General features: G+C 66.1%; 111 protein-coding genes and 4 pseudogenes (2 of these 115 cut by a window edge). 64 read left to right on the forward strand and 51 right to left on the reverse strand.

What is annotated here, in order from left to right:
- A protein-coding gene (locus A5658_RS17895; protein WP_067337982.1) for a hypothetical protein crosses the window boundary here: on the forward strand, window positions 1-397 show its 3' portion. 71 nt of this gene lie to the left of the window's left edge; only the last 397 of its 468 coding nucleotides appear in the window; its start codon lies beyond the left edge, outside the window; it ends in the stop codon at window positions 395-397.
- Here the strand turns inward: A5658_RS17895 and A5658_RS17900 are convergent.
- Window positions 370-870, reverse strand: coding sequence for a helix-turn-helix domain-containing protein (locus A5658_RS17900; protein ID WP_067337985.1), 501 nt, complete (start codon window positions 868-870; stop codon window positions 370-372). The two genes, A5658_RS17895 and A5658_RS17900, sit on opposite strands and share 28 nt — an antisense overlap.
- Window positions 871-957: 87 nt before the next feature.
- Here A5658_RS17900 and A5658_RS17905 point away from each other — a divergent pair, with 87 nt between their 5' ends.
- The 5 genes from A5658_RS17905 to A5658_RS17925 all read left to right on the forward strand — a co-directional run bounded on the left by A5658_RS17905 (window position 958) and on the right by A5658_RS17925 (window position 5,424).
- Window positions 958-2,088, forward strand: coding sequence for an acyl-CoA dehydrogenase family protein (locus A5658_RS17905; protein ID WP_067337990.1), 1,131 nt, complete (start codon window positions 958-960; stop codon window positions 2,086-2,088).
- Window positions 2,085-3,089, forward strand: a complete 1,005-nt coding sequence (locus A5658_RS17910) for an LLM class F420-dependent oxidoreductase (protein WP_067337993.1) — start codon at window positions 2,085-2,087, stop codon at window positions 3,087-3,089. The genes A5658_RS17905 and A5658_RS17910 overlap by 4 nt, the downstream gene beginning before the upstream one ends.
- Window positions 3,086-4,090 (forward strand): NADP-dependent oxidoreductase, encoded by a 1,005-nt coding sequence (locus A5658_RS17915; RefSeq protein ID WP_067337997.1) that lies wholly within the window; start codon window positions 3,086-3,088, stop codon window positions 4,088-4,090. The genes A5658_RS17910 and A5658_RS17915 overlap by 4 nt, the downstream gene beginning before the upstream one ends.
- 30 nt (window positions 4,091-4,120) lie before the next feature.
- Window positions 4,121-4,549: a pyridoxamine 5'-phosphate oxidase family protein gene (locus A5658_RS17920; RefSeq protein ID WP_067338000.1), complete on the forward strand. Its 429-nt coding sequence runs from the start codon at window positions 4,121-4,123 to the stop codon at window positions 4,547-4,549.
- 200 nt (window positions 4,550-4,749) lie between these two features.
- Window positions 4,750-5,424, forward strand: a complete 675-nt coding sequence (locus A5658_RS17925; RefSeq protein ID WP_067338003.1) for a hypothetical protein — start codon at window positions 4,750-4,752, stop codon at window positions 5,422-5,424.
- Here the strand turns inward: A5658_RS17925 and A5658_RS17930 are convergent.
- On the reverse strand, window positions 5,395-6,597 hold the full coding sequence (locus tag A5658_RS17930; RefSeq protein ID WP_067338537.1) for an MFS transporter: 1,203 nt from the start codon (window positions 6,595-6,597) through the stop codon (window positions 5,395-5,397). The genes A5658_RS17925 and A5658_RS17930 overlap by 30 nt on opposite strands.
- 160 nt (window positions 6,598-6,757) lie before the next feature.
- Here A5658_RS17930 and A5658_RS17935 point away from each other — a divergent pair, with 160 nt between their 5' ends.
- The gene (locus tag A5658_RS17935) at window positions 6,758-8,188 is read left to right on the forward strand and encodes an alpha/beta hydrolase domain-containing protein (RefSeq protein ID WP_067338006.1); all 1,431 of its coding nucleotides are present in this window, start codon (window positions 6,758-6,760) and stop codon (window positions 8,186-8,188) included.
- On the opposite strand, the gene A5658_RS28890 is transcribed toward A5658_RS17935, so the two are convergent.
- The gene (locus A5658_RS28890; RefSeq protein ID WP_231997367.1) at window positions 8,157-8,534 is read right to left on the reverse strand and encodes a hypothetical protein; all 378 of its coding nucleotides are present in this window, start codon (window positions 8,532-8,534) and stop codon (window positions 8,157-8,159) included. The two genes, A5658_RS17935 and A5658_RS28890, sit on opposite strands and share 32 nt — an antisense overlap.
- A 114-nt stretch (window positions 8,535-8,648) precedes the next feature.
- Between A5658_RS28890 and A5658_RS17945 the strand changes: the two genes are divergently transcribed.
- Window positions 8,649-9,773, forward strand: coding sequence for an FAD-dependent oxidoreductase (locus A5658_RS17945; RefSeq protein WP_067338009.1), 1,125 nt, complete (start codon window positions 8,649-8,651; stop codon window positions 9,771-9,773).
- Window positions 9,774-9,776: 3 nt separating this feature from the next.
- Here A5658_RS17945 and A5658_RS17950 read toward each other — a convergent pair whose 3' ends face one another.
- On the reverse strand, window positions 9,777-10,514 hold the full coding sequence (locus A5658_RS17950) for a methyltransferase domain-containing protein (RefSeq protein WP_067338012.1): 738 nt from the start codon (window positions 10,512-10,514) through the stop codon (window positions 9,777-9,779).
- A gap of 146 nt (window positions 10,515-10,660) precedes the next feature.
- Here A5658_RS17950 and A5658_RS17955 point away from each other — a divergent pair, with 146 nt between their 5' ends.
- Entirely contained in the window at window positions 10,661-11,551 is an 891-nt protein-coding gene (locus A5658_RS17955; RefSeq protein WP_067338015.1) for an SDR family NAD(P)-dependent oxidoreductase, read from the forward strand.
- On the opposite strand, the gene A5658_RS17960 is transcribed toward A5658_RS17955, so the two are convergent.
- Together A5658_RS17960 and A5658_RS17965 are read right to left on the reverse strand one after the other, a co-directional pair.
- Window positions 11,552-12,298, reverse strand: coding sequence for a methyltransferase domain-containing protein (locus A5658_RS17960; RefSeq protein WP_067338017.1), 747 nt, complete (start codon window positions 12,296-12,298; stop codon window positions 11,552-11,554).
- Between the two features lie 41 nt (window positions 12,299-12,339).
- Window positions 12,340-13,701, reverse strand: a complete 1,362-nt coding sequence (locus A5658_RS17965) for an adenylate/guanylate cyclase domain-containing protein (protein ID WP_067338019.1) — start codon at window positions 13,699-13,701, stop codon at window positions 12,340-12,342.
- Window positions 13,702-13,816: 115 nt separating this feature from the next.
- On the opposite strand from A5658_RS17965, the gene A5658_RS17970 reads away from it, so the two are divergent.
- Window positions 13,817-14,578 carry an SDR family oxidoreductase gene (locus A5658_RS17970; protein ID WP_067338024.1) on the forward strand — a complete coding sequence of 254 codons (762 nt, stop codon included), beginning with the start codon at window positions 13,817-13,819 and terminating at the stop codon, window positions 14,576-14,578.
- A 224-nt stretch (window positions 14,579-14,802) separates the two neighbouring features.
- Entirely contained in the window at window positions 14,803-16,107 is a 1,305-nt protein-coding gene (locus A5658_RS17975; RefSeq protein WP_067338541.1) for a cyclopropane-fatty-acyl-phospholipid synthase family protein, read from the forward strand.
- A 339-nt stretch (window positions 16,108-16,446) separates the two neighbouring features.
- On the opposite strand, the gene A5658_RS17985 is transcribed toward A5658_RS17975, so the two are convergent.
- On the reverse strand, window positions 16,447-17,784 hold the full coding sequence (locus tag A5658_RS17985) for an aldehyde dehydrogenase family protein (RefSeq protein WP_067338547.1): 1,338 nt from the start codon (window positions 17,782-17,784) through the stop codon (window positions 16,447-16,449).
- Window positions 17,785-17,806: 22 nt separating this feature from the next.
- Complete coding sequence (locus A5658_RS17990; RefSeq protein ID WP_067338544.1) at window positions 17,807-18,904, reverse strand: phenazine antibiotic biosynthesis protein; 1,098 nt, start codon at window positions 18,902-18,904, stop codon at window positions 17,807-17,809.
- Between the two features lie 201 nt (window positions 18,905-19,105).
- Here A5658_RS17990 and A5658_RS17995 point away from each other — a divergent pair, with 201 nt between their 5' ends.
- Window positions 19,106-19,969: an SDR family NAD(P)-dependent oxidoreductase gene (locus A5658_RS17995; RefSeq protein WP_067338029.1), complete on the forward strand. Its 864-nt coding sequence runs from the start codon at window positions 19,106-19,108 to the stop codon at window positions 19,967-19,969.
- Window positions 19,970-19,976: 7 nt separating this feature from the next.
- Complete coding sequence (locus A5658_RS18000; protein ID WP_067338031.1) at window positions 19,977-21,539, forward strand: AMP-binding protein; 1,563 nt, start codon at window positions 19,977-19,979, stop codon at window positions 21,537-21,539.
- A 9-nt stretch (window positions 21,540-21,548) separates the two neighbouring features.
- On the opposite strand, the gene A5658_RS18005 is transcribed toward A5658_RS18000, so the two are convergent.
- The 6 genes from A5658_RS18005 to A5658_RS18030 all read right to left on the reverse strand — a co-directional run bounded on the left by A5658_RS18005 (window position 21,549) and on the right by A5658_RS18030 (window position 30,910).
- Window positions 21,549-22,328: a triacylglycerol lipase gene (locus A5658_RS18005; RefSeq protein WP_082993255.1), complete on the reverse strand. Its 780-nt coding sequence runs from the start codon at window positions 22,326-22,328 to the stop codon at window positions 21,549-21,551.
- Complete coding sequence (locus tag A5658_RS18010) at window positions 22,312-24,105, reverse strand: long-chain fatty acid--CoA ligase (RefSeq protein WP_067338035.1); 1,794 nt, start codon at window positions 24,103-24,105, stop codon at window positions 22,312-22,314. The genes A5658_RS18005 and A5658_RS18010 overlap by 17 nt, the downstream gene beginning before the upstream one ends.
- 147 nt (window positions 24,106-24,252) lie before the next feature.
- On the reverse strand, window positions 24,253-29,079 hold the full coding sequence (locus tag A5658_RS18015) for a cation-translocating P-type ATPase (protein WP_067338038.1): 4,827 nt from the start codon (window positions 29,077-29,079) through the stop codon (window positions 24,253-24,255).
- A 157-nt stretch (window positions 29,080-29,236) separates the two neighbouring features.
- A complete protein-coding gene (locus A5658_RS18020) occupies window positions 29,237-29,494 on the reverse strand; it encodes a hypothetical protein (RefSeq protein WP_197503153.1) in 258 nt (85 codons plus the stop codon).
- A 20-nt stretch (window positions 29,495-29,514) separates the two neighbouring features.
- The gene (locus tag A5658_RS18025; RefSeq protein WP_231997356.1) at window positions 29,515-29,886 is read right to left on the reverse strand and encodes a heme-binding protein; all 372 of its coding nucleotides are present in this window, start codon (window positions 29,884-29,886) and stop codon (window positions 29,515-29,517) included.
- A 76-nt stretch (window positions 29,887-29,962) separates the two neighbouring features.
- The gene (locus tag A5658_RS18030; protein ID WP_067338049.1) at window positions 29,963-30,910 is read right to left on the reverse strand and encodes a sigma-70 family RNA polymerase sigma factor; all 948 of its coding nucleotides are present in this window, start codon (window positions 30,908-30,910) and stop codon (window positions 29,963-29,965) included.
- Between the two features lie 121 nt (window positions 30,911-31,031).
- On the opposite strand from A5658_RS18030, the gene A5658_RS18035 reads away from it, so the two are divergent.
- Window positions 31,032-31,814: an SDR family NAD(P)-dependent oxidoreductase gene (locus A5658_RS18035; RefSeq protein ID WP_231997357.1), complete on the forward strand. Its 783-nt coding sequence runs from the start codon at window positions 31,032-31,034 to the stop codon at window positions 31,812-31,814.
- Between the two features lies 1 nt (window position 31,815).
- Here A5658_RS18035 and A5658_RS18040 read toward each other — a convergent pair whose 3' ends face one another.
- Window positions 31,816-32,334, reverse strand: coding sequence for a phenolic acid decarboxylase (locus A5658_RS18040; protein WP_067338557.1), 519 nt, complete (start codon window positions 32,332-32,334; stop codon window positions 31,816-31,818).
- Window positions 32,335-32,408: 74 nt separating this feature from the next.
- Between A5658_RS18040 and A5658_RS18045 the strand changes: the two genes are divergently transcribed.
- The 6 genes from A5658_RS18045 to A5658_RS18070 all read left to right on the forward strand — a co-directional run bounded on the left by A5658_RS18045 (window position 32,409) and on the right by A5658_RS18070 (window position 36,450).
- Window positions 32,409-32,891, forward strand: coding sequence for a MarR family winged helix-turn-helix transcriptional regulator (locus A5658_RS18045; protein ID WP_067338053.1), 483 nt, complete (start codon window positions 32,409-32,411; stop codon window positions 32,889-32,891).
- Entirely contained in the window at window positions 32,888-33,673 is a 786-nt protein-coding gene (locus A5658_RS18050; RefSeq protein ID WP_255361350.1) for an alpha/beta fold hydrolase, read from the forward strand. Before A5658_RS18045 ends, A5658_RS18050 begins: the two co-directional genes overlap by 4 nt.
- Before the next feature lie 45 nt (window positions 33,674-33,718).
- On the forward strand, window positions 33,719-34,465 hold the full coding sequence (locus tag A5658_RS18055) for an SDR family oxidoreductase (RefSeq protein ID WP_067338563.1): 747 nt from the start codon (window positions 33,719-33,721) through the stop codon (window positions 34,463-34,465).
- A 17-nt stretch (window positions 34,466-34,482) separates the two neighbouring features.
- Window positions 34,483-35,217 carry a DUF899 domain-containing protein gene (locus A5658_RS18060; RefSeq protein WP_067338056.1) on the forward strand — a complete coding sequence of 245 codons (735 nt, stop codon included), beginning with the start codon at window positions 34,483-34,485 and terminating at the stop codon, window positions 35,215-35,217.
- A gap of 68 nt (window positions 35,218-35,285) precedes the next feature.
- Window positions 35,286-35,945 carry a nitroreductase family protein gene (locus A5658_RS18065; RefSeq protein ID WP_067338060.1) on the forward strand — a complete coding sequence of 220 codons (660 nt, stop codon included), beginning with the start codon at window positions 35,286-35,288 and terminating at the stop codon, window positions 35,943-35,945.
- Window positions 35,946-35,994: 49 nt separating this feature from the next.
- Window positions 35,995-36,450: a DUF417 family protein gene (locus tag A5658_RS18070; protein ID WP_067338064.1), complete on the forward strand. Its 456-nt coding sequence runs from the start codon at window positions 35,995-35,997 to the stop codon at window positions 36,448-36,450.
- Here A5658_RS18070 and A5658_RS18075 read toward each other — a convergent pair.
- A complete protein-coding gene (locus A5658_RS18075) occupies window positions 36,439-37,107 on the reverse strand; it encodes a TetR/AcrR family transcriptional regulator (protein WP_082993256.1) in 669 nt (222 codons plus the stop codon). The genes A5658_RS18070 and A5658_RS18075 overlap by 12 nt on opposite strands.
- A 220-nt stretch (window positions 37,108-37,327) precedes the next feature.
- Between A5658_RS18075 and A5658_RS18080 the strand changes: the two genes are divergently transcribed.
- The 6 genes from A5658_RS18080 to A5658_RS18105 all read left to right on the forward strand — a co-directional run bounded on the left by A5658_RS18080 (window position 37,328) and on the right by A5658_RS18105 (window position 45,638).
- Window positions 37,328-38,635 carry an MCE family protein gene (locus A5658_RS18080; RefSeq protein WP_067338069.1) on the forward strand — a complete coding sequence of 436 codons (1,308 nt, stop codon included), beginning with the start codon at window positions 37,328-37,330 and terminating at the stop codon, window positions 38,633-38,635.
- Window positions 38,632-39,672 carry a virulence factor Mce family protein gene (locus tag A5658_RS18085; protein WP_067338076.1) on the forward strand — a complete coding sequence of 347 codons (1,041 nt, stop codon included), beginning with the start codon at window positions 38,632-38,634 and terminating at the stop codon, window positions 39,670-39,672. Before A5658_RS18080 ends, A5658_RS18085 begins: the two co-directional genes overlap by 4 nt.
- Window positions 39,669-41,261, forward strand: a complete 1,593-nt coding sequence (locus A5658_RS18090; protein ID WP_067338078.1) for an MCE family protein — start codon at window positions 39,669-39,671, stop codon at window positions 41,259-41,261. The genes A5658_RS18085 and A5658_RS18090 overlap by 4 nt, the downstream gene beginning before the upstream one ends.
- The gene (locus tag A5658_RS18095; RefSeq protein ID WP_067338080.1) at window positions 41,258-42,865 is read left to right on the forward strand and encodes a virulence factor Mce family protein; all 1,608 of its coding nucleotides are present in this window, start codon (window positions 41,258-41,260) and stop codon (window positions 42,863-42,865) included. Before A5658_RS18090 ends, A5658_RS18095 begins: the two co-directional genes overlap by 4 nt.
- A 62-nt stretch (window positions 42,866-42,927) precedes the next feature.
- The gene (locus A5658_RS18100) at window positions 42,928-44,094 is read left to right on the forward strand and encodes a virulence factor Mce family protein (RefSeq protein ID WP_082993257.1); all 1,167 of its coding nucleotides are present in this window, start codon (window positions 42,928-42,930) and stop codon (window positions 44,092-44,094) included.
- A complete protein-coding gene (locus A5658_RS18105; protein WP_067338085.1) occupies window positions 44,088-45,638 on the forward strand; it encodes a virulence factor Mce family protein in 1,551 nt (516 codons plus the stop codon). Before A5658_RS18100 ends, A5658_RS18105 begins: the two co-directional genes overlap by 7 nt.
- A gap of 12 nt (window positions 45,639-45,650) precedes the next feature.
- Here A5658_RS18105 and A5658_RS18110 read toward each other — a convergent pair whose 3' ends face one another.
- Window positions 45,651-46,283: a class I SAM-dependent methyltransferase gene (locus tag A5658_RS18110; protein ID WP_067338088.1), complete on the reverse strand. Its 633-nt coding sequence runs from the start codon at window positions 46,281-46,283 to the stop codon at window positions 45,651-45,653.
- Window positions 46,280-47,203, reverse strand: a complete 924-nt coding sequence (locus tag A5658_RS18115; RefSeq protein WP_067338090.1) for a class I SAM-dependent methyltransferase — start codon at window positions 47,201-47,203, stop codon at window positions 46,280-46,282. The genes A5658_RS18110 and A5658_RS18115 overlap by 4 nt, the downstream gene beginning before the upstream one ends.
- Before the next feature lie 165 nt (window positions 47,204-47,368).
- Here A5658_RS18115 and A5658_RS18120 point away from each other — a divergent pair, with 165 nt between their 5' ends.
- The 3 genes and pseudogenes from A5658_RS18120 to A5658_RS28495 all read left to right on the forward strand — a co-directional run.
- Complete coding sequence (locus A5658_RS18120; protein ID WP_067338093.1) at window positions 47,369-48,082, forward strand: hemerythrin domain-containing protein; 714 nt, start codon at window positions 47,369-47,371, stop codon at window positions 48,080-48,082.
- Window positions 48,083-48,189: 107 nt separating this feature from the next.
- Window positions 48,190-48,447: pseudogene (locus tag A5658_RS18125) on the forward strand (nuclear transport factor 2 family protein); the annotation flags it as partial.
- Between the two features lie 41 nt (window positions 48,448-48,488).
- Window positions 48,489-48,674: pseudogene (locus tag A5658_RS28495) on the forward strand (SDR family NAD(P)-dependent oxidoreductase); the annotation flags it as partial.
- A 27-nt stretch (window positions 48,675-48,701) separates the two neighbouring features.
- Here A5658_RS28495 and A5658_RS18130 read toward each other — a convergent pair.
- Together A5658_RS18130 and A5658_RS18135 are read right to left on the reverse strand one after the other, a co-directional pair.
- Window positions 48,702-49,067 (reverse strand): nuclear transport factor 2 family protein, encoded by a 366-nt coding sequence (locus A5658_RS18130; RefSeq protein WP_067338098.1) that lies wholly within the window; start codon window positions 49,065-49,067, stop codon window positions 48,702-48,704.
- Window positions 49,068-49,135: 68 nt separating this feature from the next.
- The gene (locus A5658_RS18135; protein WP_067338103.1) at window positions 49,136-50,893 is read right to left on the reverse strand and encodes a hypothetical protein; all 1,758 of its coding nucleotides are present in this window, start codon (window positions 50,891-50,893) and stop codon (window positions 49,136-49,138) included.
- A gap of 397 nt (window positions 50,894-51,290) precedes the next feature.
- Here A5658_RS18135 and A5658_RS18140 point away from each other — a divergent pair, with 397 nt between their 5' ends.
- On the forward strand, window positions 51,291-52,076 hold the full coding sequence (locus tag A5658_RS18140) for an SDR family NAD(P)-dependent oxidoreductase (RefSeq protein ID WP_067338109.1): 786 nt from the start codon (window positions 51,291-51,293) through the stop codon (window positions 52,074-52,076).
- Between the two features lie 183 nt (window positions 52,077-52,259).
- Here A5658_RS18140 and A5658_RS18145 read toward each other — a convergent pair whose 3' ends face one another.
- Together A5658_RS18145 and A5658_RS18150 are read right to left on the reverse strand one after the other, a co-directional pair.
- Window positions 52,260-52,496, reverse strand: a complete 237-nt coding sequence (locus A5658_RS18145) for a hypothetical protein (protein WP_067338112.1) — start codon at window positions 52,494-52,496, stop codon at window positions 52,260-52,262.
- A 78-nt stretch (window positions 52,497-52,574) separates the two neighbouring features.
- On the reverse strand, window positions 52,575-52,940 hold the full coding sequence (locus A5658_RS18150) for a DUF732 domain-containing protein (protein WP_082993258.1): 366 nt from the start codon (window positions 52,938-52,940) through the stop codon (window positions 52,575-52,577).
- Between the two features lie 159 nt (window positions 52,941-53,099).
- On the opposite strand from A5658_RS18150, the gene mgtA reads away from it, so the two are divergent.
- Window positions 53,100-55,715, forward strand: coding sequence for a magnesium-translocating P-type ATPase (mgtA, locus tag A5658_RS18155; protein ID WP_067338115.1), 2,616 nt, complete (start codon window positions 53,100-53,102; stop codon window positions 55,713-55,715).
- Between the two features lie 13 nt (window positions 55,716-55,728).
- Here the strand turns inward: mgtA and A5658_RS18160 are convergent, their stop codons facing one another.
- The 3 genes and pseudogenes from A5658_RS18160 to A5658_RS29130 all read right to left on the reverse strand — a co-directional run.
- Complete coding sequence (locus tag A5658_RS18160) at window positions 55,729-57,027, reverse strand: acyl-CoA dehydrogenase family protein (protein WP_067338118.1); 1,299 nt, start codon at window positions 57,025-57,027, stop codon at window positions 55,729-55,731.
- Window positions 57,028-57,063: 36 nt separating this feature from the next.
- Window positions 57,064-57,846 carry an enoyl-CoA hydratase/isomerase family protein gene (locus A5658_RS18165; RefSeq protein WP_067338122.1) on the reverse strand — a complete coding sequence of 261 codons (783 nt, stop codon included), beginning with the start codon at window positions 57,844-57,846 and terminating at the stop codon, window positions 57,064-57,066.
- 194 nt (window positions 57,847-58,040) lie between these two features.
- Window positions 58,041-58,142: pseudogene (locus A5658_RS29130) on the reverse strand (SDR family NAD(P)-dependent oxidoreductase); the annotation flags it as partial.
- Window positions 58,143-58,196: 54 nt separating this feature from the next.
- Here A5658_RS29130 and A5658_RS18170 point away from each other — a divergent pair.
- Window positions 58,197-58,928, forward strand: coding sequence for an enoyl-CoA hydratase/isomerase family protein (locus A5658_RS18170; protein WP_067338125.1), 732 nt, complete (start codon window positions 58,197-58,199; stop codon window positions 58,926-58,928).
- 2 nt (window positions 58,929-58,930) lie between these two features.
- A complete protein-coding gene (locus A5658_RS18175; protein WP_067338128.1) occupies window positions 58,931-59,392 on the forward strand; it encodes an SRPBCC family protein in 462 nt (153 codons plus the stop codon).
- A gap of 3 nt (window positions 59,393-59,395) precedes the next feature.
- Here A5658_RS18175 and A5658_RS18180 read toward each other — a convergent pair whose 3' ends face one another.
- From A5658_RS18180 to A5658_RS18200, 5 genes are read right to left on the reverse strand one after another with little or no spacing between them, the layout of a single operon-like run.
- On the reverse strand, window positions 59,396-60,871 hold the full coding sequence (locus A5658_RS18180; RefSeq protein ID WP_067338131.1) for an AMP-binding protein: 1,476 nt from the start codon (window positions 60,869-60,871) through the stop codon (window positions 59,396-59,398).
- The gene (locus A5658_RS18185; RefSeq protein WP_067338135.1) at window positions 60,856-61,638 is read right to left on the reverse strand and encodes an SDR family NAD(P)-dependent oxidoreductase; all 783 of its coding nucleotides are present in this window, start codon (window positions 61,636-61,638) and stop codon (window positions 60,856-60,858) included. Before A5658_RS18185 ends, A5658_RS18180 begins: the two co-directional genes overlap by 16 nt.
- Window positions 61,631-63,199: an AMP-binding protein gene (locus A5658_RS18190; RefSeq protein WP_067338138.1), complete on the reverse strand. Its 1,569-nt coding sequence runs from the start codon at window positions 63,197-63,199 to the stop codon at window positions 61,631-61,633. Before A5658_RS18190 ends, A5658_RS18185 begins: the two co-directional genes overlap by 8 nt.
- 14 nt (window positions 63,200-63,213) lie before the next feature.
- Window positions 63,214-63,948 (reverse strand): GntR family transcriptional regulator, encoded by a 735-nt coding sequence (locus A5658_RS18195; protein ID WP_067338141.1) that lies wholly within the window; start codon window positions 63,946-63,948, stop codon window positions 63,214-63,216.
- On the reverse strand, window positions 63,941-65,545 hold the full coding sequence (locus tag A5658_RS18200; protein WP_067338144.1) for an SMP-30/gluconolactonase/LRE family protein: 1,605 nt from the start codon (window positions 65,543-65,545) through the stop codon (window positions 63,941-63,943). The genes A5658_RS18195 and A5658_RS18200 overlap by 8 nt, the downstream gene beginning before the upstream one ends.
- A 154-nt stretch (window positions 65,546-65,699) precedes the next feature.
- Between A5658_RS18200 and A5658_RS18205 the strand changes: the two genes are divergently transcribed.
- The 9 genes from A5658_RS18205 to A5658_RS18245 all read left to right on the forward strand — a co-directional run bounded on the left by A5658_RS18205 (window position 65,700) and on the right by A5658_RS18245 (window position 78,584).
- Window positions 65,700-66,545, forward strand: coding sequence for an SDR family NAD(P)-dependent oxidoreductase (locus A5658_RS18205; RefSeq protein ID WP_067338155.1), 846 nt, complete (start codon window positions 65,700-65,702; stop codon window positions 66,543-66,545).
- Window positions 66,545-67,921: an SRPBCC family protein gene (locus A5658_RS18210; protein ID WP_067338161.1), complete on the forward strand. Its 1,377-nt coding sequence runs from the start codon at window positions 66,545-66,547 to the stop codon at window positions 67,919-67,921. The genes A5658_RS18205 and A5658_RS18210 overlap by 1 nt, the downstream gene beginning before the upstream one ends.
- Before the next feature lie 5 nt (window positions 67,922-67,926).
- A complete protein-coding gene (locus A5658_RS18215; RefSeq protein WP_067338164.1) occupies window positions 67,927-69,792 on the forward strand; it encodes an NAD(P)/FAD-dependent oxidoreductase in 1,866 nt (621 codons plus the stop codon).
- Entirely contained in the window at window positions 69,789-70,700 is a 912-nt protein-coding gene (locus tag A5658_RS18220) for an SDR family NAD(P)-dependent oxidoreductase (RefSeq protein WP_067338167.1), read from the forward strand. Before A5658_RS18215 ends, A5658_RS18220 begins: the two co-directional genes overlap by 4 nt.
- A 13-nt stretch (window positions 70,701-70,713) precedes the next feature.
- Window positions 70,714-71,913 carry a CaiB/BaiF CoA-transferase family protein gene (locus A5658_RS18225; RefSeq protein ID WP_067338568.1) on the forward strand — a complete coding sequence of 400 codons (1,200 nt, stop codon included), beginning with the start codon at window positions 70,714-70,716 and terminating at the stop codon, window positions 71,911-71,913.
- On the forward strand, window positions 71,910-73,622 hold the full coding sequence (locus A5658_RS18230) for a thiamine pyrophosphate-binding protein (protein ID WP_067338170.1): 1,713 nt from the start codon (window positions 71,910-71,912) through the stop codon (window positions 73,620-73,622). Before A5658_RS18225 ends, A5658_RS18230 begins: the two co-directional genes overlap by 4 nt.
- A gap of 28 nt (window positions 73,623-73,650) precedes the next feature.
- On the forward strand, window positions 73,651-75,087 hold the full coding sequence (locus tag A5658_RS18235) for an aldehyde dehydrogenase family protein (RefSeq protein WP_067338173.1): 1,437 nt from the start codon (window positions 73,651-73,653) through the stop codon (window positions 75,085-75,087).
- The gene (locus tag A5658_RS18240; protein WP_255361351.1) at window positions 75,084-76,244 is read left to right on the forward strand and encodes an NDMA-dependent alcohol dehydrogenase; all 1,161 of its coding nucleotides are present in this window, start codon (window positions 75,084-75,086) and stop codon (window positions 76,242-76,244) included. The genes A5658_RS18235 and A5658_RS18240 overlap by 4 nt, the downstream gene beginning before the upstream one ends.
- A 318-nt stretch (window positions 76,245-76,562) precedes the next feature.
- Entirely contained in the window at window positions 76,563-78,584 is a 2,022-nt protein-coding gene (locus tag A5658_RS18245) for an acyltransferase family protein (RefSeq protein WP_067338573.1), read from the forward strand.
- On the opposite strand, the gene A5658_RS18250 is transcribed toward A5658_RS18245, so the two are convergent.
- From A5658_RS18250 to A5658_RS18275, 6 genes are all read right to left on the reverse strand, one after another.
- Entirely contained in the window at window positions 78,581-79,237 is a 657-nt protein-coding gene (locus A5658_RS18250; RefSeq protein ID WP_067338177.1) for an O-methyltransferase, read from the reverse strand. The genes A5658_RS18245 and A5658_RS18250 overlap by 4 nt on opposite strands.
- Window positions 79,238-79,279: 42 nt before the next feature.
- Complete coding sequence (locus tag A5658_RS18255) at window positions 79,280-80,224, reverse strand: NADP-dependent oxidoreductase (RefSeq protein ID WP_067338180.1); 945 nt, start codon at window positions 80,222-80,224, stop codon at window positions 79,280-79,282.
- 50 nt (window positions 80,225-80,274) lie between these two features.
- The gene (locus A5658_RS18260) at window positions 80,275-80,985 is read right to left on the reverse strand and encodes a L,D-transpeptidase family protein (RefSeq protein ID WP_369830545.1); all 711 of its coding nucleotides are present in this window, start codon (window positions 80,983-80,985) and stop codon (window positions 80,275-80,277) included.
- A 291-nt stretch (window positions 80,986-81,276) separates the two neighbouring features.
- Complete coding sequence (locus A5658_RS18265; RefSeq protein ID WP_067338183.1) at window positions 81,277-83,436, reverse strand: elongation factor G-like protein EF-G2; 2,160 nt, start codon at window positions 83,434-83,436, stop codon at window positions 81,277-81,279.
- 111 nt (window positions 83,437-83,547) lie between these two features.
- Window positions 83,548-83,952 (reverse strand): TIGR03668 family PPOX class F420-dependent oxidoreductase, encoded by a 405-nt coding sequence (locus tag A5658_RS18270; RefSeq protein ID WP_067338187.1) that lies wholly within the window; start codon window positions 83,950-83,952, stop codon window positions 83,548-83,550.
- A gap of 2 nt (window positions 83,953-83,954) precedes the next feature.
- Window positions 83,955-84,716: an SDR family NAD(P)-dependent oxidoreductase gene (locus A5658_RS18275; RefSeq protein WP_067338191.1), complete on the reverse strand. Its 762-nt coding sequence runs from the start codon at window positions 84,714-84,716 to the stop codon at window positions 83,955-83,957.
- A gap of 65 nt (window positions 84,717-84,781) precedes the next feature.
- On the opposite strand from A5658_RS18275, the gene A5658_RS18280 reads away from it, so the two are divergent.
- The 5 genes from A5658_RS18280 (at window position 84,782) to A5658_RS18300 (ending at window position 90,308) form a co-directional block, all read left to right on the forward strand.
- A complete protein-coding gene (locus tag A5658_RS18280) occupies window positions 84,782-85,237 on the forward strand; it encodes a nuclear transport factor 2 family protein (RefSeq protein ID WP_067338195.1) in 456 nt (151 codons plus the stop codon).
- A 95-nt stretch (window positions 85,238-85,332) separates the two neighbouring features.
- Entirely contained in the window at window positions 85,333-86,361 is a 1,029-nt protein-coding gene (locus tag A5658_RS18285; RefSeq protein ID WP_067338198.1) for a S1C family serine protease, read from the forward strand.
- Window positions 86,362-86,449: 88 nt separating this feature from the next.
- On the forward strand, window positions 86,450-88,225 hold the full coding sequence (treS, locus tag A5658_RS18290; RefSeq protein ID WP_369830539.1) for a maltose alpha-D-glucosyltransferase: 1,776 nt from the start codon (window positions 86,450-86,452) through the stop codon (window positions 88,223-88,225).
- Window positions 88,222-89,541: a maltokinase gene (locus A5658_RS18295; protein ID WP_067338205.1), complete on the forward strand. Its 1,320-nt coding sequence runs from the start codon at window positions 88,222-88,224 to the stop codon at window positions 89,539-89,541. The genes treS and A5658_RS18295 overlap by 4 nt, the downstream gene beginning before the upstream one ends.
- 68 nt (window positions 89,542-89,609) lie before the next feature.
- Complete coding sequence (locus A5658_RS18300; RefSeq protein ID WP_067338579.1) at window positions 89,610-90,308, forward strand: YoaK family protein; 699 nt, start codon at window positions 89,610-89,612, stop codon at window positions 90,306-90,308.
- A 74-nt stretch (window positions 90,309-90,382) separates the two neighbouring features.
- On the opposite strand, the gene A5658_RS18305 is transcribed toward A5658_RS18300, so the two are convergent.
- The 6 genes and pseudogenes from A5658_RS18305 to A5658_RS18325 all read right to left on the reverse strand — a co-directional run bounded on the left by A5658_RS18305 (window position 90,383) and on the right by A5658_RS18325 (window position 93,851).
- Window positions 90,383-91,375 (reverse strand): esterase family protein, encoded by a 993-nt coding sequence (locus A5658_RS18305; RefSeq protein WP_067338209.1) that lies wholly within the window; start codon window positions 91,373-91,375, stop codon window positions 90,383-90,385.
- Between the two features lie 256 nt (window positions 91,376-91,631).
- Complete coding sequence (locus tag A5658_RS28895) at window positions 91,632-92,174, reverse strand: cob(I)yrinic acid a,c-diamide adenosyltransferase (protein ID WP_231997369.1); 543 nt, start codon at window positions 92,172-92,174, stop codon at window positions 91,632-91,634.
- Window positions 92,175-92,342: 168 nt separating this feature from the next.
- Window positions 92,343-92,567 (reverse strand): annotated as a pseudogene (locus tag A5658_RS28900) (MerR family transcriptional regulator); the annotation flags it as partial.
- A gap of 49 nt (window positions 92,568-92,616) precedes the next feature.
- Entirely contained in the window at window positions 92,617-93,063 is a 447-nt protein-coding gene (locus A5658_RS18315; protein ID WP_082993260.1) for a MarR family winged helix-turn-helix transcriptional regulator, read from the reverse strand.
- Window positions 93,064-93,119: 56 nt separating this feature from the next.
- Window positions 93,120-93,617 (reverse strand): metallophosphoesterase, encoded by a 498-nt coding sequence (locus A5658_RS18320; protein ID WP_067338218.1) that lies wholly within the window; start codon window positions 93,615-93,617, stop codon window positions 93,120-93,122.
- 24 nt (window positions 93,618-93,641) lie between these two features.
- Window positions 93,642-93,851 (reverse strand): hypothetical protein, encoded by a 210-nt coding sequence (locus tag A5658_RS18325; protein WP_067338221.1) that lies wholly within the window; start codon window positions 93,849-93,851, stop codon window positions 93,642-93,644.
- 119 nt (window positions 93,852-93,970) lie between these two features.
- Between A5658_RS18325 and A5658_RS18330 the strand changes: the two genes are divergently transcribed.
- The 3 genes from A5658_RS18330 to A5658_RS18340 all read left to right on the forward strand — a co-directional run bounded on the left by A5658_RS18330 (window position 93,971) and on the right by A5658_RS18340 (window position 95,760).
- Complete coding sequence (locus tag A5658_RS18330; protein WP_067338224.1) at window positions 93,971-94,426, forward strand: MaoC family dehydratase; 456 nt, start codon at window positions 93,971-93,973, stop codon at window positions 94,424-94,426.
- A gap of 12 nt (window positions 94,427-94,438) precedes the next feature.
- Window positions 94,439-95,344: an alpha/beta fold hydrolase gene (locus tag A5658_RS18335; RefSeq protein WP_067338227.1), complete on the forward strand. Its 906-nt coding sequence runs from the start codon at window positions 94,439-94,441 to the stop codon at window positions 95,342-95,344.
- A 119-nt stretch (window positions 95,345-95,463) separates the two neighbouring features.
- Entirely contained in the window at window positions 95,464-95,760 is a 297-nt protein-coding gene (locus A5658_RS18340; protein WP_067338230.1) for a hypothetical protein, read from the forward strand.
- Window positions 95,761-95,858: 98 nt separating this feature from the next.
- On the opposite strand, the gene A5658_RS27645 is transcribed toward A5658_RS18340, so the two are convergent.
- Complete coding sequence (locus tag A5658_RS27645) at window positions 95,859-95,951, reverse strand: DUF1918 domain-containing protein (protein WP_082993276.1); 93 nt, start codon at window positions 95,949-95,951, stop codon at window positions 95,859-95,861.
- Window positions 95,952-96,280: 329 nt separating this feature from the next.
- Here A5658_RS27645 and A5658_RS29405 point away from each other — a divergent pair, with 329 nt between their 5' ends.
- Window positions 96,281-96,445: a hypothetical protein gene (locus A5658_RS29405; protein WP_369830540.1), complete on the forward strand. Its 165-nt coding sequence runs from the start codon at window positions 96,281-96,283 to the stop codon at window positions 96,443-96,445.
- A gap of 9 nt (window positions 96,446-96,454) precedes the next feature.
- Here A5658_RS29405 and A5658_RS18350 read toward each other — a convergent pair whose 3' ends face one another.
- The 3 genes from A5658_RS18350 to A5658_RS18360 all read right to left on the reverse strand — a co-directional run bounded on the left by A5658_RS18350 (window position 96,455) and on the right by A5658_RS18360 (window position 99,072).
- A complete protein-coding gene (locus A5658_RS18350) occupies window positions 96,455-96,907 on the reverse strand; it encodes a DUF5709 domain-containing protein (RefSeq protein ID WP_067338231.1) in 453 nt (150 codons plus the stop codon).
- Window positions 96,908-96,914: 7 nt separating this feature from the next.
- The gene (locus A5658_RS18355) at window positions 96,915-97,565 is read right to left on the reverse strand and encodes a phosphoribosyltransferase (RefSeq protein WP_369830541.1); all 651 of its coding nucleotides are present in this window, start codon (window positions 97,563-97,565) and stop codon (window positions 96,915-96,917) included.
- 208 nt (window positions 97,566-97,773) lie between these two features.
- On the reverse strand, window positions 97,774-99,072 hold the full coding sequence (locus tag A5658_RS18360) for an acyl-CoA dehydrogenase family protein (protein ID WP_067338239.1): 1,299 nt from the start codon (window positions 99,070-99,072) through the stop codon (window positions 97,774-97,776).
- A 28-nt stretch (window positions 99,073-99,100) separates the two neighbouring features.
- Between A5658_RS18360 and A5658_RS18365 the strand changes: the two genes are divergently transcribed.
- Entirely contained in the window at window positions 99,101-99,715 is a 615-nt protein-coding gene (locus tag A5658_RS18365) for a GNAT family N-acetyltransferase (RefSeq protein WP_067338242.1), read from the forward strand.
- Between the two features lie 21 nt (window positions 99,716-99,736).
- Here the strand turns inward: A5658_RS18365 and A5658_RS18370 are convergent, their stop codons facing one another.
- Window positions 99,737-100,048 (reverse strand): hypothetical protein, encoded by a 312-nt coding sequence (locus A5658_RS18370; protein ID WP_156751528.1) that lies wholly within the window; start codon window positions 100,046-100,048, stop codon window positions 99,737-99,739.
- Between the two features lie 143 nt (window positions 100,049-100,191).
- Here A5658_RS18370 and A5658_RS18375 point away from each other — a divergent pair, with 143 nt between their 5' ends.
- Window positions 100,192-100,512 (forward strand): hypothetical protein, encoded by a 321-nt coding sequence (locus A5658_RS18375; RefSeq protein WP_067338247.1) that lies wholly within the window; start codon window positions 100,192-100,194, stop codon window positions 100,510-100,512.
- Window positions 100,513-100,543: 31 nt separating this feature from the next.
- On the opposite strand, the gene A5658_RS18380 is transcribed toward A5658_RS18375, so the two are convergent.
- Together A5658_RS18380 and A5658_RS18385 are read right to left on the reverse strand one after the other, a co-directional pair.
- The gene (locus tag A5658_RS18380; RefSeq protein ID WP_067338250.1) at window positions 100,544-101,335 is read right to left on the reverse strand and encodes a DUF427 domain-containing protein; all 792 of its coding nucleotides are present in this window, start codon (window positions 101,333-101,335) and stop codon (window positions 100,544-100,546) included.
- Between the two features lie 49 nt (window positions 101,336-101,384).
- Window positions 101,385-102,059 carry a TetR family transcriptional regulator gene (locus A5658_RS18385; protein WP_067338253.1) on the reverse strand — a complete coding sequence of 225 codons (675 nt, stop codon included), beginning with the start codon at window positions 102,057-102,059 and terminating at the stop codon, window positions 101,385-101,387.
- Between the two features lie 69 nt (window positions 102,060-102,128).
- On the opposite strand from A5658_RS18385, the gene A5658_RS18390 reads away from it, so the two are divergent.
- The 3 genes from A5658_RS18390 (at window position 102,129) to A5658_RS18400 (ending at window position 105,265) form a co-directional block, all read left to right on the forward strand.
- Window positions 102,129-103,184, forward strand: a complete 1,056-nt coding sequence (locus tag A5658_RS18390) for a ferredoxin reductase (RefSeq protein WP_067338257.1) — start codon at window positions 102,129-102,131, stop codon at window positions 103,182-103,184.
- Between the two features lie 16 nt (window positions 103,185-103,200).
- Window positions 103,201-104,307: an acyl-CoA desaturase gene (locus A5658_RS18395; RefSeq protein WP_067338260.1), complete on the forward strand. Its 1,107-nt coding sequence runs from the start codon at window positions 103,201-103,203 to the stop codon at window positions 104,305-104,307.
- Window positions 104,308-104,380: 73 nt separating this feature from the next.
- Window positions 104,381-105,265, forward strand: coding sequence for an alpha/beta fold hydrolase (locus tag A5658_RS18400; RefSeq protein ID WP_067338264.1), 885 nt, complete (start codon window positions 104,381-104,383; stop codon window positions 105,263-105,265).
- On the opposite strand, the gene A5658_RS18405 is transcribed toward A5658_RS18400, so the two are convergent.
- Window positions 105,255-105,884: a TetR/AcrR family transcriptional regulator gene (locus A5658_RS18405; RefSeq protein WP_067338267.1), complete on the reverse strand. Its 630-nt coding sequence runs from the start codon at window positions 105,882-105,884 to the stop codon at window positions 105,255-105,257. The genes A5658_RS18400 and A5658_RS18405 overlap by 11 nt on opposite strands.
- A gap of 108 nt (window positions 105,885-105,992) precedes the next feature.
- Between A5658_RS18405 and A5658_RS18410 the strand changes: the two genes are divergently transcribed.
- Window positions 105,993-107,321: a cytochrome P450 gene (locus A5658_RS18410; protein WP_067338270.1), complete on the forward strand. Its 1,329-nt coding sequence runs from the start codon at window positions 105,993-105,995 to the stop codon at window positions 107,319-107,321.
- Window positions 107,322-107,332: 11 nt separating this feature from the next.
- The gene (locus A5658_RS18415) at window positions 107,333-107,785 is read left to right on the forward strand and encodes a YiiD C-terminal domain-containing protein (protein ID WP_369830542.1); all 453 of its coding nucleotides are present in this window, start codon (window positions 107,333-107,335) and stop codon (window positions 107,783-107,785) included.
- Between the two features lie 81 nt (window positions 107,786-107,866).
- On the opposite strand, the gene msrA is transcribed toward A5658_RS18415, so the two are convergent.
- Entirely contained in the window at window positions 107,867-108,385 is a 519-nt protein-coding gene (gene msrA / locus A5658_RS18420; RefSeq protein WP_067338273.1) for a peptide-methionine (S)-S-oxide reductase MsrA, read from the reverse strand.
- Window positions 108,386-108,442: 57 nt separating this feature from the next.
- On the opposite strand from msrA, the gene A5658_RS18425 reads away from it, so the two are divergent.
- The 6 genes from A5658_RS18425 to A5658_RS18450 all read left to right on the forward strand — a co-directional run.
- Entirely contained in the window at window positions 108,443-108,946 is a 504-nt protein-coding gene (locus tag A5658_RS18425; protein WP_067338276.1) for a nuclear transport factor 2 family protein, read from the forward strand.
- Window positions 108,943-109,974, forward strand: a complete 1,032-nt coding sequence (locus tag A5658_RS18430) for an NAD-dependent epimerase/dehydratase family protein (RefSeq protein ID WP_067338280.1) — start codon at window positions 108,943-108,945, stop codon at window positions 109,972-109,974. The genes A5658_RS18425 and A5658_RS18430 overlap by 4 nt, the downstream gene beginning before the upstream one ends.
- Window positions 109,975-110,117: 143 nt before the next feature.
- Window positions 110,118-110,921: an ABC transporter permease gene (locus A5658_RS18435; protein ID WP_067338283.1), complete on the forward strand. Its 804-nt coding sequence runs from the start codon at window positions 110,118-110,120 to the stop codon at window positions 110,919-110,921.
- 1 nt (window position 110,922) lies between these two features.
- Complete coding sequence (locus A5658_RS18440) at window positions 110,923-111,792, forward strand: ABC transporter permease (protein ID WP_067338286.1); 870 nt, start codon at window positions 110,923-110,925, stop codon at window positions 111,790-111,792.
- Between the two features lie 6 nt (window positions 111,793-111,798).
- The gene (locus A5658_RS18445; protein WP_067338289.1) at window positions 111,799-113,010 is read left to right on the forward strand and encodes an MCE family protein; all 1,212 of its coding nucleotides are present in this window, start codon (window positions 111,799-111,801) and stop codon (window positions 113,008-113,010) included.
- On the forward strand, window positions 113,007-113,889 hold the 5' portion of the coding sequence (locus A5658_RS18450) for a virulence factor Mce family protein (RefSeq protein WP_067338292.1). Its footprint extends 158 nt past the window's final position; the window shows 883 of its 1,041 coding nt (coding positions 1-883); it begins with the start codon at window positions 113,007-113,009; its stop codon lies beyond the right edge, outside the window. Before A5658_RS18445 ends, A5658_RS18450 begins: the two co-directional genes overlap by 4 nt.

Here is a 113,889-nt window from a genome sequence, read left to right on the forward strand (position 1 = left end):
ACTCGCGAATCGGTTGGGTGCTCTGGCGATTTCGGCCGGCCTCGTGCCGGGCGGGGCAGCCACGCTCGAAGTGCGCGGCCACAAATCCGGACGGTTGATCTCGTTCCCCGTCGTGGTCGCCGACTATCAGGGTGAGCGGTACCTGGTCGCCATGCTCGGGCACAAGACGAACTGGGTGCGCAATCTGCGGGGCGGCGACGGTCGCGCGGTGCTGCGCCGCGGCAAGCCCGAAGACGTCGCACTGGTGGAGGATTTCTCCGATGACCGCGCGGCGATCCTGCGCCGCTACCTCGAGGCGGCACCGGGAGCGCGGCCGTTTTTCACGGTCGACAAGCGGGCACCGCTCGAGGATTTCGCGCGAGTTGTGGATCAGTATCCAGTCTTTCGGGTCGCCTGAGCCTGGGGTTCCAACTCCAGGAAGCCGGGCCCGGGCTGGGGGGTGACGTTGTGTGCGGTGATTTCCTCTCGGCAGTGCGCACAGACCAGCATCGGCTCGGCGGTCTGGTCGCACGGCTGATGATGCAGCACGATCGGCGGCCCTTGCGGATGGGGGAGATGCCGGTCGCCCCACTGCATCAACACGACGATCGCCGCGAACAGGTCACGGCCGGGATCGGTCAGCCGGTACTCGTGACGATCGGGATCGCTTGCGTAGAGCACCTTTTCCAGCAGGCCCTTGTCGACTAACGTCCGCAGCCGCGCCGACAGCGTCGGCCGGGGAATCTGGAGATTGCGGGCCAACTGGCCGAAGCGGCGCACCCCGAAGAAGGCTTCGCGCAGGATCAGCAGCGTCCACCGTTCGCCCACGATCTCGAGGGCGCGCGCGACCGACTCGCCGTCGAATCGGTGGGACAGGTCCGGGTAATCCATGGTTCACACAATGTACCGGTTCAAAAACTAAACCGGTAGTGCTAACGTGGCTGAACCACCCGTACCGGCTGTGCAAAGCGAGGACGTATGGACACCGAGGTCGCCACCGCACCTGTTCTCACCAGAGCGACCGCGATCGCCGATCTGGCGCGGGGCATGGCCGACGAGATCGATTCTGCCCGGGGGCTGCCCACGGACCTGGTTGAGGCGCTGCGAGATTCGGGATTGCTGCGGGCGGGCGCGCCACGCGAGGTCGAGGCGCTGGAGCTACCCGCCGGCACCGCCCTGCGCTGCGCGGAGGAGGTGGCGCGCGGCGACGCGTCGGCCGGCTGGTGCGTGTCGATCGGGATCACCAGCACCCTGCTGGTCGCGTATTTGCCGCCCGCGAGCCGCGACGAATTGTTCGGCGGGGGCCGCGGGCTGGCCGCCGGCGTGTGGGCGCCGCAGGGCAAGGCACGACGGGTTCCCGGCGGCGTGGTGGTCTCCGGTCGCTGGGCATTCTGCAGTGGCATCACGCACGCCGACGTGTTGTTCGCCGGTTGTGTGCTCGAGGACAAACCGGCGGTGGTGGCATTGCCCACCGACCAACTGCAGATCCTCGACACCTGGCACACCCTCGGACTGCGCGGCACCGGCAGCCACGACAGCGTCGCCGACGAGGTCTTCGTCCCCGACGAGCGGGTGCTCTCGATCTTCGACGGCCCGGTGATCGACCGTCCGCTGTACCGATTCCCGCCGTTCGGATTCTTCGCCGCGTGCATCACGGCCGCGGCGATGGGCAATGCCCGGGCCGCTATCGACAACTTCGTCGACCTCGCCGCCACCAAGAAGGGTGCGGCGGGCAGTCGAACCCTGGCCGAACGGTCCACCATCCAGGCGGCGGTCGCCACGGCCGAAGCGGCGCTCGAAGCCGCCCGGGCCGGCTACTACCAGGCCATCGACGAGGCCTGGCGGGCAGCCGAAGACGGGCCGTCGGTGTCGCTGGCAACGCGCACCCGGTTGCGCCTGGCCGCCACACACGGCGCACGCGTCTCGGCCGACGTCGTTCGGTCGATGTACGACCTCGCCGGCGGCAGCGCCATCTACGACGGCGCTCCGCTGCAACGCCGGCTACGGGATGCCTTCACCGCCACGGCGCACTTCCAGGTGAACGAGGCGTCCCGCGAACTGCCTGGGCGCGTCCTGCTCGGCCAGGCCGGCGAGGCGGCGATGCTGTGAGGTCGCCGATCGAAGCGGTGCTGCCGTACTGGCTGGACCGGCCCGACCTCGAGGCGCTCGAAGTTGCCGAGGCCGTCAACGCCGCCGGGATCGGCGGGCTGTGGGTCGGAGAGATGGCGACGTTCGACGCGTTCGCGTTGGCCACCGCGATCGGTGCTCGCGCGCCCGGCCTGGGCCTGCGGGTCGGCCCGCTGCCGATCAGCGTGCGAACCTCCACCTCAATCGCTTTGGGCGCCAGCACTGTTGCCGCGGTCACCGGCGCTCAGGTCGACATCGCGTTGGGTGCCTCCAGTCCTTTCATCGTTTCGGGCTGGCACGATCGGGACTGGTCGCACAGCCTCGGGCGGATGCGGGAGACGATCGAGTGCCTGCGGCCGATCCTGCGTGGAGAGCGCGCCGACTACGATGGGCGGTATGTCCGCAGTCACGGATTCCGGCTGCGTAACCCGTTGCCGCACAGCCGTATCGGCGTCGGCGCTTTCGGCCCGTCGCTGATACGGCTGGCCGCGGAGGTCGCCGACGAGGTCGTGCTGAATCTGGCTTCGCCGCAGCGTGTTTCGCAGGTCCGCGAGCAGATCGAGCGTCAGGCTATCGCGGTGGGCCGGATTCCGCCGCATGTGACGGTATGGGTCCCGGTTGCGGTGCGACCCGGGCAGGCTGCGCTTCGCCAGCTGGCCGGGCAGCTCGCGGTCTACCTCGGCCCGCCCGGATACGGCGAAATGTTCCGCGACCTCGGTTACGGCGACCTGGTCGAGCGGGCCCGCTCCGGTGCGCGACGGGCAGACCTGGCCGCGGCGATTCCGTTCGAATTGGCCGGGCAACTAGGAGCTTTGGGCGATTCGGACCGGGTTGGCGAGCGGATAGGCGCCTACCTGGATGCCGGCGCCGACACGGTCGCAGTGATCCCGGTGACCGCCGAAGACCCCGCCGGACGGACCGCCCTCAGCTGCGCCGCGGACCTCTGTCACAACACCACACCAGCCCAGGAGAGCGCCCGATGAGCAACGCCAATGTCCAGTGCAGACTCGCCGCACGCCCGACCGAACAGCTCAAGGCCACCGATTGGACGATCGTCGGGGAGCCCAAACCCGTTGCGGAAGACGGGCAATTCGTCGTCCATGTCGACTACCTGTCGATCGATCCGGCGATGCGTACCTGGATGAACGCCGGCCGCAGCTACGTGCCGCCGGTGGAGATCGGCGAGGTGATGCGGGCGTTGGGCGTCGGCCACGTCGTCGAATCCCGGCACCCCGACTTCGCGGTCGGCGACAACGTGTCCGGGATATTCGGTGTCCAGCAATACGCATTGTCGGACGGCGCAGAGGTCAACAAGATCGACACCAGCCTGGCTCCGGCGCCGGTGTATCTCAGCGCGCTCGGGATCAGCGGTCTGACCGCCTATTTCGGATTGCTCGACATCGGCAAGCCCGAACCGGGCCAGACCGTGTTGGTATCGGGAGCGGCCGGATCGGTGGGCAGCATCGTCGGACAGATTGCCAAGATCAAGGGGTGCCGCGCGGTCGGCATCGCCGGCGGGGAAGAGAAGCGTCGATGGTTGATCGACGAAGCCGGATTCGACGCCGCGATCGACTACAAGACCGCCGACTTGCGGAAGGAGCTCAAGACCCACGCTCCGGACGGCGTGGACGTGTACTTCGACAATGTCGGCGGCGCGACGCTCGAGGCGGCGCTGAACCGGCTCGCCCGCGGTGCACGCATCGTGCTCTGCGGCGCGGTGTCGCAGTACAACGACATCCCCCGCGGGCCCTCCAACTACATGCAACTACTGGTCGCGCGCGCGTCCATGACCGGGTTCGTCATCTTCGATTACGCCGACCGCTACCCGGAAGGCATTGCGCAACTGGCGAAATGGCTCAGCAGCGGCGAAGTGCGTTCACATGAGCAGATCGAGCACGGCAGCGTCGCCGATTTCCCTGACACCCTGCTCAAGCTGTTCCGCGGCGAAAACACCGGCAAGCTGATCCTCGCACTGGGGGAATAGCCGCGCCGCACCGACTCGTTGATTCGCCGCATGGCTGCTTTTTCCGAGACCCAACGTGAAGAGTTTCTCGCCGGCATACATGTGGCGGTGTTGTCCGTCGCGGCGACCGACGGCCGGCCCCCGGCCAGCGTCCCGATCTGGTACGGATACACACCCGGAGGCAACATCCTGGTCAACACCGGCGTGACCGCGCGCAAGACCAAGCTGATCGAGCGAGCCGGAGTGGTGACGTTGGTGGCGCAACGCGAAGAGCCGCCGTACCAGTACGTGGTCGTCGAGGGGACCGTCGTCGACAGCACCACTCCGGCGCCGTTGGATGTCCGGGAGGCCATCGCCATCCGCTACCTCGGCGAGGAGGGCGGCCGCGCGTTCGTCCAGGGCATGGGGGATCACCCGGGCATCTTGTTCACCATCCGGCCGGACCGGTGGATCACCGCCGACTTCACCGACGAGCTGTAACCCGAGATTTCGAGCGCTGTGCGGCCCGTCGTGTCGGGGCCGTTCGCGGCCAGGCCTGTCCTAAGCTGACAGTCTCAAGTACTCAGGTCGCTACGCTCGAGAACCCTTAGGAAGCAACTCAAATGGACCTCGACCGCATTACCAGCCCGATGCGACTTGCGAGGGGATCGCACCAGCCCGGATCGGGCAAAGGGTGCGCCATGAACGTGATTTCGTACATCAACGGCGACGAGCACATCACGGATTTCCCGGCGACCTCGGCCCGCCCGTTGGCGTCGTTCGTGCAGTTGTGCAACGACCTGCTGGCCGAGCCTGACGGCTACCTGTCGCCGGAGAACAGTCTGCTGGTGCTCGACCTCGGGTGGCTGACCGTCGGAACCGCAGACGTCGCCGACGACGTCATGCATATCTGGGTGACCAAGTTGCTGACCAGCCCGCCATGGGGCGTTCTTCGGTACGCCAGCGGCGCGGCTGCTCGGGCCATCGCCGATATCGCGGACTTACACCGGACATTCGTCCCCGGTGATGTGCCGTCGATCGTCAGCTGGGACAGCGCGGCCAAGGCGGGCCGCGCCGCGTGCGAGGCTGTCGAAGGCGCAGAGCTATATGCCGTGCGGGCCGCTTGCCAGTCCACGTCGCTGGTCGAGACCGACGACTGGGACACCCTCGATGCCGTCACCGGCAACGCGCTGCGCGCGCACCGGCTGGCCCATCTTGATGCGAGCGCCACCAGGATCGTGGATGTGACCCGCAACGCGATTCGCTCCTGGCGTCGCCTCGCCGGGTTGAGCGTGGTGAGCAACGACTCGATTCCCGTTGCCGGCGTGGGGCCTCGGACGCTGGAATCAGCTCTGCCGGTGGCTATCTCGGCGTAGCCGTATCGTCCGCAACGCCGCCGCGCTCGCGGCGAGTGCTGCCATAGCGGCGAGGATGAGCTGCGACCCGGCGAACCCGACGGTGGTCAACACCAGCGGCAAGGCGAAGCCGATGTATGTCACCGAGTAGAACATCCCTGTCAACGCGCCGCGGATATGTTGCGGCGCAGCGGCTTCCAGATCGATTAGGCCCTCGCGCAGCGAAAGGCCGGACGCGCAACCGAGAATCAGCAGCAGCGGCAGCGCCAGTGCGAGCGTCATCGTGGGTGGCGCCACCGCGATGAGCGAGTACCCGAGCGCGGCCAGCGCCGCGCCGACGGTGCCGGTCCTCGGCCCCCACGAGCCCGCTCGGGCAATGACCTGAATGACGCCGCTCGACCCGTTGACGATCAACGCCGCCATGCCGGCCGCGGTGGGCGCCGCAATCCCCGTGCGGACTCGGGCGGGAATCGTGATGAATCCCAGTGTTGCCGAGGCGAATACCCACGGCGCCAGTGGCATCGCCCAACTGAACGCCCGTGCAGTCGAAAATTCTGATGCCAGAGGTTGTTTCTGAGCAGTGGGCGCCGGCCGCGCCGCGAAGGTGCGTCGCGATGCGATGATCATGCCGGCCATCGCCGTCAGGACCAGCCCCGCGGCCAGCCCGAACGACACTTCAACGCCCGGGTCTCCGGCACCGGCGATCAGCCCACCGGCCAACGGTCCGATCGCGAAACCGGCGATCAACACCGCTCCCGCTGTCGCCGCGCCGGCGGGGCCGCGCAGGTCGGATGCCCACGCGGTGCCGGACGTCATCGCCAGGCCCACACCTGCGCCGACGATCAGGCGTCCCGCCAACAACACATCTGGCTGCTGGGACAGCAGCATCGCCACCGTGCCGATTACTGCGGTGGTTGACCCCGTCAACGCCACCGCCTGGCGTCCGAACGCGTCCGAGGCCCGGCCGCCGATCAGCAGTCCGGGCAGCAACCCCAGCGCGTAGATACCGAAGATCGCGTCGAGGGTTGCGGTGCTGAGGTGCTGACGATCGCTGATGGTGGGCATCAACGCGACGAAATGGTTCGCGACCCACCCGGTGACCAACAAGACGGCGAGCACCGCGCCGAATTGGCGGTCCGCGCCGCGCGCCGCCGGCCGCGGCCGCACCAGCACGCTCGTCGATCCTTGGCTCATCGGATTCCGTTCCTCCTTGCGGTCGCGATCAGACACGACCACAACGCCTGGCAAGTTATTCCCCGTCGGACGGCGATCGCAACGCAATTAACCAGGCGTTCAAGTCAGTAGAGACGCTGATCGAACCTGCCTCGCCAACAGGTCGATCTATGATCCGCAGGTGGCTACCAGCGGCGATGCGACGACATATGTTCCGGCTCCCGGTAAACCCGCACTCCTGTTGGGCGCCTTCGATATCGCGAGTGTGGGATACGTCGCAGACGAGTTCTTCATCTCCGGCTCGGCGTCGTCCTACACGCCGGCGGCCGACCTCGGGCCCGACGGCCGATGGCAGGTGTCGCCGGGGGCGGCCGCTGACTACACCACCCGGATCGTGGCGCTCACCCCGTCGGACCCAGACCGATTCAACGGGACGGTGCTCGTCGAGTGGCTGAACGTCAGCGGCGGCATCGACGCTCCCGCGGTCTGGATGATGGCGCACCGCGAGATCGTGCGCGCCGGGTACGCATACGTCGCGGTGTCGGTGCAACGCGTCGGCGTCGACGGCGGTGAGAACATCATGGGGATCGACATGTCGCTGAAAAGTCAAGACGCGAACCGATATTCATCGCTGCGTCACCCCGGCGACATGTACTCCTACGACATCTTCTCGCAGGCCGGGCAGCTGGCCAGGCGGCCGGAGATCCTGCGCGGGCTGCGCGCCGAACACGTGATCGCGCTGGGGGAGTCGCAGTCGGCGCTGTTCCTGACGACCTACGTCAACGCCGTCGACTCACACGCACGGGCCTACGACGGGTTTCTGGTGCATTCGCGGTTCGGGCCCGCGGCCCCATTGGACGGCGGCTCGATCTTCGAAGCGCTGGAAAGCGACTCGTCGCAGGCGGTGGCATTTCGGCCCGACCTGCGGGTACCGCTGATCGCGGTCATCACCGAGACCGATCTGTTCGACGGCCGTCGGGTGGGCTATCACGGTGCGAGACAGCCTGATAATCAACAACTTCGGGTGTGGGAGATCGCGGGTGCCGCCCACGCCGACAACTACACCATTCAGGTGGCGCCAATCGACAGCGGGTCCGCGGAGCTGGCGGACATCGTCGCCGCCTACGCGCCGACGAACATGTTGATGGGTCAGGAACTGGACCACTGCATCAACTTTGCGCCGCAACACCATTACGTTCTGCAGGCGGCGTTGTCGCAACTCCGCGGCTGGGTTCGTGAGGGTCGGCTCCCGCCCAGCGGCGAGCCCATCGAGATGATCGGTGAGCAACCTGCTCTCGACGAACACGGCATCGCGCGTGGGGGTGTCAGGACACCGTGGGTGGACGTCCCGATCGCTCGGACCTCTGGAGCCGGAGGCGACGGGAGCACCATGGAGTCGATCTTCGGCTCGGGTGAGCCGTTCGATGCGTCGACCGTGCAGCGGCTCTACCCGGGCGGCGGCGAGGAATATCGGCGGCGCTTTACCACGTCGCTCGACTCGACGATTCAGTCGGGATTTTTGCTGGCCGCCGATCGCGAGGAGATTCTCCAGCTCGCCATGGCGACCTTCGAGGCCAATGTCAGAGCGGCGGGGACTCGAGCGCCAGGTTGAACAGGGCCCATGCCATGCAGAACAAGAAGTTGAGCGTGACGAGAACCATGCCGATGAACAGCAGCGAGCGCGCGCCGCGGCGCTTCATGCGTCGCACCCGCGCGTTGAACTGGTCCCGTCGGTACTGAGTCGCGATCACCGCAAATTGGAAGTCGGCGACATCGGCCCAGGCGGCCGGCGAACCGGCCAACATCTGGCGCAAGCAATCGGGTGACGTGCTGACGCCGACGCGGGCGAAGCGGCGGCTGAGTCGCCGGGCCTGGCGGCGGCTGGCGAGATGACTGCCAACCCGCAGGCGCTGCGGGAGCTGGCCACGCTCGTTCCCCCAAGGGGTCGTCGGCGTCATCACACGCCGAAGTGTAAGCCAGGCCTCGCCGGATAGCGGAAGCTTCGCGGCGATTAACGCGGCAGACCTGCCGACCCGACCTCAGCAAACTAGAACCTGTTACAGTTTTTGGGCATGAGCCGCAAACGCGTCGTCGTCGCGGGCCTGGGCGACGTGGGCATCCTGGCCGCGATGCGGCTGGCCAAGCATTTCGACGTCGTCGGCGTCTCGGTCAAACCCGGTCTGGTCAGCGGGCAGGAACTCGGTGTCCGGCTGGCCCGCCCGCGCGATTGGGCTCGCGACTACTGGATTCCCTTCGACCGGTTCCGGCGGCTGGACCGCGTCCGCATCATTCAGGGCGCGCTGACCGGCGTCGATTTGGCCGAGCGAATGGTGTCCGGCCGCACCGGCGACGGCACGCCGTTCGACGAAGGCTACGACGCGCTGGTCGTCTCGACCGGCGTTAGCAACGGCTTCTGGCGTCGCCCTACCCTGCAGTCGGCCGCCGATGTCGGCACCGATCTGCACGCCGATCACGATCGGCTGGCCAGCGCCGCGTCGGTGATCGTCGTCGGCGGCGGGGCGGCCGCGGTCACCAGCGCGGTCAACCTGGCAACGACCTGGCCGGACAAACAAGTCGACCTTTACTTCCCCGGCGATCGGGCACTGAGCGAGTACCACCCGCGGATCTGGCAGCGAATCAGCCGTCGCCTCAGCGATCTGGGCGTCGGCGTGCACCCCGGCCATCGTGCGGCGCTGGTCAACGGATTCGCGGGCGACGAGATCACCAGCGGCGGCGTCGACTGGAGCACCGGGCAGCCGACGGCTTCGGCCGACGCAGTGCTGTGGGCGATCGGCCGGGTGCGGCCCAACACCGACTGGCTGCCACGCGAACTACTCGACCAAGACGGCTTCGTCCGCGTCACCCGCGAACTGCGGGCACCCCATCATGCGGACGTGTTCGCGGTCGGCGACGTTGCAGCCACCGACCCGCTGCGCAGCTCGGCCCGTAACCGCGGCGACGTGCTGGTCGCGCGGAATGTCCACGCCCACTTGACCGGTGGGCGTCTGGGCACCTACCGCGCGCCCGGCCACCGGTGGGGTTCGGTTCTGGGCATACAGCCCGACGGGTTGGAAGTCTTCCTGCCGACCGGGCAGGCGTTCCGCATCCCGTCATGGCCGGTCGAGCGGGTGGTCATGCCGCTGATCGTGCGCCGCGGCATGTACGGCGGCGTGCGCGAAAACCCGCCGCTGGCTTGACGATTAGCCGCGTTTGCCGCGCACCCACTGGAACGTGCCGATGGTCTTGACCCGCACGCTGGCGAACGCGTGCTCCTCCAGGATGTCGCCGATTTCGTCCTCGCTGAAGATGTGAGCGCCGCCGGTGGGCAGGGCGCGCCACAGGTCGACCGGAGGGCGCAGCGTGGGGACCATGACCGCGAGACGTCCGCCCGGCTTGAGCACCCGCGCGATCTCGGACAGGGCCGCGGCGGGGTCGGGAACCAGCTGCAGCACCGCGACCGAGATTGCGGCGTCGAATGTCGCGTCGCGGAACGGAAGTTTCTGCGCGTCAGCCCGCAGAAAGCCGACCTGCGGTCCCGCCGCACCTCGCACCGCACGAGCCAGCATCGCCTCGGAGATGTCGATCCCCAGCGCCAGCCCGTCGGGGCCGGCGGCGTGGGCCAGCGACGTGGTGATCGATCCGGGGCCGGCGCCGACGTCCAGGGCGACACCGCCTTCCGGGATGTTCAGCCACTCGATCGGAAGCTGCATGGCGGCGAGGAACCGCCGGGTCAGCGCTTGGGCGTTGTCGTAGACGAAGGAGCCGATCGGCGACGCCCAGACCGCCTGGATGGCGCCGTCGTTCTTGGCTATGTCGTCGTCGGTCGTGCTCAACAGGTCCAGGTAGCCGTTGCTCACATCGGGCTCGGCGGGCGGGTCGGAGAGCAATTCGAGTGCTCGGCTCAGGGCCGGCGGTAGAGTCGTCTTCAGTTCGGTCATGTTGCGTTCCTTCGACGAAATATCAAGTTATACAGGCGTTTACGTATCGACAACCACGATCCGCAAGGCCTGTGCTTCCGTCCGCAGCCTACGCCGAGCAGTCATCGGCTTCCACCCGTCGAGGTAGCAGACGCTAGGGTCGAGCGGTGACTACATCGTGGTCGCCGAGCCGGCTCGGCAACCTGTCTGACAAACGCATCATCGTGACCGGGGCGACCAACGGGGTCGGGCTCGGCACGGCACGCCTGCTGGCCCGTGCGGGAGCGGACGTGATCCTGGCCGTTCGCAACACCGAGTTGGGCGAGCGCCGGGTTGCCGAAATCGGCGGCTCCACCTCGGTCGCCAAACTCGACCTCGCCGACCTCGCATCGGTGCGCGCGTTTCCCGACCAATTCGAGGGCGACGTCGACATCTTGATCAACAACGCCGGAGCGGTCGTCCAACATCAAACCGACACCGTCGACGGCTTCGAAATGACCATCGGCACAAACTTTTTGGGTCCGTTCGCATTGACCAACCTGCTGCTGGGCCGGGTGCGCTCGCAGATCATCAACGTCGGGTCCGATGCCCATAAATCGGCGAAGCTGCGCCTCGACGACATGCATCTGCGCGCGCACAAGTGGGCCGCCTATCCAGCGTATGCGCGCTCGAAGCTCGCGGTGATGCTCTGGGGACTGGAACTGGACCGCCGCTTGCGCGCCGCGGGGTCGCCTGTGACCGCGCAATTGACGCATCCAGGTTGGGTGTCGTCCAACCTTTCTCAGGTGTCGGACAAGCCGGTGATGGCCGGCTTTCATCGGGTGGTCACCGCGCTGGCGAATCGATTCGGCAACGACATCGAGGCCGGTGCAGCGCCGACGCTGTATTGCATCAGCGAGCCGATTCCACCGGGCAGCTATGTGGGTGTCGACGGTCGGCTCGGGCTGAAGGGCGGCCCGGTGCTGATCGGCCGCTCGGCGGTCGCCGCCGATTACGAGATCGCGGGCAAGGTGTTCGATTTCGGCGAAAAGGAAACCGGGACAACGCTTCCCGTGTAGCTAGTCGGGCGTCGCGAAGATCGCGACGGCATCGCCGCCCACCGATACGCCTGCGGGGCCGATCCTTTCGATCAGCCGTGCCCGCAGTTCGGGCGCTTTGTCCTCGGTGACCAGCAGTTGCTTGGAAAACGTGAATGCGATGTCCACCCACTGCTCGGCGGAGTAGTGGAGATCGTGTCGGTAGGTCTGCTGCGTCACGGTGAATCCGGCTGCGGCGATCATCTCGACGACCTCACCGGGACTGCCGTCGCCACTGTGGGTTTCGATGTCCATGTAGTCGCGGTAGATCTCCTCGAACTGCGCGCGGGTCGGATTGGTGGGCCGCAACCGATTCCAGATCAGCGCCAGCTTGCCGCCATCGGCGAGGATGGCGCGGATCTTCGGCAGCGCCACCGCTGGGTCCACCCAGTGGAACGACGCGGCGAACACCACGCGGTCGAAGCGCCGGCCGGCCGGGTCCCAGTCTTCGAAGGTGGCGAGTTCGACGGGGATGCCTTTGGCCTGCGCGACGGCGGCCATCCGGGCATCGGGTTCGACGGCGAGCAGATCCGCGCCGCGCTCGATCAACTGCATCGAGGCAATGCCGGTGCCGGCGCCGGCCTCGAGCACGCAGCGCGCACCGGGTGCCAGCACATCGTCGATCAACTGGTCGGGGTAGCGCGGCCGGTGCGCGTCGTAGTTCTGTGCCGCACCACCAAATGAGTTGGCGCGCTGACGATTAGTGAACAGATTCAGTCGCGGTGGCATGCTGTCGAGCCTAGCGAGTCGACGTGTGACCCAGCTGTGAGCTAGTGGTGGACCGTCGCGTTGGCACGCTCCAGCGCGCACAGTTGCCATTGACCCGGCACGCCTTTGAGGTGGTGTTCGCCGCGGTCGGCGAAGCGGTGTCGTGAGCCGGTGACGATGTCGCGGACCGTCGACGACACCAGCACCTCGCTCGGTCCGGCCAATGCTGCGACGCGCGCACCGATGTGCACGGCCATTCCGGCGACGTCGTCACCGCGCACCTCGACCTCGCCGGCGTGAATACCCACCCGAATCTCGATGTTCAGCACTTGGATTGCGTCGATCAAGGCGTCGGCGCACGCGATCGCGGCGCTCGGGCTGGGGAATGATGCGACGAATCCGTCACCGGCGGTGTTCACTTCAAGCCCACCGAACCGTTCGAGTTCGTGACGGACCATCGTGTCGTGGTTGTCGAGCAGATTTCGCCACCGGCCGTCGCCGAGCAGCGCGGCCCGTTCGGTCGAGCCGACGATGTCGGTGAACATGATCGTGGTGAGCACCCGGTCGGCGAAGCTGCCTCGCACGCCGGTGACAAACTCCTCGATCTCGTCGAGCATCGGCGCGGTGTCGCCGACCCAGTAGAGCGCGTCGGCTCCGGGTAGTTCGACGAACCGCGCTCCGGAGATGCGCTCGGCGATGTACCGGCCGTTGTCGACCGGGCAGAACTCCGAATCCTCACGATGCAGGACCAGCGTCGGGGCGCTGATGCGGTCCAGCGTGTCACGGACATCGCAATGCCGGACGGTCAGGATGATCGCGCGGGCCATGCTGGGTGAGGCGGCCCGGTTGCCGGCCATGTCCCACCACGCGCGGAATGCGTGGTCGTCGACCATGCTGGGTGCGATGAAACCGAGCATGTCGAAACCCTGGTCGACGGCGTCCGGTTCCATCGCCACCGTCGTGTAGGGGTCTTCTTCGACGATCTCGAAGCCCATCGGGTAGTCGTCGGCCCGCAACGTCCGGGCTGCGCCGTTGATGATCACCAGATTGCTCACGCGCTCCGGATAGTCGGCTGCCAGGACGAGCCCGGTCATCGACCCGAACCCGGGAGCGAGGATGGTCGCCTGCTCGCATCCGACCGCGTCCATCACCGCAATGGCGTCCTTTGCCCAGTATTTCGGGCCGATCACGTCCTGTGACACGCGCGACGACATGCCGACCCCGCGCTGGTCGATGCGAATCACGCGGCTGAAGGAGGCCAGTCGCCGGTGAAAGCGGTACATCGACGGCTCGGCGTCGATGGTGTCGATCGGGATGGACGGGCCCGGCAGCACCAGCACGTCGGTCGGCCCATCGCCCAGCACCTGATAGGCGATGTCGACGTCGCTGCAGCTGGCGTAGCGAGTCCGCGGAAACTGCGCCACGGGTACAGGCTAGATCAGGGAACCGACACGTTTCGGGCGTCTTCGGCAGAGTGGTCGCATCCCGCCCGCGCTACCGCGAGGATGCAGGTAACAGAAAGCGACGAGAGGACGACGCATGCAGTTGACGGGTAACACCGTTCTGGTCACCGGCGGAGGAACGGGGATCGGCCGGGGCCTGGCCGAGGCATTTCACCGGCTGGGCAACAACGTCATCATCGCGGGCCGCCGTTTGGAAACGCTCGAGGAGGTCGCGAGGGCCAATCCGGGCATGCAGTGCCTCTCGCTGGACCAGGGCGACGCCGCCGACATCCGGCGATTCGCCATCGACCTGAAAGACAACCACCTAGACGTCAACGTGCTGATCAACAACGCCGGAATTCAGTGGGTGGAGAATCTGGTCACCGGTGGGCCTGGCCGGGCCGAGCAGACCATCAACGTCAACCTGCTCGGCCCGATCCGGCTCACGGCGGCGCTGCTGCATGCGTTGCTCAGCAGGCCGCGCGCCACGATCATCAACGTCACATCCGGGCTGGCGTTCATGCCTAGTGCGCTCACACCGACCTATTGCGCTACCAAGGCCGCGATGCATTCCTATACCCAGTCGCTGCGTTTTCAGTTGCGCGACAGCGATGTTCAGGTCATCGAGATTGTCCCACCGCGGGTACAGACGGCCCTGCAGGGACAGCGTGGGTTCGACCCGCGGGGCATGCCGCTCGACGAGTTCATCTCCGAGACCATGACGCTGCTACAGACCAAGCCCGAGGCCGAGGAGATTATCGTGGAGCGCGCCAAGGGATTTCGGTTCGCCGAGCGCGACGGGGCCTACGACGAGATCTACTCCGCATTCAACGAGAAGATGGTCGCCGACGTCGACTAGGTTTTCTTGCACCGACTGTGCGGCTGATGAACGCCTAGGAAGCGTTTTTCCGCGCATAGCCCGCACAGTCGGCGATCAGCGTTCCCCGGCGGAGGTCGGAACCAAGCGTACCCTCGATAAAGAGGGGCGAGTCGAGAAGTTCTACCAGCGCTACGGACGCCGCTAGTAGCATCGCTTCGTCCCGGGTTTCATCGATGGGCTGCCCTCACGACGTGGAGGTGCTGATGAACACCGCCGAAGTACTCGAGCCCCTGGTGCGGGCGGTACTGGGAAGCCAGGCGCCGATCGCAGTGCGGGGCTGGGACGGAAGCCACGCCGGCCCGCCTGACGCGTCGTGGTTACTGACGTTCACCCGCCGCCGCGGGATCCGTCGCCTGCTGTGGGCGCCCAACGAGCTCGGCTTCGCTCGCGCATACGTCTCTGGCGATATCGAGTTCCACGGAGATCTGCTGCAGTTCCTGTTGATCCTCGATGAATCATCGGATCCCGCTCTGGGCCCGGGGGTTCGAGTCGACGGCATCACACGAACCGAACTGCTCAAAGCCGTGATTCGGCTCGGCGCCGTCGGCCTACCTCCCGCAGCGCCGCCAGAAGAAGTGCGATCGTGTACCGGACGTCGTCATAGCCGGCGGGGCGATGCCGCCGCGATCCAGCATCACTACGACATCGGCAACGACTTCTACCGATTGTTGCTCGACGAATCGATGACCTACTCCTGCGGCTACTGGGACGACGCGAGCGACAACCTCGACGAGGCTCAGTACCGCAAGTGCGATCTCGTGGCGCGCAAGCTCGGCCTGGCCTCCGGGATGCGGGTGCTCGACGTTGGTTGCGGCTGGGGCACTTTCGCCGCGCATGTGGCCTCGAATTACGACGTGACCGTTGTCGGTGTCACGGTGTCGCCCGAGCAGGCCGCCTACGCACGCCGCCGCATGCTCGCCCTCGGTCTCGACCATCAAGTCGAGATCCGCGTCCAGGATTATCGCGACGTCAACGACGGACCCTACGACGCGATCGCCAGCATCGGAATGGCCGAACACGTCGGGGCGGAAAAGTTGCCCGGCTATGCACACAAACTGCACACGCTGCTCGCGCCGACGGGCCGGCTGCTCAACCACGCCATTTCCCGCCGCCCCGGCCCGTCACCAACGAGTTCGAAAACCTCGTTCATCAATCGCTACGTCTTCCCTGACGGCGAACTCGAACCACTCGCCGTCATGATCGACGCCCTGGAATCGGCGGGTTTGGAAGTGCGTGACGTCGAGTCGCTACGCGAACACTATGGACGAACCCTGCGCGCCTGGCTGAACAACCTAGAAGCCAACTGGGACACCATGATCGAAAACAGCAGCCCCGGCCGAGTCCGCGTGTGGCGGCTCTACATGGCCGGCTGCGCCCTGGCGTTCGATGCCAACCGCATCGGCGTCAACCAGGTCCTCGCGGTCAAGCCCACCACCCGCGGCGTCAGCGGTATGCCCTCAAACCGCCAAAGCTTCATCCTGCCAAGCGCCACCACGATGACGTCGTAGTACGCGGTATCGCCGAGACCGCAAGGCAGTTACCAGCGTGTTCGCAGGTATCGGAGCTGGCACCGGCCGTGTCTGGTCCGCATACTCATGAGTATGCGGATAGCCGACGCAGACAACCTGATTGCGATTGACTGCTTCAACGCAGCCCAGTCGGCCGGCAAGCCCGTCACCACGACGCTCGTCCGGCAAATAGTCGACGAACTGCTCACGCATCCAACGGAATGCGAGTGCGGGCACTGCGAGGCAGCAGCCATCGCTCGAATCGGCGACGTGTGCAACATCGCGACTAGCTGGCAACGAGTAGTGGCCGCAGTCCCGCGCCGAACGGCGCGCTGACCGCTAGTCGCGGATAAAGCCCTTGTTGCGCATCAGGAAATCTGCCAAGAAGCCGTCGTGCGGGATCTCCGGCGCCGTGTAATGCGTGGGATACCTGCCGCCGTACACGTTGGCGATAGTCGGGTCGGCGAGCAGGTCGTCGATCAAGTCGCCGTCATCGGTGATCGCGCTGATCACCAGCGAATGCCGTAGCGGCTCAAGTCCGTCGGCGCGCGACCACGGCGCGACCCAGACACAGGGGAACGGCAACTCCACATTCAACCTGTTGACGTCGGGTGTGGCCAGCAGGTGCACCGTCGGACGCAGCGCGGCGTGGCCGTCGCCGAGCGGGGCGACCATCTGGTCGGCTCCTAGCAGCGCGGTACTGCCGGCGGCTACGGTGGCCACATGGCTCGCCAAAGCCATTGCGGCGTCAAGGGTCTGAACGGGCAGCACCTCGTGGTCGATGGCCGACAAGCGCTCGGTGATCGCTTCGGCCAGCGGCGCGGGGTCGCCTTCGTAGAGCACGGCGGTGGCGTTGACGCACGCCACCCCGCCGAGGTCGGCGATCGAGTCAACGACGACGTCGAGGTAGTCGCGCCAGTTGTGGTCGGCGGTGATCAGGATCTTCGCCCGGCCCGGGCCGTTGACGAACACCGTCGGGTCGCCGGCATACTTGTCGACGACGTCCTGTCCGCCGTAGACCATTGCGAGATCTGCCGACCTGATCAGCTCATCGCCCCCCCGATGGTCGGTGGGAAGATAGAGCGCGTCCTGCGGGCGAAATCCGGCCTGGCGCAACGCCTGAACGAGTCGGTGCGCGGTCAGCGGCTCGCGTCGCGACGGGCGGACCGCGACCCGATAACCCAACGCCAAGGCCTGCGGCCACAGCCCATGCACCCCAGGCCCGTTGCCGGACGCGAGTACCGCGAACACGTCGCCGCGGCGGGCCCAGGCCGCTCCGCCCGCGCCGATATCGCGCCAATTCAGCACGGCACCCGACGGCCGGGCCCGCTGGATTGCACTGAACGAGGACGCGACTCCGTCGGCGACGGCGTGCGCCCCGGTGCGGGTCACCGAGATCGGCAGGCCGGAAATGCGGCTGGCCGCAACGGTATAGGCGTCGAAGTCGAGCCCGGCGATCACGCCATGGGCGAAGATGTCGGCGGCCTTGGTCAGCGCGGCCTCCCGCTCGTGGGCGGGCAGCGGACGCACTCCGCGTTGGGCCTTGATCGCGCGTGCGACGTACAGCGTCGGTGCCAGAGTGAGCTCCGCGATGACCGCGCCGTCGGCGGCCGTAACGGGTTGGCGGTTGCGGGTGCGGTACTCACCGTCTGGGCCGAGCGCGTCGATTGCGATCAGATCGGTTGTATCGGAGGGCATTTCAGTAGACACCTTCGATCACGGGCTCGCCTTCGAACGCGGCGACGGGTCGTACCTCGCTGACCGAGTCGCCGACCTGGCCGTGGAGTCCCGGTAGCCGGATGGCGCTGTCGCGCTCGAGGTTGTTGGGCAGGAACATGCCCTTGCTGATGTGGTTCATGATCACCTGGCCGCGTTCGCCGTAGGCCACCTGCTCGCCGGTGTCCGGATCGACGACCCAGAAGGTCGCGTAGGGGCTGCGCGGGTGGAATACGAATGCGCCGTCGCCGTCGATCCGCTCGGTGATCGCCTGCGAGAGGATCATCGTGCTGCCGAACGCCATCGTGATCGTGGTATCGGGGAAGATACTGCCGAGCAGGTCCAGGGTGTCGATGTCGACGTGGGCGCCGCTGAGCAGGATGAAGCCGACCTTTTTGTTCAGCAGGTTGACCACGTCGTCGTTGCGGGCCATCGCCTCCAGCAGGGGCGGCGTCGTGTGCAGGTTCGCCACTCGCTGAGTGGTCAACACGTGCGTGGCCTGCTCGACCAGATGGTCGACGTAGCCGTCCATCTCGGACGTGGCTTTGCGCGCGACGATCTTCTTGACCCACCGGGGGTCGAGATCGATGGCGTGGAATACCGATCCGAGCCGCTCGGAGACCATGCGGGAGAAGAAGCCCACGCCGTGCGGTCCGCTCGGCATCATGCACAGGAAATCCTGACCGCATTGGAATCCGCCATCGGCGAAGTCTTCGGTCTGCCACTCCGCGACCTGTGCGCACCAATCCGGAAGCTGCACAGTCCTTTTGGGTGCACCCGTCGTCCCACCGGACTCGAAGATCTGCGGCACCGGCGAAGGTGTGCCGTAGCCGCGCGGAATGAGATCAGCGACGGGCTCGGTGCGTAACTCGCTCAGCAGGTTGGGAAACAACCGTAGGTCGGCGAAGGTGTTGACGTCGGTGAGCGGGTCGAAATCCAGCGTCGGTGCCACGCGCAGCCAGAAGGCGCTGCCGGTCTCCTCGCCGAAGTGCCACGCAATCGCGGCACGGAGGTAGGCCTCTGGGTCCCCTACCGGGTGCGGTCGCGGCACGTCGAGCAACGAAAAGTCGGCATCGGCCATGCCACCGATCATGGCGTAGCACGGATCAGCCGGGCAATCGACCGCAGCCAATCGGCCCAATCGGCAACGGTTTTTCGTACGCCGTTCATCGCGGCGACATTTGACAGCGTGCGTGTGTCATTCGGCGCAGACGTCTTTCCACAAGGGGTATAGAGAAAAGCGGAGGCAAAGCCCACCCCGACCGGAGGAAGCAGTCGCCTGATGAACGTGGCAGAGAAAGCCATCGACCTGCTTGTCAATCCGCCGCGGGTATCGAACCTGGAAGCGCTGCACCATGCGATTTCGGGCAAGACCGTGCTGGTGACGGGAGCGTCCTACGGCGTCGGCGAGGCTGCCGCCCGCAAGGTTGCCGCGGCGGGAGCCACCGTGCTGGTAGTCGCGCGGTCGGCGGACAGGCTGGAAGCACTGGCGGCATCGATCAACGCCGGCGGTGGAGAAGCGATCGCATATCCGGCCGACCTGACCGATGAGGCCGCCGTCGCCGCGCTGACCGAGAAGATGGGCGAGGAGCACGGCGCGTTGGACATCGTGGTGAGCAATGCCGGTAAGTCGCTACGCCGCTCGCTGCACGAACAGTACGACCGGCCACACGATTTCCAGCGCACGATCGGCATCAACTACCTGGGGCCGGTTCAGCTACTGCTAGGTGTTCTTCCGGCCATGCGTGCGCAGGGCCGCGGGCACATTGTCAACGTCTCAAGCGTGGCTGTGCGCGTCCCGCCCGGTCCGCAGTGGGGTGTCTACCAGGCCTCCAAGGGGGCCTTCGACCGCTGGCTGCGCAGCGTGGCACCGGAACTGCATGCCGACGGTGTCGATGTCACCTCGATCTACTTCGGGCTGGTCCGCACCAGAATGATCGAGCCGACACCGATGCTGCGCAGGCTTCCCGGCCTGGAGCCGGATGAAGCCGCCGACGTCATCGCCAAAGCGATCATCCAACGACCGCGGACTGTCTCACCGCCGTGGCTGGCGCCGGCCGAGCTTGTCTCGGTGCTGTTGGCCGGACCGGCGGATCGCGCCGCGCGGATCTGGTTCCGCCGCTATTTCAAAAATTCCGAAGGCTGAATCGCAGATGACCGAAAGGGTGACCGCGACCGCGGCTCGGGCGTTGCTGCGCTCCAAGCTCCTCAGCCCACCCAGTCCGGCGGCACTGGTCCGGCTGATCGGCGAAGTCGGCAGAGCCGGCACCAACCCCTACGCGCTGATCGCCGTCGCAGCGGCACGCTGGCCCAACAGGATTGCGATCGTCGACGACGACGGCGCACTGACCTACCGCCAGTTACAGGCGGACACAGAAGCCCTTGCCAGTCAGCTGTTGGACGAGGGTGTCGCACCGGGCCAAGCGGTGGGAATCATGTGCCGCAACGGCCGCGGCTTTGTGCGTGCGGTATTCGCGACGGCGCTGGTGGGCGCCGACATCGTATTGGTCAACACCGATTTCCAATCCGACGCCTTGGCGGCCGCGTTGAGTGGTCACGAGATCGAAATGATCGTCGCCGACGCCGAATTCGCCGCCAGGGTACGGGCGGCCGACGACGCGGTTACGGTCGTCGACGCGGCTGGGACCGGAGCGCCGCACGACGATCGCCGCCCCAAGGTCGCGTCGGCCGGGCGGATCATCTTGCTCACATCCGGCACCACCGGCACGCCAAAAGGCGTGCCCCGCACACCGCGGATGAGTTCGGCCGTCGGCGTCTGGGTAACCATCCTGGATCGCACCGGGCTGCACACCGGTTCGCGAATTTCGGTGGCAATGCCGATGTTTCACGGCCTGGGTCTTGGCATGTTGATGTTCACCCTCGGCCTCGGCGGCACCGTGCTGACCCACAGTCGCTTCGACGCCGAAGCCATACTCGCGCAAGCGTCGCTGTATCGCGCCGACGCGTTCACCGCCGTGCCCGTCGTGTTGGCGCGCATCCTCGACCTGCCCGACGCTGTGCGGGCCCGAAACCCGGTGTCCGCACTGAAAGTGGTGATGTCCAGCGGGGACCGGCTCGATCCCAGCCTCGCGCAACGCTTCATGGACACCTACGGCGACATCCTCTACAACGGCTACGGCTCGACGGAGGTCGGTATCGGCGCGCTGGCGACGCCGGCCGATTTGCGCGATGCCCCGGAAACCGTCGGCAGGCCGGTCGCCGGCTGCCCGGTGCGGATCTTCGACGACAACGACCAACCCGTTGGACCACACGTCACCGGTCGAGTGTTCGTCGGGGGCGATCTGGCGTCCGAGGGATACACCGCCGGAGGCGCCAAAGCCGTCGTCGACAACATGACCAGCACCGGCGACATGGGCTATCTCGACGACTCGGGACGGCTGTTCATCGTTGGCAGGGAAGACGACATGATCATTTCCGGCGGAGAGAACGTCTATCCGCGAGCGGTGGAAAACGCTCTCGCCGAGCACCCCGACGTCGCCGACAACGCGGTCATCGGGGTGGACGACGAGCGGTTCGGTCATCGGTTGGCGGCGTATGTGGTGTTGCGTGAGGGTAGCGACGTCAGCGAAGAAGCGCTACGAGAATACCTGCAAGGCAAGGTTTCTCGCTTCGAGCAGCCGAGGGATATCAACTTTGTGCCGAGCCTGCCACGAAACCCGGCCGGCAAGGTGTTGCGTAAGGAGTTGCCCGACTGAGCGCGCAGGTCACCGGCGGTACGGCCGCCAGCCACCTTCCGGTTGGGCGAGCCGATCGGCGATCACCGACAACGTCTGCACGTTGTGGCCGTAACCGAGGTGGCTGCTGCGCACTTCGACGTTCTCGGTCTGCGGCGCGGGCTCACTCATGCAGCACTGCCAGGCTACGATGCCGTCGGACTTGCTGTAGATACATGTGGTCGGCACCGGCAACGGTTGCGCGCGCCGGTCGAGGGCACGCTCGGATACGGACTCGGTGGCCTCGGCGCCGCGATTCACCAGCCGCCACACCCGCCACGCGGTGCTGGCCTCGTGGTTGCCGCGGAACGGTGAACCCAACGTGATCACCGACCGCACGTCGTCCGGAAGCCCGCGGGCCAGTTCGCGCGCATAGATCCCGCCGGCGCTCCAGCCGATCAGGCTGACCCGCCGGCCGTCGTTGCGTTCCCGAATGTGGTGCAGGCGCGCCGGCAGCGATTCCTTCATGCTGGCGCGGTAGCCCAGGTTGGTGCCCAGGCCCCAGTCATAGACACGATAGTCCAACTGCCGCAAGACATTACGCAGAAAATCGGTCGACAGTGGACCGGCCAGAAATCCGGGCAGCACCAGAACCGGATGGCCGTCACCACGTCGCCAGGCCGCGATGCGTCGCATCGCCAACCGCGCGGAGAGGTACTCCATGCCGGTGCGCCACTCGAGAATGCGGAGCAGGTGTCCCGGTGGTGCCGCGTTGGCGGCGTCGGGCAGGCTCTCCGACTGCTCGGCGACTGGCTCAGGAGTAGAAGCCATCCAGCGTCTCCTTGTTCTGCTCGGCGACCACGCCGCGCTTCACCTTGAGTGACGGCGTCAACTCGCCACCGTCCACGGAGAGGTCGTGGTCGAGCACCGCCCACTTCTTGATCGTCTCCCACCGGTTCAGGCTGGCGTTGAGCTTCTTGACGTGTTCGTCGATCATGTCGTGGACGGCATCGGATTTCGTCAGCTCCTTGTACGACTTACCTTCCAGGCCATTGTCTTTGGCCCACCCGCTGATCGAATCCTCGTCGAGCGTGACCAAGGCGGCGGCGAAGTTCTTACCCTCGCCGAACACCATGAACTGGCTGGCATACGGGCACAGCGTCGCGAACTTCGCCTCGATCGCCGGCGGCGCCACGTACTTGCCGTTGGACAGCTTGAACAGCTCCTTGATCCGGCCGGTGATCGACAGGAAGCCGTCGTCGTCGAGCTTGCCCTGGTCGCCGGTGGACAGCCAACCGTCTTTAAGCGTGTCGGCGGTGGCGTCGTCGAGGTGGTGGTAGCCGGCCATCACGCAGTCGCTGCGGAACTGGACCTCGCCTGCGTCGCTGATGCGGACCTCGGTGCCTTCGAAGGGCAGCCCGACGGTGCCGAGCTTGTAGTTGTCCGGCCGGTTGATGAAGCCCGCACCGGACGACTCCGTGAGCCCGTAGCCCTCCAACACCAGCACACCGGCGGCCTCGAACCACTCCGCGACGTCCCGGTTCAGCGGCGCCGAACCGGAGATGAAGAACCGGATCCGTCCGCCGAACACGTCACGGATCTTGGCGAACACCAGGCGGTCAAACAGCTTCTGCTGCAACACCAGATGTGGCCAGACGAACTTGCCTTCGCGGCGGCGGCGGGCGACCTCCTTGCCCACCGCGAACGCCCACCCGAACAACATCGCCTTGGCGCCCTTTTGCTGCGTGATGATCTTGTTGTAGGCCTTCTCGAAGATGCGTGGCGCAGCGCCCATAAAGGTCGGCTTGACCACCGCGCAGTTCTCCACGATCTTGTCGACGCGTCCGTCGATCGCGGTGGCGAAGCCGCACGCTACTTGGGTGGCGATCAGCACCTTGCCGAAGGCGTGGGCCAGCGGCAGCCACAGCAGTTGCAGGTCGTCTTCGCCGATCAGGCCCATGTCGGAGATGACGTTGCCGGTGTAGACCCAGGATTTGTGCGGCAGTCGCACGCCCTTGGGCTTGCCGGTGGTGCCCGAGGTGTAGATCAGCGTCGCCAGCTGATCGGATTTGATCTCGTCGGCGACCTTTCGAACGCAATTGGCATGCTCGGCAAGGTATTTCGCGCCCTGGTCGGCCAGGTCGTCGAGGGTGATCACCCAGTCGTCGTCGGAGGTTCCGTCGATCAGGACGACCTTGGTCAGGTTGGACAGCTCGCCGCGGCGCTCGGTGAGCTTCTCGAGCTGGGTGTCGTCTTCGGCGAAGACCACCTTGGAGCCGGAGTCGGCCAAAATGTATGCGGTGTCCTCGGCGTTGGTGCTGGGGTAGACGGTGGTCGTCGCCGCGCCTGCGCACAGGATCGCCAGATCGGCGAGGATCCATTCCAGCCGGGTGGCTGACGCGATACCGACCCGGTCTTCGGGCTGGATGCCGAGCGACAACAGCCCCGCCGCCAGGGCCTCGACCCGTTGCGCGGCTTGCTTCCAGGTGACCGAGGTCCAGTCGCCCCTTTCGGGGAAGCGGAACGCCTCGCGATCTCCTGACTTCTCGACGCGCTGCAGAAACAGCTGCGCCAGGTTGCTCGCTCGGTCAGCACTCGTCTCGGCCATCGGACTTCCCTCTACTCTCAGCAACACAGCTCTGTGCATATTCATGACGACCCGCTGCGCCCGGCTGCGCCGCGCTTGCGATCGCCATGGGTTGATCTTGCTGGGAGTGCCCACCGCTGTCTGGACAAAACGGGAATTCGCCGCCGATTAGGCCTCGGCCGTGTCCTCCGCGAGCTCGGGCCGCACCATTCCGGCGGTTTTGGCCACGAAGTTAGGTGCCAGAACCGACAGCGCCGTGGCCCCGGCGGTGGCGCCGACGACCCCGGTCCAGGCGACCGGTCCCAGCGGCGTGCAGCCGAAGAAGTGACTGACGCCTGGGGTCTGGACGATCGCCACCAGCACCGCGGAGCTGCCCAGCGCCGTGGCCACCACCAGTGGGCTGTGCCGTCGGGTCAGCAGCGTCTGCGCCAGCTGGGTGGTCACCAGTGCAGTCAATCCCATTGTCGAGGTGCGTCTTTGGGTACCGGGGGTCCAGCGTCCGATCGCCCAGGCCGAGGTCGCGCCCACGGCGGTGACGGCTCCGCGGGTGATGATCTGACGCATCAGCGGAACATCGAGCGAGGGCGTCGGACCGGTCAGCACCGACCGCTGATAAGCGCGACGGGCTTCGGCGGCCTCTTCCGCCGTGTCGTATTCGTCGGCGTCGGGCTCCTCGAACTGCGGGGTCACGGCGACCGCGAGCGCGGGGAACATGTCGGTCAGCAGGTTCACCAGCAGCAGTTGCCGGGTGCCGACCGGCGCCCGCCCGTTACCCAGGGCGGTGCCGATGATGGTGAACAGCACCTCCCCGACGTTGCCGCCGACCAGGATCGTCACCGCGTCACGCACTCCGGCCCACATGCCGCGGCCCTCGACCAGGGTGTCGAGCAGCACGCTCAGGTCGTCGTCGGTGAGCACGATGTCCGCGGCGCCGCGGGCGGCCGACGAGCCGCGGCCGCTCACCCCGATGCCGACGTCGGCCATCCGGATCGCGGCGGCGTCGTTCGCGCCGTCGCCGACCATCGCGGTCACCCGACCACAGCGTTGCAGCGCCGCGACGATCTGCACCTTCTGCTCCGGGCTGACCCGGGCGAACACCTGCACGTCGGCGGCGAGCTTTGCGGCCGCGTCCTCGTCGAGCCCGGTGAGTTCGGCGCCGGTGATCACCCGGGCGTCGGCCGGAAGGCCGAGTTGACGCGCGATCGCGCGAGCGGTCACCGGGTGGTCGCCGGTGATCAACACGACCTCGCGGTCGGCGTCGACCAGGGCCTCGATCAGCGGGCGAGCCGACGGGCGGGCGGTGTCGGCCAGTCCGACGTAGCCGATCAATTCAAGGTCGTGGGCGGCCTCGTCGACCGCGTCGGCGTCGGTGTTCTCGTCGTCGGTGCCGCGGTCCCAGCTGCGCTTTGCCACCGCCAGCACTCGCAGGCCCTGCTCGGCGAGGTTGTGCACCAACACTTCTGCGTGGTCGAGGTCGGCCTGCGGGTCGGTGAACGTGCAGCGGGGCAGGACGACCTCGGGGGCGCCCTTGAGCATCAGCACTGGCCGCGTGGTGTCGCCGTCGAGCGTGCCGATCGAGGCGGCGAACCCGCGGCTGGACTCGAACGGGACCTCGGCCAGCAGGTTCCAGTCGGGGTCGGTGCTGCCGGCGTAGGACTCGGCGGCCTTGAGGATCGCCTCGTCGGTGGCGTGCGCGTGGCCCTGCGCCTCGTGCGGCTGCGACGACGCCCGCGCGGCGGCCCGCATGACATGGGTGGACCCCGTGTCGGCCGGCCCGGGGAACGGCCCCTGCGGGCTGGTCGCGGCCGGCACCGAAAGCACCAGGCGCAGGCGGTTTTCGGTGAGTGTTCCGGTCTTGTCGAAGCAGATGGTGTCGACGCGACCCAGCGCCTCGATCGTCCGGGGAGCCCGGACCAGCACGCCGCGCGTCGACAGGCGCTGCGCGGCGGCCAGCTGTGACAGCGTTGCCACCAACGGCAGGCCCTCCGGCACGGCGGCCACCGCGATCGCGACGCCGTCGGCCACCGCCTGGCGCAGCGTGGCCCGGCGCAGCAGCGCCAGCGCCGACACCGCGGCGCCACCGGCCAGTGTCAGGGGCAACACCTTGGCGGTCAGCTCGCGCAGCCGGGCCTGCACGCCGGCCGACGATTCGACGTCGATCACCGCCGAAATCGCGCGATGCGCGGCGGTGCCCACTCCGGTCGCCACCACGATCGCCCGGGCGTGGCCCGCGACGATCGTGCTGCCCTCGAACAGCATGCTCGCCCGCTCGGTATCAGCGGCCGCCACCGGATCGACCTGCTTGTCGACCGGCAGCGACTCGCCCGTCAACAGCGACTCGTCGACCTCGAGATCCTCGGCCACCAGCAGACGGGCGTCGGCCGGCACCACGTCGGGAGCCACCAGGTCGATCACGTCGCCGGGACGCAACGCGGTCGCGTTGACTGTGACCAGACGTTCGGCATTGCGGGCCGCCTCCAACCGGCGGCGCGCCGTCGCGACCGTCGGGATGACCACCCGACGCGCGAACTGCTCCTGCTCGGCGAACAACTCGGCGGCCGCGGCGTCGGCCCGCAGTCGTTGCGCGCCACCGGTCAACGCGTTCACCGCCATCACACCGCCGACCAGCAGCGCGTCGACGTTGCTGCCCATGATCGCCGACGCGGCCGCGCCGACCGCCAGGATCGGGGTGAGCGGATCGGCGAGCTCAGCCCTGGTCGCGGACAGCAGCTTGCCGACCTGACGGGCCGGCCCGCGCAGCGGCGACACCACCGGGCTGTACGACAGGTCCTCGAGAACGCGCCGCCAGCCGGGCATGCCGGGCTCGATCGCCAGCGGACGGGCCCGCCCGGCCAGCCGCGCGTAGACGATCTCCGGGTCCAGCGCGTGCCAGGCGGTCAGCGGTTGCGGCGTCGGATCGGGTTGGCGCAGCACCTTGCTGGCCGCGAATGCACCCGACACCACCGCGCTGGCCGCGGCGGCGTTGACGGGGTTGAGCCAGCGCCGAAGCGCCAGCGGGTTGCTCGGCCCCGACGGATTTCCGGTCACCAGCAGCAGACCGGCGAGCGTGGTGCCGCCCTTGGCGAGGTTGACCGACGACTCGCTGGCCTGCCGCGCGGCAGGCAACGCCGACAGGATCCGTACCGCCGCGGCGAGGTCGGTGCCGGTGATGATGTCGGCGCTCCACGGGGTGGCGGCCTTGGGGTCGTCGAGCGCGACCCCGACGTCGGCGATGGCCAGCGCGGCCAGCGTGTCGGTGGAGGCGAAGTCACGGTGCAGCGCGGTGATCAGCAACACCGGCCCGCGGTCGGCCCGCAGGTCGCGGACCAGCCGCAGCAGCGGCGTGCCGCTCGGATGACTCGCCGCGACGCTGGCCGCCAGGTCCTGGGTGCCGGCCACATGACGCAGCACGACGCGGGCGCCGGTGCGGTTGGCGATCTGCAGCAGCGGCACCGCGAACGGGTCGACCTCCCAGCCGACTTCGACGTGGCCGACCGTCTCCCCGTCGACGACGAGGTCGGCATGCTCGAGGCCTTGCGCCGGGGTGGCCGACGGTCCCTCGGGGCGCAGCCAGCGCAGGCGCGCGGTGTTGGCCGGCAGTTCGTCGGGGTCGGGCTCCGGCGGCTCCTCCGAGTGCAGAAGCGCGTCGGCGACCTCGTAGACCCGGTCGTCGTCCCAGCCGGTGACGTCGCCGCGGGCATGCAGCACCGCGCGGTGGTCGCCGCGCAGCGCGGCGCCGTCGATGACGACGACCTTCACCCGGTCCAGCCGGCGCAGGGCGCCGGGGTCGAGGATCATCTGCCCGTCGTCGGCCAGCCCGCGACCCAACACCGCGGCGAACGACTGCCGGCCCATGTGCGCGGCCTTCGGGATGCCGGCCAGCACCGCGCCCGCGGCGTCTTCGGGGCCCCCGCCGGCGACCAGCGCGCTCGCGGCCGCGATCAGTGAACCGTTGGCGGCGGAGTCGACGTACTCCTCGACCGGCCCGGCCATCGAGCCCTTGGCCGTGTCGATCGCGGCGTCGATCGAACCGTCGACCACGACGTGCGACGCGTCACCGGCGGCTGCGGCAGCCCAATTATGCTGGGGTGATTGCACTTTGGCGACGCCGGCGGACGAGATGATCGGGACCACGGGGGCCTGCGGCCGGTCGGGTGAGGCCAGCTGCGGCTCGCGGTCGCGCCACCGGCGGCGGTGCGCCTCGGCTTCCGAGATCTGCAGGACGCGCTCGATCAGGTTCAGGATCGGCGTGCCGACCGCCTGGGTCAGGCCGTTGGCCGCCGCGGTCGACGCGGCGAGCGCGAGGTCGGTGCCGACCCGTCCCAGCCGCGATTCGAGCACCGCGACCACCCGCGGCTGATCCTTCAACAGCGCGGCGGCCGCCCTCGTCGTCTTCGGCGCGGCCGGCAATCGAACCACCCAGCCCGTCACCGCGGCACCGAGCGCCACCGCGTCGAAAGCGGCGGCGGTCAGCGGCACGAGGACCGCGAGCGGGTTACCCGGGTCGGCGAACGGTGCGATCCGGATCTGCGGCTCGCGCGCGGCGGCCAAGAGCTCAGAGGCCGCGGAGTTCACCACCTCGCGAACCGTCTCCAGCACGACGTCGGCGTCGGCGTCGCCTTCGAGTTCGACCACCAGGCGGCCCAGCGAGCCCTCGACGTGGGCGCTGGCGACACCGGCCACGGCGCGCACCGGGCCTTCGACCACGGCGGCGTGCTCGTGCCAGCGCGGGAACGGCAGCAGCGGGTCGAGGTCCAAGTGGACACGTCTTCCGCTCTGCCAACGCACCCGGGCCGAGGCGTTGTCGTTGCCGTTGCTCGAACGGCCGGTGCCCAGCAGGCGTGCGGTCGACTGGGTCACGGTCTCCACCACCGGGGCGGTCAGTGTCTGCAGTGCGTCCGTGGTCGTCGCCACGCTCTGCACCCCGGCTTGTAGCGCTTGCACTGCTCCGCCGGCGACCCCGCCGACCAAGGCGGTCACACCTGGCACCCTCATTACGCACCCTTCACAACGTCTACGTTGTCGATCAGTGCCGCCCGGGCAAAGTGGCGGCGTTGGCTGTACGACGAATGGGGAAAACGACGTCCCCCGTTAGTAGACGAGCGTACGTGTCTCGGCTGAGTCCAGCTGAGCGAACAATTCGCCCCAGCCGCTAGGTACAGCCGCTGACGTGGACGCGCCGACCGACGCCGACGCAGACGTGGACCGGCGGCGGTGGCGGCGGAGGTGGCGGGAAATCCCCTGGCAGCGGGGCATAGTCGCTCGGCGGTGGAACGTAGCCGTTGACGGTGTCTGCCACGTTGGTGCAGCCGCTGACCGAAATGCGCCTGCCGACACCCGCGCACACGTCGGCGTTCGCCACACCGGTCAGCGGAACGACGCAGCCCGACACGACGCCCGTCGTCGCCAGTGCCGCGGCGACCCAACGCTTCACGCGCCACCTTGCCCGAGCAGTGGCGTCCAGTGGCAACGCTCCCGGATGTCTTTCATCGGCTGCCGGATGTTCTCGAGCTCCGCTTCCTCTTGCGGATTGGCGCTGAAATAGTTCTGCACCTCGCCGCCGATCTGGTCCTTGGGCTGATCCTCAAGACCGGTGTAGAAGCCGTTCACATCGGGGTGGGTGAAGAGGTAGGTCGACAACGCCGTCGCGACGCCGGCCGCCACCCCGGCGACGTCGGCGGCCGAACAGTTCGGTGGCCTGGGCGACGGCTCGGCCGCGGCTGGGCCGGCAGTCACCAACAGGGCGCCGGCAGCGATCATGCCGACCGCTGTCCGACGAGACACGAATGTAGAGAGCGGCACAACTGCCTCCTAAGGTGCGCGGTCCTCCCCCGGCGAATAAAGCTAAGCAGAAACCGGGCCCTCGATGGACACCAATTCACCGTGTCGGCGGGAGATCGAATACCGAGAACAGCGCCGGGTCGAGGAAGACGACCATCCCGGCGATGCCCGCCGCGCCGGGCGTCAGCACGTGGATGGAATGCGCGCGCAGCACGCCGTCCGCGGCTCGGCGGTATTCGGCGACGGCGGGCTGCCCGTTGGCCGACGTTTGGACGAGCACCACGTCGCCGGGTTCGGCGAATGCCCGCTGCGCCAGGAATTGGGTCACCGCGTCGCGCCCGGTGAACCAGACTGCCAGCGGCGGCATTTCGAGCTTGACGTCGGTTTGTAGTAGCTCGGTGAGCGCCGCAAGATCGGCGTTCTCGAAGGCCGCGCAGTACCGGTCGAGTAGGTCGCGACGGGCTGCGTCATCTGGCTCGGCCACGTCGTCTTCGTTCGGCGCCACCTCGGCGAGCCGGGCACGCGCCCGCTGAAGCGCGCTGTTGACCGAGGCCGGGGTGGTCTCCAGCAACTCCGCGACCTCGGCGGCGCTGAACTGCACCACGTCACGCAGGATCAGCACCGCCCGCTGACGTGCCGGGAGTTCCTGCAGGGCGGTGGCGATCGCCAGCCGCACACTGCTGCGGGCGGTGACCGTGCTCTCCGGTGTCCGCGCGTCCGGCAGCGGCTCGAGCCAGTGATAGCTGCCGCCGGGTACATCAAGGTCGACGTCCGGATCGTCCGATCCCGCCCCGAGGCCCGCGGGCAACACCCGGCGGGCGCGGTTCTCCAAGGCGCGCAGGCACGCGGTGGTGGCGATCCGGTATAGCCAGGTCCGCAGCGCGGCCCGTTCCTCGAAGGCCGAGTAACCCCGCCAACCGCGCAAATACGTCTCCTGGACGAGATCCTCGGCATCCTGCGCCGAGCCGAGCATGCGGTAGCAGTGCGCGATCAACTCGGCCCGAAACGGCGCCGCCTGCTCGATGAAGTCCTCCTGAGCGGGCACGATCGCTTCTTCCTTGCGGCTGCAGACACCTACTTCATTAGAGATACACCGCGCCGGTGAAATTCATCGGCCGCGGATCGATGAATTCGCGCCCACGCGACGTATCTGAATTGGTGCGGACGTGGTGCCGCGCTCGTGGTGCATCGGCATCACCGAGCAGGCAATGAAGGAGATGGCCATCATGGTGACAGTCGCTGACAAATCAGTCCTGGTTACGGGAGGTAATCGCGGCATTGGGCGAGCGCTGGTCGAGGAAGCGTTGACCAGAGGCGCGACTCGCGTGTACGTCGGGACGCGCGCCCCTCTGACCCACCAAGACAGTCGGGTCACGGCCCTGGCCCTCGACGTGACCAACGCGGCGCAGATTCACAGCGCGGTCGAGCACGTCGAATCGCTCGATGTCCTGATCAATAACGCCGGGCTGGCACTGTATGACGACCTGACTGATTCTTCCGCGCTCGACCGCCATCTCGCCGTCAATCTCTATGGCACCCACAGCATGATCCAGGCCTTCCTGCCGTTGCTGACTCGGTCCGGTGGCGCGATCGTCAACAACCTGTCGGTGAACGCCCTTGCCCCCTTGCCCCTCATCCCCGCGTATTCGGTCTCGAAGGCGGCCGCATTCAACCTCACGCAATCGATGCGTGCCCTTCTCGTCGGCCGAGGCGTCAGTGTCCATGCCGTCCTGACCGGCCCCGTAGACACCGACATGACCCGCGGCCTCGAGATAGCGAAGAGCTCCCCGGAATCTGTGGCGCGAGCCATCTTCGACGGACTGGCCCACGGCGACGAGGACATATTTCCCGATCCCTTTACGGCGGCGCTGGCCGAGAGCTGGAGCGACGGCCCGGCCAGAACACTCGAGCGCCTGTACGCGGCGCTGCTGGTGGACGCGGCGCAGTAGATCAATTGGTGCGGTCGGCCCAGCCCGGAGGCAGATCGGCGGGAGCCGTCGAGATCACCGACTCGTCATCGGTGCCGACGGCTTCCACGAAGGTGATCGTGGCGAATTCCGGGACGACGAAGATGGGGTAGGTCGGACCCTGGTCGCGGTAGGCGCGCATCTGGTCGAGATGGTCGTTCTGGAAGCAGACCGTGCGCTCACCGTGCTGCTCGACCCACTGCGGAAAGAAGATCACGCCGTGCAGGCGCCGTTTGCCCGGCATGACGTTGACGGCCACGGACGTCCCGGTCGGCTCGGTCCACGAGATCTTGAAGTGGTCGTCGTCGAGCTGCGCGACGTCGACCTGCTGATCCTTCACCCAGCGACCACCGACCATGCCGGAGTGGATGCGGTAGTCGATGGTGTGCTCGTTCTTGACGTACATCTCGTACTGCCAGCCGCTGGCGTAGGTGTAGATGAAGCGATGCCCGACGATGCCGGTCAGGTCCTGCGGGGGAATCGCACTGCCGATCGTTGCCACGAGCGTCTCCTGGATGCGAAGTAGCTTTGTCACAAAATTATTTTGTAACAAACAGACTATGTCATACTCGACCCGTGGACACTGCGTCGGAGTTCGGTCGACTGATCGGGCCGTTGCGCCGCGCCGTCCTGCGGACCCGGCTGGCCGAGGACCTCCCCGACCTGCCCGAGGCGCAGATCGAACTGCTGCGCGAGCTCGAGATTGTCGGCACCGCAACCCCTTCGGAGTTGGCAACGCAGTTACGGGTCGCCCCGTCGACTATCAGCAACCTCGTTCGAACGATGACCGCGGCCGGTCTGCTCAAACGGACGCCGTCGACCATCGACCTGCGCACCGTTCAACTCGGGCTCTCGCCGAAATCCCGCGACATGCTCCACCGCTACGACCGCACCAGCACCGCCGCCCTGCGGCGCGCGATCGGCAGGCTCGCCACGAAAGAACGTGCGGCGCTCGAACGGGGCATACCGGCGCTTCGGGCGTTGCTCGCTGCCCTGGAAGACGAATCCGGCACCCAGCGCGCCGGCCGCCAACCGCTGACCCGAACCACCGCGTCGTGACTGCGAAGTCGCCGCTTCTTCTGCTGCACGGTGTGACGATGTCAGCCGCCGCCTGGGCCGACGTCGTCTCGCTGCTGAGCGACCACTACGACGTCATCGCGCCCACCGCGGCCGGGCACCACGGCGGACCACCGCTGACCGGCAGGGCCAGCGTCGGCGCCTTGACCGACCAGATCGAAGGCCTGCTGGACGCGCGAGGACTCGACCGAGTGCACATCGCAGGCAACTCGCTGGGCGGTTGGATGGCGATCGAGTTGGCCCGTCGCGATCGCGCCCTGACCGTGTGCGCCTTCTCACCGGCCGGGTTCTGGACCCGGGGCGGCAGCGACGAAACCGGCGCTACCAGTCGAATTCGTCGGATGGCGGCTCTCGCCCGGGTCACTCGGCCGGTGGCCCCGGTAGCCCTGCGGGCCGGGTTCGTGCGCCGACTGGCGATGCGCGACATCGCCGAGCACGGTGAACGTCTAACCGCCGCACAGGCCGTCACCGCTGCCCGCGACACGGTAAACTGCAGTGCCACAAGCGATTTGCTTGCCACCACGGAAAGTGTCGAACCGCTCCACCCCCTGCCGTGCCCGATCACCCTGGCGTGGTCGGCGAACGACCGAATCTTTCCCCCCGCCATCAACGGCGCGATCGCGCAGGACAGGTTGCCGCAGGCCGAATTCGTGTTGTTGCCCGGGGTCGGCCATGTCCCGATGATCGACGATCCGGCCCTTTGCGAACGCCTGATCCGCACCAGCACGCAGCGGGCCGGCCCGCAACATTCGTCACCGGGGTAGCGATGAATTCCGGCCGCGCGCCGTATCGAACTCACTATGACCAACATGGAGATCGAGTCACTGGCCGGCACGCCGGCGATCGTGACCGGAGTGAGTCGCGGATTCGGCCGTGCGATTGCCACGGCGCTGGCTGGCGCGGGCGCGCGGGTCGTCGGCGTTGCCCGCGGCAGCAGACAATTGGACGAGCTGCACGACGAACTCGGCGAGACATTCACCGCGGTCGCGGCCGACGCCGCCGACCCCGAGGTGGCCGAACGGCTGATCGACGAGCACCAGCCGCGCACACTGGTGTTGTGCGCTGGGGCCAGCCCGACGATGAGTCCGTTACAGGACCAGACGTGGGAGAGCTTCAGTCAGAACTGGAACGTGGACGTCGCGCAGGCATTTCACTGGAGCCGGCTGGCGTTGCGTGGTGCGCTGGCGCCGGGCAGTTCGGTGATCGCCATGTCGAGCGGCGCGGCCGTCAACGGCTCGCCGTTGAGCGGCGGCTACGCGGGGGCCAAGGCTGCCGTCAAGTTCGTCGCCGACTACGCCGCAATCGAATCCGAGCGGGCTGGGCTGGGCATTCGATTCGTGTCGGTGTTGCCGCGGCTGACACCAGCCACCGACTTGGGCGCCAAAGCTGTTGCGGCGTATGCCGATCGGCAGGGTGTCGACGTCGCGACGTTCGTCAATGCCGGCGGACCCGCGCTCACAGTGGAACAGGTCGGCCGATCGGTACTGGACCTCGCCGCCGGCCGCCAGCACGGCTCGTTTCTGCTCACCGCCGCGGGCCTGGCCGCAACCAACTAAAAGCGAAAGGCGCACAGATGAACACACCACCGATCGTGTCGGCGCAGGACTGGACGGCCGCGCATCAGCAGCTTCGCACCAAGGAAAAAGAAGTGATGCGCGCACACGATGCGTTGGCCGCGCGGCGACGACGGATGCCCTGGCTGCTCGTCGAGAAGGACTACGAGTTCGACGGCCCTGACGGCAAAGTCGACCTGCTGGGCCTGTTTCAGGGCCGGCGGCAACTGCTCGTCTATCGCGCCTTCGTCGGGCCCGACATCGAGGGCTGGCCCGATCACGGCTGCCGCGGTTGCTCGATGATCGCCGACCACATCGGCAACCTGGCCCACCTCAACGCGCGCGACACCACGCTGGTGTTCGCCTCGCGCGCCCCGCAGCCCGGAATCGAGCGATTGAAGGAACGGATGGGCTGGCGGATGCCGTGGTATTCGATCACCGACAGCTTCGACGAGGACTTCGGCGTTGACGAGTGGCACGGGACCAATGTCTTCATCCACGACGGCGACCGGGTCTACCGCACCTACTTCATCAGCGGACGCGGCGACGAGGTGCTCGGCAATACCTGGAGCCTCTTGGACCTGACACCGCTCGGCCGTCAGGAGACCTGGGAAGACTCGCCGGAGGGCTACCCGCAGAGCCCTCCCTACGAGTGGTGGGACTGGCACGACAGCTACGGCGAGCACACCCCGTCGCGATGGTTCGGCGACCCCGACCCGAACGATCCCCACGACCCGCGACCCGCACGCGGCTGACATCGTCGAACGCCGCTCGGCTGCGCGCAGTAGGTTCTTCCCGAAAGGGAAACCGGAAGGGGGACCGCATGCCGGGGGCGACCACCGACATCTGGGAGACGATGTCGACCGCGCGCACGATCCGTCGATTCACCGACCAGCCCGTGGATGACGCCACGCTGGAGCGCTGTCTGCAAGCCGCGATGTGGGCACCCTCGGGCGCCAACGCACAGGCCTGGCGCTTCGTCGTGTTGCGCTCGCCCGAGCAACGGGCGGTGGTGGCCAAGGCTGCCGCGCAGGCGCTGCAGATCATCGAACCCGTTTACGGCATGACTCGGCCCGCGCCCGACGACGACAGCCGTCGCGCCCGGTCCAATCGGGCGACCTACGAGCTACACGACCGGGCCGGTGAATTCACCTCAGTCCTGTTCGCCCAGAAGTACTTTCCGACGGCGTCGGAGCTGCTGCTCGGCGGGTCGATCTTTCCGGCGATGCAAAACTTCTTGCTGGCCGCCCGGGCGCAGGGTCTTGGTGCGTGCCTGACCAGCTGGGGCGCCTACGGCGGTGAACAACTGCTGCGCGATGCCGTCGGCGTGCCCAACGACTGGATGCTGGCCGGGCACATCGTGATTGGCTGGCCCAAAGGTCGGCATGGGCCGGTGCGACGCCGACCGCTCAGCGAGGTGGTGAACTTCGATCACTGGGACGATCGCACGGCCGAGCGGACCGTGAACCGGACGGGGCGGTGACTCGTTATCTCGACGGAGTCACTGCACGTCAATCGAACGGAGCATTGCTTTGCCTACGACAACACGCCTTTCAGCGCTGGGGGAGGGAATCGGCAGGTACGGGCTGGCGCTGGTGCTGGCGTGGATCGGATTCGGCAAGTACATCAAGATGGAAAGCCGGACGTTGATCGAACACAGCCCGCTGATGAGCTGGGTCTACGACGTGTTCAGCGTCAATACCGTGGCACGCGGCCTCGGGACGATGGAGATCGTGGCCGCGATTCTCATTGTCGCGCGGCCATTTTCGGCCCGATTATCCGCGGTCGGCAGCGCGTTGGCGATCGTGCTGTTCTGTGGGACGTTGAGCTTCTTGTTCACCACGCCCGGTGTGGTCAGCCGGTTCGTCGGACCGATCCCGGTGCTGTCGGCCCTGCCGGGCCAGTTTCTGCTGAAAGACGTTGTGCTGCTTGGCGTCGCGGTGTGGACGCTCGGCGAGGCACTCCGGGCGTCGGAACTAGCGCGCTGACATCAGCGTTCGAGGCCGCGCGCCGATCAGAGCGCGCATCGAGTCGACTACGCGCTCGTAGTCCCCGGCGTCCTCGATCATCATCGCGGCGCTGGCCAGCCCACCGCACACGCTGACCAGGGCGCGGGACAGATCGCGGCGCGCGCGGGGATCCGGCGCGAGGTCGTGCGGAGCGAGGTCGGCGATCTCGTCGAAGAAGGCGCCCAGCCGCTGCAGGGTCGGCTGCAACTTTCCGGAGAGTTCCTCGAAGCGGCGCGCTTCGGCGGGGACGATCAGCACCATCGCGGTCGTGTGGCGGTCAAGTTTGTTCAGGCTGGCGACCGCATCGAGCACGGTGTCGATCGCGGCATCGAATGACGAAACACCGGAAATCGCCGATTGAAGATGGCGCAGTCCACGGTCGTAGGCGTCCTCGGCGACGGCGATGAAAAGTTCGGCCTTACTGCCGAAACGCTGATAGATGACCGGAACTGTCACCTCGGCCGCGGCGGCTATCTCACCGACCGTCACGCCTGCATAACCCCGGGTAGCGAACAAGGCGAGCGCGCTGCCGAGCAACGCCGCCCGCGTGTCGACGCCCTCACCCGCGCGGGGGCGACCGGGACTTCGCCCAGCAGGTTCACGCCGCCGCGGCGATAAGCTGCGCCGCATCGGCATCACACCCTCCTCAGATCCTGTCGATCCAACGTTGCGTCCGTGATCGCGCTGATAATATGATAGCGCCAATTTAGTTTACTCCGGTAGCCCAACGAGGGGGAGGCGTGCGCAAGCATCGGCCGACAGACGGCGTCACGCCGATCTGGGCGATGGCTTGCCTGTTCGCCGGCGCAACGCTCGACGGCCTCCACCCCAGCCTCGCGGTCGCGGGGGACTCGCCATGACGACGCCGGCGAAGGCCAACGACCCGCGTACCCCCCCGTACAAAACGGTTGCCGTCGTGATGTTCGTCCTCGCGGTGGTGATAACCGCGCTGGTGTATGGGCAGTTTCGGGGCGACTTCACGCCGAAGACGCACCTGACCATGCTGTCTGCCCGGGCCGGCCTGGTGATGGACCCCGGCTCGAAGGTCACCTACAACGGAGTCGAGATCGGCCGGGTGGCAAGCGTTTCCGAGGTCCGGCGCGACAACAAACCGGCGGCCAAGCTCATCCTCGACGTGTACCCCCGGTATATCAAGCTGATTCCGGTCAACGTGAACGCCAATATCAAGGCGACCACGGTATTCGGTCAAAAGTATGTGTCGCTGACATCGCCGAAAAAGCCTACACCGCAACGGATCACGCCACACGATGTGATCGATGCCAGGTCGGTGACGACGGAAGTCAACACGTTGTTCCAGACGATCACGTCGATCGCCGAGAAGATCGACCCCGTCAAGCTGAACCTGACGCTGAGCGCGGCCGCTCAGGCGTTGAACGGGCTCGGCGACAAGTTCGGGCAGGCGCTGGTCAACGCCAACGCCGTTCTCGACGACGTGAATCCGCAGATGCCGCAGATCCGCCATGACGTCCAGCAGTTGGCGGCCCTCGGCGACATTTACGCCGATGCGGCGCCAAACCTGTTGGATTTCCTCAACAATGCGGTGACCACGGCGCGCACGCTACACCGCCAGCAGGACGATCTGGATCAGGCATTGCTCGCCGCGGCCGGGCTCGGTAACACGGGCGCCGACGTTGTTCGTCGCGGTGGGCCGTATTTCCAGCGGGGGCTTGCCGACCTGTCGCCCACCCTCAAGCTCCTCGACACCTACAGCCCCGAAATCAATTGCACGATACGCAATTACCACGACGTCGAACCACAGGTCTACGCTGCCGTGGGTGGCGGCAATGGCTATGCGCTACGGGCCCGCTCTGAAGTCCTTTCCGGTGCAGGACTTTTGCTCACTCCCGCGGGGCTGGCCGGCACAGCGCTATCTCTCGGCCAGTTGGGTCTGGCTGGATTAGTCGCCGGGGCGCCGAATCCCTATGTGTATCCGGACAATCTGCCGCGAGTGAATGCCCGTGGCGGGCCGGGTGGTGCGCCGGGCTGCTGGCAGCCCATTACGCGGCAGCTGTGGCCGGCCCCCGCGACAGTGATGGACATCGGCGCCGAAATCGCACCGTACAACCACGTCGAGACCGGCTCGCCGTACGCAACCGAGTACGTGTGGGGACGCCAAGTAGGGGACAACACGATCAACCCATGAAAATCTCTGGAACCCTCGTCAAGCTCGGCTCCGTCAGCGCGGTGCTGATGTTCTTCACCGTGTTGATCGTCGTGGTGTTCGGTCAGATCCGTTTCGACCGGACCTACACCTACTCCGCAGATTTCAGTGATGCCAGTGGGTTGCAGAACGGTCAGTTCGTCCGCGCCTCGGGGGTAGAGGTCGGCAAAGTCAAGAACTTGAAGCTCGTCGACAGCGGCAAGCGGATACGGGTGGACTTCACCGTCGACCGCGCGCTACCGCTGTACCAGTCGACGACTGCGCAGATCCGCTACCTCAACCTGGTAGGCGACCGCTACCTCGAACTCAAGCGCGGGGAGGGTGAAGGTGTCGACCGGGTCCTGCCGCCGGGTGGGTTCATCCCGCTGTCGCACACCTCGCCGGCCCTGGATCTCGACGCGCTGATCGGCGGCTTCAAACCTCTCTTCAAGGCTCTCGATCCGCAGAAGATCAACACGATCGCCTCGGCCATCGTCACGGTCTTCCAGGGTCAGGGCGGCACTATCAACGACATCCTCGATCAGACCGCGCAACTCACCTCGCACCTGGCCGAGCGCGACCAGGCCATCGGTGAGGTGATCAAAAATCTCAACGTCGTGCTGGACACCACGGTGCACCATCGCATGGAGTTCGACCAGACCATCGACAACTTCGAGAAGCTCATCACCGGGCTCTCGAACCATGCTGATTCGTTGGCGGCCAACACCGCCCACATCAGTGAGGGCGCGGGAGTGGTAGCCGATCTGTTGTCGGACAACCGCGCGCTGCTGCACAAATCGCTGAACTACCTGGAGGCCGTGCAGCAGCCGATCGTCGACCAGCGCGACCAGTACAACGACCTGATCCAGCGGTTCCCGCCCGCGTTGAACCAGCTTGGCCGTGCCATCGGGGTGTACGGCGACTGGGTCAACTTCTACGTCTGCGACATCACGCTGATGGAAAACGGGTTCCAGCCCGGCGGCCCCGTCCGCACCGTCAAGATCTGGGGCCAGCCGACCGGGAGGTGCACGCCGCAATGACAACCTGGGGTGCCCTCAAAAATCAGCTGTTAGACCCGCCGAACCGGTCGCTGCTCGGAGTCATGGGTTTGGTCGTGGTGCTGCTCGGCGTCGCAGTGGGCCAAACCTTCACCAGCGTTCCGATGTTGTTCGCCAGCCCCAGCTACTACGGGCAGTTCAGCAACACCGGCGGCCTCAAAAAGGGTGACAAGGTGCGCATCACGGGCATGAACGTCGGCAGCGTCGAGGAGGTCAAGATCGCCGGCGACCGCATCGTGATGAAGTTCTCGATCGGTGCCAACACCATTGGGACGGAGAGTCGGCTCGCTGTCCGCACCGACACCATCCTGGGCAAGAAGGTGCTCCAAATCGAACCGCGGGGAACGCAGACGCTGCGTCCCAACGGTGTGCTGCCGCTGACCCAGAGCACGACTCCCTATCAGATCTACGACGCGTTCACCGACGCCACCAAGGCTGCCGCCGGCTGGAACATCGACACCGTCAAACAGTCGCTGAATGTGTTGTCGCAGACCATTAATCAGACCTACCCGCATCTGAGCGCCGCGCTCGACGGCGTCGCCAAGTTCTCCGACACCATCGGCAAGCGCGATGACGACGTCAAGCACCTGCTGGCACAGGCGAACAAAGTGGCCCGCGTGCTGAGTGATCGCGGCCCGCAGGTCGACCGCCTGCTGGTGAACTCGAATAACCTGCTGGGCGCGCTCAACGAGCGCAGCCGGGCGATCAGCTCACTTCTGGACAACGTGTCCGCTTTCTCGGCCCAGGTACAGAACCTCGTCAACGACAACCCGAACCTGAATCACGTACTCGAACAATTGCGTGTTGTCAGCGACCTACTGGTGGCTCGCAAGGACGATTTGGCTCAATCTCTCTCGATCGCAGCCAAATTCACGGCCGGACTCAACGAGGCCATCGCATCGGGGCCGTATTTCAAGGTGTCGCTGGCAAACCTGCTGCCGTATTGGATCTTGCAGCCGTGGGTGGACGCCGCGTTCAAGAAGCGCGGTATCGATCCCGAGGACTTCTGGCGCAGTGCCGGTTTGCCGGCCTTCCGGTTCCCCGACCCGAACGGCACGCGATTCCCCAACGGGGCACCGCCCACGGCGCCGCCGGTGCTGGAAGGCACCCCGGATCACCCGGGGCCGGCGGTGCCACCCGGCACGCCGTGCTCGTACACGCCGTCGCCGGACTTGTTACCGCGTCCCGGAAACCCGTTGCCCTGCGTGGGAACGGATCTGGCGCCGTTCGGCGGCAGTTTCCCCGCTCCGATCGACGTCGCGACCTCGCCACCCAACCCGAACGGCCTCCCCCCGACACCGGGGATCCCGATCGCCGGCCGGCCGGGCCAGGTGCAACCCGACGTGCCCGGCACGCCGGTGCCGCTGCCGCCGAACGCGGCCCCCGGCGCGCGCACGGAGCCATTGGGACCGCTGCCGGGACCCGCTCCGGCCAACCCCGCGGCGGCGCCACCCCCGCCGCCGATGGCCGTGCCCCCGGCGCCTCCGGGACCCGGCGCCGACCTGCCGGCGCCGTTCATCAACCCCAGTGGAACGGGCGGCAGCGGTGCGCAGGGAGGTAGCCAGAATTGAGTAACCGCTTCGATATTCGCAATCTGCGACTGCCGAGAAAGTCCCGGGCTTCGTTGATCATCGGGTCGTTGGTGGTGGCGCTTGCGCTGGTTGCCGTCTTCGTCGGCGGACGGATCTACCACGAGTTGACCACCAACACCGTGGACGCCTATTTCCCGCGGGCCGATGCGATCTATCCCGGTGACGAGGTCCAGATCATGGGTGCGGGGGTGGGCTCGATCGACAAAATCGAGCCCGCCGGCGACAAGATGAAGGTGACGTTCCACTACAGCAACAAGTACAAGGTGCCCGCCAACGCCTCCGCGGTCATCCTCAACCCGACCCTGGTCGCCTCACGCAACATTCAGTTGGAGCCGCCCTACACCGGCGGGCCCGTGATGGGCGATCACGCGGTGATTCCGGCCGAGCGCACCCAGGTGCCGACCGAGTGGGACGAACTGCGCAATTCGGTCACCAACATCGTGGAAGAGTTCGGCCCGACGAAAAAGCAGCCCGAGGGCCCGTTCGGCGAGGCCATCGACTCGTTCGCCAATGGTCTGGCCGGCAAGGGCAGGCAGATCAACACCACGTTCGACAGCCTGTCGCGCACGTTGACCGCCCTCAACGAGGGTCGCGGTGACCTGTTCGCGGTGGTGCGCAGCCTGGCGATGTTCGTCAACGACCTGCACCAAGACGACCAGAAGTTCGTCGCGCTGAACAAGAACCTGTCCCAGTTCACCACCAGCTTGACCGGGTCCGATCAAGATCTCGCCAACGCCTTGCAGCAGTTCGATGGCTTGCTCTCGACGCTGCGTCCGTTCTTGGCCAAGAACCATGAGGTGTTGGCGCACGACGTCGACAATCTGGCCACCGCGACCAACACGGTGCTCCAGCCGGATCCGCGGAACGGATTGGAAAGCGTGCTGCACGTCCTGCCCAACCTGTGGGGAAACCTCGGCCAGATTTACTACCCGGCGCACGGCGCTGTCGTCGGCAACCCGGCGATCACGAGCTTCGCGAACCCAATGCAGTTCATCTGCAGTGCGATCCAGGCCGGCAGTCGGCTGGGGAACCAGGAGTCTGCCGAGCTGTGCGCGCAGTATCTGGCGCCGGTGTTGGACGCGATGAAGTTCAACTACTTGCCGTTCGGGCTCAACCTCGGCAGCACCGCCGCGATCCTTCCCAAAGAGGTCGCCTACTCCGAGCCACGGCTGCATCCGCCAAACGGTTACAAGGACACCACCGTCCCCGGGATCTGGGTGCCCGATACACCGTTGGCGCACCGCAACACTCAACCGGGTTGGGTCGTCGCGCCCGGAATGCAGGGGACGCAGGTGGGGCCGATCACGGCCGGCTTGTTGACCCCGGATTCGCTGGCCGAACTGATGGGTGGCCCGGACATCGCGCCGCCGCAATCCGGGGTGCAGACCCCGCCGGGACCACCGAACGCGTACGACGAGAACCCGATCTTGCCGCCGATGGGGCTGAATGCTCCGCAGGTGCCGGTCCCGCCGCCACCGCCCGGCCCGGGCGTGGTCGCCGGCCCGGTAGCTCCGACGCCTGGACCTGCGTCGCCGGCCGGAGCGCCGCTGCCCGCTGAAGCGCCGACAGGAGCCGGCTCGTGAGGCGCACGACGACCGCGGTACGCGCGAGGAGTAAGCCGAACCAACGGCGGATGAGGGGCGCGATGTGCGTGGCCGGACGCGCTGCCCGGCATCGGCTCTGGCAGAGCCTGGTGTTCCTGACGACCGCCGTGGTCCTGACGTCGTGTTCCAGCTGGCGCGGTATCTCCAATGTGTCGATTCCCGGCGGGCCGGGCACCGGGTCGAACTCGTACACGGTCTACGTGCAGGTGCCGGACACCCTGGCCATCAATGGCAACAGCAAGGTGATGGTCGCCGACGTATTCGTCGGTTCCGTTCGCGCGATCCAGATCAAGGACTGGCAGGCGACGATGACCCTGGGATTGAACAAGGACGTCAGTCTGCCCCGCAACGCCACCGCCAAAATCGGGCAGACCACTTTGCTGGGTTCTCAGCACGTGGAGCTTGCCTCGCCGCCCAACCCGTCGCCGGAGCCGTTGAAGGATGGCGACACGATCCGGCTGGCGGATTCGTCTGCCTACCCGACCGTCGAGCAAACGCTGGCCAGCCTCGCCCTGGTGCTGCGCGGTGGCGGCATCCCCAACCTCGAAGCGGTCCAGAACGAGATCTACAACATCGTCAACGGGCGGGCCGACCAGATCCGTGCGCTGTTGGGCAAGCTGGACACCTTCACCGACCAGCTCAACCAGCAACGAGGCGACACCATCCACGCCATCGATTCCACCAACCGGCTGCTGGCTTACGTTGCTCCCCGCGCAGACGTACTTGACCGGGCTCTCACCGAATTCCCGCCGCTGATCCAGCATTTCGCCGAAAAGAAACAGCTTTTGATCGATGCGATCGACGCGGTGGGCGACCTGAGCGAGGCCGTCGACCAGTATGTGGGGCCGTCGCGCGCCAACTTCCACTCCGACTTGCAGTCGCTGCAGTGCCCGCTCAAGGAGCTCGGCCGCGGGGCGCCGGATCTGCAAGGTGCGCTGAAATATCTATTCACCCAGCCGTTCGACGTCGACGCCGTGCCGAAAGCGTTCCGGGGCGACTACTTCAACCTCTCGCTGAAGCTCGACCTGACCCTCAGCTCGGTCGACAACGCGTTCCTCACCGGGACAGGGTTCTCGGGAGCGCTGCGTGCGGTCGAGCAGTCGTATGGCCGTGACCCCGAGACGATGATCCCGGATGTCCGGTACACGTCGAACCCCAACGATGCGCCCGGCGGGCCGCTGGTCGAGAGGGGGGACCGGCAGTGCTGACTCGGTTCATCCGCCGCCAGCTGATGGCGTTCGCCGCCTTGACGGTGGTCGCGATCGTCGTGTTGGGCTGGTACTACTTGCGGATTCCGACCTTGGTGGGGATCGGCCAGTACACCCTGCAAGCGGAGCTGCCGGCCTCCGGTGGTTTGTATCCCACCGCCAACGTGACCTACCGGGGTATCAACGTCGGCAAGGTCACCGATGTCCAGCCCACCGAGGACGGCGTCCGGGCCACGATGAGCATCTCCAGCGCGCACAAGATCCCGGTCGATGTGACGGCGAACGTGCATTCCGTGTCGGCGGTCGGCGAGCAGTATCTGGACCTGGTCTCGGCGCACAACCCGGACAAGTACCTCTCGCCGGGCCAGACCATCACCAAGGGCACCGTGCCTGCCGAGATCGGCGCGACGCTGGATGCCGCCAACCGCGGTCTGGCTGCGCTACCCAAGGACAAAATCGCGTTGTTACTCGACGAGACCTCCGAAGCCGTGGGTGGGCTAGGGCCCGCACTGGAACGGATGGTCGACGCGACCCAGGCCATCACCGGCGATTTCAAGACCAACATCGCCGACGTCGACGACATCATCAAGCACTCCGGGCCGATCCTGGACAGCCAGGTCGAAACGGGTGAGGCAATCGGGCAGTGGACGCGCAACCTGAATACGCTGGCCGCCCAGGCCGCGAAGAACGACCAGCATGTGCGGAGCATCCTGACTCAAGCGGCGCCAACCGGCGATCAGGTCAATGCGCTGTTCAGTGATGTGCGTGAGTCGCTGCCACAGACACTCGCCAACGTCGAGGTCGTCGCCGAGATGCTCAAGCGCTACAACAAGGGCGTCGAGCAAATGCTGGTGTATCTGCCGTCGGGTGCCTCGTCCGCGCAGACCGTTGTGGGAACGTTCCCGGGTGAGGCGTTGCAGGACCTGACGTTGGCGATCAACCAACCGCCGCCGTGTCTTACCGGGTTCCTTCCAGCGTCGGAGTGGCGGTCGCCAGCGGACGTCAACCCCGAGCCGGTGCCGGCCGGCCTGTATTGCAAGATCCCGCAGGACACTCCGTCCAACAGCGTGCGCGGATCGCGCAACTTTCCGTGCGTCGACGTCCCCGGTAAGCGGGCCGCGACGCCGCGGGACTGCCGCAGCAAGGACCCATACGTTCCGTTGGGCACCAACCCGTGGTACGGCGACCCGAACCAGATCCGCAACTGCCCCGCGCCGGCGGCGCGCTGTGATCAGCCGGTGGATCCGGGCAGGGTCATTCCTGCGCCGTCGGTCAACAACGGCCTGAACCCCGCCCCGGCGGACCGGGTGGCGGGAACGCCGCCTCCGGTCAGCGATCCGTTGCAGCGGCCGGGTTCGGGCACCGTGCAGTGCAACGGGCAACAGCCCAACCCGTGTATTTTCACGCCGGCCCCCGGACCCCCGGCGCTCTACAACCCCCAGAACGGCCGGGTAGTGGGGCCGGACGGGATCAAGTACTCCCTCGAAAACTCAACGAACACAGGCGATGACGGGTGGAAGCAGATGCTGGCGCCGGGCCACTGAATTCGCCCGACCTCACTGACCCTTGACGCCCGCGGTGAACAGATCGGTGATCGGCCGCGTCCATACCGGACGCCGCACCCGATGCTGCTCGACGATGGTGAAGCCGGCGCCCTCGAACAGTCGTCGCATCTCGGCCGGTGTCGGGTTGTGCTGCGGCGTCCATCGGCTGCCCGGCAGCAGCTGCTGTCGGGCGCTCATCGTCGACACGGCGACCAGGCCACCGGGCGCCAGCACGCGGTGGAATTCCGCCAGGGCGGCCGGCTGGTCGAAGAAGTGGAACGCCGACGTCGTCACGACCGCGTCCAACGCGCCGTCGTCGAACGGCAGCCGTTCGGCCGGGCCGCGCCGCCAGTCGACATCGCTCGACCGGGACTGGGCTTGCCTGAGCATGCCTTCGGACATGTCGACGCCGTAGACCTCGGCGGGGTGCAACTCACGCTGAATTCGATCGGCCAAAATGCCTGTACCGCAAGCGATATCGGCTACCCGCGCCGACTGGTGGTCGCGCAATTGCGCGATCACCTCGTCGTGCGCCGGGCGGTAAACCCACTGCTGCAGAAAAGGCGCGTTGTAGGCCGGGGCCGCGACACCCCAGAACCGCGTGACGATGTCGTTGAAACCGCGACGTTGAACTGTGGGCGTCATTTGGTCGAAGTGTAATAAACCGTGTCGGCCATCGACACCGAGTCGGTGCTCGGCATGGGAGGCAGGCCGTGCTCGGCCAGCAGCTGGCTCATCGGTCGACCGACTGATCGCCAACCCAAGCCGTCCAGGTATTCGGCGACGTCGTTGCGGTCGCCCTCGTAGCCGAGTTCGCTGAATTCCAAGTCGAATCCGGCCGCGCGCCACTTCTCGGTGGCCTCCCGCATCATCTCGCGGGCCGCCTCCTGGTCGACGTCGCTGACGTCAGGGATGGCCTCGGTGGCCAGCCTGCTGCCGTCGGCGCTGAGCGCAGAGATGTTGTCCAGCAAGCGATCCTGCGCCTCCGGCGGCAGGTAGCCGAGCAATCCCTCGGCGATCCACGCCGTCGGCCGGCTCTTGTCGAAGCCGGCCTCGGCCAACGCAGCCGGCCAGTCGTTGCGCAGATCGACGGCGACCGTGCGGCGGTCGGCGGTCGGGGTCGCACCCAACTCGGACAGCGTCTGGGTCTTGAACGCGATCACCTCAGGCTGGTCGACCTCGAAGACCGTCATGTCGGCGGGCCAGTCCAGCCGGTAGGTACGGGCGTCGAGACCGGCGGCCAAGATGACTGCCTGGCGAATGCCGGCCTGCGTCGCGTCGTGGAAGAACGCGTCGAAGAAGCGGGTACGGGCGGCCATCGCGTCGGGCATCTGCTGGAGTTTCCAGCTTGCGTCGTCGCTGTCCACCTTGCTGATGTCGAGGTCGCCGGTGGCCCATCGGGTGAGGAAGTCGACGCCGACGGCCTTGACGAGCGGCTCGGCATACTGGTCGTTGATCAGTGGGTTGTCGGCCTTGGTGGCGACGGCCCGGGCCGCGGCAACCATCGTGGCTGTTGCTCCAACGCTGGTCGCGAGGTCCCAGGTGTCGTTATCGGTGCGCGGCATTGCGTGCTCCTTCGATAGTCGGGAGGTACTTAGTTAGCCTAGCAAGTATTTAGCCGACCTATCAACTTCGCCGGCGTTTGTGCTGGTCGAGTGGCCAGTTATGGCGGCCAGTAGGCGGGAATCGCTACATAACCGGCCACTCGGCCAAGGGAGAAGGACATCGACGTGACAGAACAGCCGCCCCGCGCGCTGCGCCGTAGACACCTGCTGGGGGTCTCGATATCAACCGCCGGCGTCATCGCGCTGTCGGCGTGCGACAAGCCGCAGCGCACGGGAGATCAGGCCGAGGTCGACGAGGTGCCGGTGACTCCGCCCGAAGACTTGATGCGCGAGCACGGAGTGCTCAAACGTGTCCTGCTGATCTACCGAGAAGGACTCCGCCGACTTGAGGCCGGCGAAGAGCTGCCCGCTCAAGGGCTCAACGCGGCCGCGGAGATCATTCGGACCTTCATCGAGGACTATCACGAGCAATTGGAAGAGCGGTACGTCTTCCCCAAGCTGGAGCAGGCGGGCAAACTGGCCGACGTCACCGCGGTGTTGCGTACCCAACACCAGCGCGGCCGGGTGCTCACCGATCGGGTTCTCGCCGTCACCGGCGCCGCGTCGGCGCTCGATCACGCTAAGCGCGACGCCCTGGTGCAGGACATGTCGGCGTTCATCCGCATGTATGAGCCCCATGAGGCGCGTGAAGACACCGTCGTTTTCCCGGCGCTACGCCAAGTGGTGCCCGCCAAGGAGTTTCGCGATATGGCGGAGGTCTTCGAGGACGAGGAGCACCGCCGGTTCGGTCAAGCCGGGTTCGAAGGGATAGTCGACCATGTCGCCGATATCGAAAAAGGCCTCGGTATCTACGATTTGAGTCAGTTCACACCGAGCTAGGACACAGCGCGACGCTGCGCCTCGACGCGGCCGCCCAGCCCGAATCATCGTGCACCCGAACGGAGACGTGAAATGAGCGAGCGCGACGACCGCCAGGAAATCGTCGAGGTCCTGCTGCGATCACCGAATTCATGCGGCAGGCGCACCCGATGGCCAGTCACACGATGCATCGGCTGACCAACCAGGTGGTCGCCGTCGACAGAGACAAGGCCGAGTCGCGCACCTACGTCGACGCGCTAATCATGGTGGACGGTGATTCCGGTGTGAATGCGGCCGGTTTCTACGACGACCAGTTGGTCCGGGGCGACGACGGATGGCGGGTCGCGCGGCGCCGGTTCGTTCAGGTGCGGGTGGCTCAGATAGGGGATCCGGTACGACGTTTGCAGAAAGGTACGGTCCGTGGGCGTTGGTCGCCGGCGCATCCGATGGGGTGGGCGCTGCGTTCGCCGAGGGATTGGCTGAGCGGGGACTGAATGTCGTGCTGCTGGCGCGTCGCCAAGCGGTGCTCGACGAGGTGGCTGCCGGGATCGCAGACCCTACCGGCGTCCAAACCCGCACGCTGGCAATCGATCTCGCCTCCGATGAGGCCGCGGTCATGGGCGGCGACAACGCCTGAGTATCAGGTAGCGGCTTGTTTGAAGAAGACGCTGACCCGGTTGATCAATCCGGCCGAATTCTGCTCGAACACAAGGCATTCGGAGCATTCGCTAGGGGCGCCGTCGATGTCGAAAGTCTCACTCAACTCGACGTAGCACAGCCGATCGGTGGTGTGCGAGATCCGGTGCACGTCCAGCCGGTAACCCGTGAGCGAGGCGAACACCCGGCGCAAGAACTTCAGATACGGTTGCTTGCCTTCTACGACATCGCAATAGGGGCCTTCGCGGATCAAGTCGTCGTCGTCGATGGTGGCCGCCAGCCCGTCCCAGTCGTGCACTGCCAGGCAGGCCAGATAGCGCTCGACCGCGCCGGACTCGTCAGAACCCATGCCACTTTCATACGCCAAACATCCCAGGCCCGTGGGGACCTGGGATGTTTGGGTAGTGCGCGTGAGACCTACAGGCCGAGGAAGGCCAGTGGGTCGATCGCGGAGGCTGCACCAGCGCCCGCTTCGGTGAGTCCGGAGGTCAGTGCCTCGAGACCCGCGGTGAAGGCGTCACCAGGGTTCAGCAACGCCGTGCCGTCGATACCGCCGAACAAATCGCTCAGGTCGACGTTCCCGAACGGTGTCGCCAGGATGTCGCTGATCTGGGCGGCCGCGCCGTCCACACCCGGGATAGCGGTGTAGATGTTCTCGACTCCACCGCCGATGTTCAGCACGTCGTAGACCGTCCCCGTCGTCGGGAGAACCGCGTCGGTAGGCGCGTCCGGTAGCAAGGTGCCGCCGGTGACGGTGAACTCGGTGTTGACCATGCCGAGCAGGTTCGTCACATTTTCGGTGGTGTCGATGCTGCCGATCTGGTCGGTTGTTGCCGTGCCGTCATAGATGTTGAAATCCTGCGTCGCCAGCGACAACGGGATCGGGGTGCCGCCCAGAATCACGGTCGGCGTGCCGCCACCCAGATCCAGCAACGGCGGTACACCGACGAGCTGCTCGACTGGGGTGAAGCCTTCCGCACCACTTGCCAACGTCGGGTCGAAGGTGGTTCCACCGATGGTGAACGCATCGGCGCCGATAGCGCTGTCACCGGCCTGCAGACCCGTCAACGCGTCGCCCGGGTCGAGCGGGTTGGCGACGTTGATGTTGCCGAACAGCGAGTCCAGGTTGATGTTGCCGTAGGGGGTCACCAAGGTGTCGGTTACCGTGCCGGGCGTCGTGACGCCGTCGGTGGTGACATCCGGTGTGGCGGTGTAGACGTTCTCGTACCCGTTGCCGAAGTTCATTGCATCCAGCACGGTCCCCTGCGTCGGGATGCCCTGGCCTACGTCGCTGCCGCTCTCGACGACGAGTTGCGTGTTGGTGAGTCCCAGTAGGTTCGTCACGTCCACGCCGGTCTTGATCGTTCCGATCTCGGTCCCGCTGCTGTTGAGGATCTCGAAAGCCTGGTTGGACAGGCTTCCGCCGTTGGCCGGGTCACCCAGCGACGAGCCGCCGATCTCGAGGAATGGCGCCGCGGTGGCCAGGGGGGTGATCGTGTCGAAGCCCTCGCCGCCGGCTGCCAGCGTGGGATCGAGGGTGAACCCGCCGATGCTGAAAGCATCCGCGGCGCCGCTGATGTTGCCCACCTCGAGACCGGTGAAAGCGTCGCCGGGGTTCATTGGGTCGGCGGCGTTGAAGGAGAAGAGCGAGCTGAGGTCCTGGTTGCCGAACGGCGTGATCAACGTATCGGTCACGGTGCCGTCGGTGCCGGGGGTGGCGACGTAGACGTTCTCGTACCCGTTGCCCAGGTTGAACACGTCGTAGACCGAACCGACCGTGGGCAGGTTGGCGTCAGTAGCGCTGCCGGTCGGGTCGACGCTGGCGACGGTGAATTCGGCGTTGGTCAACCCGAACAGGTTCAGCACTGTCTCGTTGCCCTGGATGCTGCCCAATTCAGTGCCGCTTGTGGGGTCGTAGATGTTGAAGTCCTGAGTGGCGAGAGGCAGACCGAGCGCGGTTCCTCCGCCGAGTTCCAGCAGCGGGGGAGTGGTGGTGAGCTGGAAGACGGGGTCGAAGCCCTCGCCGCCGGCCGCCAACTGCGGATCGAAGGTGAAGCCACCGATCGTGAAGGCGTCGGCGCCGGCGTCCGCGGCCGCGACAGCCACCTGCAGAAATGCCGTCGTGACTAACCCGCCCGTGGCCGCCAGGCCGGCCAATATCAAGCGTTTGTGCATGAGTCTTGCTCCTACGGTTCGTGGTTATGTGATGCGGGGCGGGCGTGAAGTTACTTGTGAGTAACGTCACGGGACATTACTCAGAAGTAATATAGGAAGTCAATACAAAATCTTGGGCAAATCTCAGGTTGACAGCCGATTCCCAGCTAACTGACACGGCGTCAACAGGGAAAATGCCGTCCTGCAAGGTCTCAATCCGCAGCTCAGAAAGTTGCTGTGGCAAACGAAGCCAGTTGGTCGCGGCCCGAGTCGCCTAGGAGCCTCACTCAGCGACCACTCAGCGATCGTGGCTTCCCGTGGTCGGCGGCCGGACGGGCCATATACTTCGAAGCGGTGCGGAACGCCATTCTCGTTATTGAAGAAGACGCTTTCAGCCCTGACGAAGGGAGGTCGAGCGATGGCAGGAGTGTGCGACGGCAAGGTCGCTCTGGTGACCGGCGCTAGCCGCGGATTGGGCAAGGCGATCGCGCAGCGATTGGCGGCCGAGGGTGCCACGGTGGGGATCACCGCCCGCACCATGGATCCCGATCCCAAGTACCAGGGTTCGTTGCGGCAGACTCGCGAAGAGATCACTGCCGCAGGAGGTTTCGCCGTCGCCATCCAGGCCGACTTATCGAAATCCGAAGAACGGGAGCGTCTGTTCAGCGAGTTGGTCGAACAAGCCGGTCCGCCAGATGTTCTCGTGAACAATGCCGCAGTGACGTTCCTCCGGCCGCTCGACGAGTTTCCGGAGCGTCGCGCGCGGTTGATGATCGAAATGCACGTCGTGGCACCGATGCATCTCACCCAGCTCGCCATCCCGGCCATGCGCGAACGAGGTCGTGGCTGGGTGCTCAACGTGACGTCGGTTGGCGGCGACCTACCCGAGGGCCCGCCGTTTTCCGAGTTCGACCGCACTGCCGGCTTCGGGGTCTACGGCACCGTGAAGGCAGCATTGAATCGGCTCACCAAAAGCTTTGCGGCAGAGCTGTATGACGACGGCATCGCCGTCAACGCCGCGGCACCGTCGAACCCGGTGGCGACCGAGGGGGCCGGTGCGCTCGATCTGGCCAAGACCGACACCGAGGACATCGAACTCATTACCCAGACCGCCCTCACGCTCGTCACTGGCGATCCCACGTCAATGACCGGACGCATCGTGCACACGCAGTCGTTCCTGCGTGAGATCGGGTGGTTGCGCTGAGCGATGCGCTGTCGCTGGACCAGCTCGCGGCCGTCTACCGCTAGGCGATGAATAGTGAAGTGCCGCAACTAGATTGGTTCTGCGCGCTCGCCTGCTTCAGAAGCGGCCGCGACATGGTCGCTGATCGTCTAGCGCATCCGCCGACGCGACAATCCGGTTCACGCGGAAAATCGACTTTTTGGGTCAGCTGTGCGGAACGCCGTCTGCGCCGGGGGCCGTGTCGGAGAAACCCTGCCGGATTCCCTGGTCGATCAGGCTTTGCGGCGGCGTGAAGAATTCGACGATCGGCCCCTGGGGGCTCGGGTCCTGGCATGCGCAGGAGATGTCGCCGAACGAGGTCGGATCGGCCAGCGCGGGCGCCGCGGCAAGCAGGCCTGCGGGGACGGCGATCGCAGCTGCGACGAGGACTTTCGTGATCATTGAGCTTCTCCCAGATACGGCTGACCCAATCCTACCGGCTGCGACCGTCTGCGCGTCCCGCAAATCTGGCGTTGGCTTTCAGTCGGAGAACTGCGGGCAATACGCGCCCACGCTCGCGCCGACGAAATACCCGGCGTGATAAGGGTCGAGGCCACTGCGGTCTATCACTTCTTGAGCCACGTCGGCCTTGGTTCTTCCCTCCCCGAGTTCCGTGCAGACCTGATGGGCGGCCGCGATAGCCGCCTCCGCCGACTTATAAGTGATCTGGCGGGATTGCAATGCGGCCAGGAATCTGTCGTCGATCGGATCGGCGTGAGCGGTCGGCGTGCTAAACCACAGAAGCCCCTGTAGCGCGATTGCCGTCAGCGTCGCCCCCAGAGCAGCTTTCGCGACGTAGAGATCAGTTCGCGACCAATCCGCCAATCGAGTACGGCCGACCGTCATAGGTAGAGCTTAGGTGCGGAAGGGGCGAGATCGGTCTCGGAGCCGTCGGTTTGGTGATAGGGCCTTTCTGCCCTACGGCACACCGTCGGTTTCCGCCCACGATGGGTGCGTGGTACTTGCCAGCGTTTCTTCGCGCGATCAGCGGACCCGCGGCCCGCGATGACCGCGAAAACAAGCTACGGCCCAGACGTTTCGACATTGACCGCGCCACGTGTCGCGGCAGCCGATGTCCACACGGTGATGGGTTGGCTATCGACTTCGGTCGACGGTCTTTCCAGCGCCGAAGCGGCTGCGCGCATGGCGCGCCACGGGCCGAACGCGATTCGCACCCACCATGTGAGCGCCGCGGCTGTGCTCGCGCGCCAATTGCGCAATGCGGTGCTCATGTTGCTTGCTGGAACCGCGATCGTGTCGTTCTTCCTCGGCGACAGCATGCAGGCGGTCATTATCGGCGTCATCCTCGCGGCCAGCATCGCGCTGGGATTCTTCAACGAATATCGCGCCGAAAAGGCCGCTGCCGCATTGCATTCGCGGATGCGCCACAGTGCGGTCGTGCGCCGCGACCACGAATTCGTCACCCTCGATGTCGTCGATCTGGTGCCAGGAGACGTGATCCAGCTCTCGCTGGGTGAGGCCGTGCCCGCCGACGTGCGTCTGGTCGAGGTGAGCGGCCTGGAATGCGACGAGGGCATCTTGACCGGGGAGTCGATGAGCGCGGAGAAGTCCGCCGCGCCGGTGCCCGCGGGAACGGAGTTGGCCGACTGCAGCGACATCGCGTTCATGGGCACGATCGTGAGCAGCGGCGAAGCCCTGGGAGTGGTGTATGCCACCGGCAAGGACGCTGAATTCGGCCGCATCGCAGCAGGTCTCGGCCAAACCTCACCCGAGACCGAATTTCAGATCGGGTTGCGCCGGTTCTCCTATCTGCTTCTCCGGGTGGCCATCGCACTGATGGTGGTCATCCTGGTCAGCAACTTGCTGTTACGTAAGCCCGTAATCGACTCGGTCCTTTTCTCCCTCGCCATCGCCGTCGGTATCACTCCGCAGCTACTACCCGCGGTGGTCAGTGCCAGCCTCGCGACGGGGTCGCGCGAGCTCGCCAAACTGAAAGTGCTGGTCAAGCGCTTGGTTTGCATCGAGGACCTCGGCGATATCGACATCCTCGTCACAGACAAGACGGGCACCCTCACGGAGGGCCGGGTCAGTCTGATCGACTCGATCGATGCCGCCGGGGTGCACAGCTCCTCCGTGCAGCGACTGGGCTTGTTGGCCTCCGATGTGGATCTGCGATCGGGGGGAGCCAGTGCCAATCCACTTGACGCGGCGTTGTGGGCCGAGCCTCGGGCGCACCGTCTCGTCGAGGGTGCGGAGCGGCGGGCCCTCTTACCCTTCGATTCGCTCCGGCGGGCGACGTCAGCGCTCGTCGACGACGGCGGAACCCGACTACTGGTGACCAAAGGTGCGCCAGAGCAAGTGATGGCCCGCTGCCGGCCGTACGGTGCTGAAGCCGGCGCCACGCTCGATGCGCTGTTTGCGGCCGGACGGCGGGTGGTTGCGGTGGCGGCAAAACCTGCCCCCGAGCTGACGGCCATCACGTCCGATGACGAATGCGACCTGATGTTCGCCGGCTTCCTGGTTTTTGCCGACGAACCCAAGGCCGCGGCGCAACAGTCACTCAAAGACCTGGCAGCGCTGGGAATCGAGGTGAAGATCGCTACCGGCGACAACCCCCGGGTCGCTGAAAAGGTCTGTGATGACTTGGGTTTGATGTCGAAGGGAACGATCACCGGCAGCGAGTTGTACGCGTTGGACGATGACGCCTTCGTTGAGGCAGTGCAGGTTCACACGATTTTCGCGCGTATCTCGCCAGAGCAGAAGGCGCATCTGGTCAAGGCGGCTCGCATCGGCGGACGGTCCGTCGGGTTCCTCGGCGACGGAGTCAATGACGCACTGGCGCTGCACGCCGCAGACGTGGGGATCTCGGTAGACAGCGCGACCGATGTCGCCAAAGATGCCGCCGACGTCGTGCTGCTCGAAAAGGATCTAGGTGTCCTGGCAACGGGAGTCGCCGGCGGCCGTCGTATCTTCGCCAACACGATCAAGTACGTGTTGATGGGAACGTCAAGCAATTTCGGAAACATGTTCAGCGCAGCAGCAGCGTCGGCACTGCTGGCGTTTCTGCCGATGTTGCCCAGCCAAATCCTGCTGAACAACCTTCTCTACGACAGCTCGCAGCTGGCGATCCCCACCGACCACGTCGACGCCGAGCAGCTGCACGCACCATCGCATTGGAACGTCGCCTTCATCCGCCGTTTCATGCTGGTCTTCGGGCCGATCAGCTCACTGTTCGACTTCCTGACATTCGGTTTGATGCTCGGTGTGCTCCACGCCGGCGCCACCGAATTCCGCACTGGCTGGTTCGTGGAATCCCTTGCCACCCAAACACTGATCATCTTCGCGATCCGTACCCGCAAGGTGCCGTTCTTCCTCAGCCGACCGAGCGGATGGCTGGCGGCGACCAGCCTGACCGTGGTCGCCTGCGGAGTAGTTCTGACTGTTTCGCCGGTGGCGCGGACTCTGGGATTCACTCCACTGCCGTGGCAGTTCTACATGGCATTGCTCGGCTTTGTCGTCTGCTACCTGATACTTGTCGAGGCGGCCAAGAAGTTGTTCTACGCCGAGCCGATTCATCTGTTTCCGTCGCGTCGCACCCGGGGCAGGAAGCACCGAATCCACCGCCGCGCCGCCCGGTTCAGCAAAGTCAACGGCGCATAACCGGACGACTTCGCTAAGCCCGCGGAATGCCGGCGAGTTTGTCGGCGAATTTCTCCTCGGCCGCTTCCCGCAGTCGCAGGATGTGCTCGGACGGAAACACGTCCGGCGATGGCTTGCGGTCCTTGAGCAGCAGTCGCGCCAGGGTGACCTTGTGCACCTCGGTCGGTCCATCGGCCAGGCCCAATACGAACGACTCGACAAGGTGCTGGACGAATGGCATTTCGTGCGTGGTGCCCAGCGAGCCATGCAGTTGTAGTGCGCGGGCGGACACGTCGTGCAACACCTTCTGCATCATCGCCTTGACCGCCGAGATGTCGGCGCGCACCGCCTTGTAGTCGTTGTGCTGGTCGATCTTCCACGCCGTCTGCAATGTCAGCAGCCGGAAGGCCTCGATCTCCATCCACGAATCCGCGACCATCTGCTGGACCAGTTGCTTGTCGCTGAGCATCGTTCCCTGGGTGTGCCGGGAAACCGCTCGCTCGCACAGCATGTCGAAGATCCGGCGCACCAGCCCGACCGTACGCATGGCGTGGTGGATCCGGCCGCCGCCCAGCCGGGTTTGCGCCACGACGAAGGCGCCTCCGCGCGGGCCGAGCATGTGATCCGCCGGCACCCGGACGTTCTCGTACCGCACGTAGCCTTCGCGGCCGCCGCCGCCCAACGGTTGGTAGCCGAGGCCGACGTCGCGAAGGACATGAATGCCGGGCGTCTCGGCCGGCACGACGAACATCGAATGCCGTTGGTACGGCGGCGCTTCAGGGTCGGTCACGGCCATCACGATCAGGAACGACGCCATCGACGCGAACGAGGAGAACCACTTCTCGCCGTTGATGATCCAATGATCACCGTCCTGCACCGCCTCGGTGGTGAACTCCTTCGGGTCGGCGCCGCCCTGCGGCTCGGTCATCGAGAAGCAGGAGATGATCCGGTTGTCCAGCAGCGGCTCCAGGTAACGTTGCTTGAGTTCCGGTGTGCCGTAGTGAGCCAGGATTTCACTGTTACCGGAATCCGGTGCCTGCGAACCGAAAACGATTGGAGCGCACTCCGACCGGCCGAGGATCTCGTTGAGCAATGCGAGCTTGACCTGACCGTAGCCGGGTCCACCCAGGTGCGGTCCCAGGTGGGTGGCCCACAGCCCGCGTTCCTTGACGATCGTCTGCAACGGCGGTATCAAAGCTTGACGCACCGGATCGTTGAGGTCGTGAGACTCCTTGACAATCAGGTCAATTGGCTCGCATTCCGCGCGCACGAACTCGTCGACCCAGGTGAGTTGCGCCGCCCACTGCGGGTCAGTCGAGAAGTCCCAAGCCACCAGTCGTCCTTTCGTTACTGCGTTCGCGCGGACCCGTCATGACGACCACGACTGACGGCGTGCCGCCGCTTCTTCCGTCGCGTGGCTGAGCACCTGGTTGCGGTTCTCGAGTTCCAGGGCCGGGCCCAGTCCGGCGGCGTCGGTGTTGACCTGCAATGCCCGTTTGGTCAACTGGACGCCCAGGGGTGTGAGTTCGGCTATCCGAGAGGCTATTTCGAGGGCCCGGTCGGCGAGTTCCTCGGGTTCGGTGACCTCGCTGACCAGGCCGCGGCGGTCGGCTTCCTCGGCAGAAACGGTGCGCCCGGTCAGCATCCAGTCGGCGGCGACACTGGCGCCGACGATGCGTGGCAGAAAGTAGCTCATTCCCATCTCCGCGCCGGACAGGCCGAGCAGAATTGCGGCATTGCCGAATGTTGCTGCGGTCGAACAGATCCTGATGTCGGCGGCCAGACAGAGCGCCAGCCCCGCTCCGACGCATGGACCGTTGACCGCGGCGATCACGGGTTGCGGGATGTCGCGGATTGCCTGTGGCAGTGCCGCCATCGCCTCCTGGAAGCGCAAACGCTCGATCGCCGGCGCGGTTGCTTCGGGCACTCCGGCGCCGAAGTCGCGGATGTCGATGCCCGAGCAGAAGCCGCGTCCCGCACCGGTGACGACGACGGCGTTGACCGAGTCGTCGGAACCCAGGTCGACGAGGGTGTCGGTGAGCTCGTCGAGCATGACCTCGTTGATCGCGTTCAGCCGCTCCGGCCTGTTCAGGTGCAGTACGACGACACTGTCGTGCGGCCGCTGCACGCTCAACGTGTCGGTCGCCGTCACTCGAGGCCCCCTTCGTCGCGAGCCTTGGAACACCCATTCGCCGTTTCGGAGAATGCTATTCTTCGCGACCGCGTGAGCGCAACGGACCTAGATGAAATCCGAGCCGCCGTCGACGTTGACCGTCGCGCCGGTGACGTAGCCGTTCCGCTGGGAGGCGGCATTCAAGCGCGCAGCGATTCGACCGCCGCATCTCAAGCGGCTTGTCCGCGGGCCATCACCGCGACGCTGGCTCCTTCGGCCGCCAGGGTCTGCGCGATCGCCAGCCCCATGCCCTTGCTGCCGCCCGTGACGACGCTTGCTCTCTACACCCTTGTGTGTTGAAGCAGAAGCCGGGGCGGTATGAAAGACGGGTGACCGCTCTTGAGAAGGCTGACGGTGCGACGATCCTCCGATTCGACAACGCGCCGGTAAACGCCCTCGACCTGGACCTGCTGAACGTCATCATCGACTTGATGCGAGGCGTCGACGGGCCGGTGGTGCTCACCGGTGCCGGCCGGGCCTTCTCGGCCGGCGTCGACCTGCGCGCGCTCGTCGACGGCGGTACCGGCTACGCCGAACGGTTCGTCGCGGCGCTGTCGGAGGCCTTCCTGGCGATCTACGACCACCCAGCGCCGGTGGTGGCCGCCGTCAACGGTCATGCGATCGCGGGCGGCTGTGTGTTGGCCATGTGCGCCGATGTGCGGCTGATGTCCGGGGGGACGATCGGCCTCACCGAGTTGTCCGTCGGTGTCCCGTTCCCGGTGGCCGCGTTGGAGATCTGCCGCGGAGCGATGGGGAGCTCTGCGACCCGTGCCGCGTTGGGCGCCAAGACAATCGACGCGGACACGGCGTTGGCCCGCGGGTGGGTGGACGAGGTGGTCGGCAAAGACGACCTGCTGGAGAAGGCGCTCGCGACCGCGCGGGAGCTGGGCGAGTATTCGCCGGCCGCCTACGCCGCCACCAAGACTCAGTTGCACAAACCCGTTCGCGCCGCGATCGACGCGGGCACCGCCGCGGATGCCGACGTGCGAGCCAGCTGGATATCGGACGAAACCCGTGACCGCATCAACGCCTTTCTAGCGGCGCTGGCCCGCGGACGTTAGTCGTGAGCCTCTGGATCGCGTACGCCGAGCGGACGATCAGCGAGGAGATTCCCGCGCCGCCGGACGCGGTCCGGGAGTTTTACGTCGATCTCGACAACATCAAAGACCTTCACCCGCTGGTTGTTTCGGTCGAGATCCTCTCCGATGACAAGACGACCGGCGGTTACGCGAAGACCTACCGGGTGCGTGACCGGATTCCGATAGGTCCGTTGTCGATGGGTATCACGTACCGGGCGCGGGTCGAGGTGCCGACGCAAGGCAATGTGCTCACCGAGGCACGCCAATTTCCCCGGGTCCGACTGAACGGGACCGTCAGTTTCGAGCCGACCCAACGGGGCACCCGCCTCACCGAGCGGATCATGATCGCCGCTCCCCGCCCGCTCGCCGCGATCACGCAACGCCAGGCGGTGGACGCCCACGCAGCGATGCTGGCCGGCATTCGCGGCCACTTCGAAAATCGTTGATTCTCAGGCTAGTTGCTGGCGCAGATCCTTCTTCAGGACTTTGCCGTAGCTGTTCTTCGGCAACTCATCGACCACCAGATACCGCTTCGGGCGTTTGAAGCGGGCGATGCGCTCCAGCAGATGCGCGTCGAGGTCGGCGGGGTCGGCCGTGCCGACAATGAACGCCACCACGATCTCGCCCCACTCCGCGTCGGGCGCCCCGACCACGGACGCTTCCGACACGTCGGGGTGTTCGAGCAGAACCTCTTCCACCTCACGCGGATAGATGTTCGAGCCGCCGCTGATCACCACATCCTTCGACCGGTCGTGCAGCGTCAGGTAGCCCCGCGCATCAAAGGCGCCCATGTCTCCGGTGCGCAACCAGCCGTCACGCAACGTCTCCGCGGTCGCCGCGGGATTGCCCCAATAACCGCCCATCACAACGTCTCCGCGGCACACGATTTCGCCGATCTCACCGATCGCCGCCGCCGTTCCGTCGTCGCGGAGCACTGCGACATCCATCCCCGAACGTGCATAACCGACCGACCCCAGCACCGCGTCGTCGGCGTCCTCATGGTCGGCGCGGTGCAAACCGGTGATCGTCATCGGCGATTCACCCTGACCGTAGATCTGGGCGAACACCGGGCCGAACGCCGCCAGCGCCTTCTTAATGCTGTCCACATACATCGGACCACCGCCATAGACGATGGTCCGCAGTTGTGCCGGACGGGTACGGCCGGTTTCGATCACGCGCTGCACCATGGTCGGCGCCAGGAACGCGCTGCAGCCTGGATGGTGCTCGCAGAGGTCGAGGAATTCGTCAGGGTCGAATCCGCCATGTTCCGAAATCACCTGTCGCGCAGCACGTGAGACATAGGCCGGGATGTAGAGGCCCGACCCGTGCGACATCGGTGCGGCGTGCACCAGGCTGCAATTCTCGTCGGGGGCATCTATGTCGGCGAGATGCGCGACGGTCATCGCCATCAGGTTCCGGTGGGTGAGCATGGCACCCTTGGATTTCCCGGTGGTGCCGCTGGTGTAGAACAGCCAGGCCAGCGTCGACGGGTCGGTGGTTGGCTTAGGGGCGGGCGGCCCGTCAAAGCGGCGTGAATACTGCTCGTCATCAACGGCTTCCACGGAGAAACGGGCGTCCAGTTCTGCGGCAATGGTCGAGGACGCGAATGTATGTGCGGCACCGGCATCGTCGAGGATCTGTGCCATCTCCCGCGGGTGCAGCTTGTAGTTGATCGGTACCGCCACACACTCCGCGGCCCAGATCCCGAACAGCAGCTCGACAATCTCCGGACGGTTCTCACTGGCGATCGCGATCCGGGCGCCCACCGGATGCTCGCGGCGGATCGAGCCGGCCAGCCGCAGGGCGCGCTCGCGGAGCTCGCGCCAGGTGCAGCGGCATCGTTCGCCGTGATACACCGCGCCGCGGTCCGGAAAGCGTTGCGCGGCATGGTCCAGCAACGCGAACAGGTTCACCGTTCGGTCCACTCCGAGCTCAGCGCATACTTCGACAGGTATTTCGTCGTGCTCCATCCGCCGTCGACCACGATGGTCTGCCCGTTGATGAAACTGCCGCCGGGCGAGCACAGGAACGCCACGGTGCTGGCCACATCGTCGACGGTGCCGAGCCGCTCGTGCGGGGTCATCTCGACCTGCATCCGGCGAAACCGCGGGTCTTTGAGCCGCTCTTCGGTCATCGCCGTCTGGATCACCCCGGGGGCGACGGCATTGCAGCGGATGCCGTGCGCGCCGTATTGGGCTGCGATATGAAGGGTCAGGGCGGTGAGACCACCCTTCGCGGCGGAGTAGGGGCCACCGCGCAACCCGCCGACCACCGCGAAGGTGGAGGTGATGTTGACGATTCCGGATCCGGATTCCATGTGCGGCAGCACGTCTCGCGTGAGCCGGAACGGTGCCCGCAACATCACGTCGAGGAAGTAGTCCAGGGTTTCGTCGTCGGTCGCATGCAGCGGGGTCGGGTTTCCCACCCCGGCGTTGTTGATCAGGAAGTCGATTCGGCCCCACTTCTCGACGGCGGCCTCGACGACACGTCCGGGCCCGTCGTCGTCGGTCAGGTCGACCGCCACCGTCTTGACTCGGGCGGGATCGCCGATGGCCGCGGCCAACTCGTCGAGGCGCTGTTCGTTGCGTCCGGTGGCCAGGATGGCCATGCCCGCCTCGGCCAGCTTGGTGGCGCAGCCGAATCCGAGTCCGCCGGTCGCCCCGGTCACGATCGCTACCTGCATGTCATCCATCCGTCGTTGTCAGGGCAGCTTGGATCTGGTGCTTGAGCACCTTGCCGGCGTCGTTTCGCGGTAAGGCATCCCAGATGACCACCTGTTCGGGGGCCTTGAAGATCGCGACTCCCTGCGACTGCAGGAACGCGCGAAGGCTGTCCACGTCGGGCCGGGCTTCGTCGTTGGGAACGACGACAGCACAGGCCCGTTCGCCGGTGCGGGGGTCGGGCAGGCCGACGATGGCGATCTCGGCCACGCCCGGATGGCCGACCAGGATGTCCTCGATCTCCTTGGGAGCGATGTTCTCACCGTTGCGGATGATGAGGTCCTTGGCCCGGCCGGTCACGACGAGGTAGTCGTCGTCGACCCAGCGGGCCAGATCGCCGGTGCGGAAATAGCCGTCCCTGTCGAACGATTCGGCCTCGTCGGCGGCGTGCAGATATCCGACTAGCATCTGCGGTGCTCGGGCGTGAATTTCACCGTCATGCAACACGACCTCGGCGAATCCGGGCCGCCCGTCGGTGTCGGCGGCGTGGTCGGGGTCGCTGATCGCGCCGACGGTTGTCACCGGCACCTCGGTCGAGCCGTATACCCGGGTGACGGCTGCCCGCTCGAAATACCCGGTGGCCCTGCGGATCAGTGACGGCGATACCGATGCGCCGCCGCAGACGAACAGCTTCAGCTCCGGCAACCGGGTTCCGGCGCGCTCGGCCGCCGCCAGCAACTGCTCGAGGAACGGTGTCGCCCCCGCGATGTGGGTGCAGCCTTCGCGGATGATGAGGTCGACCGCGCGGTCCGCATCCCACCGGTCCATCAGCACAGCCGATGTGCCGAGCAGTAACGGACATTCGAACGCGTAGATCGACCCGCCGATGTGGGCGATCGGCGAGGGAACCAGGAAGCGGTCGCCGGGCTGTATCCGCCAGTGCTCGCGCAGCTGGGTAATCAATGCGTGCATCGAGTTATGGCTGTGCAGTACGCCTTTGGGGCGACCCGTCGTTCCCGACGTGTACAGAATCAGCCGCACCGCATCGGCATCCAGCGTCGGCAATGCGACCGGCCCGCGTGCCTCCGGCAGCGGTGAGCCGTCGCGGACCACGACGACTTCCGGCGGATCGTCCAGCTCGGCGACGACCCGGTCGAGCATCGACGCGTAGTCGTGTCGCCCGAAAATCGCGGGCACGAACATCATCTGGGTGTCCGCGTCGTCGAGGATGAACCGGAGCTCACGATCGCGCAGCGAGGGAAGGATGGGGTTGACCACCATGCCGGCGGCCGTCGCCGCGAGGTAAACAACCGCGGCCTCATGCCAATTGGGCAGCATGAACGACACCACGCTGCCCACCGCCATCCGCTCCAGCATCGCCCCGGCAAGCGCCGTCGCCCGCCCGCCCAGCGTCCCGCAGCCCAGTCGGCAGTCGCCGTCGATCAGCAGTTCGCGCAGCGGCGTCCGGGCCGCGGCGTCGGCCAACGCATCGGCCAGCGTCTCGCGCACCCACCAACCGCGCGCGTACGCGTCGGCGGCCCGCTGGTCGTCCCAGCGGACCGTCCGCCCACCGATCACTTTGGTGTCCGACATCGCCGCTTGTGAGGTTAGCCGCGTACCCGTCGCATCGTCATCGAGTGACGAAAACGGGATGCCGGATGCGTGTTGATCGTCAACTGGGCGGTCTCGCCGTCCGAGGTCGCGTAGGTGCGGTGTACTTCGAGCGCGGGGCTGCCGACCTCGACGCTGAGTTGGTCGGCCAGCGCCGGCGAGATCAGCACGGCGGCGATCTCCTGGCGCACCTCGACAATGCTCACCCCGAAGATGTCTTCGACCAGTGGAAAGATCGGGCCGGCGTGGCGCGGCAGCAGTCGGCCCACCCCGGCGAAGGCCCGGTTGATGTAGTACTCGGTGCGACAGACCGGAAACTCGGCCCCGTCAATGCGACGAAATCCGTTGACGGCCAACCATTCTTCGCCGACAGCCAGCCCGGTCCGGGCCGAGAGCTCGTCGTCGACCACGGTCATGCCGGTGGAGTCGATCGCGAATCGCGCTCCGGTGGCGAAGGCCAACAGGTCGTTGATCGAGACGACGTCCTGGACGTAGGAATCCGAGGACGGGCGCGGCACGACCAACGTTCCGGACCGCGGCCGCGATGCGACCAGGTTGTCGTCGCGCAGCCTACGCAGGGCCTCCCGCACGGTGTAGCGGCTGACCGAAAAGCGTTCGCACAGTTGGTGTTCGGTGGGCAGCTGAGATCCGACCGGGTAGACGCCGTCGACGATCTCCTTGCGCAGCGCCCGGGCGACCTGCAGATAGCGGTGGTCGGCGGTGTCAGCCATCGCCGGCCTCTGGCCGGAATGCCAGGACGCTGCCGTCCGCGTCCGCCGACACGTACAGCGTGCCGTCGTGCCCGGCGGCAATTCCGGCGAACGGCCCTTGCGGCCCGGAGAACGGCGGCATGCCTTTCAGCGGCTTGGGAACGACACCGGGGGCGGCGCCGAGCGGCAGCCCGGACGCAACGGCCTGCCGCGATCCGTCGGCCAGGTCGACGGCGATCAGGGCCTTGGCACCCGCGTCGACCACGTACAGCCTCCGCCCGTCGACCAGAATGCCCTGCGGACGGTCGAATTCGGCCGCCACCGTCTGCGCGCCGGAGCCGGTCAGCTTGATCACCCGGCCGGCGCCGGCCTCCGACACCAGCCAGCCGCCGTCGGGCGCGACCGCGACGCCGATCGGCTCGGCCAACCCCGACGCGATCACCTCGACCCGTCCGCTGCCGATCGTCACCACACGACCGGTGCCGAGTTCGGCGGCCGCGACCATGCCGTCGGGGCCAAGGGCCACGCCGTAGAGCTGATCGAATCCGTCTGCCAGCACTTCGGTTTCACCCTCCGTCGGCCGATATCGCGAGACTTGGCCGCCGGAGGTGGTGACGACGAACTCGCCCGGTCCGGACGGAGTCAGCCCGCGCAGGAACCCGGGATAGCCCGGGGTGAAGAGCATGCCCACCGTCTGCAACGTGTGGTCGGGACGGAGCATGTAGAAGTAGGTGCCGTCGGCGATGTACAGGTGGCCGTCGGCGCCGACCGCCAGATCCAGCGGCCAGTTCAGCCCACCGGGCAGCACGGGATCGGTTGTGCCGTCGCAGATCTCGGTGATCTCCCCGGTGAAATTGGATACGAACAGCCGGTCACCGATGAACGTGCAGTTGTCCAGTCCGGGGCTGAGGTTGGCCAGCACCGTCTGCTCGCCGGTCCGCGGATCGATGCGTAGCACCTGACCGCTGTGCACCTGCGTGGAGACGATGTGACCGGCCGAGTCGAATTTGACCGAGTCGGGCACACCCAAACCCGTTGCGACGGTTTCGGGTTCACCGCCTTCGAGGCCGATGCGCCAGATTTCGTTGGCGCCCATCACGGGGAAGTACAGCAGCCCGTCCGGGCCGACTTCCATCGCGTTGGGCGACGGGACGTTGTCCAACAACACTCGCGGCTCCCCGCCGTCGAGGTCGAGCTCGAGGAGCCGGCCACCTTCTCGGCATTCGCCGATGAACAACCGGCCGTGGTGCACGGTGATGCCGTTGGCCGAGGGGACATCCGCGCGCAACACCCGGGTGCTGCCGTCGGTGCCGCGCACACTGACCCGGCCGTCCATCACCTCGGTGGCGAAGAGATCGCCGCGCGGACCGAACGCGACGTCGTCGGGCGCAACGATGTCGCCGCCCTTGGCGCTGATGGTCTCCAGTCGACCGGTGTCGACGTCGAGCGCGCTGATCTGGCTACCGGTCACCTGCGCGATGTAGATCCGGCCGTCGGGGCCGGTGCGCAGCCCGTTGGCGCCGAAGAGCCTGCTCGGCGGGGTGAGTCGCGCCATGCGCCACCCCGCGGCGAGGGTCGGTGACACCCCAGCACCGGAGCGGCCTTCTTGCACCAACATCCCTGATCACACCTCCGGCCGGTGACGTTAGCAACCCAGTGTGGTCCAGACAATAGGGAGATGTCGCTCGATCAGAGCCCCTTGACGCTCAGCCATTTGCGGAGAATCATATTCTCAATTATGCGCATCTCGCTATTTTGTCCGGACAAAAGTCATGGATAGTTGCCTCGGACTGCAGGACCGGGTGGTCGTGGTGGCTGGCGCGGCCGGCGGCGGCATCGGGACCACCATCGCTCGCATGGTCGCCGAGGCCGGTGCGACCGTGATCGCGGTCAGCCGGGGTAAAGACAATCTCGACAACCACATCACCCCGCTGGCCGACCGCGGACTCCCCGTCGTTCCGGTCGCCGCGGACGTCGCGACCGAGGACGGCGTGGCCGCCACCATCGAGGCGGCCGCCTCCGCCGACGGCGACCTGCATGGGTTGGTCAACGTGGCGGGCGGCGCCGCGCCGGAGACCTGGATGCCGTCGACCCGGGTGAACCGCAGCGACTGGCGGGACCTGTTCACCCAGAACCTGGAGACCGCGTTCTTCATGAGCCAGGCGGTGGCCGCGGAGCTGAAATCCCGTAACCGCCGCGGGTCGATCGTGTCGATCTCCTCGATCAGCGGGATGAACACCGCGCCGTTTCACATCGCCTACGGCACCGCTAAAGCGGCGATCACCGCGATGACCCGCACCATGGCCGTCGAACTCGCCCTCGACGAGATCCGGGTGAACGCGGTCGCGCCCGGCGTCACCGCGACTCCGGCCTCGCTCACCTACACCGACGACGACCCCGAGCGTGATCGCAAGGCCATCGCGATGGGGCGGCGGGGCCGCCCCGAGGAGATCGCCGGCGCGATCCTGTTCCTGCTGTCCGACCTGTCCAGCTACATCACCGGCCAGACGTTGCTGGTTGACGGCGGCCTTGACCTCAAATGGTCACACCTCGGCGCCGACAACACCTCGCTCTTCCTCAAAGACGACTCCTTCCGAGCGGCGATAAGGAGAACCTGATGACCGACGTAGCCAAAGACGTGAATTCCGAAGCAGTCGAGGAACTTTCACGACCGATGACGATCGGTGTCGAGGCCTACGTCTCCGAGGACTACGCGCGCGCCGAGCGTGACAAGCTGTGGCGCAAGGTCTGGCAGCAGGTCGGCCGGGTCGAAGAGTTACCCGAGGTGGGCAGCTACTTGACCTACGACATCCTCGACGACTCGATCATCGTCGTGCGTACCGGCGCGAACGAGTTCCACGCTCACCAGAACGTTTGCATGCACCGCGGACGACGGCTGATCGACACGCCCGAGGGCGCCAAGAATGCCTGTGCCCGAACGCGAAAGTCGTTCGTGTGCGGGTTCCACGGCTGGACCTACGGCCTGGACGGCGCGTGCACGCACATCCGCGAACGCCAGGACTGGCAGGACACGCTGACGGCCGACAACACCCACCTTCGGCCGGTCAGAGTCGAGACCTGGGGTGGCTGGTTGTGGATCAACATGGACCCCGACTGCGAGCCATTGGCCGATTTCCTGTTCCCCGCCGCCAAGATTCTCGACCCATTCGGTCTGGAGAACATGCGGTACAAGTGGCGCAGGTGGCTGTCCTTCGACTGCAACTGGAAAGTCGCGCTGGAGGCCTTCAACGAGACCTACCACGTGTTCACCACGCACCCCGAGTTCAACAAGTTCGGTGAATTCAAGGGCTGGGCGAAAGCACAAGGGCGGCACAGCCATATCGGCTACGACGCACCCGAGGACATGGAGGCCACCAAGTCCAAGATCCGCCTCGGCACCGGGGCCGACCCGCGGATATCCACCGCGGAGATGCAGGTCTACACGATGGAGGAAACCAACGCCACCACCACCCAGACGTTGGTGAACGCGGCCAAGCGACTGGTCGACGAGTTGCCTGAGGGGACACCGGCCGACAAGGTTCTCGAGCACTGGCTGGCGTCGGCGCGGCGCGACGACGCGGCCCGCGGGGTGGTCTGGCCGACGATTCCCGCCGACATTCTGGGGCAGGCTGGCACCGCCTGGCAGATCTTCCCGAACTTTCAAATCGGCCAGGGCTTGACCAGCGCGCTCTGCTACGGCGCTCGGCCGCACCCCAGCTACAACCCGGACAAGTGCATCTTCGAGGTGTCGGTTTTCGAGCTGTATCCGAAAGGCGAAGAGCCGCAGACCGAATGGGAGTACACCCCGGTTGGCGACCCCAGGTGGAGGTCGGTGCTACCGCAGGACTTCTCCAACATGGCGGCCGTCCAGCAAGGCATGAAGTCCCTTGGCTTCCCGGGCACCAGGCCCAATCCGTACCGCGAGCGCAGCACCGTGAACCTGCACTACCAGTTGTCGAAATACATGGGAACCGGCGAACCACAGGAGCTTTGAGATAGATGACCCCGTTTGATGGGCGGCCTGACGCCTGCGGGCCCACTGACGTACCGCAGGACGTCGACATCGACGCGATGCGGGCCAAGTATGCGCAGGAACGTGCGAAGCGCCTACGCAAGGAGGCCGGTGCGCAGTACCTCGAACTCGACGGCGACCTGGCCGACCTCTACGAGGTAGACCCGTACACCCCGGCGGCCGACCGCGCACCGATCGACGAAGACATTGAGGTGGCCGTCCTGGGCGGCGGGTTCGCCGGATTGTTGTCGGGCGCGTATCTGAAAAAAGCTGGCGTGCAAGATGTTCGGATCATCGACATGGCCGGGGACTTCGGCGGCGTGTGGTACTGGAACCGCTTTCCGGGCATCCAGTGCGACAACGACGCCTACTGCTACATCCCGATGCTCGAGGAACTCGACTTCCTGCCGAGTAAAAAGTTCGCCGACGGAGCGGAGATCTTCGCGCACTGCCAGGCCATGGGCAAACACTTCGACCTCTACGACGGCGCCATCTTCTCGACCCAGGTCGAGACCATGCGCTGGGACGAGGGCAGCAAGCGCTGGCGGCTGAGCACCAACCGCGGCGACGACATCCGGGCGCGGTTCGTGGTGATGGCGCAGGGCTCGTACAACAAGCCGAAGCTGCCCGGCATCCCCGGTATCAAGGAGTACCTGGACGGTGGCGGCCACGCGTTCCATTCCGCGCGCTGGGACTTCGACTACACCGGCGGCGATGCCAACGGTGGTCTGGACAGGCTGGGCGACAAGCGGGTCGCACTCGTCGGCACGGGGGCTACCGGCGTTCAGCTGGTGCCACATCTCGGCCGGGACGCCCAGCAGCTCTTCGTGTTTCAGCGCACTCCGTCATCGGTGGACATGCGGGCCAACACGCCCACCGATCCGGCCTGGGCGGCGACCCTGCAGCCCGGTTGGCAGGAGGAGCGCAAGCGGAACTTCCACAACTGGTCACCGTTTGTCGGCGTGGTCTTCGGCGAACCGGATCTGGTGTGTGACTTCTGGACCGAGTTGGGCCGCAACATGAGCGCCCGCATTGCAGCGAGCCCGGATCCCGCCTCGCTGGGAGTCGAGGAGATCATGGCGATCCGGGAGGAAGAGGACTACAAGATCATGGAGCGGCTGCGGCACCGGGTGGCCGACCTGGTCAACGACCCCGACACCGCCGAGGCGCTCAAGCCGTACTACCGCTTCATGTGCAAACGCCCGTGTTCTAGCGAGACGTACCTGCCGACGTTCAATCTGCCCAATGTGACGTTGGTGGACGTGTCGGAATCCAAGGGCGTGGAACGCCTGACGGATAAGGGCATCGTCGCCAACGGCGTTGAATACGAAGTAGATTGCGTCGTATTCGCCAGTGGATTTGAGATCTCCACCGAGATCAGTCGGCGCTTTGCGGTCGACGTCATCGAGGGTCGCGACGGGCTGTCGCTGTTCGACTACTGGCACGACCGGTACCAGACGTTGCATGGCATGACCACCCGCGGATTCCCCAACCAGTTCTTCACAGGCTTCATTCAGGGCGGCGTCTCGGCCAACACCACTGCGATGTTCGAGCAACAGGCCGAGCACATCGCCTACATCATCGCCGAAGCGCAGAAACGCGGTGCGACAACCGTTGAACCCAGTCAGGAGGGCCAAGACGGCTGGGTCAGGACGGTCGCCGAACTCGCGATCGATAACTCGGCGTTTGAGATGTCCTGCACTCCGGGCTATTACAACAACGAAGGTGCGGGTGGCGCCAAGGACAATGGTGCGTTCCTCGGTGATTTCTACTCGCCGGGCTTTTACGCGTTCGGTGACCTGATCGCCGAGTGGCGCGCCAAGGGCGACTTGGAAGGTCTCGAACTGTCGTGAGCGAGTTGCGGTTCGACGACCGCGTAGCCGTCGTCACCGGCGCCGGCCGCGGGCTGGGGTGCGCCTACGCGCGGCTGCTCGCCGAGCGCGGGGCAAAGGTCGTCGTTAACGACCATGGCGGCAGCCTGGCCGGCGACGGGGTGGACGCCGCACCCGCCCAGCAGGTGGTCAAGGACATCCGGGCGGGCGGCGGCGAGGCCATCGCGTGCACCGAGTCGGTGGCCACCACTGACGGCGCCGCCGCGATCATCGGGACGGCGCTGGACCACTACGGCCGCATCGACGTCTTGATCCACAACGCCGGCAACGTGCGCCGCGGCTCGCTCAAGGAGATGACCTACGAGGACTTCGACGCGGTGCTCGACGTACACCTGCGGGGGGCATTCAACGTTGTGCGGCAGGCATTCCCGCACATGTGCGAGGCGGGCTACGGCCGCATCGTGCTGACGTCGTCGATCGGCGGGCTGTACGGCAACCACAACGTCGCCAACTACGCCGCGGCCAAGGCCGGCGTGATCGGACTGGCCAACGTCGCGGCGCTGGAGGGCGCCCCCGACGGCGTGACGTGCAACGTGATCGTGCCCGCGGCGGTGACCAGGATGGCCGCCGGCATCGACACCTCGGACTACCCGCCGATGGGGCCGGATCTCGTTGCGCCCGTGGTGGGCTGGCTGGCACACGAATCGTGTTCGGTGACCGGCGAGCTGTACGTCGCGCTAGCGGGCCGGGTGGCCCGGGCGGTCATCGCCGAAAGCCGCGGCGTGTACCGGCCGTCGTGGACGCTCGAGGACATCGCCGAGCAGCTCGACGAGATCCGGAACATCGAGGCGCCCTTGATCTTTCCCGTCGTGCCCGACGGCCACAACGCGCACATCCGGTACAGCTTCGAATTGGCGCACCATGGCTAGCCCGACCGGCCCGCTGGCCGGCGTGCGCGTGGTCGATCTGACCGCGATGGTGATGGGGCCGTACTGCACGCAGATCATGGCCGACATGGGCGCCGACGTCATCAAAGTCGAGCCCCCGCAAGGGGATAACACCCGCTACATCTCGGTGGGCCCGGCACCGGGCATGAGCGGAGTATTCGTCAACGTCAACCGCGGCAAGCGCAGCGTCGTGCTGGACCTGCAGACTGACGCCGGATCTGCCGCGCTGCGGGCCTTGATCGAAACCGCCGACGTATTCATCCACTCGATGCGCGCGAAGGCAATCACCAAGCTCGGCTTCGGTTATGACGACGTCGCAGCGATCAATCCGTCGGTCGTCTACACGAATTGCTACGGATACGGCCGGCGGGGTCCGGACCGCGACCGTCCCGCCTATGACGACACGATCCAGGCCGAGTGCGGTCTGCCGGCGGTGCAAGAGCAATTGACCGGTCAGGCGGACTTCGTCGGCACCATCATGGCCGACAAGGTCGGCGGCCTGACCGCGCTCTACGCGACGATGATGGCGCTGTTTCATCGCGAGCGCACTGGGGAGGGGCAAGAGGTCGAGGTCGCGATGTTCGAGACCATGGCCTCGTTCATTCTCGTCGAGCACGCCAACGGTGCCCTGTTCGATCCACCGCTTGGACCCGCCGTGTATCCGCGTACCGTGGCGCCCAACCGACGTCCGTATCGCACTAGCGACGGCCATATCGCCGCACTGATCTACAACGACAAGCACTGGAACGCGTTTATGAAAGCCGTGCAGCCGCCGTGGTTCAGCGAGCGGTATGCAACGCTCGAACAGCGGGCCCGCGAGATCGACACGGTCTACGGCCTGGTGGCCGAGACGATGAAGGAGCGGTCCACCGCCGAATGGCTGGCGCTGCTAGGCGAACTCGAGATACCCGCCGCGCCACTGAACACCCCCGGCGCACTGTTCAACGATCCGCATCTGAACGCCGTCGGCATGTTCGAGACGGTCGAGACCCCGCACGGACCCGTGCGCTTCCCCGGCGTGCCCACGTGGTTCTCGCGGACGCCGGGTCGCGTGGCAGGGCCGGCGCCGGAACTCGGCGCCGACACCACAGAAGTGCTCGCCGAAATCGACGCGAGCAGTCCCAAAGTCGCACGAAATAGCCTGCCAGAGCACAATTTTGCGTCTGCTCGCGAGAAGAAAGAACCTCAACAATGACTGTGCCCGTCTACAAGCGTATTCTCGACCTGTTTGAGGTCGAGGGCGTCAATACTCTGTTCGGCATCCCGGACCCCAACTTCGTGCACATGTTTGCCGAGGCCGATGCTCGTGGGTGGTCGGTGGTCGCTCCCCATCACGAGCTCAGCGCGGGGTTCATGGCCGAGGCGGCATCGCGCATGACGGGTAGGCCCGGTCTGTGCATCGGCACGCTCGGGCCGGGGATGGCGAACATCGCGGGCGCGATCCAGTGCGCGAAAGTGGAGAACTCGCCAGTGATCTTTCTCGGCGGCCAGCGGGCCCGCATCACCGAACGCCGGGTGCGGCGCGGTCGCATCCAATTCGTCCGGCAGGAACCGCTGTTCGCGGCATCGGTGAAGTACAGCGCCTCGATCGAGTACGCCGACCAGACCGACGAAATCATCCACGAAGCGATCCGCCAGGCCATGTCCGGCACGCCCGGTCCGGTCTACGTCGAGTACCCATCCCATGTGATTCTCGAAGAGCTCGACGTTCCGGATCCCTTGCCGTCCAACAGGTATCGGCTGGTGAACCAAGGAGCTGGCGCGCCTGAAGTCGCCGAGGCCGTGAAACTGATTCGCGAAGCGAAGAGCCCGATTCTGTTGGTGGGCCACGGCGTACACACGTCGCGCACCGGACCTGCGGTGAAGGAGCTCGCCGACTTGATGGCCTGCCCGGTCATCCAGACCTCCGGGGGTACGTCGTACATCCCGGGTCTGCAGGAGCGAACCTTCCCCTACCTGTTCTCCCCGGCGGCCAACGAGGCAGTCGAGGAATCCGACCTGTGTGTAGCGCTGGGAACCGAACTCGGAGAGCCCATGCACTACGGCCGGACCCAGCATTGGGCCGGCAACGATGCGAACCGCAAATGGGTGTACGTCGAGCAGGATCCGGCCGCGATCGGCGTCAACCGACAATTCGACGTGCCGCTGGTGGGCGATCTGCGCGGTGTCGTGCCGCAACTCGTCGACGCGCTGCGGGATACGCCGCGCACGCGAGCGGCCAATCTCGAGAAGTTGGTCAACGCCGACGCCGAGGAACTCGCGCAGCTCGCCGTCAGTGCGCCGTCGGGACGTTCGCCGGTTCACCCGGCGCGCTACGTCGTTGAGGCCACCAAGGCGTTCAACGAGCTCGAGGACGGCATCTTGGTCCGGGACGGCGGCGCGACCGTTATCTTCCAGTGGACGTACTCACAGTCCAAGCCGCGGGATGTCATCTGGAACCAGAACTTCGGCCACCTCGGCACCGGGCTGCCGTACGCGGTCGGAGCATCGGTCGCCGAGGGCGGCAAGCGGCCGGTGATGCTGCTGACCAGTGACTCAGCATTTCTCTTCCATATCGCCGAATTGGAAACCGCGGCGCGACTGCAGCTTCCGCTGGTATGCGTAGTCGGTGTCGACCATCAGTGGGGTCTCGAAGTAGGCGTCTACAAGCGCACGTTCGAGCAGCCGTCACCACAGCCCGGCGTGCATTGGAGCAAGGACGTCCGGATGGACAAGGTCGCGGAGGGCTTCGGGTGTCACGGCGAGTACGTAGAAAAGGACGACGAGATCGGACCGGCCATCGCCCGGGCTTACGCCAGCGGCAAAGTCGGTGTGGTGCACGTCTGCATCGACCCGAAGGCCAATTCCGAAGAGATGCCCAAATACGACCGATTCCGCACCTGGTATGCCGAAGGCACCCAGTAAGCGCTGCGAGTAAGGAAGAGTGCAAGCCATGCGCGAATACTTGAAGTTCTACATCGACGGACAATGGGTCGACCCGTTGCGGCCCAATCCGTTCGACGTGGAAAACCCGGCGACCGAGCAGATATCCGGGAAGATCTCGCTGGGCTCCGCGGCCGACGTCGACCTGGCGGTCAACGCCGCCCGGCGGGCATTCAGCGGCTGGTCGCAGACAACGCGCGAACAGCGACTGGATCTGTTGCAGGCCATCCTCGCCGAGTATCAGAAGCGCTCGGACGACCTCGCCGAGGCGGTCACCGCGGAAATCGGTGCGCCCGCGTCGCTGGCAGCGGGGCCGCAGGTCTTCCTCGGGATCGGGCACCTGCACACGGCCATCGATGCGCTGAAGAACTTCGCGTTCGAGGAACAACGCGGGGACAGCCTGATTGCCAAGGAGCCGATCGGCGTTTGCGGGCTGATCACTCCCTGGAACTGGCCGATCAACCAGGTCGCGGTGAAGGTCTACCCGGCGTTGGCCACCGGCTGCACCGTCGTGCTCAAACCCTCTGAGGTGGCACCGTTTTCGCCGTACATCTTCGCGGAGATCCTGGACGCTGCGGGCGTGCCGCCCGGGGTCTTCAATCTGGTCAACGGCGACGGCCCGGGCGTCGGCGTGGCGCTGGCGAGCCACCCCGATGTCGACCTGGTGTCGTTCACTGGCTCGACGCGTGCCGGTGTCGAGGTGGCCAAGCTCGCTGCGCCGACAGTAAAAAGGGTGACCCAGGAGCTCGGCGGCAAGAGCCCCAACATCGTCCTCGACGACAGTGGCTTTGCCGATGCTGTCAGCGCCGGCGTGACCAACATGATGCCGAACTCTGGGCAGAGCTGCAACGCACCGACGCGCATGCTGGTCCCGAAATCTCGTATGGACGAGGCTATTTCGATCGCGCGGAAGGCGGCCGAACAGGTCACGGTGGGCCGCCCCGATGCCGGTACGACGATCGGGCCGGTGGCCTCGAGGGCGCAGTTCGAGAAGGTCCAGCGCTTGATTCAGAGGGGCGTCGACGAGGGCGCGACGCTGGTGATCGGAGGTCCGGGCCGGCCGCCGGGTCTGGAAACGGGCTACTACGTCAAACCGACCGTCTTCGCCGATGTCACCAATGACATGACGATCGCGCGTGAAGAAATCTTCGGGCCGGTGCTGTGCATTCTCGGCTACGACGACATCGACCACGCCATCGAGATCGCCAACGACACCGAGTACGGCCTCGCCGGCTTCGTCTCCGGAGCCGACCTCGACACCGCTCGCCGGGTTGCCCGCAGAATTCGCGCGGGCTGGGTCACGATCAACCACGCATTCGACATGAACGCGCCCTTCGGCGGCTACAAGCGCAGCGGCAACGGCCGGGAGTGGAGCGAGTTCGGGTTCCACGAATATCTGGAAGTGAAAAGCCTTTTGGGCTACGCACCAGGCGCTGCGGCGCAATGAAATGTCGCGCCGCCGTGATTCGCGGTGTCGGCATGGACTGGGAGATCCGCGAGATCGCTCTTGATCCACCCCGCGCCGGCGAGGTGCTGGTGCGAATGGCCGTCGCCGGAATCTGCCACTCCGACGACCACTTGTTCACCGGCGACGTGGTGCCGACGGCCGAGGTGTTGGCCGCGAGCGGGCAGCCCGGGCCGGACTGGTTCCCGCTGCTCGGTGGCCACGAAGGCGCTGGTGTTGTCGCGGAGGTCGGGCCGGGAGTCACCGCGGTGCAGCCGGGTGACCACGTCGCGCTGTCGTTCATCCCGGCGTGTGGCAGTTGCCGGTTCTGCGTCAACGGGCAGAGCTACATCTGCGATATCGGAGCCAGCCTCTTCGTCCGTGAGATGCCGACCGACGGCACCTGCCGTCGGCATCTCGGCGACGAAAACCTCTTGGCCTATGGACAACTCGGCACTTTCGCCGAATATGCGGTCTTGTCGGAGAAGTCCGTCATCAAGATCGACGAATCGATTCCGTTTCATGCCGCCTCACTGGTGTCGTGCGGAGTCAGCACCGGCTGGGGTTCGGCGACGGTGTCGGCCGAGACCGAACCCGGCGACACGGTGGTCGTCATCGGCGCCGGTGGTGTCGGGATGAACGCCCTGCAAGGGGCGCGCGCCGTTGGCGCCAAATATGTGGTCGCCGTGGATCCGGTTGAGTCCAAGCGCGATTCGGCCAAGATCTTCGGCGCCACGCACAGCGCGGTGTCCGCGGAGGCAGCGATACCGCTGGTGCGCGAAATCACCGCCGGCCTCATGGCCGACCGCGTCGTCATATGCCCCGGGGTGGTGCACGTGGACCTGATCCCGTTGGCGATGGCGCTGCTTCGCAAAGGCGGAATCTGCGTGCTCACCGGAATCACACCATTCACCGAACCTGCGGTGCCGATGGTACTGCAGGAGATGACCCTGTCGGCCAAGCAACTCAGGGGCGCGCTCTACGGCGGAATGAATCCGCGTACCAGTGTGCCGATGCTGTTGTCGCTCTACCAAGCGGGCGCGTTGAAGCTCGACGAACTGGTCACCCGGCATTACCGGCTCGAGCAGATCAACGAAGCTTTCGTGGACTTGCGCGACGGCCGCAACATCCGCGGAATCATCGACTTCGACGCCCAGTAGCCAACGCTACGGACCCAACCATGGCATGGTTCAGGTTGGTCGAGCATGCCAACGGTGTCATGTTCGACCCTCTGGGCCATCATGTTTCGGGCCGCCGCTGGCCCGTGTGTCTGCCGCTTATGCGGTCCGCCCGCACCTAAACTGACCCCTGCAGCAAGCAGGGAGGGGCACCCGAGTATTGGCGCCAAAGAAGCCGCTGACCAGGAAGCCGGTCGGCGCGCTGGAGAGGTGAACATGGAACCGGCCGGGGCGTACCCCGTGCCGGTTCATTCTGCTCGGAAGCCTCGATGGGTTTCCCCGCCGCCGGCCAGCCGCCCGATCCGCAAGCCCAGCGACGGCGGTGACGAACGCCGTCCCGGTATCCGCGCGCTGGATGGGCTGCGCGCGGTGGCGGTCGGGCTGGTGCTCGCCGACCACGGCGGCATCCCCGGCATGTCGGGCGGATTCCTCGGCGTCGACGTGTTCTTCGTGCTGAGCGGGTTCCTGATCACCTCGCTGCTGCTCGACGAATTGGGCCGAACGGGCCGGATCGACCTGGCCAACTTCTGGATTCGACGGGCCCGCCGACTGCTGCCGGCGCTGATCTTGATGGTGCTGACCGTTGCCATCGGGCGCCAGTTCTTTGCCCCCGAGGCAATCGCCAGCCTCCGCGACGACGCCGTCGCCGCCTTTTTCTGGGTAGCGAACTGGATGTTCGTCGCCGACAAGACCGGCTACTTCGCCCAGGGAACCCCGCCATCGCCGCTACAGCACGCCTGGTCGCTGGGCGTGGAGGAGCAGTACTACATCGCCTGGCCACTGATCCTGGTCGCGATTGCCGTGGGCTTCGCGGCCCGCGCGCGGCGCCGCGGTACCAGGGCGACCGTCGGCGCGGTCCGGTTGACGGTGTTCCTGCTGGCCACGCTCGGAGCACTGGGCTCGGCCGCGACAGCCATCCTGCTCGCGTCCAACGCGACCCGCGACCGGGTCTACTTCGGCACCGACACCCGGGCCCAGGCGCTGCTGGTCGGAGCCGCGGCGTCGGCGCTGCTGGTCGGCGACTGGCCGGCACTGAACCGTGGCTGGTCGCTGATCCGCTCCCGGACCGGCAAGTGGATAGCCCGGTCGCTGCCCGTGCTCGGTCTGGCGCTGCTCGGAGTGGCCGTGCACTCCGCCACCGGTACCGCCCGCGAGTTTCGCGGCGGCCTGCTGATCGGGGTCGCCGTCGCCGCGGTACTGGTGATCGCCCCGGTGGCGCTGGATCAACGCGGACCGGTCGCCGTAGCGTTGGCCTGGGGCCCGCTGGCCTGGCTCGGCGGCATCTCCTACGGCATCTACCTGTGGCACTGGCCGATCTTCCTGGTGCTCAACGGTCAGCGGACCGGATGGCACGGGCTGTCGTTGTTCGCGGTTAGGTGCGCGGCCACGCTGGCGGTCTCGGTGGTGTCGTGGTGGGCTATCGAGCAGCCGGTCCGAAAGTGGCGCCCGGTCCAGGTGCCGTTGCTTCCGCTGGCCGGGGCCACCGCGGCGACCGCTGCGGCCATCACCATGCTGGTGGTTCCGGTCGTTCCCAAGCACGGGGTCAGCGCGCTCGACGCCAGCCTTCCGCCCGGGGTCTCGCCGGTCGCCGTGGTGTCGCCGTCGACCCCGGACGGCGTCCGGCCCGCGCGGGCACTCACCAAACGAGACCCGCGCCGCCCCTTCACCGTCTCGGTGTTCGGCGACTCGATCGGCTGGACGATGATGCACTTCCTGCCGCCGACCCCGGGATTCCAGTTCGTCGACCACACCGTGATCGGCTGCAGCCTCGTGCGCGGCGGCCCGTACAGCTACCTCGGCCAGACGCTGGACCAGAAAAGCGAATGCGAAAACTGGCCCGGCCGCTGGACATCGCAGATCGCCGCCGACCAGCCGGACGCCGTCCTGCTGGTGATCGGTCGCTGGGAGACCGTCGACCGGGTGAACGAGGGACGGTGGACCCATATCGGCGACCCGGCCTTCGACTCCTACATCAGCGCCGAGTTGTCGCGGGCGATCAACATCCTCAGCTTCAGCGGTGCGCCGTTGACCGTCGCGAACCTGCCCTACAGCCGACGTGGGGAACGACCGGATGGCAGCCTGTATCCCGAGGATCAGCCCCAGCGGGTCGACGAATGGAACACCATGCTGGGCAAGACGATTGGCGATCGCCCCGACGTTCGTATCCTCGACCTGAAGAAGAAGTTGTGCCCGGACGGCACCTACACCGCCGACGTCGACGGCATCCACGTCCGCAGTGACGGAGTGCACTTGACCGAGGAGGGCGTGCAGTGGCTGACGCCCTGGCTCGAGCAATCGCTGAAGCCGCCGCCGTCACGTTAGCCGGTGTAGCAGCTGAGCTCCATGCTGTCGCTCTCGCGGACCGCGAAATTGAAACTCACATAACCACTTTCGTTGCCGTGCACATAGTCGAGGTACGTCCGGGTATCCGCGCTCTCGGTGTTGTCGGCAATGACGAGCGCGCCCGGCGACAGCTTCGGCTCCAGCAGCTTGATCACCGGCAGGTACAGCTCTTTCCACCCGTCGAGCAGGACGAAGTCGACCGGCCCGTCCAACTCCGCCAGCGTGGTCAGCGCATCGCCTTCCAGGACGGTGATCAGGTCGTCCAAGCCGGTGTCGGTGAAAGTCTGCTTGGCGGCGGCGATCTTGGTGTCGCTGATCTCGGTCGTGATCACGCGGCCGGCGCCGTTGTCGCGCACCGCTGATGCCAGGTGCAGCGCCGAAATGCCAAAGGACATACCGAATTCGACGACGGTGGCCGGCTTGGTTGCCCGCGCCAGCGCATACAGCAGCCGACCGGCCTCCGGTGTGACCGGGATGTAGAACTCGCTCATCGCGTCGGCGCGTTCCTGTACGGTTCTGGCCGCGGACATGTTGGGTCGCCGCTCGCGCAGCGTCGCCATCTGCTCCTGCGACTCGGCATACATCCGGTGCAGGGTGTCAGCGACTCGGGGGTCTCGCAGTGTGGTAGCCATGTCGTCCAGCCTAGGCGTTAATGAACGCCAACGGGCACTTACCTATCCGGCCTGCTGTGGAAGCAGAACGATCTTCCCGTGGGTGTGCCGCCGCTCGAGATCTGTGAATGCGTCGACGACCCGGTCCAACGGGTAAGTCTTGGCGACGTCGAAGTCCAGTGCGCCGGAGGCGATCAGGTCGGCAATCTCCTGCAGCACCGCCGGTGTGGACGCCTCAGCACTGCCTTCGGTCTTCGCGCCGACCTCGGCGGCCTTGGCGAACGAGATGATGGTGTTGATCCGCTCGACCGGCACACCGAGATCGACGGCGAGCTGGACGTAGTCCGGACCGAACAGGTCGATGAACGCGTCGACGCCGTCTGGTGCGGCCTGCCGCAGGCGCTCGGCCAACCCGTCGCCGTACTCGACCGGTATGACGTTGTGCGCGCGCAGCCATTCGGCGTTGCCCGCCGACGCGATGCCCAGCACCCGCGCGCCCCGCAGCGCCAGCAGTTGCACCGCCACGCTGCCGACTCCACCGGCGGCCGCGGACACCGCCACCGTCTCACCCGGCTGCGGCTTCACCGCGTTGACCGCGGCGTAGGCCGTGACGCCGACGACGTAGAGCGAACCCGCGACCTCCCAACTCAATTCGGTTGGCTTGTGGATCAATTGGTCGACCGGGACAGCGGTGTGGGTCGCGTGGCTCGAGCGCTGAAAGCTGAACCCGAGCACCTCGTCGCCGACGGCGAAGTCGCTGACCCCAGCACCGACCTCGAGGACGACCCCCGCTACGTCGCTGCCTTCGCCGGACGGGAAGGTGGCAGGAAAGCGCTCGTGCAGCGCGCCGCTGCGGATACCCGCTTCGCCGGGATTGATGCCGGCCGCCCGAACCTCCACGAGCACCTCACCGGCCGCAGGGACAGGCCTGTCGATGTCGGCGACGTACAGGACGTCAGGACCGCCGTAGCTGTCGAACCGGACTGCGCGTGTGCGTGTCGTTGCCATGCAGGCCGAAACTCGGCCACCCGCCGATGTATTCCGGGCTCACGAAACGGCTAGGCCACCACGTTGATCGGGTCACCGATGTGCACCGTGTCGAAGTACCAGGCGGCGTTGTCCGGGCTGAGGTTGATGCAGCCGTGGCTGACGTTCGCGTAGCCCTGCGAGTCCACCGACCACGGCGCCGAGTGCACGTAGACGCCGCTCCAGGTGACCCGGACGGCATAGCTCGCGGTGATCTTGTATCCGTCCGACGACTCGAGCGGGATGCCGATCGTGCGCGAATCCATAACGACCGTGCGCTCTTTCGACAGCGCGGAGAAGTTGCCCATCGGCGTCGGCCGACTGGGCTTGCCCATCGACGCCGGCATCGTGCGCAACACCTCGCCGTTCTGCGTGACCGTGAAGGTGTGCGCGGAAATGCTGGCGGTGCCGACCACCTGGTCGCCGGTCTCGAATCCGGTGGACAACGCGTGCACCTGGACGCCGACGTGACTGTGCGTGGGCCAGTAGCCGTCCGGCTTCCACTCGACCACGTTCGGTTCGGGCCAGTCGAAGCGGCCCGTGACGTGGTTGGGCGCAGTGACTTTGATGGCCCGCTCGGCTGCGGCGCGGTCGGCCACCGGCGCGGTGAACGTCACGATCACCGGGTGGGCCACACCGACGACCGCGCCAGTTGCCGGCTGAATCGATGCGACGCCGGGAGCCGGTGTCGGGGGTGCGATCGCGGCCACGCTGGGGGCGGCCGAACCCACCAGGGTCAGCACGGCGACCGATGACGCCAGCCAACCCGTTCGAAGCGCTCTGCCCACGGTGTCCACCCTCCGAGCCGATGCGAGCCCCTCGCGCTCACATGTCATGTCTCTAATATGCCCTATTCGACGCTCAGCAAACTGCGTATTATTGCGCGAATCGGGATAGAGACACCGATGCGGCGACCATCGCCCGAGATCAGGGGCCAAATACTCGTCAGGATGGGGTTTCGCCACCTCGTGCCGGCCGCGGCGTGGCAAGCGCGGATAACGCTGCCTATGCGGCTGCTGTGCGACGATGCGGCGTCAACCCGCCGACTTCACCCGGGACGCAGCAGATTCCGGCATCGGTTCGTACCGGGCGAAGGTGCGGGTGAACGAGGCCGCGCCGTGTGACAGCGAACGCAAATCGATTGCGTAACGAGTCAATTCGACCTGTGGGACCTCGGATTTCACCAACGTGCGATCGTTACCGGCGGTGTCGGTGCCCAGCACCCGGCCGCGACGTCCGGACAGGTCGCTCATCACCGCGCCGACGAGGTCGTCGGGTATCAGCACCGACACCTCGTCGATCGGTTCGAGCAGAGCGGGCTGGGCTGCCGCCGCAGCCTCTTTCAGTGCCAGCGCCCCGGCCATTTGGAACGCGAAATCGGAGGAGTCGACGCTGTGTGCCTTGCCGTCGAGCAGGGTGACCCGAATGTCGACGACGGGATAACCGGCGTGCACCCCCTTCTCCATCTGGGCGCGCACCCCCTTTTCGACGCTCGGGATGAACTGGCGCGGCACTGCGCCGCCGACCACCTTGTCACAGAACTCGAACCCCGAGCCTTCGGGCAGCGGCTCGACTTCGATATCGCATACCGCGTACTGGCCATGTCCCCCCGACTGCTTGACGTGCCGGCCGTGGCCTTTCGCCTTGCTGCCGAACGTTTCTCGCAGCGGTATCCGGAGTTCGACGGTGTCTACGGCGACGCCGTACCGGTTGGCCAGCGCGTCAAGCACCACACCGGCATGCGCTTCGCCCATGCACCACAACACGATCTGGTGTGTCTCTGGGTTCTGCTCGATCCGTAGAGTCGGGTCCTCGGCGGCCAATCGCCCCAGCCCCACCGACAGTTTGTCTTCGTCGGTCTTGGCGTGCGCCGCAATAGCCACCGGCAGCAACGGTTCCGGCATCGTCCACGGCTTGAGCACCAGCGGCTGCGCCTTGTCCGACAGCGTGTCGCCGGTTTCAGCCCGGCTCAATCGTCCGATCGCGCAAATGTCGCCCGGCAGCACCAACGACGCGGGCCGCTGTTGCTTGCCCAGCGGGAAGGACAGTGCGCCAATGCGTTCGTCCTCGTCGTGGTCGGCGTGGCCGGCCAGGGGATCCGGTGCAGCATCCTCCGACGAGCCGAAGAACGACGAAAAATGGCCCGACACATGAACAGTCGTGTCGGGTCGGATGGTCCCGGAGAAAATCCGCACCAAGCTGAGCCGGCCGACGTAGGGATCGGACGTCGTCTTCACCACCTCGGCCAACAGTGGCGAGTCGGAGCCGCACGTCACCTTGGTGAAGGCGGCGCCCTGTGACGTAAAGACTTCCGGCAGTGGGTGTTCGCGCGGAGACGGGAATCCGCGGGCGGCGACCTCGAGGATCTCCAGGGTGCCGACACCGGTGCTGCTGCAGACGGGTATCACCGGGAAGAAGGAGCCGCGGGCGACCGCCTTCTCCAGATCGTCGACCAGCACGGCTTCGTCGATCTTCTCGCCGCCCAGATAACGCTCCATCAGCGATTCGTCTTCGGACTCCTCGATGATTCCCTCGATCAGGGTGCTGCGGGCCTCCTCGATCTGCTCGGCGTAGGAGGGATCCGGCGCCTGCGTGGTGCGCTTGCCATCGGCGTATACGTAGTGCGTCTGCGACAACAGCCCGATGACTCCGTCGCCGGTCGGGAAGTAGAGCGGTAAAACCTTGTCGCCGAATGCGTTCTGGGCGGCGGCGAGTGCACTTTGGTAATTGGCCCTGGCATGGTCGAGCTTGGTGATCGCCACGGCCCGGGGCATTCCGACCTGGCTGCACTCCTGCCACAGCGACTTGGTCGGTTCGTCGACGTCTTCGTTGGCCGCGATCACGAATAGGGCGCAATCCGCGGCGCGCAGACCGGCCCGTAGTTCGCCGACGAAGTCGGCGTAGCCGGGAGTGTCGACGAGATTCAGTTTGACACCGTCGTGTGCCAGCGAAGCCAACGCGAGGCTGACCGAGCGCTGCTGTCGGATTTCGGCGTCGTCGTAGTCGCAGACCGTGGTGCCGTCGGCGATGCAGCCGGGTCTGGACAATGCACCCGAGGCGACCAGCAGTGCCTCGACCAATGTGGTTTTCCCGCCGCCGGAGGGACCGACCAGTACCACGTTCCGGACGGCGGCCGGATCATTTACGGCGGGAGCGGCTCCCGCGCCGGGCGATCCGTGGGACTTATCTGCCATGACGTTCGCTCCTCGCGTCCCGCGTCACCGTGATGCATGCCACTTTTCTCCTAGCGCCCGCCCAACACAAGGGTGAACGAGCGGTGAAGGCGGATCGTGCGGCGGCGGCGCTTAGCCGTGCCAGCCGCTCCAGCGCCGCACGGCGACGGCGATCACCGGACCGGACAGTGAAACCGTCTGGTACTGAGAGTATTTCGCGCGGAGTAGCTGATGTCCGAGCTGCATCGGGGCGCCCTCGCGGTGGATCGTGGCGTCACCGTCGGCGCGGACCCACCACAACTGCGTCCAGTCCTCGTCGTAATGGTCGACCAGCAGGCTCACCTGCGGGTTGCGCTCGATATTGGCCAGCCGCCGCAGTCGTTGCGTGGTCTTGGGTTTCGCGTCCACCGCGGTGTAGATGACCTGCTCGTCCACGGCGAACACCACCGGCACCAGGTGGGGACGACCGTCGGCCCCGGCGGTGGCCAGGCGGGCCACCGGCGACTGGGCGAATCGCGCCTCGGGGTCGAAGTTCATGACTAGTTGATGGTGAGCCCGCCGTCGACGACGATTGTCTGCCCGGTGACGTAGCCCCCGGCCGGCGAGGCCAGCCACACCGCGGTGGCCGCGAGTTCGCGGTCGTCCCCCAGGCGGCCGAGGACCAGTCGGTGCGCCTGGCTGTCCAGGTAGTCGGGCGGGTATTCGTCGGTCATCTCGGTCTTGAAGAATCCAGGAGCCAGCGCGTTGACGCGAATTCCTTTGCGCGAGCCCCATTGTTGGGCCAGGTCGCGGGTGAGCCCGATGACGGCCGCCTTGCTCGCGCTGTAGGCGGCCTGCGGCAGACCGGCGGTGGTGATCCCGAGAACGCTGGCAATGTTGATGATCGAGCTTCCGGGCTTCATGACGCGGCCGCAGGCCTGCGCCAGCCAGTACGAACCGTTGAGGTTGACGTCGATCACCGACCGGAACTGCTCGGGCGTCTCCCGGGTGGCCGGGACGGCGGTTCCGACGCCCGCGTTGTTGATCAACACGTCGACCCGGCCGAACGTTTGTATCGCGGCGTCGACCAGCGCCTGGCCCTGCTCGGGCACGCCGACATCGGTGGCGACCGCCAGTGCCTTGCGGCCAGCGGCTTCGACGAGCGCCGCGGTGTCGGCCAGTCGCTCGACGCGGCGCGCACCCAACACGACGTCGGCGCCGGCCTCGGCGAAGGCCTGGGCAAACGACACACCGAGCCCGGACGAAGGGCCGGTCACGATCGCCACTTTGTCGTCGAGTCGGAATGAATCAAGAACGCTCATGGATAAGACACCTTTGCCGTCGAGTTGCCGTCCAGCCCAAAGCTTTGAAGCTACCGTCTAGCAGCATGTCGGCCGAGACGGAGATCGCCAACCTGCTGTATCGCTACGCCGAATTCATGGACACCGGCGACTTCGCCGGCGCGGCCGCGCTCTTCGAGCATGCTCGGCTGCGGGTGGGCGGTGCTGGTGACGGCACGGTCGATGCGGCCACCATGTTGACGTTGTGGCAGTCCGGTGTGACGGTCTACCCGGACGGCACGCCGCGCACCAAACACGTTGTCACCAACCCGATTATCGAGGTGGACGACTCCGCCGGCACCGCGACCTGCCGCAGCTATTACACGGTGTTCCAGCAGACCGGTGACTTTCCGCTGCAGCCGATCGTCGCGGGTCGCTATCACGACCAGTTTCAGCTTGTCGACGGGGAATGGCGGTTCGTGTTTCGCGACTACTCGCTGATGGACATGGTCGGCGACGTCAGCCACCACCTGCACGGACCGATCGCAGCGGCCAAAGGCTGAGGCGATCGGGAAACAGCGATATGCCCGTTTCGGTGCCGCAGGCTACGGTTAGATAACTGGTTAATTCGGGCTGTAACTGATGCAGGAGGTAACGGATGAGCGGATCGCACCGCCGCAAACCGCGGAGGTCGCTGAGCTTGCTCGGCCTGTTGGCGGCGACGGGGCTGACGCTGGCGACGGTCCCGGCGAATGCGTCGCCCACGATGCCCCCGATCCCGCGGGACGCGGCATCGGCCAGCGCGGTGGTGGGTCCGCAGATCGTCGACATCGACGCCAAGCTGGGCTTCCAGAGCGCGATCGGCGCCGGCACCGGCATCGTGATCGACCCCAGCGTCATCCTGACCAATAACCACGTGATCGCGGGCGCGACCGATCTGACCGCGCGGTCCATCGCGAACGGCCAGACCTTTCCGGCCACGGTGATCGGCTTCGACCGCCAGCACGACATCGCGGTGTTGCAACTCGCCGGCGGCGGCCTTCCGGTGGCCAACATCGGCAACTCGGACACCGTGCATGTGGGCGACCCGGTGGTGTCGCTGGGTAACGCCGGCGGTGCCGGCGGGGCACCGAGCGTCGAGGACGGACGCGTCTCCGCGCTCGGCCAGACCGTGTCGGCCAACGACGCCCTGACCGGCAGCACCGAGACGTTGACGGGCCTGATCCAGATCGACGCCAACATCCGCCCGGGCGACTCCGGGGGCCCGACGGTCAACGCGGCCAACCAGGTGGTCGGCCTGAACACGGCCGCAACGTCGAACTACCACCTCGGCCGCGGCCAGGGCTTCGCGATCCCGATCAACGAGGCCATGGCCATCGCCGGGCAGATCCGCTCCGGTGCCTCGTCGGCGACCGTGCACATCGGGCCCACCGCGTTCCTCGGCGTCGGAGTCAACGACGCGGGCGGCGGAGCGGGCGCCATCATCCGCCAGGTCATCCCGACCGGTCCGGGCGCGGGCGCGGGGCTCAACCCGGGCGACGTGATCACCGCGATCAACGGCCAACCCGTCAACTCGGCCACCGCGCTGACGAACATTCTCGATCAGCACCACCCCGGCGACCACGTCACCGTGGGGCTGCAGGGCCGCTCCGTCGACGTGCAACTGGGGGACGGTCCGCCGGGCTGATCCAACGCGCAGCTCAGCGTGTGTGCTGAATTCGATTGGCGCATAAGGTTTTCGATGCTGCACCCCGGGTACGTGTAAGGTCGTGGACTTGACCAGGGACAGAGAACACGCGTCCGAGCATGATCCCGCGGAGGGAAGCCACGTCGAGGACGGCGTCGTCGAGCACCCCAGTGCCGACGAGTTCAACGAGGCCAAGTCGCTGCCCGCCGACCCGACCTGGTTCAAGCACGCGGTCTTCTACGAAGTGTTGGTCCGGGCCTTCCTGGACGCCGACGCGGACGGCTCGGGTGACTTGAGAGGGCTGCTGCAGCGGCTGGACTACCTTCAGTGGCTCGGCATCGACTGCATCTGGTTGCCGCCGTTCTACGACTCGCCGTTGCGCGACGGCGGCTACGACATCCGCGATTTCTACAAGGTGCTGCCGGAGTTCGGCACCGTCGAGGATTTCGTCGCGCTGCTCGACGCCGCCCACGAGCGAGGCATCCGCGTCATCACCGACCTGGTGATGAACCACACCTCGGACTCGCACCCTTGGTTCCAGGAGTCCCGGCAAGACCCCGACGGGCCATACGGCGACTTCTACGTCTGGAGTGATACCAGCGAGAAGTACGCGGGAGCCCGGATCATCTTCATCGACACCGAAGAGTCGAACTGGACCTTCGATCCGGTGCGCAAGCAGTTCTACTGGCACCGGTTCTTCTCCCACCAGCCGGACCTGAACTACGACAATCCCGCGGTTCAGGAAGCGATGATCGACGTCCTTCGGTTCTGGCTCGACCTGGGGATCGACGGGTTCCGGCTGGACGCGGTGCCGTACCTGTTCGAGCGCGAAGGCACCAACTGCGAAAACCTGCCCGAGACGCATGCCTTCCTCAAGCGCGTGCGCAAAGTGGTCGACGACGAATACCCGGGCCGGGTGCTGCTCGCCGAGGCCAATCAGTGGCCCGCCGACGTCGTCGAGTACTTCGGCGATGCCAGCACCGGCGGCGACGAGTGCCACATGGCCTTCCACTTCCCGTTGATGCCACGCATCTTCATGGCGGTGCGGCGCGAGTCGCGGTTCCCGATCTCGGAGATTCTCGGGCAGACCCCCGAGATTCCGGATATGGCGCAATGGGGAATCTTCCTGCGCAACCACGACGAGTTGACGCTGGAGATGGTCTCCGACGAAGAGCGCGACTACATGTACTCCGAGTACGCGAAAGACCCGCGGATGAAGGCCAATGTGGGCATCCGCCGCCGACTGGCACCGCTGCTGGACAACGACCGCAACCAGATCGAGCTGTTCACGGCGTTACTGCTGTCGCTGCCCGGATCGCCGGTGCTCTATTACGGCGACGAAATCGGCATGGGCGACGTGATCTGGCTCGGCGACCGCGACGGGGTCCGGACGCCGATGCAGTGGACCCCGGATCGCAATGCCGGCTTCTCCAAGGCCAACCCGGGCCGGTTGTACCTGCCGCCGAGCCAGGACTCGGTTTACGGGTATCAGGCCGTCAACGTCGAAGCCCAGCGCGACACCTCGACGTCGCTGCTGAACTTCACCCGGATGATGCTCGCCGTGCGCCGGCGACATGAGGCCTTCGCGATCGGCAGCTTCGAAGAACTCGGCGGCTCCAACCCGTCGGTGCTGGCCTTCCAGCGCCAGGTACCGAACGACGGCGACACCGTGCTGTGCGTCAACAATCTGTCGCGTTTCCCCCAGCCGCTGGAACTGAACCTGCAACATTGGAACGGTCATACGCCGATCGAGCTCACCGGACACGTCGAGTTTCCGCGCATCGGCCACCTGCCTTACCTGCTCACACTGCCGGGACACGGGTTCTACTGGTTCCAGCTGAGCGGGCCTGAGGAGTCGCAATGAATCTGCCATGGTCGGAATGGCTTCCGCAGCAGCGCTGGTATGCGGGGCGTAGTCGCGAATTGGCAAGTGCCGAGCCAGGTCTCGTGGTAGCCCTGCGGGACGGCCTGGATCTCGCGCTGGTCGACGTGACGTATACCGACGGCTCGACCGAGCGGTACCAGGTGGTGGTCGGCTGGAATTCCGAGCCGCCCGGCGAATTCAGCAGCGTGGCCACCATCGGCGCCGACGGCGATCGGGTCGGCTTCGACGCGCTCTACGACCCGGACGCGGCCGCGTTCCTGCTGTCGCTGGTCGATTCGTCGGCGACGCGGGACAGCGTGTCGTTCGGCAAGGAGCCCGACGTCACCCTGCCGCTGCACGCCTACCCCCGGGTGTCGGACGCCGAGCAGAGCAACACCAGCGTGATCTTCGACCGCGACGCGATCTTGAAGGTGTTCCGCCGCGTCAGCCCGGGCATCAACCCCGACATCGAGCTCAACCGCGTCCTCGGCCGGGCCGGGAACCCGCACGTGGCCCGGCTGCTGGGGACCTACGAGCTGACCGGCCCGGACACCGACACCAGCACCCCGCTGGGTATGGCGACCGAATACGAGGGCAACGCCGCCGAGGGTTGGGCGATGGCAACCGCCAGCGTGCGCGACCTGTTCGCCGAGGGGGATCTGTACGCCTACGAGGTCGGCGGTGATTTCGCGGGCGAGTCCTACCGGCTGGGCGAAGCCGTCGCGTCGGTGCATGCCGGTCTGGCCGAGGCGCTGGGCACCTCGCAGGCGCCGTTTCCGGTCGACACGATGCTGGCCCGGCTGTCCTCGACGGCCGGTGCGGTCGCCGAACTCGGGCCGTACGTGTCGGCGATCGAGCAGCGTTTCCAGAAGCTGGGGGAGCAGACCATCACGGTGCAACGGGTGCACGGTGACCTGCACCTGGGTCAGGTGCTGCGCACCCCCGAGTCGTGGCTGTTGATCGACTTCGAGGGGGAGCCGGGCCAGCCGCTGGAAGAGCGGCGCGCGCCGGACTCCCCGCTGCGGGACGTTGCAGGCGTGCTGCGGTCGTTCGAATACGCCGCCTACGGACCGCTGGTCGACCAGTCGGACGACAAGCAACTCGCTGCGCGCGCCCGAGAGTGGGTGCAGCGCAACCGAACTGCGTTCTGCGACGGGTACGCCGCGGCGTCCGGCGTCGATCCGCGCGATTCGGAGCTGGTGTTGGCGGCCTACGAGTTGGACAAGGCGGTGTACGAAGCGGGCTACGAGTCCCGGCACCGTCCGGCCTGGTTGCCCATCCCGCTGCGGTCGATCGGCAAATTTGTAGCAGATTGATGTGAGTCTCGCCTGAATGGGCGTCCCCGCTCTGCACACGGTCTAGTTCCGATGAAAGCATGGATTTCATGCCCTACGCGACGCTCGACCTTCGTGAGACGTACGACAGTGAGGCACGCCTCGCCTACCTGCTGGCAATTCTCGCTGGTGTGCTGGGTGCGACGGCGTTCACTCACTCGGCCGGATACTTCGTCACCTTCATGACCGGAAATGCGCAGCGCGCCGTTCTGGGGTTTTTCAATGACGACGTGCTGTTGTCGGTGACGGCGGGGCTGCTGCTGCTGAGCTTCGTGGCCGGGGTGGTGGTCGCGTCCGTGTGCCGGCGACACTTTTGGGTGGCTCACCCGCACGGTCCGACGATGCTGACCACATTCAGTCTGCTGGCCGCCACCCTGGTCGATGTGTTCGACGAGGGCTGGGAAGAAAACCAGCTCGACTTCCCGCCGATCATGTTGGTGGCCTTCGGAATTGGCGCGCTCAACACGTCGTTCGTCAAAGACGGCGAGGTGTCGGTGTCGCTGAGCTACGTGACCGGAACGCTGGTCAAGATGGGGCAGGGCATCGAACGCCATATCGCCGGCGGAAACCTCTCGGACTGGCTCGGTTACTTCCTGCTGTTCGGGAGCTTTATCTTCGGCGCCACGGTCGGTGGCGCGATCAGCCTGTTCGTCAACGGCACCGGGATGCTGGTGTTCGCGACGCTGATGTGCACCTTGGCGACCGCGTTCACCTACTTCCATCAGGATCGGCGCGCCCTGCTCGACTAGCGCGACACCATCCAGACAAGAACATCGGCCGCAGCGCTGGGGGGTGTGCGCTGCGGCCGATGCATTGGGGGAGCTCAGGTGGCGTTGGGTCCACCGCTCAGGGTCCGCTGAATGTCGGGCTTCATGGCGACCAGTTGCTGGTTCCAGTAACCCCAGTCATGCGTGCCGTTGGGCGGGAAATTGAAGGTGGCGTTGCGGCCACCCGCAGCGGTGTAGTTGTCGCGCCACTGCTCGTTGGTGCGCAGCGTGAACTGCTCCAGGAACTTGGCCGGCATGCTGTCACCGCCCAGGTCGTTCGGGGTGCCGTTGCCGCAGTACACCCAGATGCGGGTGTTGTTCTGCACCAGACGGGGGATCTGGACCATCGGGTCGTTGCGCTTCCAGGCGGGGTCGCTGGTCGGGCCCCACATGTTGGTGGCGTTGTAGCCGCCCGCGTCGCCCATCGCCAGACCGATCAGCGTCGGCCACCAGCCCTCGGAGGGGTTCAGGAAGCCGGACAGCGAGGACGCGTAGGAGAACTGCTGCGGGTAGTACGCGGCCAGGATCAACGCCGACCCACCCGACATCGAAAGGCCCACGGCGGCATTGCCGTTCGGCGAGATGCCCCGGTTGGCCTGCAGGTACGCCGGGAGTTCGCGGGTCACGAACGTCTCCCATTTGTAGGTCTGGCAACCGGCCTTACCGCAGGCCGGCTGGTACCAGTCGCTGTAGAAGCTGGACTGCCCGCCGACCGGCATGATCACCGACAGGCCCGATTGGTAGTACTCCTCGAACGCGGGCGTGTTGATGTCCCAGCCGTTGAAGTCGTCCTGGGCGCGCAGCCCGTCGAGCAGGTAGACGGCGTGCGGGCCGCCGCCCTGGAACTGGACCTTGATGTTGTGACCCATCGCCGCGGACGGGACTTCTAGGTACTCGACCGGGAGACCCTTTTTGGAGAACGCCCCCACGGTCGCCGAGCCGCCGATGGCACCGACCAGGCCGGCCAGCAGTGCTGCGCCGACGGCCGCGATCGCCAATCTGCGCGGCAGGTGTGCTGCCGCGCCGCGGAACTTCTCTGCGAACTTCATAGCTCCTATCCCAACTTTCATCTGCCGCATCAGCGGTCGAATAGCTGTCTGTGGCAGTCAAACACGCAAGTAACTACAAGCGTGTCAGTCGCATCGGGGTGGGGGATCGCGGTTCGCTAACGATTGAGACGCTAGTGTCACCGGCGGATAACGATTACGACTCGACGCCGAAAATAGGTCCCGCCGAGCGCAATTCATTGGTGGCGGTGCCGCACAGCGCCTGCGATATGTGAATTCTGTTGTGCAGCAGTCTTTTTCATCGCTTGGTGGCGCCGGGAACCCAGGTCCGCTGATCGGCGGCGACGGCTCGGGCGATGATGAACAGCAGGTCGGACAGGCGGTTGAGGTACCGGACGACCTCCGGGCTGAGGTCGTCGACGGACACCGCCCGCCGCTCGGCCCGGCGGCAGACCGTGCGGGCCACGTGGAGTGCCGCCGAGGCCGGGCCGCCGCCGGGCAGTACGAACGACTCCGGCGGGGCGAGCCGCGCGTTGGCCTCGTCGCAGCGCCTTTCCAACCGGTCGACGTAGCCGCCGTCGATCCGGAGCGCGTCGCGGTCGACCGGGCAGGAGAGGTCGGCGCCGAGGTCGAAGAGCTCGTTCTGGATCTCGGCGAGCCACCCGGCGAAGGGTTCCTCCCGCAGCTCGGTGAGCACCACACCGAGCTGGGCGTTGAGTTCGTCGACGTCACCGCCGGCCTCGATCCTCGGGTCGTCCTTGGCTACCCGGGCCCGGCCGCCGGTCGAGGTCTCGCCGGCGTCGCCGGTGCGGGTGTAGATGGTCGTCAGATTCACGTTCACGGTCGCCTCCGTTGCCTGGATGATCTCTTCGGTCGGGTGGTCGGAAGAGTCGAGTGCGGACAGCAGACGCTCGAGCCGTCGATTCAGCTCCGAGGTCTGCCACAGCCGGTCGCGTACCTGCTGAAGGTGGAGTCGGACGACAGAGGGAAGGTCCTCGCCGTCCAGCGCCCGCCGGATGTCCGCGAGGTCGAAGCCGAGGCTGCGCATCGCGGTGATCTGGTACAGCCGTTCGGCCTGTTCAGTCCGGTATCGCCGATGGCCCGCACCCGTCCGCCAGGCCGGCGCGAGCAGCCCGACCTGTTCATAGTGGTGCAGGGTTCGCACGGTGACGCCGGCGGCGTCGGCGAGTTCACCTACGCTCCACTCCCGGTCGGCGCTTCCGTTCTCCGTCATCGCAGTGAACCTACGACCTGACGCTACGTGAGGTGCAAGTAGATTCCGGTCATCGCTCCTGTAGTCGTCGGGTCATCGTGTCGAGAACCGCCAAACCCTTTGTCAGAGCCTCGATTTGGTCGTCGCCGAGTTCGTCGAGCACATCGGCCAGCAGTTCACGGCGCGCGGCGCGCGAGGTGTCGACGATCTGCTTGGCCGCTCCGGCCAGCGAAAGCTGGCCGACCCGTCGATCGGATTCGTCCGCGGTCCGGACCAGGTAGCCCTTGGCCACCAGCTTGGAGACCAGCGTCGAGGCGGTGTTGGCCACCAGGCCCAGCTCAGCTGCGGCTGCGCTGACCGAGATGCCGGGCCGCCGGGCGACCAGCCACAGCAACTCCGACTGCGATTCGGTCAGCGGCTCGGAGTCGAAGCCCCGGCCGGCTGTTCTGCGAAGCTGCCGGCGGAACCTGCCGACGACACGGGACAATTCGTTGACCGGATCAATGAGAGTGCTCACTTGTCTCTGTCTACGAGCCAAGGATGTGAAGACGCTATGTCTGACCTGGCAGCTAGCTACTTCTCCAGTCGACGCAGCTCGACGCCCGCGAGCAAGCCTGCCTCGACGCGCGCCGTCATATAGGTGCAGAAGGGTTGCCGCCGGCGATCCGTCGGCGAGCCCGGGTTCAGTAGCCGCAGGCCAGTGCTGGTCGTGGTGTCCCACGGGATATGGCTGTGGCCGAACACCAGCACGTCGCTGTCGGGGTAGAGGCGCGACATCCGGGCGTCGCGTCCGGCGCTGGCGCCGGTCTCGTGCGTCACCGTGAAGCGCACCCCGTCGAGCTCGACATCGGCCCGCTCGGGCAGCCGCGACCGCAGTTCCGGCCCGTCGTTGTTGCCCCAGCATGCGACCAGCCGCGCGGATTTGGCGGCCAGCGCGTCGAGGAGCTCGGGTACTACCCAGTCGCCGGCGTGAATCACCACGTCGGCCCGCGCGACTTCGTCCCACACCCGCGCCGGTAAGTCGCGCGCTCGGCGCGGCACATGCGTGTCCGCCAGCAGCAACAACCTCATCCGGTCATCCTGCCGCAGGCCGGGTTAGCGCGTGCCTTCTCTGCCGCGGGCTTCGGCACCGGTCTCGCCGACGTCCATGGAGTCGTCGACACCGCTGGTGCGCCCGACGTAGTCGCCATCCCCGCCGCGTCCTTCTCGGGAGCGCGCCTCGTGTCGCTCGGGACGAGTGTCTTCTTCAGCTTGGTGGCCTCTGCTGCCGGTCAGCCATTGGCCGATTTGGCGCCATATTTGCATCGAAGCGGGGTACCCGGCCGCAGTTCGCCGCGAAACATCCCGGTGGCGGAGGCAGGTAGGCAGAGTGGCACGATGCTAATCAGCGCCCTCCGTCAGGCCCACTCAAAGGAGAACCGCCAATGCGCACCTTCGATTCCGTTGCCGACCTCGCCTCGATCAAGGGTGAAAGCATCGGCGAAAGCGACTGGGTGACGATCAGCCAGGAAGACGTCAACCTGTTCGCCGACGCGACCGGTGACCACCAGTGGATTCACGTCGACCCGGAACGGGCGGCCAAGGGTCCGTTCGGCAAGACCATCGCGCACGGTTTCATGACGCTGGCCCTGCTGCCGCGCCTGCAGCACCAGATGTACACCGTCAACGGCATCAAGCTCGCAATCAACTACGGCCTCAACAAGGTTCGCTTCCCGGCGCCGGTACCGGTCGGCTCACGGGTTCGTGCGAAGAGCTCGCTGGTCGACGTCGAGGACCTGGGCAACGGCGCGACCCAGGCGACCGTCTCGACCACCGTGGAGGTTGAGGGCAGCGACAAACCGGCGTGTGTCGCCGAAAGCGTCGTCCGCTACATCTCGTAAGCCGGTCGAGTCATGGACGCGGGACTTGCCTCCTGGTTGGACGAGGGACTGTACTTCGACTACCTCGGCTTCGACATCTTCTACCGGGTCGAGGGCAGCGGTCCACCGCTGCTGCTGATCCACGGCTACCCGTTCAATACCTTTGACTGGCAGCTGATCTGGCCGACGCTGACCCAGCGGTTCACGGTCATCGCCCCGGACATGATGGGCATGGGTTTCTCCGCGAAGCCGGTCCACTATGAATACTCAGTGCACGACCACGCTGACATGCACGAGGCGCTGATGGCCCACCTGGGCGTCGGCAACGCGCACATCCTGGCCCACGATATCGGCGACTCGGTGGCGCAGGAACTGTTGGCCCGCCACGAGTTTGGCGATCATACCTACGGCAAGCTGAGGATCGATTCGATCACCTGGCTCAACGGCGGAATGTTCGTCGAGACCTACACACCGCGCGCGGCGCAGAAGCTGATGTCGGGAACTCCGTTGGGCGACATCCTGAGTCCGGTGCAAAACAGCCCGCTGTCGCGGCGATTGCTGGAGCCGACGCTACGGGAGATGTTCGGCCCCAACACCAAACCGACCCGACAGATGATGGATGTGTTTGGCCAGATTCTGGACTACAACGACGGCCGGCGCGTGCTGCACAAAGTTGGGCGATTCATCAAAGACCGCTACACGCACCGGAACCGGTGGGTGCGGGCGATGCGGGAGACCGAAGTCTCGATGCGGCTGATCGACGGACCGATCGACCCGAATTCCGGTGCGCACATGGCCCGTCGCTACGCCGAGGTGATTCCCGACGCCGACGTGGTGATGCTCGCCGACGACATCGGGCACTGGCCGCAACTGGAAGCACCCGAGGCGGTGCTGGAGCACTTTCTCGCTCACATCGACCGGGTGACCGCCGATAGCTAGGACGCGGATACAGCCGGATGGGGGCCCAATGATGCTGCGAGACAGGACTTTAGTCACTGGTGGGGCGATCGCGTCTCGCCGTAGTGTCGGGGCCCTAAGCCGATATGAGGAGACGAACCATGACACAGGCGCCGCACAAGACCGAGGCCCCGCACAAGACTGAGCCCGCGCACAAGGCCGAACCCCGCTGGGCGGAACTCTCCGAGGACATCCTCGACTCGATCGAAGCTGGACGCAACAGAGGTATAGAGGCGGTCCGCTCGTTCATCGATGAGGTGAATCCCGCAGTCGACGGAGAGTCGGAGCGCAAGACCGTCGTCGACGCGGCGTTGAAGTTGACCGAAGAGCTGGTCACCACCCAGATCGAGTTCATCCGAAGCGTCGTCCGGAGTGCCGGCAAGGCCGCCAACAAGTAGCACCTAACTCCGACCCGTGGCCGTCCATAGCCCCCCATGCTGTGGACGGCCACTTCGGCTATGGTGAGTGCAAGTGCGTTACGCCCGAAAAACACTACTTACCAGTGCACTTCAATGATCAAGCCGCGTTGGTCGGGTCGATCGATCGTGGAGCCTTTGACCACCAGCCAGTCTCCCGTCTTTGCCGGCATGACCGCTTCTTCCCTCCGATTGTCCATCGCCGCAGGCGGGCGAGCTGCCGGCATGAGGTCATCGGGCCTTCAACGTCACGGCCGAAAGGCCCCTGCTGTCAGAGGCTTCCGCGAGTCCACTGCGACCGCGAAGGCCCCGCCCAGTCGGTGGCTTTGCGCACTATAGGGTCCGATCCGGTAATGGTCGAATGAGTTCACGCGAATCATTCACCCAGGAGGCTGACATGCGATCGTCACGGCTGTGGAGCTACTTGCCGATAGGCCAATCTGCCTCGCACGTCAAGCTTTTCGAGGTAAGGGACCTTCTGCACGAGGGACGAACGGCTCGCGTGCCTATCACTTCGATCGGAACGATCGTGGCCGGGTGGTTGGCCGACTTGGATGTCAGCAGTCCATTGGTCGACGATCTGACGCGAGCGGTTCAAAACGGCGACTGGCCGGCCGCCTACGCCGTCGGTGAGCATCTCTCGGTTCACGTCGCGGTTGCGGCTTGAACGACCGGCTCACTCCTCGATTTCGATGATGTGGATCGCCGCCTCTTCAGCACTGGCCGCGCCACCGCAGATGCCGACATCCTCGGCGACCATTTCCGCCTCGGTGTCCTCGCCAAATCCCTGGTCGGGTGCGACAAGCCGACCACCGCGGACACCGCCGGCTTCACTCGGTTCGGGAAACTCGGCTTCGCGTTCAGCCGCATCTGAGCGAACGCTCTCGCCCTCGTCGAGCCAGACGTTCAGCCGCGACGCCGGATCCTGCTCCTCCTCGGCAAGAAGCTCGTCCAAGCTCGAGGTCGGTCCGAAAGCGCTCCTGCCGTAAGGCTGCTCCGGTGGCGAGTAGCCCTCATCGAGTACGTCGTCGACGCCGCGATCGATGAGTGTGTCTTCGGGTTGCAGCTGATCGTCGTCGTCCCCGCTGTATTCACCCGCCGCCGGGCCCGGGTCATAGTGAGTACTCATCGCTGAATCAATTGCTGGTGATTGCTTGAGGGGTGGCCAACGGCACATCTCCGGCGAGGACCCTGATCTCTTCATCGCAGACCGGGGTTTTGTCACCCGTGACGTGGCGCGATGGAATTGGTGAGCGGTCGTGGGAGGCGGCGAGCAGCGCGACGATGTCGCTGTCGGTCGTGCGACGAAACCTGCGGTAGCCAGTGCTCGTCTTCGCAAAGAAATAGAACGGTGGCGTTTCCAAGCACACCACGTTGTCGGCGTACGAGCGGGTCGACTGTACCGCCTCGGGCGAGCCCAACGGCGCCGCGAAGACGACACGCGCCGCGCCCTGGGCGCGTGCTGCCGCACATGCCGCCCTGGCCACGATCCCGGTGGCCACCCCGTCATCGACGATCAGGGCGGTGCGGTCGGCAAGCGAAATGCGCTCGCGCCCGTCGCGATAATGCGTGACCTGCCGTTCCAGTTCGGAGCGTTCGGCGTCGTCCACTTGCGTGATGTCGGCTTCGGTCAGCCCGATCCGTTTGACCAGGGCGGCGTTGAGAACCCGAATCCCGCCCTCGGCAATAGCGCCGAACGCGCACTCGGTCTCGAACGGTACCGGCAGCTCACGGACGACAAGGAAGTCAAGTGGTGCGCCAAACGCCTTGGCGACCTCGTAGGCCACGGGCACGCCTCCGCGCGGCAAGCCCAGCACGACGAGGTCGTCACCGCGCAGCCATTCGAGATGACGAGCCAGTCGGCGTCCGGCTTCCGCGTGGTCGTGGAATAACTGCATATCCCGAGTCTGACGCGCTGGTGGGTCGGATCGAAGAGTCCTTCGACCTCTGTCACGCGGGGACCAACGTCCCCGGGCCAACTAGATGGCCGCCGGCCTAGAACTCGGCGATCGCGTGCTCCAGGCGTTCGGCCAGCCGGGCCTGCGCCTCGGCGCGGCGAGTCGGCAGGTGCTGCGACGGGAAAGGTGTTGACACCGGCTCATATTCGCGCAAGGTGCGGCGTGCCACCGTCATCTTGTGCAACTCGGTGGCGCCGTCGGCGATGCCCAACGACTCCGCGGCGATCATCATCTTGATGAACGGCATCTCGTTGGACACCCCGAGCGCGCCGTGCAGATGCAACGCGCGCTGGACCACGTCGTGCAGCACCGTGGGCATTGCGACCTTGACCGCCGCGATGTCGCGGCGCACCTTCTGGTAGTCGTGATGCTTGTCGATCAGCCAGGCCGTGCGCAGCACCAGCAGCCGGAACTGCTCGATCTGGATCCAGCTGTCGGCGATCTTCTCTTGTGTCATCTGGAAATTCGACAGCGGACCCATCCGGGTCTGACGCGACACCGCGCGCTCGCACATCATGTCGAATGCCCGACGGGCCAACGCGATCGTGCGCATGGCGTGATGGATGCGGCCGCCGCCCAGCCGGGTCTGCGCGATCGCGAAGGCCTCGCCCTCGCCGCCGAGAATGTGGTCGGCGGGCACCCGGACGTCGGCGTAGCGGACGTAGCCGTGGGTGGCGTGCGACTCGGTGCCGACCCCGACGTTGCGGATGATCTCGACGCCCGGTGTCTCGGCGGGAACGATGAACAGCGACATTTTGTCGCGCGTGCGTGCGTCGGGATTGGTGACGGCCATGACGATGTAGAACGTCGCGTGCCGGGCGTTGGTGGAAAACCACTTCTCGCCGTTGATCACCCACTCCCCATCTCCTGAGCCGTCGCGCTCGGCGCGGGTGACGAACAGACCCGGGTCGGAACCGCCTTGCGGTTCGGTCATCGAGTAGCACGAGGTGATCTCGCCGTCCAGCAGCGGCCGCAGGTAGCGCGTCTTCTGCTCGGGAGTGCCGAACAGGGCCAGGATCTCGGCGTTGCCGGAATCGGGTGCCTGCGAGCCGAAGACCGACGGGGCCCAGCGGGACCGACCGAGGATCTCGTTGAGCAGCGCGAGCTTGACCTGGCCGTAGCCCTGCCCGCCCAGTTCAGGCTTGAGATGGGCGGCCCACAACCCGTGTTCGCGCACCTGTTGCTGCAGCGGCCGCAGGATCGCCATGGTCTCGGCGTCCTTCTTGTCGTACGGGTCGAGCGACACGAGGTCGAGGGGTTCGAGCTCGTTGACCATGAATTCTTCGACCCAGTCCAGTTTCTGCTGGTACTCGGGGTCGGTTTCGAAGTCCCACACGAGTTGGACGCTACTACTCTGGCTGCCGATGACAATCAATACGCGTCCCGGGCAGAAGGCCGACGTCTCCGAGCTGTCCCACGCCCTCGGCAGGGCGTTTTTCGACGACCCCGTGTCGATCTGGATCATGCCCGACGAGCGGGCGCGGACCAAGAACCTGCGGAAGTTCTTCGCGACCGTCACCCGCCATCATCATCTGGCCGGCGGCGGTGTCGAGGTGGCCACCGACGGGTCGACGATCGGCGCGGCTGCGCTGTGGGACCCGCCCGGGCGGTGGAAGCAGTCGGGTCGTGAACAGCTGATGATGCTGCCGTCGTTCCTCCTCGGATTCGGACCGCGGCTAACGACGGGTCGCAAGCTCGGCGCACTCCTCGAGCAGATGAAGTCGCATCACCCGGAGGAGCCGCACTGGTATCTGGCGGTGATCGGCAGCGACACCTCGGTCCGCGGCAAAGGCTATGGGCAGGCGCTGATGCAGTCGCGCCTCGACCGCGTCGACGCCGAACACGCCCCCGCGTATCTGGAGTCGAGCAAGGCCGAAAACGTGCCCTACTACCAGCGATTCGGCTTCGAGGTGACGGGCGAACTCGTCATTCCGGGCGGCGGCCCGACACTATGGCCGATGTGGCGAAAGCCGCGATAGGTCACTCCAGGGCCGAAAAGCTCAGGGACACATGAAGGCGATCGGCGGGCATTCCCGGCGCGTGATCGCCTCGATGGGCGGATTGTCGCCATCCCAGATCGAGGTCGGCCGGCCCTGCATCGTGACGTTGCCCATCCCGTAGTTGGTCGGGTACCAGGTGTGGCAGATGTTCCAGTCCCAGTCGATCAACGAGTTGACGACATAGGGCATGTTCTTGGGGTTGCCCGGGCACCAGCGGTGTGGCTCCATCGTGTCGGCTCGAGCCGTTGCCAGCCCCAAGCCCGCCGAAGCCACCGCGGCCGCGCCGAGGACGGCGACCAGCGCTCTCTTCATGAGCTTCACCTCTTTTCATCCACTTTGCGCTCATCTTGCGCTCGCGGCTCGGCTTCGCGCATGGGGTGATCACCCCATATTTTGCGGTGCCGGCGCAGCCGCTGGGTGTTTAGTCGTCGAAGCGCGAGGGGAACCGAGTGGCCATGACTAGTGAGATCCCTGAAGAAGGCGGACCCGAAGACACGCTGAACCCCAGTGAGTCAACGGACTCCGACGAGCTTCGCAATGACGACGGCGACATTGTTGTGGATCCGCCCGAAAGGTGGAGTGAGGCGGACAAGTTCGGGGTGACGCCGCGCGAAGAACGGGAGGGCGAATCCCTCGACGATCGGCTAGCCGAAGAGGAACCCGATGTGCTTGACGATGTAACAGTCGACGATGAGCGTCCCGTACGCGCGCATCGCGGTCAGATCGACGGGACTCCCGAAGACGGTGACTCGCTGTACGAGGTTGTCGACGAATAGCGGTTCTTACGTTGCGCGGCAACGCCGTTCGCTATGAGAACGGTGTGACAGGCCGCGGCCGGGGTTGGCCGTCGACGACGACGTCGACCCGTTCGTTGAAGAATGCGACGTGATCCCGGATGGGCAGCGCCTCACGCAGCGGATCGCGGTAGGTCCAGGCGATGTCGGCGGGGCCTTCCGGTACTGAGAAGTACGACGCGCGCCCCTTGTAGGCGCAGTCGCTGACGGTGTCGCTCGGTTCGAGATCGACCGCCACGTCCTCGGGCGGTAGGTAAAAACGGGTCGGCAGCGCGGTTTCGAACAGCAGCAGCGGCCGCGACGACTCGGCCAGCACTCGCCCGCCGGCTTCGATCCGGAGGTGGCGGGTACTGGCCAGGATGTCGATGCGCTTGAACGGGTCATGTGGGTGCGAAACGATCGGCTCGTCTTCCTCGCGCCAGTCGAAGGCGCTGAAGTCGACGCTGAGATGGCCGGCCAGGTCCGGGTCGTCCGGTCTAAACGCGGCCGACGGGCACCGCTTTCCCCCGACGACGACGTCGAACATCTCGCCCGTACAGCTATGCGCGGCAAAGGGATTCGTCGGCACCAACACCGGCAGGTCGGAGACGTCGTCGACGCGGCCGGACGGTTCGAGCCGCGCGGCAAAATCGGCCTCGGGTATCGCATACGTCGGGACCACCCGCCGCGGCTCCCAGACCAGCAGCCCGTCGACGGTGTCGGCTACCAGCTCGCCGTCCAGATACAGCCGGAGCCGCTTCTCGGTCGGCTCGTAGCGCAGCGACGGCAACGCGCCGCCGAGCAGGTCTCGCATCCTGGTGCCCATCGCTCCATCATGGCGCGTTGCTGCGGTGCGCGGAAAACGTCGAGGGCGCTTAGGGCTTGCTGCGCCAGCCGTTGATGCCGATGACGATCATCCGCAACTGTTTGACCGCGGTCTGGCGGATCTCGTCGATCGCCTCGGGGCTCTGCGCGTCCTCGAGCGCCTCGGCGATCACGATCATCGAGTTCACAAATAGCTGTGCCAGGACGTTGAGGTCGTCGGTGCTCCAGGTGTTCAGCCCCGGGAACCGTGCGAGGTCGGTGGCCAACTCGGACGTGACGAGCCGGAACTCGGTGCGGATGGCGTATCGCAGCACGGTCACGCCGCTGGAGCGCTCGCGTCCGATGAAGCGCCAGTGCTCGCGGCGTTCGGTGACGCTGGCGACGACGATCTCGACGGACGACTCGATCACCCGGTTGGGGTCCAGCTTGCCGGCCCGGGCGCCGCGCAGCATGTCGCGCAAGGTCCGGAATGACTCGTCGATCAGGACCAGCCCGAGCGCTTCCATCGACTCGAAGTGGCGATAGAACGCCCCGGGAACGATGCCCGCTTCCCGGGTGACCTCGCGCAGGCTCAGGCCGCTGAAACTGCGCTCGTCGAGAAGCTTGAGTGCCGCAGCGACAATGGCCCGCCGGGTCGCTTCTTTGCGTTCCTCGCGGGAGGGTCCTTCGCGGCTGCGGCCGCGAGTCGATCGGTGCGGCCGTGAGCTAGGCGCACGACTGTTCACTATGTGAAGCCTAACACAGACCTGCGGAAACCCTTGACGAACAGGGTCGCGTGCCCGCACTGTATACACATGTTCACTCAAACTTTGAGGCAGCGCGTGCTGGGTTCCAACCTAGTCGACCTGCTCACCGGTCCGCATGGCGTCGACCGGTACACCGAGGTAGTAGACCCCGCGTGGACGCGGGCCGAGGGTCGCGCCAAGGTCGTCGACGTCCGACGGGACACCCCGCGCAGCGTCACCCTGGTGCTGGCACCGAATCAAGCGTTCACCGACACGATCAAGGCCGGGCAATACGTCAACCTCGCCGTCGAGATCGACGGCCGCCGGCACACCCGGTGCTACTCGCCGGCCAACGCCGAAGGCGCCGAGCATCTCGAGCTGACCATCGGCCAGCACGACGGTGGTTTGGTCTCGACCCACCTGCGCGAGCATGCGCGACCTGGCATGGTGGTCGGGCTGACCGGGGTGGGCGGCGACTTCGTCCTCCCGGCGCGGCGACCCCGCCGCATCCTGTTCGTCTCGGGTGGCAGCGGGATCACGCCCGTCATGGCGATGGTCCGCACGCTGGTCAACGAAGGCCACCCCGGCGAGATCGCGTTCGTGCACTACGCCCGCAGCCGCGCCGAGGCCTGCTATCACGCCGAGTTGGCCGCGATGCGCGGTGTCCGGGTGCTGCACGGCTACACCCGGTCGGCGGGAGGCGACCTTGTCGGCCGGTTCGACGGCGAGCACCTGGCCGCGGCCATGCCCGAGCCTGACGCCGTATTCGTCTGCGGCCCAGCCGCTTTGGTCGAGTCCGTTCGCGAGCATTGCGCGGACGCGCGGTCGGAAAGCTTCGTCCCGCCCAGGCTGGACGTTCCGGCGACACCGTCTGGCGGACGAGTCACGTTCGCGGACAGCGCTATCGAGGTCACCGACGACGGCCGCTCGCTGCTCGAGCAGGCCGAGTCGGCCGGATTGACCCCCGCCAACGGATGCCGGATGGGCATCTGCCACACCTGCACCCGCCGCAAGACCAGCGGCGTCGTGCGCAACCTGACCAGCGGTGCGGTGTCGACCGCGCCCGACGAGGACGTGCAGATCTGCGTGTCCGTTCCCGTCGGCGACGTCGATATCGCGCTCTAAAGACTAGGAGCTCGATATGACGCAGACAGCCCAGCCCAAGATCACCCTGACGCCCGAGCAGGCCGACGCGTTCGGCGCCGAACTCGACGCGATCAAGGAACGCGTGATGGCCGACCTCGGCCAGCGCGACGCCGACTACATCCGCCGCGTCATCAAGACGCAGCGCGCCCTCGAAGTCGGTGGCCGCGCGCTGCTGATGTTCCCGCCGGCCTGGCTGGCCGGCACCGCGATGCTGGGGATCTCAAAGATCCTGGACAACATGGAGATTGGCCACAACATCATGCACGGCCAGTACGACTGGATGCGTGATCCGTCGATCCGTGGCCGCGAGTTCGAATGGGACACCGCGTGCCCGGCCGACCAGTGGCGGCATTCGCACAACTACATGCACCACACCCACACCAACATCGTCGGCATGGACCGCGACATCGGCTACGGGATCCTGCGCATGAGCGAAGATCAGCCGTGGCAGCCCTACTTTTTGGGCAACCCGGTCTACGCGTTCCTGTTGATGGTGCTGTTCCAGTACGGGGTCGCCCTGCACGAACTGGAAACCGAGCGGATCCGCTCCGGTGAAATCCGGCTGGCGGACAAACGCGAAATCCTGCAAGCCATTTGGCGCAAGACCCGCAAGCAGGTACTCAAGGACTACGTCGCCTTCCCCCTGCTGGCCGGGCCGTTCGCCCCGTTCGTGTTCACCGGTAACCTGACCGCGAACCTGATGCGCAACGTGTGGTCGTACATGATCATCTTCTGCGGCCACTTCCCCGACGGCACACAGGAATTCACGATAGAGGAAACCCAGGGAGAATCCCGCGGCATGTGGTACTTCCGCCAGATCCTGGGTTCGGCGAACCTGACCGGCGGCAGGCTGTTCCACATCCTGTCCGGCCACCTGTCGCACCAGATCGAGCATCACCTGTTCCCCGACATGCCGGCGCATCGGTACGCCGAGATCGCGCCCGAGGTCCAGGAGATCTGCAAGCGTTACGGCATCCCGTACAACGCCGGTTCGCTGCCCAGGCAGTTCGGGACCGTCGTCCGCAAGATCCTCAAACTGTCCCTACCGCCGAAGGACCGCGGCGGCGTCAAGCCGAAGGACCGCGAACTCGTCGCAGCCTGAGCTGTCGCACATCGGACCGGGACCGCCCCAAAGTGGTTCCGGTCCGCTGCGCTGATGGGCTACGTTTCACGTCATGGCGCAGATGCCCGAACTCGACGGTGTCGATCACAAATACCTCGATCTCGGCGATGGTGTGACGATTCACGTCGCCGACGCCGGACCCGCCGACGGGCCGCCGGTGATGCTGGTGCACGGCTTCCCGGAAAACTGGTGGGAGTGGCACGAATTGATCGGGCCGCTGGCCGCCGACGGGTATCGCGTGCTGTGCCCCGACTTGCGCGGTGCCGGTTGGAGTTCGGCGCCCAAGTCGCGCTACTTGAAGAACGACATGGCCGACGATCTGGCGGCCGTGCTCGACCGGTTGGGCGTCGGCCCGGTGAAATTGGTAGCCCACGACTGGGGCGGTCCCGTCGCGTTCATCATGATGCTGCGCCACCCGGAGAAGGTGACCGGCTTCTTCGGACTCAACACCGCAGCGCCCTACGTGAAGCGCGACATGTCGTCGATCCGCCACGCGTGGCGGTTCTGGTATCAGATTCCGATGCTGCTGCCGGTGATCGGACCGCGGTTGATCGCCGACCGCAAGGCCCGCTATTACAGGATGCTGGCGTCATGGGTGGGCGGCGGCTTCCGGGTGCCCGACGACGACGTCGCGCTCTACGTCGAGTGCTTGCGCCAGCCGGGCCACGCCGTCGCCGGTTCGCGGTGGTACCGGACGTTTCAGCGCACCGAGATGATGCGTTGGCTACGAGGCGAATTCGACGACGCGCGGGTCGACGTGCCGGTGCGCTGGTTGAGTGGCACCGCGGACCCGGTGCTCACGCCCGACCTGATCGACGGATATGGCGATCACATCGGCGATTTCGACGTCGAGCTGGTCGACGGCGTGGGCCACTGGATTGTCGAGCAGCGTCCAGACCTGGTGCTGGATCGGCTGCGCAGCTTCCTCAAGACCTGACTGAGGAGCGATACCCGAGCAGCGCGATCGAGGCCTGCACGGCCGGCTCGATAATGTCGCGCGGGCGGTGTCCGTCCTCGACCACCTGAGCCGTCAGCTCACGCAGGCCGCCGACCAGAATCACGGCCTTCGCCGGCGTCAGCGGTGGCAGGTCGGCGTCACGCATGGCCCGGCTGTCACTCAATTCGACCAGCAGGCTGGTCAGCAGTTGGGTGTTGCGACGCTGCGACGGCCGCGCCGCGGCGTCCAGCGCGGGCATTTCGCGGATCCAGGCCAAGGTGAGCGCCGGCGTCGATTCGATATGGGCGACATAGGCTTCGACGGCCTGCCGAATCTGGATCTGCCAGTCAGCCCCTGGGTCGACCGCGTCGCGGATCTGCTTGCCGAGTTTCTCGACGCTGGCGTGCAGCAGTTCGTGGAAACATTGCTCCTTGCTGGGGAACTGGTCGTAGAAGGTCCGCTTTGAGGTGCGGGCGTGCCGGACGATATCGGCGACGGTGGTGGCGCGGTATCCGCGCTCGTCGATCGCGGCCGCGAGGCCGTCGAGCAGCCGCTGCCGGAACGGGTCGATCTCGGTGGACCCGGTCGAAGCCTGGTCGTCAACGACGGTCGTCGCCACGTCGCCTCCTTCGACTGCACCCTTGCCAGCCCTTGGTACCAGACGGTACCGTACCGGACAGAATCGTGGTACGGCGCGGTACCGCGGCGACGTTGGGAGTGCACCACCATGAGCACCGTCGAATCGCGGGCGGCCTCGGCCGCGTCCGCGATCAAGCTGCCCGCGGGTCCGCGGATTCCAAAAGCTTTGCAGGGCTTGACCTTTGCCCTATTCCGGCGCCAATTCGTGCACCAGATGTCGCAGCGCTACGGCGACGCCTTCTCGTGTCACGTACCGATTTACGGCCCCATCGTGGTGGTGGCGAATCCGCAACTGGCCAAACAGGTCTTCACCACGAGCCCCGACATCCTCGGCAACATCCAGCCCAACCTGAGCCGGCTGCTCGGCTCGGGTTCGGTGTTCGGCCTGGACCGCGAGGACCACCGCCAGCGTCGCCGGCTGTTGGCGCCGCCGTTCCACGGCAAGAGCATCAAGAACTACGAGACGATCATCGAAGAGGAGACGCTGCGCGAGATCGCCCACTGGCCGGAAGGCACTGCGTTGGCCACCTTGCCGTCGACGATGCGGATCACGCTCAACGCGATCCTGCGCGCGGTCTTCGGCGCCGAGGGCGCCGAACTCGACGAGCTCCGCCGGATCATCCCGCCGTGGGTCACGCTTGGTTCGCGGCTGGCGACGGTGCCCAAACCACCTCGTACCTTTGGCCGTTACTCACCGTGGGGCCGGCTGGCGGAGTGGCGCGCCCGCTATGACGCGATCGTCGACAAGCTGATCGACGACGAACGCCGTGACCCGTACTTCGAGGATCGCAACGACGTGCTGGCGATGATGCTGCGCAGCACCTACGAGGACGGTACGGCCATGTCTCGCGAGGACGTCGGCGATGAGCTGCTGACACTGCTGGCGGCCGGCCATGAGACCACCGCCTCCGCACTCGCCTGGACGTTCGAGCGGGTGAGCCGGCACCCCGGCGTGCTGAGCGCGCTGGCCGCCGAGGCCGACACCGACGGCAACGAACTGCGTCAGGCCACGATCCTCGAAACCCAACGCAGCAGAACGGTTATCGACGCGGTCGGCCGCCACGTCTACGCCCCGCTCTACGACCTCGGCGAATGGTCGATCCCGCACGGGCACACGATCATCGTCAGCATTTCGCGGTTGCACGGCGACCCCGAGTTGTTCCCCGATCCGGACCGATTCGACCCCCAGCGCTTCGTCGGGGCCAAGCCGCCCAGCTTTGCCTGGATCCCCTACGGTGGCGGCGCCCGTCGCTGCGTGGGCGCGGTGTTCGCCAACATGGAGATGGACGTGGTGTTGCGAACCGTGTTGCGTCAGTTCACAATCGAGACGACCACTGCGCCGGGGGAGAAGATCCACGCCCGCGGTGTCGCCTACACGCCGAAGGACGGCGGAAAGATCACCGTCCGTCGGCGCTAAGATCTGCGATCGTGACCGACCAGCTTGTCGAGACGATGAACAGCGCCCTGGGATCGACGATCCCGATTGCCCACAAGATGGGCGTGCAGGTCGTCGAGGCCCGGCCCGGTTTCGCCGCCACGACCGTCCCTGCCGAGGGCAACGGTAACCACTTCGGTGTCATCTATGCCGGCGTGTTGTTCACCGTCGCCGAGGTCCTCGGCGGGATCATTCCGCTCGTCACGTTCGACACCGAGAAATACTTCCCGTTGGTCAAAAACCTCGACATCCAATTCGTCGCGATGGCCAAATCCGACGTGCGTGCCGAAGCCCGTCTGGACGACGAGACCATTGCGCGGGTGAAGGACGAAGCGGCGGAACGGGGTAAGTCCGATTTCACGCTGGAAGCGACCGTGACCGATGCCGACGGCAAGACCGTCGCCACCACCCGCGGGCTCTACCAGCTGCGCGCGATCGCAACTTAGCTTTCGACCCCGCGAGACAGAAGCGAGGGTTGTGATCCGCGAAAAATCACAGCCACGGCTTCTGTTTCACGGTCCAGCCGGCTAGCTCTCGACGCCGGCCCGGCGCGGCAACTTCCAGCCGGGCCGGATGAAGTGGCAGGTATACCCGTTGGGATAGTGCTGCAGGTAGTCCTGGTGCTCGGGCTCGGCCTGCCAGAAGTCGCCGGCGGGGGTGACTTCGGTGACCACCTTGCCAGGCCACAGGCCGGAGGCGTCGACGTCGGCGATGGTGTCTAACGCGATCCGGTGCTGATCTTCGTCGGTGTAGAAGATCGCCGAGCGGTAACTGGGCCCGACGTCGTTGCCCTGCCGGTTCTTCGTGGTCGGATCGTGGATCTGGAAGAAGAACTCGAGAATCGTCCGGAAGTCGGTCTTGCTCGGGTCGTAGATGATCTCGATCGCCTCGGCGTGATTGCCGTGATTGCGGTAGGTCGCGTGGGGGACGCTTGGATCGCCGGTATAGCCGACCCTGGTCGACACCACGCCGGGCTGCTTGCGGATCAGGTCTTGCATGCCCCAGAAGCAGCCGCCGGCCAGGATTGCCTTGCTGTAGTCCGTCATCTCCCCGATTATCCATATGCTCGACAAACCGCAGTAGAACGTGTTCTAGTTTCTTGCGTGAAGCAGGTTTTTTCCCGTGACGAACTCGCCGCCGCGTTCGCCACGTTCGAGCAGACCGTCGCCCATGCCGCCGAGACCAAGAACTGGGACGAATGGGTGCAGCACTACACCCCTGACGTCGACTACATCGAGCATGCCGCCGGCACCATGAAGGGCCGCGACGAGGTGCGCGCCTGGATCCGCGAGACGATGTCGACCTTCCCTGGCAGTCACATGACGGAGTTTCCGTCGCTGTGGTCGGTGATCGACGAGTCGACCGGACGGATCATCTGCGAGTTGGACAACCCGATGCGCGACCCCGGCGACGGCACCATCATCAGCGCGACGAACATCTCGATCGTCACCTATGCCGGAGACGGCAAATGGTCGCGGCAGGAAGACATCTACAACCCGCTGCGCTTCCTGCAGGCCGGGGTCAAGTGGTGCAGGAAAGCGGAAAAGCTTGGCACGCTTGACGATGACGCGGCCCGTTGGCTGCAGACCTACGGAGGGAAACAGTGAGCGCACCGAAACTGGTTATCGGCGCCAACGGTTTTCTTGGTTCGCACGTCACCCGTCAACTCGTCGCGACGGGTGCCGATGTGCGGGTGATGGTCCGCGAAGGCGCCAATACCCGCAGCATCGATGACCTCGACGTCACCCGCTTTCACGGCGACGTCTTCGACACGGCCACCGTTCGCGACGCGATGCGCGGCTGCGATCAGGTGTACTACTGCGTGGTCGACACGCGGGCCTGGCTGCAGGACCCGGCGCCGTTGTTTCGCACCAACGTCGAAGGCCTGCGCAACGTCCTCGATGTCGCCGTCGAGAAACCCACCGCGGCCACCTTGCAGCGGTTCGTGTTCACCAGCACCTACGCCACAATGGCCCGTCGGCACGGCCATGTGGCCAACGAGGCCGAACAGATCGACCGTCGCAATCTCACGCCGTACGTCGAATCGCGCGTGTTGGCCGAGGATCTGGTGTTGCGATACGCGTCGGAAAAGGGTCTGCCGGCCGTCGCCATGTGCGTGTCGACGACTTATGGCGACGGTGACTGGGGGCGCACCCCACACGGCGCATTCATCGCGGGCGCGGTGTTCGGCAAGTTGCCGTTCGTGATGAACGGCATTCAGTTGGAGGTCGTCGGTGTCGACGACGCGGCAAAAGCGATGCTGATCGCGGCCGAGCGGGGCCGCAACGGCGAGCGATACATTATCTCCGAGCGGATGATTGCGCTGAAAGACGTGGTCAAGATCGCCGCCGACGAGGCCGGTGTGCCGGCGCCGCGGTGGGCCATCTCGGTGCCCGTGCTCTACGTGTTGGGGATGCTCGGGAGCCTCCGAGCCCGGTTGACCGGTAAGGACACCGAACTCAGCATGCAGTCGGTGCGGATGATGCGCGCCGAAGCTCCGGTTGACCACAGCAAGGCCACCCGCGAATTGGGTTGGGAGCCAAGGCCGGTCGAGGTATCGATTCGCGAGGCGGCGCGATTCTGGGCCAACATGAAGAATGCCAAACGAAACAGTGAGGCGGCGCCGTCCGAGTAAGCCGGAATCGCCCTTAACTTATTCCGCTCGACCCCCGCGTGTCTGATGTAACCGCAGTGACTTTTGTTACATAGTGTGACCCATGGTGGAGAAGTGGCCACAGCGCTGACGCATGTCGCGACGCGCGACCCGGTGAGGCGAGGATGACGGCAACGACGCCGGTTGGTCTCGTCGGTTATGTGCGTGACCAGATCACGCCGCCGTTGGCGACGGTGGGCGGATTCGCCCGAATGTGCGTCTTGACCGGAAAAGCATTGTTCCGTCGGCCTTTTCATTGGACCGAGTTCATCGTCCAGACCTGGTTCATCACCCGGGTCGCCCTGCTGCCAACGATCGCGGTCTCGATACCGCTGACCGTGCTGATCGTCTTCACTCTCAACACGCTGCTGGCCGCCTTTGGGGCGGCGGACATTTCGGGCGCGGGTGCGGCGCTGGGGGCGGTGACCCAACTGGGGCCGCTGACCACCGTGCTGGTGGTGGCCGGCGCGGGGTCGACGGCAATCTGCGCCGACCTGGGCGCACGCACGATCCGCGAAGAGATCGACGCCCTCGAGGTGCTCGGCATCGACCCGATCCACCGGCTGGTGGTGCCGCGGGTGGCGGCCGCCACCGTTGTTGCGACCCTGCTCAACGGAACCGTCATCACGATCGGCCTGGTGGGCGGATTCCTGTTCGGTGTCAAGCTCCAAAATGTCTCGGGCGGTGCGTATCTCGCTACGCTGACGTTGGTAACCGGTCTGCCCGAGGTGGTGATCGCGACCATCAAGGCCGCGATCTTCGGGACGATCGCTGGCCTGGTCGGTTGCTACCGCGGGCTGACCACCAAGGGCGGTCCCAAAGGGGTCGGCGTCGCGGTCAACGAGACGCTGGTGTTGTGCGTGCTCTCGCTGTTCGCGGTCAACGTGGTGCTGACCACCATCGGCGTCCGGTTCGGGACGGGCCGCTGACGTGTCGACTGCTGCCGTCATTCGCGCGCGCTATCCGCGCGCGGTGGCGACCGTCAATCACTATGGCGGCGGCACGATTCGGGGCATCAACAAGGCCGGACAACTCACGCGGTTCTCGGTCAACAGTGCGTGGTCGACCGGCTGGGCGCTGCGCCGCTACCGCAGAGAGACTCTGCGGCTGATCGCGCAGATCGGCATGGGCACCGGCGCGATGGCCGTTGTCGGAGGCACCGCGGCGATCGTCGGTTTCGTGACGTTGTCCGGTGGTTCGTTGATCGCGATCCAGGGTTTCGCCTCACTGGGCAACATCGGCGTCGAGGCGTTCACCGGGTTCTTCGCCGCCCTGGCCAATGTCCGCGTCGTGACCGCGGTGGTGACCGGGGTGGCGCTGGCGGCCACGGTCGGTGCCGGTGCGACGGCCGAGTTGGGCGCGATGCGGATCAGCGAGGAGATCGACGCGCTCGAGGTGATGGGCATCAAGTCGGTGGCGTTCCTGGTGTCGACCCGGCTGATGGCCGGCCTGGTGGTGGTCGTCCCGCTCTACGCGATGGCGCTGGTGATGTCGTTTCTGTCCGGACAGGTCGTCACCACGCTGTTTTACGGGCAATCGGTCGGCACCTACGAGCACTACTTCCGCACCTTCCTGCGCACCGAGGACGTGTTCTGGTCCGGCGGCGAAGTCATCGTGATGGCGGTGATCGTGATGATCACCCACTGCTACTACGGCTACACCGCCAGCGGCGGTCCGGTCGGGGTCGGCGAGGCGGTCGGCCGGTCGATGCGGTTCTCGCTGGTGTCCACCGTGATCGTGGTGCTGCTGACGTCGCTTGCGCTCTACGGTGTCGATCCAAACTTCAACCTCACGGTGTAACCGGTCATGAGGCCGAAGGAGCGAAGGACCCGGACGTGGCCGGACACCGCCGCCGGTCTGGGCCTGTTCCTGACATGCGCGGTGCTACTTGCGTTGGTATACGGGCAGTTTCGCGGCGACTTCACTCCCAAGACCACGCTGACGATGTTGGCTGCCCGCGCCGGCCTGGTGATGGACCAGGGGTCCAAGGTCACCTACAACGGCGTCAGCGTCGGCCGGGTCGCCGGGATCACCGAGGTGGAGCACCGCGGCAAACCCGCCGCTCGCTTCACCTTGGACGTCGACCCGCAGTACGTTGACCTGATTCCGGCCAACGTCGTCGCGAAGATTCAGGCGACCACGGTGTTCGGCAACAAATACGTGTCATTGACATCGCCCAAAAATGCTGCGCGGGAGCGTGTTACACCGTCAATGGTGATTGATGCCACCTCGGTGACGACGGAGTTCAACACCGTGTTCGAGACGCTGGTCGAGCTGGCCGACAACGTCGACCCGGTGAAGGTGAACCTCACACTCAGCGCCGCCGCCCAGGCGCTCACGGGATTGGGCGACAAGTTCGGCCAGTCGATCGTCAACGGCAACAAGATCCTCGACCACGTGAACCCCCGAATGCCGACGATCCGCCACGACATCCACCAACTCGCGGCGCTCGGCAACGTCTACGCAGCGGCGGCTCCGGATCTCTTCGATGCGATCGACAATGCCGTCGCCGCGGCGCGCACGCTCAACCGTCATCAGGCCGAGCTCGACGCGGCCCTGCTCGCCGCGGTTGGCTTCGCCAACACCGGCAACGACATCTTCACCCGCGCCAAGCCGTTCCTGGAACGACTCACCGCCGACCTGAAACCCACCGCTCACCTACTCGATACGTACAGCCCCGAAGTGTTCTGCACGCTGCGCAATTTCGCGGACGTCGCACCCAAAGTTGCTCAGCTGGAAAGCGGTAACCACTATTCGGCACAACTCGGTGTGGCGATCACCGGCGCGGAGAACCCGTACGTGTATCCGGACAACCTGCCGCGTGTCAACGGCCGCGGCGGACCGAACGGTAAGCCGGGCTGCTGGCAGCCGATCACCCGGGACCTGTGGCCGGCGCCGTATCTGGTGATGGACTCCGGCAACAGCATTGCGCCGTACAACCACTTCGAGCTGGGGCAGCCGCTGGCCAACGAATACGTCTGGGGCCGCCAATACGGGGAGTACACGATCAACCCATGAGAATCAACGGAACTGTCGCCCGGCTCGCAGCAGTCGTGTCCGTTCAATTGTTCTTCACCGCCGTCATCGTCGTGGTGTTCGGCCAAATTCGCTTCGATCGGACCAATACTTATTCCGCGGAGTTCAGCAATGCCAGCGGGCTACGTGCCGGGCAGTTCGTCCGCGCGTCCGGGGTGGAAGTCGGCAAGGTCAAAAAGGTCGATCTGGTCGACGGGGACAAGCGGATCCGGGTGGAGTTCGCGGTCGATCGCTCGGTGCAGCTGTACCAGTCGACGACCGCGCAGATTCGTTACCAGGATCTGATCGGTAACCGGTACCTCGAAATCAGCCGAGGGTCTGGTGAGAACGCTGAAAGAACTTTGCCGCCAGGCGGATTCATTCCGCTGTCGCGGACCCAACCGGCGTTGGATCTCGACGCGCTCATCGGTGGATTCAAGCCGCTGTTCCGGGCGCTGGACCCGCAGAAGGTCAACTCGATCGCGTCGTCGATCATCACCGTCTTCCAGGGTGAAGGCGGAACCATCAACGACATCCTCGACCAGACCGCACAGTTGACCGACCGACTCGCCGAAAGCGATCAGACGATCGGCGACGTGATCCACAACCTCAACGTCGTACTGGAGACCACCGAACGCCATCACGACCAACTCGATTCCACGATCGACAAATTCGAGGGCCTGATCACCGGGCTGAAAGACCGCGCCACCCCACTCGCCGACGGTACCGCGCACATCAGCAACGCCGCCGGAACAGTCGCCGATCTGCTCTCGGACAACCGAGCGCTGCTGCGCAACGCGGTCGCCCACTTGGAAACCCTCGCCACCCCACTCGACAACGAACGCAACCGAATCGGCGACCTCGTCGGCAAGGTCCCCGCCG

Source organism: Mycobacterium sp. 1245111.1 (genome assembly GCF_001673405.1).
GTDB lineage: Bacteria > Actinomycetota > Actinomycetes > Mycobacteriales > Mycobacteriaceae > Mycobacterium.

Excerpts from the sequence above, each read along its gene's own strand:
- A5658_RS17900 (WP_067337985.1), bottom strand. The coding sequence starts at position 870 with ATGGATTACCCGGACCTGTCCCACCGATTCGACGGCGAGTCGGTCGCG.
- A5658_RS17905 (WP_067337990.1), top strand. The coding sequence starts at position 958 with ATGGACACCGAGGTCGCCACCGCACCTGTTCTCACCAGAGCGACCGCG.
- A5658_RS17915 (WP_067337997.1), top strand. The coding sequence starts at position 3,086 with ATGAGCAACGCCAATGTCCAGTGCAGACTCGCCGCACGCCCGACCGAA.
- A5658_RS17920 (WP_067338000.1), top strand. The coding sequence starts at position 4,121 with ATGGCTGCTTTTTCCGAGACCCAACGTGAAGAGTTTCTCGCCGGCATA.
- A5658_RS17925 (WP_067338003.1), top strand. The coding sequence starts at position 4,750 with ATGAACGTGATTTCGTACATCAACGGCGACGAGCACATCACGGATTTC.
- A5658_RS17930 (WP_067338537.1), bottom strand. The coding sequence starts at position 6,597 with ATGAGCCAAGGATCGACGAGCGTGCTGGTGCGGCCGCGGCCGGCGGCG.
- A5658_RS28890 (WP_231997367.1), bottom strand. The coding sequence starts at position 8,534 with ATGACGCCGACGACCCCTTGGGGGAACGAGCGTGGCCAGCTCCCGCAG.
- A5658_RS17945 (WP_067338009.1), top strand. The coding sequence starts at position 8,649 with ATGAGCCGCAAACGCGTCGTCGTCGCGGGCCTGGGCGACGTGGGCATC.
- A5658_RS17950 (WP_067338012.1), bottom strand. The coding sequence starts at position 10,514 with ATGACCGAACTGAAGACGACTCTACCGCCGGCCCTGAGCCGAGCACTC.
- A5658_RS17960 (WP_067338017.1), bottom strand. The coding sequence starts at position 12,298 with ATGCCACCGCGACTGAATCTGTTCACTAATCGTCAGCGCGCCAACTCA.
- A5658_RS17970 (WP_067338024.1), top strand. The coding sequence starts at position 13,817 with ATGCAGTTGACGGGTAACACCGTTCTGGTCACCGGCGGAGGAACGGGG.
- A5658_RS17975 (WP_067338541.1), top strand. The coding sequence starts at position 14,803 with ATGAACACCGCCGAAGTACTCGAGCCCCTGGTGCGGGCGGTACTGGGA.
- A5658_RS17990 (WP_067338544.1), bottom strand. The coding sequence starts at position 18,904 with ATGGCCGATGCCGACTTTTCGTTGCTCGACGTGCCGCGACCGCACCCG.
- A5658_RS17995 (WP_067338029.1), top strand. The coding sequence starts at position 19,106 with ATGAACGTGGCAGAGAAAGCCATCGACCTGCTTGTCAATCCGCCGCGG.
- A5658_RS18000 (WP_067338031.1), top strand. The coding sequence starts at position 19,977 with ATGACCGAAAGGGTGACCGCGACCGCGGCTCGGGCGTTGCTGCGCTCC.
- A5658_RS18005 (WP_082993255.1), bottom strand. The coding sequence starts at position 22,328 with ATGGCTTCTACTCCTGAGCCAGTCGCCGAGCAGTCGGAGAGCCTGCCC.
- A5658_RS18010 (WP_067338035.1), bottom strand. The coding sequence starts at position 24,105 with ATGGCCGAGACGAGTGCTGACCGAGCGAGCAACCTGGCGCAGCTGTTT.
- A5658_RS18015 (WP_067338038.1), bottom strand. The coding sequence starts at position 29,079 with ATGAGGGTGCCAGGTGTGACCGCCTTGGTCGGCGGGGTCGCCGGCGGA.
- A5658_RS18055 (WP_067338563.1), top strand. The coding sequence starts at position 33,719 with ATGGAGATCGAGTCACTGGCCGGCACGCCGGCGATCGTGACCGGAGTG.
- A5658_RS18060 (WP_067338056.1), top strand. The coding sequence starts at position 34,483 with ATGAACACACCACCGATCGTGTCGGCGCAGGACTGGACGGCCGCGCAT.
- A5658_RS18065 (WP_067338060.1), top strand. The coding sequence starts at position 35,286 with ATGCCGGGGGCGACCACCGACATCTGGGAGACGATGTCGACCGCGCGC.
- A5658_RS18075 (WP_082993256.1), bottom strand. The coding sequence starts at position 37,107 with ATGCCGATGCGGCGCAGCTTATCGCCGCGGCGGCGTGAACCTGCTGGG.
- A5658_RS18080 (WP_067338069.1), top strand. The coding sequence starts at position 37,328 with ATGACGACGCCGGCGAAGGCCAACGACCCGCGTACCCCCCCGTACAAA.
- A5658_RS18085 (WP_067338076.1), top strand. The coding sequence starts at position 38,632 with ATGAAAATCTCTGGAACCCTCGTCAAGCTCGGCTCCGTCAGCGCGGTG.
- A5658_RS18090 (WP_067338078.1), top strand. The coding sequence starts at position 39,669 with ATGACAACCTGGGGTGCCCTCAAAAATCAGCTGTTAGACCCGCCGAAC.
- A5658_RS18100 (WP_082993257.1), top strand. The coding sequence starts at position 42,928 with ATGTGCGTGGCCGGACGCGCTGCCCGGCATCGGCTCTGGCAGAGCCTG.
- A5658_RS18110 (WP_067338088.1), bottom strand. The coding sequence starts at position 46,283 with ATGACGCCCACAGTTCAACGTCGCGGTTTCAACGACATCGTCACGCGG.
- A5658_RS18115 (WP_067338090.1), bottom strand. The coding sequence starts at position 47,203 with ATGCCGCGCACCGATAACGACACCTGGGACCTCGCGACCAGCGTTGGA.
- A5658_RS18130 (WP_067338098.1), bottom strand. The coding sequence starts at position 49,067 with ATGGGTTCTGACGAGTCCGGCGCGGTCGAGCGCTATCTGGCCTGCCTG.
- A5658_RS18135 (WP_067338103.1), bottom strand. The coding sequence starts at position 50,893 with ATGCACAAACGCTTGATATTGGCCGGCCTGGCGGCCACGGGCGGGTTA.
- A5658_RS18140 (WP_067338109.1), top strand. The coding sequence starts at position 51,291 with ATGGCAGGAGTGTGCGACGGCAAGGTCGCTCTGGTGACCGGCGCTAGC.
- A5658_RS18145 (WP_067338112.1), bottom strand. The coding sequence starts at position 52,496 with ATGATCACGAAAGTCCTCGTCGCAGCTGCGATCGCCGTCCCCGCAGGC.
- A5658_RS18150 (WP_082993258.1), bottom strand. The coding sequence starts at position 52,940 with ATGACGGTCGGCCGTACTCGATTGGCGGATTGGTCGCGAACTGATCTC.
- mgtA (WP_067338115.1), top strand. The coding sequence starts at position 53,100 with ATGACCGCGAAAACAAGCTACGGCCCAGACGTTTCGACATTGACCGCG.
- A5658_RS18185 (WP_067338135.1), bottom strand. The coding sequence starts at position 61,638 with ATGGATGACATGCAGGTAGCGATCGTGACCGGGGCGACCGGCGGACTC.
- A5658_RS18190 (WP_067338138.1), bottom strand. The coding sequence starts at position 63,199 with ATGTCGGACACCAAAGTGATCGGTGGGCGGACGGTCCGCTGGGACGAC.
- A5658_RS18195 (WP_067338141.1), bottom strand. The coding sequence starts at position 63,948 with ATGGCTGACACCGCCGACCACCGCTATCTGCAGGTCGCCCGGGCGCTG.
- A5658_RS18200 (WP_067338144.1), bottom strand. The coding sequence starts at position 65,545 with ATGTTGGTGCAAGAAGGCCGCTCCGGTGCTGGGGTGTCACCGACCCTC.
- A5658_RS18205 (WP_067338155.1), top strand. The coding sequence starts at position 65,700 with ATGGATAGTTGCCTCGGACTGCAGGACCGGGTGGTCGTGGTGGCTGGC.
- A5658_RS18210 (WP_067338161.1), top strand. The coding sequence starts at position 66,545 with ATGACCGACGTAGCCAAAGACGTGAATTCCGAAGCAGTCGAGGAACTT.
- A5658_RS18215 (WP_067338164.1), top strand. The coding sequence starts at position 67,927 with ATGACCCCGTTTGATGGGCGGCCTGACGCCTGCGGGCCCACTGACGTA.
- A5658_RS18230 (WP_067338170.1), top strand. The coding sequence starts at position 71,910 with ATGACTGTGCCCGTCTACAAGCGTATTCTCGACCTGTTTGAGGTCGAG.
- A5658_RS18235 (WP_067338173.1), top strand. The coding sequence starts at position 73,651 with ATGCGCGAATACTTGAAGTTCTACATCGACGGACAATGGGTCGACCCG.
- A5658_RS18240 (WP_255361351.1), top strand. The coding sequence starts at position 75,084 with ATGAAATGTCGCGCCGCCGTGATTCGCGGTGTCGGCATGGACTGGGAG.
- A5658_RS18250 (WP_067338177.1), bottom strand. The coding sequence starts at position 79,237 with ATGGCTACCACACTGCGAGACCCCCGAGTCGCTGACACCCTGCACCGG.
- A5658_RS18255 (WP_067338180.1), bottom strand. The coding sequence starts at position 80,224 with ATGGCAACGACACGCACACGCGCAGTCCGGTTCGACAGCTACGGCGGT.
- A5658_RS18265 (WP_067338183.1), bottom strand. The coding sequence starts at position 83,436 with ATGGCAGATAAGTCCCACGGATCGCCCGGCGCGGGAGCCGCTCCCGCC.
- A5658_RS18270 (WP_067338187.1), bottom strand. The coding sequence starts at position 83,952 with ATGAACTTCGACCCCGAGGCGCGATTCGCCCAGTCGCCGGTGGCCCGC.
- A5658_RS18275 (WP_067338191.1), bottom strand. The coding sequence starts at position 84,716 with ATGAGCGTTCTTGATTCATTCCGACTCGACGACAAAGTGGCGATCGTG.
- A5658_RS18280 (WP_067338195.1), top strand. The coding sequence starts at position 84,782 with ATGTCGGCCGAGACGGAGATCGCCAACCTGCTGTATCGCTACGCCGAA.
- A5658_RS18285 (WP_067338198.1), top strand. The coding sequence starts at position 85,333 with ATGAGCGGATCGCACCGCCGCAAACCGCGGAGGTCGCTGAGCTTGCTC.
- A5658_RS18295 (WP_067338205.1), top strand. The coding sequence starts at position 88,222 with ATGAATCTGCCATGGTCGGAATGGCTTCCGCAGCAGCGCTGGTATGCG.
- A5658_RS18300 (WP_067338579.1), top strand. The coding sequence starts at position 89,610 with ATGCCCTACGCGACGCTCGACCTTCGTGAGACGTACGACAGTGAGGCA.
- A5658_RS18305 (WP_067338209.1), bottom strand. The coding sequence starts at position 91,375 with ATGAAGTTCGCAGAGAAGTTCCGCGGCGCGGCAGCACACCTGCCGCGC.
- A5658_RS18320 (WP_067338218.1), bottom strand. The coding sequence starts at position 93,617 with ATGAGGTTGTTGCTGCTGGCGGACACGCATGTGCCGCGCCGAGCGCGC.
- A5658_RS18325 (WP_067338221.1), bottom strand. The coding sequence starts at position 93,851 with ATGCAAATATGGCGCCAAATCGGCCAATGGCTGACCGGCAGCAGAGGC.
- A5658_RS18330 (WP_067338224.1), top strand. The coding sequence starts at position 93,971 with ATGCGCACCTTCGATTCCGTTGCCGACCTCGCCTCGATCAAGGGTGAA.
- A5658_RS18335 (WP_067338227.1), top strand. The coding sequence starts at position 94,439 with ATGGACGCGGGACTTGCCTCCTGGTTGGACGAGGGACTGTACTTCGAC.
- A5658_RS18340 (WP_067338230.1), top strand. The coding sequence starts at position 95,464 with ATGACACAGGCGCCGCACAAGACCGAGGCCCCGCACAAGACTGAGCCC.
- A5658_RS27645 (WP_082993276.1), bottom strand. The coding sequence starts at position 95,951 with ATGCCGGCAAAGACGGGAGACTGGCTGGTGGTCAAAGGCTCCACGATC.
- A5658_RS18350 (WP_067338231.1), bottom strand. The coding sequence starts at position 96,907 with ATGAGTACTCACTATGACCCGGGCCCGGCGGCGGGTGAATACAGCGGG.
- A5658_RS18365 (WP_067338242.1), top strand. The coding sequence starts at position 99,101 with ATGACAATCAATACGCGTCCCGGGCAGAAGGCCGACGTCTCCGAGCTG.
- A5658_RS18370 (WP_156751528.1), bottom strand. The coding sequence starts at position 100,048 with ATGAAGAGAGCGCTGGTCGCCGTCCTCGGCGCGGCCGCGGTGGCTTCG.
- A5658_RS18375 (WP_067338247.1), top strand. The coding sequence starts at position 100,192 with ATGACTAGTGAGATCCCTGAAGAAGGCGGACCCGAAGACACGCTGAAC.
- A5658_RS18380 (WP_067338250.1), bottom strand. The coding sequence starts at position 101,335 with ATGGGCACCAGGATGCGAGACCTGCTCGGCGGCGCGTTGCCGTCGCTG.
- A5658_RS18390 (WP_067338257.1), top strand. The coding sequence starts at position 102,129 with ATGTTCACTCAAACTTTGAGGCAGCGCGTGCTGGGTTCCAACCTAGTC.
- A5658_RS18395 (WP_067338260.1), top strand. The coding sequence starts at position 103,201 with ATGACGCAGACAGCCCAGCCCAAGATCACCCTGACGCCCGAGCAGGCC.
- A5658_RS18400 (WP_067338264.1), top strand. The coding sequence starts at position 104,381 with ATGGCGCAGATGCCCGAACTCGACGGTGTCGATCACAAATACCTCGAT.
- A5658_RS18410 (WP_067338270.1), top strand. The coding sequence starts at position 105,993 with ATGAGCACCGTCGAATCGCGGGCGGCCTCGGCCGCGTCCGCGATCAAG.
- msrA (WP_067338273.1), bottom strand. The coding sequence starts at position 108,385 with ATGACGGACTACAGCAAGGCAATCCTGGCCGGCGGCTGCTTCTGGGGC.
- A5658_RS18435 (WP_067338283.1), top strand. The coding sequence starts at position 110,118 with ATGACGGCAACGACGCCGGTTGGTCTCGTCGGTTATGTGCGTGACCAG.
- A5658_RS18445 (WP_067338289.1), top strand. The coding sequence starts at position 111,799 with ATGAGGCCGAAGGAGCGAAGGACCCGGACGTGGCCGGACACCGCCGCC.